Origin of the sequence: Marinobacter sp. UBA2688 (assembly GCF_002352785.1) — a bacterium.
GTDB classification, from domain to species: Bacteria; Pseudomonadota; Gammaproteobacteria; order Pseudomonadales; family Oleiphilaceae; genus Marinobacter; species Marinobacter salarius.
Map to the genome: position 1 here is coordinate 58,724 of NZ_DELU01000026.1, position 115,343 is coordinate 174,066.

Annotated in this window: 110 protein-coding genes, 1 tRNA gene and 1 pseudogene (1 of these 112 cut by a window edge); 55 read left to right on the plus strand and 57 right to left on the minus strand. The window is 57.2% G+C overall.

Annotated elements, in window-relative coordinates; all coding sequences use genetic code 11:
* The 6 genes from B3M52_RS15690 to B3M52_RS15715 form a co-directional block, all read right to left on the minus strand.
* Positions 1-700, minus strand: a 700-nt coding sequence (locus B3M52_RS15690) for a tyrosine-type recombinase/integrase (protein ID WP_286749872.1), incomplete at its 3' end; no start/stop codon positions are given.
* Between the two features lie 2 nt (positions 701-702).
* Complete coding sequence (locus tag B3M52_RS15695; protein ID WP_036203058.1) at positions 703-1,449, minus strand: DUF484 family protein; 747 nt, start codon at positions 1,447-1,449, stop codon at positions 703-705.
* A 16-nt stretch (positions 1,450-1,465) separates the two neighbouring features.
* Positions 1,466-2,431 (minus strand): diaminopimelate epimerase, encoded by a 966-nt coding sequence (gene dapF, locus B3M52_RS15700; protein WP_052479657.1) that lies wholly within the window; start codon positions 2,429-2,431, stop codon positions 1,466-1,468.
* Between the two features lie 14 nt (positions 2,432-2,445).
* Positions 2,446-3,696, minus strand: coding sequence for a diaminopimelate decarboxylase (gene lysA / locus B3M52_RS15705; protein WP_036203055.1), 1,251 nt, complete (start codon positions 3,694-3,696; stop codon positions 2,446-2,448).
* A gap of 38 nt (positions 3,697-3,734) precedes the next feature.
* Positions 3,735-3,914, minus strand: coding sequence for an LPS translocon maturation chaperone LptM (gene lptM, locus B3M52_RS15710; RefSeq protein WP_041332617.1), 180 nt, complete (start codon positions 3,912-3,914; stop codon positions 3,735-3,737).
* Between the two features lie 87 nt (positions 3,915-4,001).
* Complete coding sequence (locus B3M52_RS15715; RefSeq protein WP_075195008.1) at positions 4,002-6,872, minus strand: class I adenylate cyclase; 2,871 nt, start codon at positions 6,870-6,872, stop codon at positions 4,002-4,004.
* Between the two features lie 134 nt (positions 6,873-7,006).
* Between B3M52_RS15715 and B3M52_RS15720 the strand changes: the two genes are divergently transcribed.
* Positions 7,007-9,451: an EAL domain-containing protein gene (locus B3M52_RS15720; RefSeq protein ID WP_041332615.1), complete on the plus strand. Its 2,445-nt coding sequence runs from the start codon at positions 7,007-7,009 to the stop codon at positions 9,449-9,451.
* Here B3M52_RS15720 and argH read toward each other — a convergent pair whose 3' ends face one another.
* A complete protein-coding gene (gene argH / locus B3M52_RS15725; RefSeq protein ID WP_036203046.1) occupies positions 9,452-10,843 on the minus strand; it encodes an argininosuccinate lyase in 1,392 nt (463 codons plus the stop codon).
* A 132-nt stretch (positions 10,844-10,975) separates the two neighbouring features.
* Here argH and B3M52_RS15730 point away from each other — a divergent pair, with 132 nt between their 5' ends.
* The 6 genes from B3M52_RS15730 (at position 10,976) to B3M52_RS15755 (ending at position 17,008) form a co-directional block, all read left to right on the plus strand.
* Positions 10,976-12,070 carry a sensor histidine kinase gene (locus B3M52_RS15730; RefSeq protein ID WP_075195007.1) on the plus strand — a complete coding sequence of 365 codons (1,095 nt, stop codon included), beginning with the start codon at positions 10,976-10,978 and terminating at the stop codon, positions 12,068-12,070.
* Between the two features lie 6 nt (positions 12,071-12,076).
* A complete protein-coding gene (locus B3M52_RS15735; protein WP_075195006.1) occupies positions 12,077-12,832 on the plus strand; it encodes a LytR/AlgR family response regulator transcription factor in 756 nt (251 codons plus the stop codon).
* An 85-nt stretch (positions 12,833-12,917) separates the two neighbouring features.
* Entirely contained in the window at positions 12,918-13,859 is a 942-nt protein-coding gene (hemC, locus tag B3M52_RS15740; RefSeq protein WP_036203041.1) for a hydroxymethylbilane synthase, read from the plus strand.
* Positions 13,840-14,652 (plus strand): uroporphyrinogen-III synthase, encoded by an 813-nt coding sequence (locus B3M52_RS15745; protein WP_075195005.1) that lies wholly within the window; start codon positions 13,840-13,842, stop codon positions 14,650-14,652. The genes hemC and B3M52_RS15745 overlap by 20 nt, the downstream gene beginning before the upstream one ends.
* A gap of 2 nt (positions 14,653-14,654) precedes the next feature.
* Positions 14,655-15,773 carry a uroporphyrinogen-III C-methyltransferase gene (locus B3M52_RS15750; RefSeq protein WP_075195004.1) on the plus strand — a complete coding sequence of 373 codons (1,119 nt, stop codon included), beginning with the start codon at positions 14,655-14,657 and terminating at the stop codon, positions 15,771-15,773.
* A complete protein-coding gene (locus B3M52_RS15755; protein WP_036203032.1) occupies positions 15,770-17,008 on the plus strand; it encodes a heme biosynthesis HemY N-terminal domain-containing protein in 1,239 nt (412 codons plus the stop codon). Before B3M52_RS15750 ends, B3M52_RS15755 begins: the two co-directional genes overlap by 4 nt.
* Before the next feature lie 17 nt (positions 17,009-17,025).
* Here B3M52_RS15755 and B3M52_RS15760 read toward each other — a convergent pair whose 3' ends face one another.
* The 3 genes from B3M52_RS15760 to rho all read right to left on the minus strand — a co-directional run bounded on the left by B3M52_RS15760 (position 17,026) and on the right by rho (position 21,047).
* A complete protein-coding gene (locus B3M52_RS15760) occupies positions 17,026-18,030 on the minus strand; it encodes a 2Fe-2S iron-sulfur cluster-binding protein (protein WP_075195003.1) in 1,005 nt (334 codons plus the stop codon).
* A 1-nt stretch (position 18,031) separates the two neighbouring features.
* The gene (gene ubiD, locus B3M52_RS15765) at positions 18,032-19,519 is read right to left on the minus strand and encodes a 4-hydroxy-3-polyprenylbenzoate decarboxylase (RefSeq protein ID WP_036203027.1); all 1,488 of its coding nucleotides are present in this window, start codon (positions 19,517-19,519) and stop codon (positions 18,032-18,034) included.
* A 265-nt stretch (positions 19,520-19,784) separates the two neighbouring features.
* Positions 19,785-21,047 (minus strand): transcription termination factor Rho, encoded by a 1,263-nt coding sequence (rho, locus tag B3M52_RS15770; protein WP_036203025.1) that lies wholly within the window; start codon positions 21,045-21,047, stop codon positions 19,785-19,787.
* 367 nt (positions 21,048-21,414) lie between these two features.
* On the opposite strand from rho, the gene moaB reads away from it, so the two are divergent.
* From moaB to B3M52_RS15790, 4 genes are read left to right on the plus strand one after another with little or no spacing between them, the layout of a single operon-like run.
* Positions 21,415-21,987, plus strand: coding sequence for a molybdenum cofactor biosynthesis protein B (gene moaB / locus B3M52_RS15775; protein WP_036203020.1), 573 nt, complete (start codon positions 21,415-21,417; stop codon positions 21,985-21,987).
* A gap of 3 nt (positions 21,988-21,990) precedes the next feature.
* Positions 21,991-23,205: a gephyrin-like molybdotransferase Glp gene (glp, locus tag B3M52_RS15780; RefSeq protein ID WP_075195002.1), complete on the plus strand. Its 1,215-nt coding sequence runs from the start codon at positions 21,991-21,993 to the stop codon at positions 23,203-23,205.
* Entirely contained in the window at positions 23,202-23,471 is a 270-nt protein-coding gene (gene moaD, locus B3M52_RS15785; protein ID WP_075195001.1) for a molybdopterin converting factor subunit 1, read from the plus strand. Before glp ends, moaD begins: the two co-directional genes overlap by 4 nt.
* Position 23,472: 1 nt before the next feature.
* Entirely contained in the window at positions 23,473-23,919 is a 447-nt protein-coding gene (locus tag B3M52_RS15790; protein WP_036203014.1) for a molybdenum cofactor biosynthesis protein MoaE, read from the plus strand.
* A gap of 216 nt (positions 23,920-24,135) precedes the next feature.
* Here B3M52_RS15790 and trxA read toward each other — a convergent pair whose 3' ends face one another.
* Complete coding sequence (gene trxA / locus B3M52_RS15795; RefSeq protein ID WP_007153552.1) at positions 24,136-24,462, minus strand: thioredoxin TrxA; 327 nt, start codon at positions 24,460-24,462, stop codon at positions 24,136-24,138.
* Between the two features lie 373 nt (positions 24,463-24,835).
* Here trxA and ppx point away from each other — a divergent pair, with 373 nt between their 5' ends.
* Positions 24,836-26,347: an exopolyphosphatase gene (gene ppx, locus B3M52_RS15800; protein WP_151982892.1), complete on the plus strand. Its 1,512-nt coding sequence runs from the start codon at positions 24,836-24,838 to the stop codon at positions 26,345-26,347.
* Here the strand turns inward: ppx and B3M52_RS15805 are convergent.
* On the minus strand, positions 26,344-28,299 hold the full coding sequence (locus B3M52_RS15805) for an ATP-binding cassette domain-containing protein (protein ID WP_075194999.1): 1,956 nt from the start codon (positions 28,297-28,299) through the stop codon (positions 26,344-26,346). The two genes, ppx and B3M52_RS15805, sit on opposite strands and share 4 nt — an antisense overlap.
* A gap of 99 nt (positions 28,300-28,398) precedes the next feature.
* On the opposite strand from B3M52_RS15805, the gene B3M52_RS15810 reads away from it, so the two are divergent.
* From B3M52_RS15810 to B3M52_RS15820, 3 genes are all read left to right on the plus strand, one after another.
* Complete coding sequence (locus tag B3M52_RS15810) at positions 28,399-28,878, plus strand: DUF2390 domain-containing protein (protein WP_185906465.1); 480 nt, start codon at positions 28,399-28,401, stop codon at positions 28,876-28,878.
* A complete protein-coding gene (locus B3M52_RS15815; RefSeq protein ID WP_036203003.1) occupies positions 28,872-29,258 on the plus strand; it encodes a hypothetical protein in 387 nt (128 codons plus the stop codon). The genes B3M52_RS15810 and B3M52_RS15815 overlap by 7 nt, the downstream gene beginning before the upstream one ends.
* Positions 29,259-29,363: 105 nt before the next feature.
* On the plus strand, positions 29,364-30,074 hold the full coding sequence (locus B3M52_RS15820) for an FKBP-type peptidyl-prolyl cis-trans isomerase (protein WP_036203000.1): 711 nt from the start codon (positions 29,364-29,366) through the stop codon (positions 30,072-30,074).
* 73 nt (positions 30,075-30,147) lie between these two features.
* Here the strand turns inward: B3M52_RS15820 and B3M52_RS15825 are convergent, their stop codons facing one another.
* Together B3M52_RS15825 and B3M52_RS15830 are read right to left on the minus strand one after the other, a co-directional pair.
* Positions 30,148-30,630: an Rsd/AlgQ family anti-sigma factor gene (locus B3M52_RS15825; protein WP_075194997.1), complete on the minus strand. Its 483-nt coding sequence runs from the start codon at positions 30,628-30,630 to the stop codon at positions 30,148-30,150.
* Between the two features lie 105 nt (positions 30,631-30,735).
* Positions 30,736-31,242, minus strand: a complete 507-nt coding sequence (locus B3M52_RS15830) for a disulfide bond formation protein B (RefSeq protein ID WP_036202995.1) — start codon at positions 31,240-31,242, stop codon at positions 30,736-30,738.
* Positions 31,243-31,403: 161 nt separating this feature from the next.
* Between B3M52_RS15830 and B3M52_RS15835 the strand changes: the two genes are divergently transcribed.
* On the plus strand, positions 31,404-31,856 hold the full coding sequence (locus B3M52_RS15835) for a flagellar basal body-associated FliL family protein (RefSeq protein ID WP_075194996.1): 453 nt from the start codon (positions 31,404-31,406) through the stop codon (positions 31,854-31,856).
* A gap of 36 nt (positions 31,857-31,892) precedes the next feature.
* On the opposite strand, the gene rmf is transcribed toward B3M52_RS15835, so the two are convergent.
* From rmf to B3M52_RS15855, 4 genes are all read right to left on the minus strand, one after another.
* The gene (rmf, locus tag B3M52_RS15840; RefSeq protein WP_036202988.1) at positions 31,893-32,105 is read right to left on the minus strand and encodes a ribosome modulation factor; all 213 of its coding nucleotides are present in this window, start codon (positions 32,103-32,105) and stop codon (positions 31,893-31,895) included.
* A gap of 153 nt (positions 32,106-32,258) precedes the next feature.
* Positions 32,259-33,812, minus strand: a complete 1,554-nt coding sequence (gene gshA / locus B3M52_RS15845; RefSeq protein ID WP_075194995.1) for a glutamate--cysteine ligase — start codon at positions 33,810-33,812, stop codon at positions 32,259-32,261.
* Between the two features lie 68 nt (positions 33,813-33,880).
* Positions 33,881-36,211: a Tex family protein gene (locus tag B3M52_RS15850; protein ID WP_036202982.1), complete on the minus strand. Its 2,331-nt coding sequence runs from the start codon at positions 36,209-36,211 to the stop codon at positions 33,881-33,883.
* A 47-nt stretch (positions 36,212-36,258) separates the two neighbouring features.
* Positions 36,259-37,995 carry an EAL domain-containing response regulator gene (locus B3M52_RS15855; protein WP_075194994.1) on the minus strand — a complete coding sequence of 579 codons (1,737 nt, stop codon included), beginning with the start codon at positions 37,993-37,995 and terminating at the stop codon, positions 36,259-36,261.
* A gap of 143 nt (positions 37,996-38,138) precedes the next feature.
* On the opposite strand from B3M52_RS15855, the gene rep reads away from it, so the two are divergent.
* The 3 genes from rep to B3M52_RS15870 all read left to right on the plus strand — a co-directional run bounded on the left by rep (position 38,139) and on the right by B3M52_RS15870 (position 43,075).
* Positions 38,139-40,157, plus strand: coding sequence for a DNA helicase Rep (gene rep, locus B3M52_RS15860; protein WP_075194993.1), 2,019 nt, complete (start codon positions 38,139-38,141; stop codon positions 40,155-40,157).
* A 105-nt stretch (positions 40,158-40,262) separates the two neighbouring features.
* Positions 40,263-42,527, plus strand: coding sequence for a galactose oxidase-like domain-containing protein (locus tag B3M52_RS15865; RefSeq protein ID WP_075194992.1), 2,265 nt, complete (start codon positions 40,263-40,265; stop codon positions 42,525-42,527).
* A 17-nt stretch (positions 42,528-42,544) separates the two neighbouring features.
* Positions 42,545-43,075 carry a hypothetical protein gene (locus B3M52_RS15870; protein WP_036202972.1) on the plus strand — a complete coding sequence of 177 codons (531 nt, stop codon included), beginning with the start codon at positions 42,545-42,547 and terminating at the stop codon, positions 43,073-43,075.
* A gap of 81 nt (positions 43,076-43,156) precedes the next feature.
* Here B3M52_RS15870 and B3M52_RS15875 read toward each other — a convergent pair whose 3' ends face one another.
* On the minus strand, positions 43,157-43,570 hold the full coding sequence (locus B3M52_RS15875; protein ID WP_036205573.1) for a c-type cytochrome: 414 nt from the start codon (positions 43,568-43,570) through the stop codon (positions 43,157-43,159).
* Between the two features lie 195 nt (positions 43,571-43,765).
* Between B3M52_RS15875 and B3M52_RS15880 the strand changes: the two genes are divergently transcribed.
* Together B3M52_RS15880 and B3M52_RS15885 are read left to right on the plus strand one after the other, a co-directional pair.
* Positions 43,766-44,098 carry a hypothetical protein gene (locus B3M52_RS15880; protein WP_036202970.1) on the plus strand — a complete coding sequence of 111 codons (333 nt, stop codon included), beginning with the start codon at positions 43,766-43,768 and terminating at the stop codon, positions 44,096-44,098.
* A 10-nt stretch (positions 44,099-44,108) separates the two neighbouring features.
* Positions 44,109-45,278 carry a phospholipase A gene (locus B3M52_RS15885; RefSeq protein ID WP_036202968.1) on the plus strand — a complete coding sequence of 390 codons (1,170 nt, stop codon included), beginning with the start codon at positions 44,109-44,111 and terminating at the stop codon, positions 45,276-45,278.
* Between the two features lie 152 nt (positions 45,279-45,430).
* On the opposite strand, the gene B3M52_RS15890 is transcribed toward B3M52_RS15885, so the two are convergent.
* The 12 genes from B3M52_RS15890 to B3M52_RS15945 all read right to left on the minus strand — a co-directional run bounded on the left by B3M52_RS15890 (position 45,431) and on the right by B3M52_RS15945 (position 56,841).
* The gene (locus B3M52_RS15890; protein ID WP_286749996.1) at positions 45,431-46,789 is read right to left on the minus strand and encodes a phosphomannomutase; all 1,359 of its coding nucleotides are present in this window, start codon (positions 46,787-46,789) and stop codon (positions 45,431-45,433) included.
* A 12-nt stretch (positions 46,790-46,801) separates the two neighbouring features.
* On the minus strand, positions 46,802-47,278 hold the full coding sequence (bfr, locus tag B3M52_RS15895; RefSeq protein ID WP_007153572.1) for a bacterioferritin: 477 nt from the start codon (positions 47,276-47,278) through the stop codon (positions 46,802-46,804).
* Between the two features lie 129 nt (positions 47,279-47,407).
* Positions 47,408-47,614 carry a bacterioferritin-associated ferredoxin gene (locus B3M52_RS15900; protein WP_007153573.1) on the minus strand — a complete coding sequence of 69 codons (207 nt, stop codon included), beginning with the start codon at positions 47,612-47,614 and terminating at the stop codon, positions 47,408-47,410.
* A gap of 96 nt (positions 47,615-47,710) precedes the next feature.
* Positions 47,711-49,003 (minus strand): Xaa-Pro dipeptidase, encoded by a 1,293-nt coding sequence (pepQ, locus tag B3M52_RS15905; protein WP_075194990.1) that lies wholly within the window; start codon positions 49,001-49,003, stop codon positions 47,711-47,713.
* Complete coding sequence (locus tag B3M52_RS15910) at positions 48,996-49,910, minus strand: LysR family transcriptional regulator (protein ID WP_075194989.1); 915 nt, start codon at positions 49,908-49,910, stop codon at positions 48,996-48,998. Before B3M52_RS15910 ends, pepQ begins: the two co-directional genes overlap by 8 nt.
* A gap of 57 nt (positions 49,911-49,967) precedes the next feature.
* Entirely contained in the window at positions 49,968-50,987 is a 1,020-nt protein-coding gene (locus B3M52_RS15915; RefSeq protein ID WP_075194988.1) for an ABC transporter ATP-binding protein, read from the minus strand.
* A complete protein-coding gene (locus B3M52_RS15920) occupies positions 50,984-51,982 on the minus strand; it encodes an ABC transporter ATP-binding protein (RefSeq protein ID WP_075194987.1) in 999 nt (332 codons plus the stop codon). Before B3M52_RS15920 ends, B3M52_RS15915 begins: the two co-directional genes overlap by 4 nt.
* 4 nt (positions 51,983-51,986) lie before the next feature.
* On the minus strand, positions 51,987-52,919 hold the full coding sequence (locus B3M52_RS15925) for an ABC transporter permease (protein ID WP_036202948.1): 933 nt from the start codon (positions 52,917-52,919) through the stop codon (positions 51,987-51,989).
* On the minus strand, positions 52,916-53,965 hold the full coding sequence (locus B3M52_RS15930) for an ABC transporter permease (RefSeq protein WP_075194986.1): 1,050 nt from the start codon (positions 53,963-53,965) through the stop codon (positions 52,916-52,918). The genes B3M52_RS15925 and B3M52_RS15930 overlap by 4 nt, the downstream gene beginning before the upstream one ends.
* Before the next feature lie 75 nt (positions 53,966-54,040).
* Positions 54,041-55,603, minus strand: a complete 1,563-nt coding sequence (locus B3M52_RS15935; RefSeq protein ID WP_075194985.1) for an ABC transporter substrate-binding protein — start codon at positions 55,601-55,603, stop codon at positions 54,041-54,043.
* A gap of 154 nt (positions 55,604-55,757) precedes the next feature.
* On the minus strand, positions 55,758-56,483 hold the full coding sequence (locus tag B3M52_RS15940) for an LrgB family protein (RefSeq protein ID WP_075194984.1): 726 nt from the start codon (positions 56,481-56,483) through the stop codon (positions 55,758-55,760).
* On the minus strand, positions 56,476-56,841 hold the full coding sequence (locus B3M52_RS15945) for a CidA/LrgA family protein (RefSeq protein WP_075194983.1): 366 nt from the start codon (positions 56,839-56,841) through the stop codon (positions 56,476-56,478). Before B3M52_RS15945 ends, B3M52_RS15940 begins: the two co-directional genes overlap by 8 nt.
* A 75-nt stretch (positions 56,842-56,916) precedes the next feature.
* Here B3M52_RS15945 and B3M52_RS15950 point away from each other — a divergent pair, with 75 nt between their 5' ends.
* The 6 genes from B3M52_RS15950 (at position 56,917) to B3M52_RS15975 (ending at position 63,464) form a co-directional block, all read left to right on the plus strand.
* Positions 56,917-57,459, plus strand: a complete 543-nt coding sequence (locus B3M52_RS15950) for a YaeQ family protein (protein WP_075194982.1) — start codon at positions 56,917-56,919, stop codon at positions 57,457-57,459.
* Positions 57,460-57,631: 172 nt separating this feature from the next.
* Positions 57,632-58,816 carry a thiamine pyrophosphate-dependent dehydrogenase E1 component subunit alpha gene (locus tag B3M52_RS15955; RefSeq protein WP_036202922.1) on the plus strand — a complete coding sequence of 395 codons (1,185 nt, stop codon included), beginning with the start codon at positions 57,632-57,634 and terminating at the stop codon, positions 58,814-58,816.
* A gap of 1 nt (position 58,817) precedes the next feature.
* Positions 58,818-59,795, plus strand: a complete 978-nt coding sequence (locus B3M52_RS15960; RefSeq protein WP_036202919.1) for an alpha-ketoacid dehydrogenase subunit beta — start codon at positions 58,818-58,820, stop codon at positions 59,793-59,795.
* A gap of 26 nt (positions 59,796-59,821) precedes the next feature.
* On the plus strand, positions 59,822-61,432 hold the full coding sequence (locus B3M52_RS15965; RefSeq protein WP_075194981.1) for a dihydrolipoyllysine-residue acetyltransferase: 1,611 nt from the start codon (positions 59,822-59,824) through the stop codon (positions 61,430-61,432).
* 9 nt (positions 61,433-61,441) lie between these two features.
* Positions 61,442-63,286 (plus strand): protein kinase domain-containing protein, encoded by a 1,845-nt coding sequence (locus B3M52_RS15970; RefSeq protein WP_075194980.1) that lies wholly within the window; start codon positions 61,442-61,444, stop codon positions 63,284-63,286.
* 101 nt (positions 63,287-63,387) lie between these two features.
* Positions 63,388-63,464: transfer RNA gene (locus B3M52_RS15975), tRNA-Arg, on the plus strand.
* A gap of 395 nt (positions 63,465-63,859) precedes the next feature.
* Here B3M52_RS15975 and B3M52_RS15980 read toward each other — a convergent pair.
* Positions 63,860-64,726, minus strand: coding sequence for a LysR family transcriptional regulator (locus B3M52_RS15980; protein WP_075195034.1), 867 nt, complete (start codon positions 64,724-64,726; stop codon positions 63,860-63,862).
* Between the two features lie 115 nt (positions 64,727-64,841).
* Between B3M52_RS15980 and B3M52_RS15985 the strand changes: the two genes are divergently transcribed.
* Positions 64,842-65,555, plus strand: a complete 714-nt coding sequence (locus B3M52_RS15985) for an AzlC family ABC transporter permease (protein ID WP_075194979.1) — start codon at positions 64,842-64,844, stop codon at positions 65,553-65,555.
* Entirely contained in the window at positions 65,545-65,856 is a 312-nt protein-coding gene (locus tag B3M52_RS15990; RefSeq protein WP_075194978.1) for an AzlD family protein, read from the plus strand. The genes B3M52_RS15985 and B3M52_RS15990 overlap by 11 nt, the downstream gene beginning before the upstream one ends.
* A gap of 277 nt (positions 65,857-66,133) precedes the next feature.
* Here B3M52_RS15990 and B3M52_RS15995 read toward each other — a convergent pair whose 3' ends face one another.
* A complete protein-coding gene (locus tag B3M52_RS15995) occupies positions 66,134-66,676 on the minus strand; it encodes a cysteine hydrolase family protein (protein WP_075194977.1) in 543 nt (180 codons plus the stop codon).
* A 43-nt stretch (positions 66,677-66,719) separates the two neighbouring features.
* Entirely contained in the window at positions 66,720-67,598 is an 879-nt protein-coding gene (locus B3M52_RS16000) for an MBL fold metallo-hydrolase (RefSeq protein WP_075194976.1), read from the minus strand.
* A gap of 145 nt (positions 67,599-67,743) precedes the next feature.
* On the opposite strand from B3M52_RS16000, the gene B3M52_RS16005 reads away from it, so the two are divergent.
* Positions 67,744-68,697 (plus strand): GlxA family transcriptional regulator, encoded by a 954-nt coding sequence (locus B3M52_RS16005; RefSeq protein WP_075194975.1) that lies wholly within the window; start codon positions 67,744-67,746, stop codon positions 68,695-68,697.
* Between the two features lie 83 nt (positions 68,698-68,780).
* Positions 68,781-68,933: pseudogene (locus tag B3M52_RS16010) on the plus strand (transposase domain-containing protein); the annotation flags it as partial.
* A gap of 21 nt (positions 68,934-68,954) precedes the next feature.
* Here the strand turns inward: B3M52_RS16010 and B3M52_RS16015 are convergent.
* On the minus strand, positions 68,955-69,830 hold the full coding sequence (locus tag B3M52_RS16015) for a DMT family transporter (protein WP_075194974.1): 876 nt from the start codon (positions 69,828-69,830) through the stop codon (positions 68,955-68,957).
* Between the two features lie 300 nt (positions 69,831-70,130).
* Positions 70,131-70,757 (minus strand): LysE family translocator, encoded by a 627-nt coding sequence (locus tag B3M52_RS16020; protein ID WP_075194973.1) that lies wholly within the window; start codon positions 70,755-70,757, stop codon positions 70,131-70,133.
* A gap of 131 nt (positions 70,758-70,888) precedes the next feature.
* Here B3M52_RS16020 and B3M52_RS16025 point away from each other — a divergent pair, with 131 nt between their 5' ends.
* The gene (locus tag B3M52_RS16025; protein WP_075194972.1) at positions 70,889-71,371 is read left to right on the plus strand and encodes an Lrp/AsnC family transcriptional regulator; all 483 of its coding nucleotides are present in this window, start codon (positions 70,889-70,891) and stop codon (positions 71,369-71,371) included.
* Positions 71,372-71,505: 134 nt separating this feature from the next.
* On the opposite strand, the gene B3M52_RS16030 is transcribed toward B3M52_RS16025, so the two are convergent.
* A complete protein-coding gene (locus B3M52_RS16030; RefSeq protein WP_075194971.1) occupies positions 71,506-72,186 on the minus strand; it encodes a LysE family translocator in 681 nt (226 codons plus the stop codon).
* 2,435 nt (positions 72,187-74,621) lie between these two features.
* Here B3M52_RS16030 and B3M52_RS16035 point away from each other — a divergent pair.
* A complete protein-coding gene (locus tag B3M52_RS16035) occupies positions 74,622-74,993 on the plus strand; it encodes a GreA/GreB family elongation factor (RefSeq protein ID WP_178380767.1) in 372 nt (123 codons plus the stop codon).
* Between the two features lie 28 nt (positions 74,994-75,021).
* Here the strand turns inward: B3M52_RS16035 and gdhA are convergent, their stop codons facing one another.
* The 4 genes from gdhA to B3M52_RS16055 form a co-directional block, all read right to left on the minus strand.
* Positions 75,022-76,368, minus strand: a complete 1,347-nt coding sequence (gene gdhA / locus B3M52_RS16040; protein WP_075196081.1) for an NADP-specific glutamate dehydrogenase — start codon at positions 76,366-76,368, stop codon at positions 75,022-75,024.
* A gap of 13 nt (positions 76,369-76,381) precedes the next feature.
* On the minus strand, positions 76,382-76,768 hold the full coding sequence (gene rnk, locus B3M52_RS16045; protein ID WP_075196082.1) for a nucleoside diphosphate kinase regulator: 387 nt from the start codon (positions 76,766-76,768) through the stop codon (positions 76,382-76,384).
* A gap of 618 nt (positions 76,769-77,386) precedes the next feature.
* The gene (locus B3M52_RS16050) at positions 77,387-77,755 is read right to left on the minus strand and encodes a VOC family protein (RefSeq protein WP_075196083.1); all 369 of its coding nucleotides are present in this window, start codon (positions 77,753-77,755) and stop codon (positions 77,387-77,389) included.
* A gap of 115 nt (positions 77,756-77,870) precedes the next feature.
* Positions 77,871-78,323, minus strand: coding sequence for a hypothetical protein (locus B3M52_RS16055; protein ID WP_075196084.1), 453 nt, complete (start codon positions 78,321-78,323; stop codon positions 77,871-77,873).
* Between the two features lie 233 nt (positions 78,324-78,556).
* Between B3M52_RS16055 and B3M52_RS16060 the strand changes: the two genes are divergently transcribed.
* Positions 78,557-78,715, plus strand: coding sequence for a hypothetical protein (locus tag B3M52_RS16060; RefSeq protein ID WP_164732082.1), 159 nt, complete (start codon positions 78,557-78,559; stop codon positions 78,713-78,715).
* A 353-nt stretch (positions 78,716-79,068) separates the two neighbouring features.
* Here B3M52_RS16060 and B3M52_RS16065 read toward each other — a convergent pair whose 3' ends face one another.
* From B3M52_RS16065 to B3M52_RS16075, 3 genes are all read right to left on the minus strand, one after another.
* Entirely contained in the window at positions 79,069-79,785 is a 717-nt protein-coding gene (locus B3M52_RS16065; RefSeq protein ID WP_075196086.1) for an RNA polymerase sigma factor, read from the minus strand.
* Positions 79,786-79,797: 12 nt separating this feature from the next.
* Positions 79,798-80,241 (minus strand): cupredoxin domain-containing protein, encoded by a 444-nt coding sequence (locus B3M52_RS16070; RefSeq protein WP_206512136.1) that lies wholly within the window; start codon positions 80,239-80,241, stop codon positions 79,798-79,800.
* Between the two features lie 375 nt (positions 80,242-80,616).
* Entirely contained in the window at positions 80,617-81,030 is a 414-nt protein-coding gene (locus tag B3M52_RS16075) for a hypothetical protein (RefSeq protein ID WP_075196088.1), read from the minus strand.
* A gap of 241 nt (positions 81,031-81,271) precedes the next feature.
* Here B3M52_RS16075 and B3M52_RS16080 point away from each other — a divergent pair, with 241 nt between their 5' ends.
* From B3M52_RS16080 to B3M52_RS16090, 3 genes are all read left to right on the plus strand, one after another.
* On the plus strand, positions 81,272-82,798 hold the full coding sequence (locus B3M52_RS16080; protein WP_083637234.1) for an Ig-like domain-containing protein: 1,527 nt from the start codon (positions 81,272-81,274) through the stop codon (positions 82,796-82,798).
* 807 nt (positions 82,799-83,605) lie between these two features.
* Positions 83,606-83,821: a hypothetical protein gene (locus B3M52_RS16085; protein WP_036202898.1), complete on the plus strand. Its 216-nt coding sequence runs from the start codon at positions 83,606-83,608 to the stop codon at positions 83,819-83,821.
* A 148-nt stretch (positions 83,822-83,969) separates the two neighbouring features.
* Positions 83,970-84,407 (plus strand): RrF2 family transcriptional regulator, encoded by a 438-nt coding sequence (locus B3M52_RS16090; RefSeq protein WP_075195307.1) that lies wholly within the window; start codon positions 83,970-83,972, stop codon positions 84,405-84,407.
* A gap of 7 nt (positions 84,408-84,414) precedes the next feature.
* Here B3M52_RS16090 and B3M52_RS16095 read toward each other — a convergent pair whose 3' ends face one another.
* Positions 84,415-85,593, minus strand: a complete 1,179-nt coding sequence (locus tag B3M52_RS16095) for an NnrS family protein (RefSeq protein ID WP_075195308.1) — start codon at positions 85,591-85,593, stop codon at positions 84,415-84,417.
* A gap of 198 nt (positions 85,594-85,791) precedes the next feature.
* Between B3M52_RS16095 and B3M52_RS16100 the strand changes: the two genes are divergently transcribed.
* Positions 85,792-86,166 (plus strand): SirB2 family protein, encoded by a 375-nt coding sequence (locus B3M52_RS16100; protein ID WP_075195309.1) that lies wholly within the window; start codon positions 85,792-85,794, stop codon positions 86,164-86,166.
* Positions 86,167-86,321: 155 nt separating this feature from the next.
* On the opposite strand, the gene B3M52_RS16105 is transcribed toward B3M52_RS16100, so the two are convergent.
* The 3 genes from B3M52_RS16105 to B3M52_RS16115 are packed head-to-tail and all read right to left on the minus strand — an operon-like array spanning position 86,322 to position 88,588.
* Positions 86,322-86,531, minus strand: coding sequence for a DUF3565 domain-containing protein (locus tag B3M52_RS16105; RefSeq protein WP_075195551.1), 210 nt, complete (start codon positions 86,529-86,531; stop codon positions 86,322-86,324).
* Positions 86,532-86,540: 9 nt separating this feature from the next.
* The gene (locus B3M52_RS16110) at positions 86,541-87,653 is read right to left on the minus strand and encodes a putative sulfate/molybdate transporter (RefSeq protein ID WP_075195310.1); all 1,113 of its coding nucleotides are present in this window, start codon (positions 87,651-87,653) and stop codon (positions 86,541-86,543) included.
* A gap of 50 nt (positions 87,654-87,703) precedes the next feature.
* Positions 87,704-88,588 (minus strand): helix-turn-helix transcriptional regulator, encoded by an 885-nt coding sequence (locus tag B3M52_RS16115; protein WP_075195311.1) that lies wholly within the window; start codon positions 88,586-88,588, stop codon positions 87,704-87,706.
* A 116-nt stretch (positions 88,589-88,704) separates the two neighbouring features.
* Between B3M52_RS16115 and B3M52_RS16120 the strand changes: the two genes are divergently transcribed.
* The 7 genes from B3M52_RS16120 (at position 88,705) to B3M52_RS16150 (ending at position 94,292) form a co-directional block, all read left to right on the plus strand.
* Complete coding sequence (locus B3M52_RS16120) at positions 88,705-89,403, plus strand: ABC transporter permease (RefSeq protein ID WP_036202883.1); 699 nt, start codon at positions 88,705-88,707, stop codon at positions 89,401-89,403.
* Positions 89,400-90,143 carry an ABC transporter ATP-binding protein gene (locus B3M52_RS16125; RefSeq protein WP_075195312.1) on the plus strand — a complete coding sequence of 248 codons (744 nt, stop codon included), beginning with the start codon at positions 89,400-89,402 and terminating at the stop codon, positions 90,141-90,143. Before B3M52_RS16120 ends, B3M52_RS16125 begins: the two co-directional genes overlap by 4 nt.
* Before the next feature lie 68 nt (positions 90,144-90,211).
* Positions 90,212-91,018 carry a substrate-binding domain-containing protein gene (locus tag B3M52_RS16130; protein WP_075195313.1) on the plus strand — a complete coding sequence of 269 codons (807 nt, stop codon included), beginning with the start codon at positions 90,212-90,214 and terminating at the stop codon, positions 91,016-91,018.
* A gap of 65 nt (positions 91,019-91,083) precedes the next feature.
* Positions 91,084-91,953 carry a formate dehydrogenase accessory sulfurtransferase FdhD gene (locus tag B3M52_RS16135; RefSeq protein ID WP_075195314.1) on the plus strand — a complete coding sequence of 290 codons (870 nt, stop codon included), beginning with the start codon at positions 91,084-91,086 and terminating at the stop codon, positions 91,951-91,953.
* Positions 91,946-92,533 carry a molybdenum cofactor guanylyltransferase MobA gene (gene mobA, locus B3M52_RS16140; RefSeq protein ID WP_036202872.1) on the plus strand — a complete coding sequence of 196 codons (588 nt, stop codon included), beginning with the start codon at positions 91,946-91,948 and terminating at the stop codon, positions 92,531-92,533. The genes B3M52_RS16135 and mobA overlap by 8 nt, the downstream gene beginning before the upstream one ends.
* On the plus strand, positions 92,530-93,033 hold the full coding sequence (mobB, locus tag B3M52_RS16145) for a molybdopterin-guanine dinucleotide biosynthesis protein B (protein WP_075195315.1): 504 nt from the start codon (positions 92,530-92,532) through the stop codon (positions 93,031-93,033). Before mobA ends, mobB begins: the two co-directional genes overlap by 4 nt.
* On the plus strand, positions 93,030-94,292 hold the full coding sequence (locus tag B3M52_RS16150; protein WP_075195316.1) for a molybdopterin-binding protein: 1,263 nt from the start codon (positions 93,030-93,032) through the stop codon (positions 94,290-94,292). The genes mobB and B3M52_RS16150 overlap by 4 nt, the downstream gene beginning before the upstream one ends.
* Here B3M52_RS16150 and B3M52_RS16155 read toward each other — a convergent pair whose 3' ends face one another.
* From B3M52_RS16155 to B3M52_RS16170, 4 genes are read right to left on the minus strand one after another with little or no spacing between them, the layout of a single operon-like run.
* A complete protein-coding gene (locus tag B3M52_RS16155) occupies positions 94,293-94,769 on the minus strand; it encodes a DUF6505 family protein (RefSeq protein ID WP_075195317.1) in 477 nt (158 codons plus the stop codon).
* Positions 94,766-95,470, minus strand: a complete 705-nt coding sequence (locus B3M52_RS16160) for a biotin/lipoate--protein ligase family protein (RefSeq protein ID WP_075195318.1) — start codon at positions 95,468-95,470, stop codon at positions 94,766-94,768. Before B3M52_RS16160 ends, B3M52_RS16155 begins: the two co-directional genes overlap by 4 nt.
* Positions 95,467-96,312, minus strand: a complete 846-nt coding sequence (locus B3M52_RS16165) for an Mrp/NBP35 family ATP-binding protein (protein ID WP_075195319.1) — start codon at positions 96,310-96,312, stop codon at positions 95,467-95,469. The genes B3M52_RS16160 and B3M52_RS16165 overlap by 4 nt, the downstream gene beginning before the upstream one ends.
* A 19-nt stretch (positions 96,313-96,331) precedes the next feature.
* Positions 96,332-98,311: a 4Fe-4S binding protein gene (locus B3M52_RS16170; protein WP_075195320.1), complete on the minus strand. Its 1,980-nt coding sequence runs from the start codon at positions 98,309-98,311 to the stop codon at positions 96,332-96,334.
* Between the two features lie 149 nt (positions 98,312-98,460).
* Between B3M52_RS16170 and B3M52_RS16175 the strand changes: the two genes are divergently transcribed.
* The 9 genes from B3M52_RS16175 (at position 98,461) to B3M52_RS16215 (ending at position 105,843) form a co-directional block, all read left to right on the plus strand.
* Positions 98,461-99,039 carry a DUF3305 domain-containing protein gene (locus B3M52_RS16175; protein ID WP_075195321.1) on the plus strand — a complete coding sequence of 193 codons (579 nt, stop codon included), beginning with the start codon at positions 98,461-98,463 and terminating at the stop codon, positions 99,037-99,039.
* Positions 99,039-99,671 (plus strand): DUF3306 domain-containing protein, encoded by a 633-nt coding sequence (locus B3M52_RS16180; RefSeq protein ID WP_075195322.1) that lies wholly within the window; start codon positions 99,039-99,041, stop codon positions 99,669-99,671. Before B3M52_RS16175 ends, B3M52_RS16180 begins: the two co-directional genes overlap by 1 nt.
* 107 nt (positions 99,672-99,778) lie before the next feature.
* A complete protein-coding gene (locus B3M52_RS16185; RefSeq protein ID WP_036202853.1) occupies positions 99,779-100,390 on the plus strand; it encodes a TorD/DmsD family molecular chaperone in 612 nt (203 codons plus the stop codon).
* Positions 100,391-100,431: 41 nt separating this feature from the next.
* Positions 100,432-100,620, plus strand: coding sequence for a twin-arginine translocation signal domain-containing protein (locus B3M52_RS16190; RefSeq protein ID WP_075195323.1), 189 nt, complete (start codon positions 100,432-100,434; stop codon positions 100,618-100,620).
* A gap of 86 nt (positions 100,621-100,706) precedes the next feature.
* The gene (locus B3M52_RS16195; protein ID WP_075195324.1) at positions 100,707-103,592 is read left to right on the plus strand and encodes a formate dehydrogenase subunit alpha; all 2,886 of its coding nucleotides are present in this window, start codon (positions 100,707-100,709) and stop codon (positions 103,590-103,592) included.
* 15 nt (positions 103,593-103,607) lie between these two features.
* The gene (gene fdh3B, locus B3M52_RS16200) at positions 103,608-104,216 is read left to right on the plus strand and encodes a formate dehydrogenase FDH3 subunit beta (protein WP_007153241.1); all 609 of its coding nucleotides are present in this window, start codon (positions 103,608-103,610) and stop codon (positions 104,214-104,216) included.
* A gap of 85 nt (positions 104,217-104,301) precedes the next feature.
* Positions 104,302-105,474: a formate dehydrogenase subunit gamma gene (locus B3M52_RS16205; RefSeq protein ID WP_075195325.1), complete on the plus strand. Its 1,173-nt coding sequence runs from the start codon at positions 104,302-104,304 to the stop codon at positions 105,472-105,474.
* Positions 105,471-105,596: a hypothetical protein gene (locus tag B3M52_RS16210; RefSeq protein ID WP_036202841.1), complete on the plus strand. Its 126-nt coding sequence runs from the start codon at positions 105,471-105,473 to the stop codon at positions 105,594-105,596. The genes B3M52_RS16205 and B3M52_RS16210 overlap by 4 nt, the downstream gene beginning before the upstream one ends.
* Entirely contained in the window at positions 105,589-105,843 is a 255-nt protein-coding gene (locus B3M52_RS16215) for a sulfurtransferase TusA family protein (RefSeq protein ID WP_051946750.1), read from the plus strand. Before B3M52_RS16210 ends, B3M52_RS16215 begins: the two co-directional genes overlap by 8 nt.
* Before the next feature lie 43 nt (positions 105,844-105,886).
* Here B3M52_RS16215 and B3M52_RS16220 read toward each other — a convergent pair whose 3' ends face one another.
* Complete coding sequence (locus B3M52_RS16220; RefSeq protein WP_036202834.1) at positions 105,887-106,426, minus strand: cytochrome b; 540 nt, start codon at positions 106,424-106,426, stop codon at positions 105,887-105,889.
* Positions 106,427-106,644: 218 nt separating this feature from the next.
* Here B3M52_RS16220 and B3M52_RS16225 point away from each other — a divergent pair, with 218 nt between their 5' ends.
* On the plus strand, positions 106,645-108,330 hold the full coding sequence (locus B3M52_RS16225) for a SulP family inorganic anion transporter (protein WP_041336686.1): 1,686 nt from the start codon (positions 106,645-106,647) through the stop codon (positions 108,328-108,330).
* 27 nt (positions 108,331-108,357) lie between these two features.
* On the opposite strand, the gene B3M52_RS16230 is transcribed toward B3M52_RS16225, so the two are convergent.
* From B3M52_RS16230 to uraD, 4 genes are all read right to left on the minus strand, one after another.
* Positions 108,358-110,514, minus strand: a complete 2,157-nt coding sequence (locus B3M52_RS16230; RefSeq protein WP_178380778.1) for an EAL domain-containing response regulator — start codon at positions 110,512-110,514, stop codon at positions 108,358-108,360.
* A gap of 40 nt (positions 110,515-110,554) precedes the next feature.
* The gene (locus B3M52_RS16235; protein ID WP_075195327.1) at positions 110,555-111,466 is read right to left on the minus strand and encodes a diguanylate cyclase; all 912 of its coding nucleotides are present in this window, start codon (positions 111,464-111,466) and stop codon (positions 110,555-110,557) included.
* A gap of 8 nt (positions 111,467-111,474) precedes the next feature.
* Positions 111,475-115,086, minus strand: coding sequence for a CHASE domain-containing protein (locus B3M52_RS16240; protein ID WP_075195328.1), 3,612 nt, complete (start codon positions 115,084-115,086; stop codon positions 111,475-111,477).
* Positions 115,087-115,225: 139 nt separating this feature from the next.
* Positions 115,226-115,343 carry the 3' portion of a 2-oxo-4-hydroxy-4-carboxy-5-ureidoimidazoline decarboxylase gene (uraD, locus tag B3M52_RS16245; protein ID WP_041334489.1) on the minus strand. It continues 398 nt past the right edge of the window, so only the last 118 of its 516 coding nucleotides appear in the window; the start codon falls outside the window, past its right edge — the gene reads right to left on this strand; its stop codon occupies positions 115,226-115,228.

Sequence of the window (115,343 nt, forward strand, 5' to 3'; positions counted from 1 at the left end):
GGGACTGGATACTGCGAGTACTGAGCCGATCACCTCGCCGGCTCACATACAGGGCATTCTCTCCGTCTGGCGCCATCGCTCCGCGCACGTCAAGCCACCGAGCCAGTGCCTCCAACGCCCTTCGCCCAACCGGCAGGAGGCGTTCCTTGCGCCCCTTACCCAGCACCCGGACCTCCCCACCTCGGGCGTCTACGGATTGGAGATCCAGCCCCGCCAGTTCCGACAACCGCAGCCCTGAGGAATACATCAGCTCGAACATGCTCAGGTCGCGAATTTCCAGCGGATCATCGGGCGTTGCGTCCAGCAGGTGATTGAGCTGGTCCACATCCGCCACCTTCGGTAGACGCCTACCGGACTTCGGAGCCCGGATGTCCAACGCCGGATTGTCGACAGCCAGGTGTTCCCGTAACAGGTATTCGTAGAACCGGCGGATGGCAGACAGGTGACGGGCAATACTCCGACCGCCCAAACCTTCACGGCTGAGCTGGGCAACGTATCGTCGCAAGTCGTGGCTGGTGACCGACCGCCAGGCCGGTGACGGTAGATGCTCAACCCACACAGCAAAGCGGTTCAGGTCATCGCGATAACTGCCGCAGGTGCGTGGTGAGTGTCGCTTCTCCGACGCCAGATAACGCAGGAACGCGGCCACAGGCTCTGCCAGTGTGGCAGCCGGGCCGGTTTCCTCGTCAGCCAGCGACATGGTCAGCGGGACTCCGCGACCACATCGGTGACAGGCAACGTGGCGGCATGCCTTTGCAGGATAGGCGGCAACAGACGGCTCAGGGTGTCGCTGATGTAGGTCAGGAAGAGTGATCCCATACTCTGGTCGAAGTACCCGGGTTCGCAACTACCCACGGCAAACACCCCGACCAATTCGTTGTTACGCAGTGGCACTAACGCCACGGAGGCAATGGGTTCCTCCCGGTCCGGGAACAGGAAACTGCGCTCGCTCTCACGGAACTGGCCACAAACGGCGCGATCCCCTTCCAGCAAGCCACCCAGGCGCGCTTTCGCCTCATCCGGCGACACCACGTGTAGGGCGCCTTGCGCCGCTGCCGGCAACTCGCTGTCGGTGAAGAGAATCACCGAGGCCGCGTCCAGACCGAAATCACCACGGATACTGTCATCAATCGCGGCGGCCATATCATTCAGGTTGCGGGCCTCGATCACCTGCATCAGCAGGCGCTTGCTCTTTTCGAACAGACGGTCGTTGTGGCGTGCAATGGACACCAGCTCTACCAACTCGCGACGCAAGGTGTCGCGCTGTTCGCGAAACAGGTGCACCTGGCGCTCTACCAGCGAGATCGCCCGGCCGCTGTCGTGGGGCAGGGTCAGGCTGCGCAGGAGCTCGTCCTGATCAATAAAGAAATCGGGGTTATTCCGCAGATAATCTGCGACGGCTTCCCGGGTGAGCCCTTCGGCCTTCTTGTGGGCCGTTTGTTCTGTCATGCTGCTCTCCTGATGGTCAGGGCCTTGATGTGGCCGGCTGGCGATGGCGATTGTTCTGTCGGTTGGTACCTGATTTTGCATCGCTGTGCCGCGTGCTCTTACGTCGTTTCGGGGGCTGGTCTGCCGGCAGGCGAAGCTGACCCTCGAAAACGCTGGCCGTCGGGCCTTCCATCATAACAGGGGCCCCCTCACCCTGCCATTCGATGACCAGGCGCCCGCCTTTCAGCTCGACGTCCACCCGGCTGTCCAGCAGCCCTCGCAGGCAGCCGGCGACCACCGCCGCACAGGCGCCACTGCCGCAGGCCATGGTTTCGCCGGAACCACGCTCGAACACCCTCAGGCGAACGCGGGTCCGGTCAATAATCTGCAGGAACCCGATGTTGGCCCGCGCCGGGAACCGCGGATGGCTCTCAAGCCTGGGGCCAAACTCGCCTACCGGGGCGGTATCCACGTCATCCACCAATAGCACCCCATGGGGATTGCCCATGGAGACGGCACTGAGTTCCACGGTATCACCGCCGAGTTCCACCGTGTACACGTCCTTGCGGCGGTCGGCAGCGAACGGGATGGCCGGAGGATTGAGTTCAGGAACCCCCATATCGACGGTGACCATGCCTGCACGTCCGACTCTCAATTCGATAACGCCCTTGGCGGTCTGAACCCGGATCACCTTCTTGTTGGTCAGGCGCTGGTCGCGGACAAAGCGGGCAAAACAGCGGGCCCCGTTGCCGCACTGCTCGACTTCCGAGCCATCGCTGTTGAATATCCGGTAGCGGAAGTCCACATCGGGAAGCCCCGGGGGTTCAACCACCAGCAGCTGATCAAAGCCAATGCCGAAATTCCGGTCGGCCAGTTCGCGGATCATCTCCGGGCGCAGGCGAAAGGGCTGGCTGATGGCGTCCACCACCATGAAGTCGTTCCCAAGACCGTGCATCTTGGTGAAGTTAAGCATTGGGCCCTGATTGCGCCGGGACTGACTCATCTCCGCCTCTCCACTCATTCCGGCAAACAGCTTTCTGGGCCAAGCTGTTCTTCCAGGGTTTCCCGCCGACGCACAATGTGCACCTGTTCACCATCAACCATCAGTTCCGGTGGACGGTTACGGGTGTTGTAGTTGGAGCTCATCACAAAACCATAGGCCCCGGCGGACCGAACCGCCAGCAAATCGCCCGCCTGGAGTCTCAGCTTGCGATCCTTGCCGAGGAAATCACCGGTCTCACACACCGGCCCAACCAGGTCCCACGCTTTCTCGTCACCGTCGTTGCGGGGCGTTACCGGGACAATGGATTGCCACGCGCTGTAGAGCGCGGGACGAATCAGGTCGTTCATTGCCGCATCTATGATGGCGAAGTTGCGATGTTCAGTGCACTTGAGGAATTCCACCCGCGTCAGCAAGATGCCGGCGTTGGCGGCAATGGACCGCCCCGGCTCCATGATCAGCTCCAGCGACCGATCGCCCAGGCGTTCCGCCAGCGCGGTCACATAATCCGACGGTTGCGGCGGCTGCTCCTGATCGTAGGTGACCCCCAGGCCACCGCCCATGTCCAGATGCCGGATATTAATATTCTTTTGCGCCAGGGCATCGATCAGTTCCAACACACGGTCCAGCGCATCGAGGAAAGGTGACACCGACGTGAGCTGCGAGCCGATGTGACAATCCACACCTTGTATGTCCAGGTTTGGCATGGCAGCGGCACGCTCATAGACGGCCGGAGCTTCCGCAATGTCGATGCCGAACTTGTTCTCTTTCAGCCCCGTGGAAATATAGGGGTGGGTACCGGCGTCCACGTCCGGATTCACACGCAGGGAAACCGGCGCCCTGACACCGAGCTCACCCGCCACTTCGTTCAGGCGATCCAGTTCGGTGTCGGACTCCACATTGAAACAGCGAACACCGGCCTCGAGGGCGCGGCGCATTTCCCAGCGCTGTTTGCCGACCCCGGAAAAGACGGTTTTCGCAGGATCCCCGCCAGCACGGATCACCCGCTCCAGTTCTCCGGCAGACACAATATCAAAACCGGCGCCGAGCCTTGCCAACACGTTCAGCACGGCGATATTACTGTTGGCCTTGACGGCGTAGCACACCAGGTGTGGCCGACCGGCAAGCGCATCATCATAGGCGCGGTAATGGCGCTCGAGGGTGGCGCGGGAATAGACATAGGCTGGCGTACCAAAACGCCGGGCAATGTCCTCAACCGCCACGTTCTCAGCGAACAATTCACCGCTGCGGTAATTGAAGTGATCCATGGATTTCCTGAGCCTGTTATCGGGGCAGCCTGCCGAACCTAGTGGTCTTCAGCCGGTTCGCTGCTGTCGTGTTCGCTGGATTTCTGACTGGGTGCGGCCTGCTCGGTTGCGGCATCGTCACTGGCAGGTGCCTGACGATACAACGGCCCCTTCTGGCCACACCCAACCAGAAACACGACCATCACCAGCAGGAACGTAAGTGTCTGTCCTGGCTTCATGGGTAGCTGCCCCCGTTGTCTGTATGCACGCAGTATACCTGAGTGAGGCCGCGCCCGGCGAGATGCTACCACCCACGATTCCGGATACTACAGATGCCGGTTCAGCAAATCTTCCAACTCGGTACGGTAGTAGAGATACTGGATGGTCTGGATATGCTGCTGGTATATCTGTGGATCCAGGTCATGGGGTAGGTGAACATCCGTCAGGTAGACCGGGTAGCGCTCGTCACTTTGGCGGAGCGAACGAATATAGTGGGCCACCGCGGGTATCAGCTGGTCTCCATACTCCTGGACGGTAAATTCCTGGTCGCCACAGAAAATATCGAAACGCACCTGAGAGTCACCCTCCTGAATACCGATGGCCTGTACATCCAGCCCGGGCAGGCGCACGTTGCTGTCGGCGTCCGGCCGCCTCTCCGCACGCCACTGACTGTCGCGAAGCACCATCTCATAGCACTGGACACCTGCAACATCGGTCACGGCGTCCAGTTGTCGCAACTGCCGGCGTTCAATCAGGTTCTCCAGGAATCGCAGCAAGGGCACCAGCAGGAAGCGACGATTGGTGTAACCCTGCTGCCAGCAGAACACCGATCCCAGTTCATCCACGACCCACACCTTCGCGGTCTCTCCTGTGACCCGGTAGAACACCTGAATGTTATCCGGCTCGCTGGCATGGCACACGGCGCGTAATGGCAGGTCATCCAGCAAGGCGTATTGGTCAAACACCACTGGCACGTAGGATTCCTGCGGTTTGGACAGATACGCCATCAGTGCTTCGTTGCTGTCCAGGGCCACGAATCCGGGCTCAGCGCCACTGAATTGAAGCAGGAAGTATCGCCGATCCATCTCGATGACGTAACGCAGGGGATGAGGGCCAACACCGCCGGCGAAGAAATAACGCATCACGTCCATGAACAGCTCGCGTACGCGCCGGGCTATGGCGGCTCCGTGGCCTGTGCTGTGGCTATGAACCATGATATCCGGCAACCGGTCCGGAGCGTTGGCGACTGATGCCAGCACGTTTTTGAGGCACTGCACCAGCGTGTCTCCGGCAGCGTAGTGCTGCAAACTCACCTCGTGCCAGCTATTGAAGGTGACCTGGTCAATGGTATTCACCAGGTTTTCCCGTCCACCGCTGAAGCCCAGTGAATCGTGACGGGCGCTAAGCTTGTGCAAGCCCCGCTCGGTCAGATAGGCCTGAGGGTCGACCCCGACATTGACAAACAGCAGGTTGCGCAGCGGGTGCACACCCCGGGAAAGCGCCTCCCGGCCAGCCGGCTCCACCGGGAATGGCAGGAACGCACCAAGTGCATCCAGCATTTCCCGCAGTTCTGCCACCGAGGCAATGCTGCTGCCGGCTCGCACATTCAACCGTGTGGCCCGGGTCAGCAAGCCGTTGTAATAGCCCCACACCAACAGTTCACTGAGATTGCCCGAACGGCGTATGACCGGTTGCCAGAGCGCATCTGACGGGTCCTCAAGATCACGGTATAGCAACCAGCCGTCGTGACCAGCCGAACCACCCTGTTCCGACTGGTGATGGAACGCAAGATTCTCTTCTGCCAGGGAGGGGGCTAGCCCGGGGTTGATCTGCTCTACCTTCCCGGCCTTACGCTGAAACGCCGCATACAACTTACGCCCCAGCAGGTTCATGTCATTGCTGGTGATGGCCGCACGGGTGCCATGATCCCGAGCCAGCCGAGACAACAGCCGGTAGCTGTGGGTCAACTCGGCCACCACGGCCCGCCGAAGGGTGACCACGTCCTCTGCGCGCCAGCGGATCCGGTTGTCCAGGTTTTTCAACTCAGCAGCCGACCAGCCCCAGGAGTCCACCAGGGCCTGCAACAGCCTGGCTCTCCAGCCTGAGAGGGTCTGTGCCGAACGGGTAAGCGGCAGGCCTGCCTTGAGATAAAGGCTCTGACGCACCAGGACCAGGCGTTGGGGGGCATCTTCTTCAAGCAGCCACTGCTCAAGGCGTTCGTAAAGCAGTACGTAGGGATCGAGCCGGTCAGGGTTGGTTTCACCGGAATACACCGCCGCCTTGAAGACCCGGGACAGCAGTGGTTTCTCATCGCTCTCTTGGCCCTCATTACTACGGGCATAACACTCGATCAGCAGCAGCTTGAGGATCGACTTCCAGGGCATGTCGATGCCTTTGTACAACTGCCAGACTCCAGCCCCCAGAAACTCTTCCTGCGGTATCGAGAACACGGGGCCGAAATCAATGTACTCATCACCCCGGATAAAACGGCAGTCAATCAGCTGCCGGGCGCACTCGTCATAGCGTCGCTCATCCTCCACGGGGACCAGCCACCACAATGGATAACGGCCGCCAAGATGAATGCTCGTGCGGTAGAATTCGTCCAGCAGCAAATAATGCTGTGAACTGCCGCAGTTTTCCCCGGTCACTTCCGCTCGCTGCCTTCCGGCACGCCAGTCAGCGGCGGAAAACACAAACACATGAAGCTCAACCCCCAGGCTTTCGGCCCAGATGGACAGACTTTGAGCCTTACGTTCCAGGCAACGCACGCCCCGCTCCGAGAGATCCGGGCGATGACACAGCCAGATATCCAGATCACTGGCCACCGAATGGCCCAGGGTCCCGGGGCTGCCCATCAGGAAGAGGGCTTCCAGGTCTGGTTTTCTGCGCCCCTCGTCCTTGAGTGAAAAGGTTCTTGCCAGGCGCCGGGCAGCGTTCAGCGTGGACTCAGGGGGCCGATAGTGGCTCAGTCCGTAAGGGCAGTCGCTGTCGAGATAGCCGGGCAAAGCCGGGTGATTAAGATGGAACACCAGTGGCAACACTTCCAGAACAGCCTGTTGCCGATAGGTCAGGGCCGAATGGGCACGATCCCAGCGCTCCCGGTTGACAGCCATGAACCGGTCCCGCAGCCGGCGCAGCGTTTTTCGGTCTATACCCTCATCAAAGTCCAGGGCAATAGGAGCGGTTTGGATGGTCAAGGCGACTCCGCGGGAGAGGTTCTTTCCGATACCATTATCAGTATGATGACCGAATCGTGGCAAAATCGGCAAAAAAATAAAAGCGGGAGAACATTAGCACGCTCCTGCCACAACTTGGCTGAGGCTTTTCCGTCGTGAAAGAATTCTTTATCCGTCGAGACCGTTCCGACACCCCCCAGGGTGCCGAACGTCGAACCCTGATCCGCATCAACGACGACGGCGTCATCCTGTTCGCTGATCATCACGCCGAGGCAGTGCTGGGCTACGACGCCAGCGAACTGGAGGGTCGCAAGGTTCAGTGCATCCTGGCCGCACGCCAGGACGATCCCTTTGCACCGGCCCATCGCCACCGAATTGAAAATGGCGAGTCGATACTGATCACCTTCCGCCACAAGGAAGGCTTTTTCTTCACAGCGGGTCTCAGCCTGCGCATGGACATTCGCGATTCCGACCAGGCCGCCAGCGCATTTATAAGCCAGCGGGATCATTCCCCCATCGACCACCGCCTGATTCGGCTGACTGAAACTTCCGCCGGCGTTGGTATCTGGGAGCTGGACCTCCACAGCAATGAGTTGATCTGGACGGACGGCATGTATCATTTGCTGGAATTAAGACCCGGCAGCGAAATCACGCCCGAACAGGCACTTTTCTACTGCCAGTCCAGCCAGGGCAGGATACGCGCCCTGTTCCGTCGCTGCATCCGCACCGGGCAGCCCTTCTCCCTGACGCTGGATCTGATAACCGCGCGACAGAACGTTCGCCAAGTGACGTTGACGGGCCGGGCCCTGAAAGCCGGCGAACGGATACAGCGACTGGGAGGAACGCTGGTTGACCACACGCCTGAGCGCAATCATACCCTCGCCCGCCAGCAGGCGGAGCAAATGCTGGGCGCCACGATCAACGCCACCAACGACCTGGTGGTCGCCGTTGATCGCCAGCTAAACCTGTTGCATTTCAACCGTGCCTTCAGTCGCCAGTTCGAGATTACCTTCGGCCTCCGGCCGGAATCCGGAAGCAACCTGAGCGCCGCATTGCAGGGCTTCCCCAACGAACGACGGCTTATCGAGCGACTCTGGCACCGCGCCTTCGAACGCGACAGTTTCGTGGTGGAAATGCCCATGGCGCAGCAACACCGGGAGCTGCCCCTGTACGAGATCCACTATCAACGCCTGACCAATGACCAGGGCGACGTGATTGGCGCCGTTCATGTGGCCCGGGACATCAGCGACCGCCTGCAGAACTCCTCCAGCAGCGAATACCGCGTCCAGCATGATCCGGTCACCGGCCTGATGAACCGCAAAGCCTTCCTGGGCCGCCTGCAACGAACACTGGAGCAGAAGCCACGGCGGGAGAGCAGTGACAGCCTGCTCTATCTCGACCTGGATGGGTTTGACCACTTCAACGACATCGCCGGCAGCGGCACCTGCGACCGTTACCTGCGTGAGCTGGCCGGCAATCTCGGGGTCAAGATCCGACAGCGGGATGCGCTGGCACGACTGGCCGGCGACACCTTCGCCCTGCTGATCGAAAACTGCCCCGAAGCGCGCGCCCGCAAGATTGCCGACAGCATTCTCGAGCTGATCGGCGGCTTCGTGTTCCACTGGCAGGACAAGCAGTTACAGACAACGGCCAGTGGCGGCCTGCTGTTTCTGGACGACGACGCGCCCACCGATTCCGAACAACTGCTGACCCAGGCGGCTGACCTGTGCCACACCGCAAAAACGTCCGGTCGCAACCGGATTCATGCCGCCCGGGCCATGTCCCTGTCGCTGGACGAGGGCACGGCCAACGAGGTGCTGGCACAAATCCAGCAGGCACTCGACAGTGGCCACCTGAAGCTTGAATACCAATCGCTGCGCCCCGTGGCCAGCGTTACCTGGGGCGACCACATCGAAATACTGACCCGGATTCCCGGTGAGACGCCTGACAGCCCTCCCCTGACCCCGGACGCTTTCCTGCCCGTTGCCGAACGATTTGACCTGGCCAAGCGCCTGGATCGCCAGGTGATCCGTCAGACCCTGGCCTGGCTCGAACAGCACCGTCTGCTGGAGCCGCGCCTCAAGTACTGCGGTTTCAACCTGTCCCTGGCCAGCGTACTGGATGACTCGTTTGCGGACTTTATGGAAGCCGCACTGAAAGGATCACCCTTTGCCCCGGAATGCTTCTGCCTGGAGATAAGGGAAGCCCACGCCACCCAGTATCCGGACGATGTCGCGGTGCTGTGCGACAGCCTGCACCGCATTGGCTGCCGGGTAGCGCTGGATGGTGCGGGAGCGTCGGTGGAAAGTTACGGCCTGGCGGCGAAACTGCCGGTGGACATCATCAAGCTGGACCACAAGATCATGCAGCACCTGAACGACGATCCGGTGCAGCAGGTAATGGTAGAGGCGCTTCATAAAATAGCGGAAGCCTCGGGCAAGGTGACGGTCGCCACCTTCATTGAGAACGACGACACCCTCCGAAAGGTACGAACCCTTGGCATTCACTACGGCCAGGGCTTCCGCCTCTACCGGCCACGCCCACTGGAGGAGCTGAAACCGGTGGAGGTTACCCTGACCACGGGGAAGATTGGCGGCTAGCTAGAGTGCCTGGCGCGCGCGTGCGACTGCAGCGCGCACCTGCTTCGGCGCAGTGCCGCCAAGGTGATCACGCGCCTGCACGGAGCCTTCCAGCGTCAGCACATCGAACACGTCTTCGCCGATGACGTCGGAGAAGCGGGTGAGTTCTTCCGTGGTCATCTCGGAGAGGTCACGCCCTTCGGCAACGCCAAACGCAACCGCTTTGCCCACAATTTCATGGGCATCGCGGAAAGCCACGCCCTTCTTGACCAGATAGTCCGCCAGATCAGTTGCGGTGGAGAATCCCCGCTTGGCCGCCACGCGCATGTTGTCGGCCCGCGCTTCGATGGCCGGGATCATATCCGCGTAAGCCTTGAGGCAGCCTTTCACGGTGTCCACGGTATCGAACAACGGCTCCTTGTCCTCCTGATTGTCCTTGTTATAGGCCAGCGGCTGGCTCTTCATCAGGGTCAGCAAACTGATCAGGTGGCCGTTCACCCGGCCGGTCTTGCCACGTACCAGTTCGGGCACGTCCGGATTTTTCTTCTGGGGCATGATCGACGACCCGGTGCAGAAACGGTCCGGCAGGTCGATGAAATCAAACTGGGCAGAGGTCCACAACACCAGTTCTTCGCTGAAGCGCGACAGGTGGGTCATCAACAGGGCGGCAAAGCTGCAGAATTCGATGGCAAAATCCCGGTCACTCACGGAATCCAGGGAATTCTCACTGGCCCGATCAAAGCCCAGCAGTTTTGCAGTGATACCGCGATCAATCGGATAGGTTGTACCCGCCAGCGCCGCAGCACCCAAGGGCATCACATTCACACGCTTGCGGCAGTCCTGCAGGCGCTCGGCATCCCGCACCAGCATTTCGTACCAGGCCAACAGGTGATGACCGAAGGTAACCGGCTGAGCGGTCTGCAGGTGGGTGAATCCCGGCATGATAGTCTCGGCCTCGCGCTCGGCCAGATCCAGCAGGCCGGCTTGCAGGCGCCGAAGCTCTTCGGCGATGACATCGATTTCGTCGCGCAGGTAGAGGCGAATATCCGTGGCCACCTGATCGTTGCGGCTGCGACCGGTGTGCAACTTCTTGCCCGTGATGCCAATCCGATCCGTCAGTCGCGCTTCAATGTTCATGTGCACGTCTTCCAGACTGACCGACCACTCAAAGGTGCCGGCCTCAATGTCCGCCTTGACGGCTTTCAGGCCGTCAATAATAGTGTCACGCTCTTCCACAGTCAGCACACCCACTTCCGCCAGCATGGTGGCATGGGCAATGGACCCGGTAATATCGTGATGGTATAGGCGCTGATCAAAGCCCACGGAAGCGGTGAAACGCTCCACAAAGGCATCGGTGGGTTCGGTGAAACGACCGCCCCAGGGTTTCTCGGCGCTCTTGTTCTGATCCGTCATGGTCTATCTTTCCTGCTGACAGCCCGGCATCATTCTGCGGGAATGGGTAAATGGAATATCGCAGGATTATAGCATTCCGCGGCGCCCAGTTGCCCTCCCCCAAATCAGGAACAGGAATCAGGAACAGGTTCAATGGCCGCAAGACACAACAGGGAACGCCCAGCCCAGGCACTCGCGGAAAGCGACGCCGATTTCTATGTGCCGGACCTGTGCCGGGTCAGGGCCGTTTTCCTGCTGGTGGTCACCAGTGAACTGCTGGTGCTGGTGCTGTCCATCGTTCAGGCCGAAAGCCACTGGATTGACTGGAACTACTTCGGCCTGCTGTCCCTGTTCGTGCAATGGACGGTGCTGACCAGCGCCGCCCTGATCTGCCCCATGCGGCGCTGGCTCTCACGGCTGACAGTTACCCGTGCCACCACAGTGATTGTTACCATCGTGATGCTGGATGTGCTGGCCTTCAGCCTCTTCGCAGACAGCGTGCTACACCCGCAACCCGGCCTCGAAGCCTGGCAGGGCGTGGCCAAGAAACTGCTGCTGGCGCTGTTGATCACACTGATGGTGCTGCGATACTTCTACCTGCAGTTCCAGTGGCAACAACAGCGGGAGTCAGAAATGCAGGCCCGGCTGACCGCCCTGCAGGCACGAATCCATCCACACTTCCTGTTCAACAGCATGAACACCATTGCCAGCCTGATTGTCGTTAACCCGGAACGGGCCGAAGACGCCGTGCTGGATCTGTCCGAACTGTTCCGCGCCAGCCTGCGCACCGGTGACCGCCTGATTCCTCTGAGCGCCGAACTGGACCTGTGCAAACGCTACCTGGCCATTGAAAAGCTGCGTCTGGAAGACCGGCTGACACTGGAATGGCATATCGAAGATGGACTGGAACAACAGGCCATCCCTCCCCTGACCCTCCAGCCACTGGTCGAAAACGCCATTTATCATGGCATTCAGCCTCGTCCGAACGGAGGTACCGTAAAGGTTGAGGCCTACCGCAAGGGCCCCTCGGTCTACCTGATGGTGCAGAACCCGCGCCCGGATTCTGACCAGGGTAGCCACGAAGGCAACCGAATGGCGCTGGCCAACATTCAGTCCCGCCTGCACGCCCTGTTCGGTGAGCCCGCCGTGCTGAAACACAGCCACCAGAATGATATCTATACTGTCACTCTCCGGCTGCCATGGCAGACAGCGAGTGGCAACGGAAAACCGGCAACAGGGAGCAAGTAGGCAAGCATGGGCGACAACAATCACCGCAGCGTACTGATTGCCGACGACGAACCTCTGGCCAGGGAGCGCATACGCCGACTGGTGGAGGCGTTGCCTGGCTACAATGTCTGTGACGAGGCTGGCGACGGCGACGAAGCACTGGAGAAAACCGCGCGCCTGGCGCCGGACATCCTGCTGCTCGATATCCGCATGCCGGGTACCGATGGCATGGAAGCCGCCCGACGGATGGCTTCGTTGGAGGCCCCTCCGGCCATCATCTTCTGCACCGCTTATGATCATTACGCCATCCAGGCGTTCGATGTACACGCGGTGGCCTACCTGCTCAAACCGGTACGTCGTGAAGCGCTGACCGACGCCCTCAATCGGGCTGGCCGAGTCAACCGGGTGCAATTGCAGGCGCTGACTGAAAAGCAATCGGGTACGGACGAACAGCTGGCCATCCGCACCCACCGCGGGACTGAACTGATCGACATCCAGGGCATTCTGTACTGCGAAGCCGATCAGAAATACGTCACCATCCATCACCTGCGCGGCGAAACCGTCACCGATTACACCCTGAAAGAACTGGAAAGCACCTACTCGCAATACCTGCTGCGGATTCACCGACACACCCTGGTAGGCGTGCGCTATATCCGAGCGCTGCTGAAACAACGGGATGGCCAGAACCTGATTGATCTGACAGACCAGCACGGGCAACTGCCCGTAAGCCGGAGACACGCCGCCTCTTTACGGCAATGGCTAAAGGAGCATCGCCCCGGGTAGCCTGGGCGCTCAACATTCGGCTCCACAATTTGCCTCACAAAGAGTACCCTTGGCGTACCATTTTTCAGATCCGGCAACGTACACCATGTCAAAACGAACCCTTCGCATTGCAACCCGCAGCAGCGCACTGGCGTTGTGGCAGGCGGAATTTATCAAGTCTGAACTGGAGCGGCTCCACGACAACGTGACCGTGGAACTGGTCAAGATCAAAACCCAGGGCGACAAGATCCTGGATGTGCCGCTGGCCAAGATTGGCGGCAAGGGTCTGTTCGTCAAGGAACTGGAAGAGGCCATGCTGGCAGGCAGTGCCGACCTGGCGGTGCACTCCATGAAAGATGTGCCGATGGAGTTTCCGGAAGGGCTGGGGCTGGTGGCCATCTGTGAGCGGGAAGACCCCACCGATGCGTTCGTCAGCAATGACTACGATAACGTGGACGCCCTGCCCCACGGCGCCGTAGTCGGCACTGCCAGCCTGCGCCGGGAAGCCCAGTTGCGTGCCTACCGGCCCGACCTGGAAATCCGCACCTTGCGTGGCAACGTCAATACCCGCCTGGCAAAGCTGGATGCCGGCGATTACCAGGCCATCGTCCTGGCCAGCTCCGGGCTCAAACGCCTCGGTTTCCATGACCGTATCCGCTACTGCCTGCCAGACAGTATATCCCTGCCTGCCGTGGGCCAGGGTGCGCTTGGCATCGAATGCCGCCTCGATGATGCCGAACTGATCGCCATGCTGGAGCCCCTGGATCATCGCGACAGCTCGGACCGAGTGAAAGCGGAACGGGCCCTGAACCGGCGATTGCAGGGCGGCTGCCAGGTACCCATCGCGGCCTACGCGTTGCTGGAAGACGATGACATGCTCTGGCTTCGGGGACTCGTGGGCGCCGTCGACGGCACCCAGGTATTCCGCGTTGAAGGCCGCGCGCCCCGCAGCGAAGGCGAGCGCCTTGGACGCGAACTGGCGGAAGACCTACTCGCACTGGGTGCAGACAAGGTACTGGCTGACATCTATGGCCACACCCCAACCTGATTCGCTACCCCTTGAGGGCCGGCGGATACTCATCTGCCGGCCACAACCGGAAGCCGACCGGCTGGCCTCGCGCTTTTGCGATGCCGGCGCCGATGCGCGGGTCATGCCGCTTATCGCCCGCGAGCCGCTCCCGGAAGACCCCGCAACCCGCACGCTGATCCTCAACTTGGACGAGTTCGCCCACGTCATTGCCGTCAGCCCCTATGCCGCCGCCTTGCTGCTCGACTGGCTGGACGAGTGGTGGCCCCAGACACCCACCGACATCCACTGGTACGGCGTCGGGGCAGGAACCGCCACGGTGCTGAGCAACTATGGCCTGGAAACGCGGCAACCGGAAACCGGCCACACCAGCGAAGATTTGCTACAGTTGCCGGAGCTGGCCACACTGGAGCACGAAAAGGTTCTGGTGGTGCGCGGACAGGAAGGCCGGGAACTGATCCCGCAAACCCTGGAACGCAGAGGCGCGCGAGTCACCGTGCTGCCCCTTTATCGTCGCTTCTGTCCCGACTATGATAAAGCGACGCTGAACGCGATGCTGAACGACTTTTCCCCCGAGGCCATCGTCACACTGTCGGGAGAAACATTGAACAATCTCATCGCACTCAGTGACAATACCGGCCATAATCTTGAAAACACTTTACTGGTTGTCCCCGTTGAGCGGATTGCCGAACAAGCACGTCTGGCCGGCCTCCGGCGAACGTGTATACCAGGAAGCCTTGCCGATAGCTCGATTGTGGCTGCAGTTGCAGAACAACTTGCCAGCCTGGACGGAGGCTCCGGAAACACCAAGTAAGGATGCCCGTGACAGAATCAAACGCACAACTGCCTGCCCCGATCGAAAAGCATCAGCAAACACGGCAAAAACTGTGGCCCCTCTGGATCATTACACTACTGGCGCTCGCCCTGGCCGTTGCCCTGTCTCTTTGGAGCTGGCAGCAATGGAACAACTACCAGGCACTGCAACAGTCCATCACCGATCTGGAGAGTGACACCGAGCAACTGGACCGGATGTACGGCCAGACCGGCAGTGAGCAGAGCCGTCGCCTGCAGGCGCTGGAAGACAAGCTGTCTGAACAGCGTGAACTGATCGCGACCCAGCAACGGCAGATCGACCACAACGCCCGTGAACTGCTGGAGGCCGGAAACCGCACTCGTACTGACTGGCTGCTGGCCGAGGCGGAATATCTGCTGAGGGTGGCCAACCAGAGGCTCATGATCGAAAAGGACATTCGCGGGGCCTTGGCGGCACTGGAATCCGGTGATGAAGTTCTGGCGGAATCAGACGATATCGGCGTTTACCCGGTTCGCCAGCAACTGGCCAAGGAAATCCTGGCGCTCAAGGGCATTGTCGATGTCGACCGCACCGGGCTCTACCTGAAACTGGAAGCGGCTATCGACAGCATCCACCAACTGACAGACAGTGCACTGATTCATGATCGCGCCCCAGGATTTGTCAGTAGCGGCGAGAACCCGGAAGCCGATGCTTCCGGGCAGGGCCTGGTTGCCGAGGGATGGCACAAGGTCAAGCAAACCCTGTCTCAGGTGGTTGTGGTCCGCAGGCTCGATGAGCCGGTCAAACCCCTGCTGTCTCCGGAGCAAAGCGCCTATGCACGGCTCAATCTGCAGTTGATGCTGGAAGAAGCCGAGCTGGCCGTACTTCGCGGTCATCAACAGCTCTACTCACGCTCCCTGACCAAAGCCAGCAATGCCATCAATAATTGGTACGACAGCAGCAACACCCGCATCATCGCGCTCTCGCAGACCCTGGAGGAACTCTCACAAAAGAACGTTGATCCGGAACTGCCAGACATCAGCCGCTCACTGGAACTGCTCAAGGCACGACTGGCCGGTCGACTGGACAACGGAGAGGCCGAAAAGAATGGCAGCAACGGTGAACAGGGAGACGCATCATGATCCGCATTTTGCTGATCATCCTGGTCGCCTTACTGCTGGGCACCGGGCTTGCGCTGGGGTTGCAGTACGACCTTGGCTACATCCGCATCAGCCTGGGCAACTATCTGATTGAAACCAATTTCTGGATTGGTCTGGCGTTGCTGGTACTGCTGGTGGCAGCGTCCGTGCTAACCATCAATCTGTTCCGTCGACTGCGCCATGGCACCGGCATGGTCGCCGGCTGGCTGGCCCGCAGCAATGAACGCCGAGCCCGGCGCAGAACCACTCAGGGGCTGCTGGCCCTGGCGGAGGGTAACTGGCCACGTGCCCGCAAGCTGCTCACTTCTTCAGCAGAGCACGCGGACACGCCACTGATCAACTACCTGGCAGCGGCCCAGGCCTCGTTTGAATCCGGCGATCACGAGGCCGTTGACGAACTGTTGCGCAAGGCCTTTGAAAGCACCCCGGGCTCCGACATGGCCGTGGGCATTACTCAGGCCCAACTGCAACTGGCGGGCAACCGACTGGAGCAGGCCCTGGCAACCCTGGTGCGGCTGCGCAAGCAGGCGCCCCACCATCCGTTTGTACTCAAGTTGCTGAAAAACACCTATGTGCGCCTGGAAGACTGGCGTGAGCTGTCCCGCCTGTTGCCGGAAATCCGCAAGCGCAACCTGATGGAGAGTGAAGAACAAGGCGACCTGGAACGCCTGGTTTGGCAAAACCTTCTGCAGCGTGCCGCAGAGGAGTGCCGCCGCCACTCGGGTGAGCCTTCAGCGTCCCTTGAGCCTCTCACCAAACTTTGGGATGAGCTGCCAGGGTTTCTCCGCCGTGACGAACACACCATTCGGGAGTATGCCCGGCTGCTTGCCGATCTGGGCGACGAAGCCCAGGCTGAAACCCTGCTGAGGAAAGTCCTGCGCAATCACTGGGGTGATGAACTGGTCAATCTGTATGGCCGCGTAAAAGGCCTGAAGCCGGATGAGCAGTTGCTGGTAGCGGAGCAGTGGCTGAAGGATCGTCCCAACAATGCAGAGCTGCTGTTGGCACTCGGCCGTCTGAGCCTGCGCAACGAGCTCTGGGGCAAGGCGCGGGAGTATTTCGAAACCAGCCTTCGGCTACGCCGCAGCCGTGAAACCATGGCCGAGCTGAGCCGCCTGAATGCTCACATGGGCGAGGGTGAGAACAGTGTGAAGCTGTTGATGCAGGGATTGGTTAACGATAGTGGGTTGCCGGATTTGCCGATGCCCAAGGCCTGAGGGGCTGGCCCCGGGTCTCAACCTCTCGGGGCGTATTCCAGTACATCGGAGAGAAATGCTTCCTGCGGCAACCCCACCTCAAGTAACGCATCCATCAAGGTATAGACCATCGTCGGCGAGCCGCTGGCGTGAACTTCCACGTTGCTCCAGTCCATGCCCGACGCCAGCACGGTTCGCACCAACTGGTCGTGGTGGCCACTCCACTCGTTGTCTTCGTCATCCCCTACCACGGGCAGGAAGGTAAAGGGCGGCCATTCTTCCTGCCACTGCTGGGCCAGGGATCGCAGGTACATATCCTCGTGGCGGCGAACGCCCCAGTAGAACTTCACAGGCTTGTCGTAAGACGTGTTCTGCAGGTAGTCCACCAGGCTCTTCATTTGGGCAAACCCCGTTCCGGCGGCGACCAGCAACAGCGGTTTGTCCGGCGCGGACGCCAGGCACGCGCGGCCGTGGGGTAATTCAACGGTCACCTCTCCGCCAGAGGTCAATGCATCAATCACTTTCTGTGCAGACACCCACTCCGGTGTCGCCTGAATGTGCAGCTCAATCAATTCTTCAGACGGACTGCTGGCGATGGAAAAATAACAGGGGTCTGTATCCGGCAGATTCACGGACAGGTACTGGCCGGCGTGAAACGACAGTTCCCGGCGACGGGGCAGTTGCAGTTCCACACGGTAAACATCGTGGCTGATGGAACGAACGTCCACCACCTTTGCCTGGAACTTGCGAGGCTGGTTGTCTCCGGCTGCCATAACGGCGTCTATCTCCAGTTCAAGGTCACTGAGCGCCAGGGTGCGACACATCATCAGTCGCCCGGTGACCGGAATTGTGTGTTGATTGCGGGTATTCAGGGCCTCGCCACTGACCAGGCGAGCCTCACAGAGCTCGCACACGCCATTGCGACAGGCGGCGGGAACCGCGATCCCCGCCCTGCCGGCTGCCGCAAGCAGCGTCTCGTCGGCGGCTGCGGTAAAGGACAATACCGCCGGCACGAGTTGAATACGACATTCACGGCTGGCCATATCAATCGGGGCGATCGGATGAAACTTCAATCCCCAGGCTGTCCCAGATGTCGTCCACACGCCTTTTGACGTCGTCGGACATGGTGATGGGCGTGCCCCACTCCCGATCGGTTTCGCCCGGCCACTTGCTGGTGGCATCCATCCCCATTTTCGAGCCCAGCCCGGACACCGGCGAAGCGAAGTCCAGGTAGTCGATGGGAGTGCTCTCAACCAGCGTGGTATCCCTGGATGGGTCCATGCGGGTGGTCATGGCCCAGATCACGTCTTTCCAGTCCCGTGCGTTTACGTCGTCGTCGGTAACGATCACAAACTTGGTGTACATGAACTGCCGCAGGAATGACCATACTCCCATCATCACCCGTTTGGCATGGCCGGGGTACTGTTTCTTCATGGTCACCACTGCAAGACGGTAGGAGCACCCCTCGGGAGGCAGGTAAAAATCCACAATCTCGGGGAACTGCTTCTGCAGGATGGGAATGAAGACTTCGTTCAGTGCCACACCCAGAATGGCGGGCTCATCGGGTGGGCGGCCAGTGTAGGTACTGTGGTAAATCGGGTCCTTGCGGTGCGTCACCCGCTCCACGGTGAACACCGGGAATTCATCCACTTCGTTGTAATAACCGGTATGGTCCCCGAACGGGCCTTCCGGCGCTACGTCGTCCGGATAGATGAACCCTTCCAGCACAATCTCGGCACTGGCCGGCACCTGCAGATCGCTGAGACCACACTGCACCAATTCGGTTCTTCCGCCGCGGAGCAGGCCAGCAAAGGCGTATTCCGATAACGAATCCGGCACCGGCGTCACCGCACCCAGGATGGTCGCCGGGTCCGCCCCAAGGGCAACGGCCACAGGGTAGGGTTTACCCGGGTTGGCTTTCTGGAACTCCTGAAAATCCAGCGCACCTCCACGATGGCTCAGCCAGCGCATGATCAGCCGGTTACGGCCAATGACCTGTTGCCGGTAAATACCAAGATTCTGGCGTTCTTTATGGGGCCCACGGGTTATCACCAACGGCCAGGTCACCAAAGGCCCTGCGTCCCCGGGCCAGCAGTGCTGAACCGGTATCTGGTACAGATCCACCTGGTCCTTTTCGATCACCACGTCCTGGCAGGGCGCCGAGCGAAGCACTTTGGGGCTCATACGCATCACCTGCCTGAACAGCGGCAGTTTCTCGATGGCATCTTTGAAGCCCTTGGGAGGATCCGGTTCTTTCAGGAAAGCGAGCAGCTTGCCGATGTCCCGCAGCGCGGTCACGCTGTCTTGCCCCATGCCCATGGCCACGCGTTTCGGCGTACCAAACAGGTTGGCCAGCACGGGCATGTCGTAGCCTTTGGGGTTCTCGAACAACAACGCGGGGCCACCTGCCCGCAGCGTGCGGTCGCAGATCTCGGTCATTTCCAGGTGGGGATCGACTTCCACTGAAATACGCTTCAGCTCTCCCAACTTTTCAAGCTGGCCTATGAAGTCTCTCAGGTCGTTGTATTTCATCGGCTACTCCGGTTGATTCCGGCATTGTACGCGAATTCTTTGGTTTTGGTTCGGCCTGGGTATTGGCTTGGATTTCTGCGTGGGTGCGGGAACTGGATGGGGGATCAGCGCGCGTACCAACTCTGGACGGCGGAGTCGGGGTGAGCTGCCCCGGACCGTGCATTGCCAGGGATGGCAATGCCGAGCCCCCAGGGATGGGTTTACGGCGTGTCCGGGGCAGCTCACCCCGGCTCCGCCTGCCCCCAAACCTGAGGCGCAGCAGGACTTAACGACGCTTCATCGACTGGAAGAATTCGTCGTTGGTCTTGGTTTCACGCAGCTTGTCCAGCAGGAACTCAATGGCACCGGTATCGTCGTCCATGGAGTGCAGCAGCTTGCGCAGAATCCAGATGCGCTGGATATCCGCCTCGCTCATCAGCAGGTCCTCACGGCGGGTGCCAGAGCTGCGAATATTGATGGCGGGATAGGTGCGCTTCTCGGCAATCTTGCGATCCAGATGGATCTCCATGTTACCGGTTCCCTTGAACTCCTCATAGATGACTTCATCCATCTTGGAGCCAGTGTTGACCAGCGCGGTGGCAAGAATGGTCAGGCTGCCGCCCTCTTCCACGTTACGGGCCGCACCAAAGAAACGCTTGGGCTTCTCAAGGGCGTGGGCGTCCACACCACCGGTCAGTACCTTGCCGGAGGACGGAATCACCGTGTTGTAGGCACGGGCCAGACGGGTGATGGAATCCAGCAGAATCACCACGTCTTTCTTGTGCTCGACCAAACGCTTGGCCTTTTCGATGACCATCTCGGCCACCTGCACATGACGGGCCGGGGGCTCATCGAAGGTGGAGGCGATCACTTCACCACGCACGGTGCGCTGCATCTCGGTTACTTCTTCCGGACGCTCGTCAATCAGCAGCACCATCACATGGCACTCTGGATTGTTACGGGTGATGGACTGGGCGATGCTTTGCATCAGCAGCGTCTTACCGGCTTTGGGCGGAGACACGATCAGGCCGCGCTGGCCCTTGCCGATGGGCGCAACCAGATCCAGAACCCGTGAGGACAGATCCTCGGTGCTGCCATTACCGGCTTCAAGCATCAGGCGCTCGTCCGGGAACAGCGGTGTCAGGTTCTCGAACAGGATCTTGTTTCGGGCGTTGTCCGGCTTGTCGAAGTTAATCTCGTTAACTTTCAGCAGGGCAAAGTAACGCTCGCCGTCTTTCGGCGGGCGTATCTTGCCGGCAACGGTGTCACCGGTCCGCAGGTTAAAACGGCGAATCTGGCTTGGCGACACGTAGATGTCGTCAGGACCGGCAAGGTATGAGGCGTCGGCGGAACGGAGGAAGCCGAAACCGTCCTGCAGAATTTCCAGTACGCCGTCACCATAAATGTCTTCGCCGCTTTTAGCATGCTTCTTCAGGATCGTGAAGATGACATCCTGCTTGCGCGAGCGAGCCAGGTTATCGAGGCCCATCTCTTGCGCAATATCGAGCAATTCGGGCATGGAGTTCTGCTTGAGTTCAGTAAGGTTCATAGGTTGTTAGATAGTCAGGAATGGAAGTAAACGAATATTGAAATGAAAGGGGTGCCCCTAAACGGATTGATCGGATATACGTTGAACTTGGTGCTGGCCAGATGGAGCAACCGGTGTAGATGGAGTCCGGAAAGGTACTGAAGCCAGAGACAGGAAGAACAACCGTTCGCCGGGCAAGAGCGATCATCAGCCACCTTGCGTACCAATGTCAAGTAATGTCGCGCATTTTTGAACCAATTTCTCCTTAAGGGGTCGCCCACAGCCTCCGCAAATGCCCCGTATCCCTCTGATGAATGTCTCCCCTTCCATTCATCATTCCCAATAGAGATACTGTTAGACAGACCTATAAAAACTTTGGAGAGCATCCATGAGTATCGACGCCACCGTCGAACTGAAACCCCTGAGTATCGCCCTGCTGACGGTGTCCGACAGCCGGGGTGAAGCGGAAGACTCATCAGGAAAGTTCCTGGAGAACAGCATCATTGAAGCGGGCCACCGACTGGTTGCCCGACGCATCCTGCCGGACGATGTCTATCTCATACGGGCGCTGATGTCCGGCTGGATCGCCGACCCGGAGATCAACGTGGTGATCATCACCGGCGGCACCGGCTTCCATGAGCGCGATAGTACGCCAGAAGCGGTCTCCCCATTGCTGGACAAGGCCATCGACGGCTTCGGTGAGGAGTTCCGCCGGCTTTCCGCCAGCGAGATTGGCTCTTCCACGATTCAGTCCCGAGCCTTTGGCGGATTGGCCAATCACACGGTGATTTTCTGCCTGCCCGGTTCAACAAGTGCCTGCCGCACCGGCTGGAACGGCATTCTCGTCAGTCAGTTGGACAGTCGCCACGGCCCCTGCAACTTCTCAGACCTGGCCCTCGGCAAACCGGACAAGCCTCTCAGCCGGATCGACCAGGTTATTGGCGAGCGCTCGGAGCGATAATCCATGGCAAGCTCTGACCTGACTCCTGTTGAAGAAGCCATTGACCATCTGGTTGCCCGGGCGCGCCCGATCACGCGCTCGCAAACCGTGGCACTGACAAACAGTCTGGACCGGGTTCTGGCCCGGGACTACACAGTTCCGGCGGATGTACCACCAGCGGATAACAGCGCCGTCGACGGTTACGCCGTGCGTGCCGGGGATCTTGCTGGCGGGGAACCACTACCGGTGTCCGGGCGCACAGCTGCTGGTGAAGAACGCCTGACCCTCAAGCCTGGAACGGCCGTGCGTCTTTTCACCGGTTCGGAAATCCCCTCAGGCGCGGACGCGGTCATCATGCAGGAACGGGTCAGCGTTTGCGGCGACGGTATCACCGTCAATGGGCCTGTCAGCGAAGGCCAGAATATCCGTCGCCGTGGCCAGGATCTGGCTCAGGGCGAGCTGGCATTGGCGGCGGGCACCAGGATCCGCCCCCAGGAAATGGGCCTACTGGGCTCCATTGGTACGGCAGACGTTGCCGTGTACGCAAAACTGAAAGTCGCCGTTCTCACAACCGGTGACGAGTTGGTGGATCCCGGACAACCACTGGGGCCTGGACAGATCTATAACAGCAATCGCTACACCCTGCTGGGATTGCTGGCGAAAGCAGGCTGCGAGGTGGTGCTCTGTGAGGCCCTGAAGGACGCTCGGGACGCGACCCGCAAGACTCTTGAGCGGGCCGCAGCCGAGGCCGACCTGATCATCACCAGCGGCGGCGTGTCGGTGGGCGAGGAAGACCATGTTCGGGCGGTGCTGGAGGAATCTGGCAACCTGTCCCTGTGGCGGCTTGCCAGCAAACCTGGCAAACCAATGGCCTTCGGTACGATTGGCGACACGCCGGTGCTGGGCCTGCCCGGCAATCCGGTGGCCGTGCTGGTCAGCTTTATGGTGATGGGCATGCCGTTTATTCGCGCCTGCCAGAGCCGAACGGGGGTTACTGGTGGCGGAGAACAGATCCCGGCCGGATTTTCGACGGAGAAGCCCTCAATTCGTCGACAATACGTCCGTGCCCGCAAGAGCATTGGCGATGACGGCCTTATGATCACGGCCTATCCCAACCAGAGCTCCGGCGTCCTGAGCTCTGCCTGCTGGGCTGAGGGATTGGCTGTGGTACCTGAGAACACGACCATTAACCTCGGTGACCCTGTTACCTATTACTCGTTTGCGGAGCTGCTGGAATGACCATGGCTACGGATAATTCTATTACGGTGAAGTTCTTTGCCCGCCTGAGGGAGGAACTGGATACAACCACGCTGACGGTTGAGGCCCAACCCGGGCTGACTGCCGGTCAACTGCTGCACAGCCTTGCTTCTAAAGGGGGGAACTGGGCCCAGCTGGACGGCGCGCAACCGGTGATGATTGCGGTCAATCAGGTAATGACCAAGCCTGACAGGGCGCTACAGCCCGGTGATGAAGTGGCCTTTTTTCCGCCAGTGACAGGAGGTTGATGTGATCCGCGTCCAGCAACAGGATTTTGACCCGGCTGAAGAGTACCGTGCCCTTCGAAACAGCGGTTCCGGCACCGGGGCCATCGCGACGTTTACCGGACTCGTTCGGGACAGTGGTGACCTGAGCGGTGTGACGGGGCTGTTTCTGGAGCACTATCCAGGGATGACGGAGCAGGTTATCGAGGGACTGGTTCATGAAGCCTCACAACGCTGGGATGTGCGGGACGCGCGGATTATTCATCGGGTGGGATCGCTGGCATTGTCTGATCAGATTGTGTTTGTGGGGGTGTGCAGCGCCCATCGTGGTGATGCATTTGCGGCCTGTGAGTTCATCATGGATGCACTAAAGACGTCGGCGCCGTTCTGGAAGAAGGAGATCACGGGCGACACGGAGCACTGGGTTGAGCAGAAGGCTGCTGATCTGGACCGGACTCAGAGTTGGGATTAACTCCGAGACTTTGTGGCCAGACGGCGAGCAATTCCGAACACCCCTTCCGAAAAACGCTTTGAATACGTCCGTGTACGCTTGGGCTCCGCCATCCTTGGCTCCGCACATTTTCGGAAGGGGTGTTCGGAACTACTCGCCTGACTGGTTGTTGGCCTGGCAATAAAAAACCGCCCGTGAGCGTTTGCTCAGGGGCGGCTTTTGGCCAACTCGCAGCAATCAGAGGTTGCTGTCGAGGAACGCAGCCAGCTGTGACTTGGACAGTGCGCCTACTTTGGTGGCGTCCACGTTGCCGTTCTTGAACAGCATCAGGGTGGGGATGCCGCGGATGTTGAATTTGGGCGGGGTCTGCTCGTTTTCGTCGATGTTCAGTTTGCAGACTTTCAGCTTGCCTTCGTACTCTTCAGCCATCTCTTCCAGGACTGGCGCGATCATCTTGCATGGGCCGCACCATTCTGCCCAGTAGTCGACCAGTACCGGTACGTCTGACTGCAGTACATCCTGCTCAAAAGAGGCATCTGTAACGTTTACAATATTTCCGCTCATTTCAGTTTCCCGATTCGTGCACCCACCAGCGGCTCTGGCCGCCTGAATGATGCTGTTGACTGTTCTGACAGTTGCCGCAAAAGGCTTGGGGCAACCGATTTCCTAAATTATTGTAAGCCTTACTTTACGCGATTGGTCAGGCGTATGTGAAGCGCTTCGTTCCACCCCGGCACTTCGGATTACCCTCATCCTGAGCAATACCGCCCCATTGCGTTACACCGCATATCGCTTATAGTAATCCCCAGGCATGGTGGTTAAACGTCCACTTTCGCCCTGATAACAATGGTTACATGAACGCTGCCGAGTTTCCGGCATGCAGTCTTTCAAGCTCCCTTCCCTCTATTTAGGGCCTGGCAGAAGGAATTCATTACACGTGACGGCCAACTCTTCCGCCACCCCGCCAGAACTGCTCGCTGCAATCGATATGGGCTCCAACAGTTTCCACATGGTGGTCGCCCGCCTGGTTCACGGTGAGATCCGCACCCTGGAGAAGATGGGGGAGAAGGTACAGCTCGGTGCCGGGCTGGACAGTCATAACCGTCTGACCGAAGACGCCCAGGAACGTGCCCTGGCCTGCCTTAGTCGTTTTGCCCAGAGGCTTCAGGGCATGCCACCGGAGGCGGTTCAGGTGGTGGGCACCAACGCGTTGCGGGTGGCGCGCAACGCCCATGAATTCATGACCCGGGCGGAAGAGGTGCTGGGATACCCGGTGGAGATCATTGCCGGCCGGGAGGAGGCCCGTCTGATTTACCTGGGCGTATCACACACCCTGTCGGATGACAGTGGCCGGCGACTGGTGATTGACATCGGGGGCGGTAGTACCGAGTTTATCATCGGGGAACGCTTCGAACCCCAGGAGCTCGAAAGTCTGCACATGGGCTGCGTGTCGTTCCGCAACCGATACTTTCCGGACGGCAAGATCACCCGCAAGCAAATGGATAAGGCCGTTACCCACGCCGAACAGGAACTGCTCAACATCCGTCAGCATTTCCGCAACAAGGGTTGGCAAAGCGCTGTAGGGTCATCCGGCTCAATCAAGGCGATTGCCAGCGTGTTGACCAGCCTCAGGATCACGGACGGCACCATCACCCTGGACGCGATGATGGAACTCAGGACCCGGCTGGTCGACATGGGCAAGGCTGAGAAACTCGGGGACCTGGGCGTCCGCGCCGATCGCCAAAGTATCTTCCCCGCGGGGTTTGCGATTTTGATGGGCGCGTTCCAGTCGCTGCGGATAACCGAAATGACGTTCGCTGATGGCGCCCTGAGGGAAGGCCTGCTGTACGACATCGCCGGCCGGATTCAGCACGAGGATGTAAGGGTACGAACAATTCAGGCCCTGCAGGAACGCTACCACGTAGACCAGGAACACGGCAGCGCGGTGGAACACACCGCCATCGCGGCCTGGAGACAGGTGGCGAGCACTTGGGAGCTGAACACAGCAGTTGATGAAGAAGTGCTGCGCTGGGCCTGCCGGCTGCATGAAATCGGCCTGACCATTTCACACAGCCAGTACCACAAGCACGGCGCCTACCTGTTGCGGTATTCCGACCTACCCGGCTTCAGTCAACAGTTTCAGCGCGATCTGGCAACCCTGGTTCGTGGGCACCGGCGCAAGTTCTCTTCCGCCATTTTCGACGGGCTGAACCCCGAGGACATTCCCCGTCTACGCTACCTGTGCGTGCTGGTTCGACTGGCAGTGCTATTGCAGCATCCGCGGAATCATGAGCAGCCGCCCGAATTCCGCCTGCACCCGTCCACCAATGGTCTGGCCGTGGAATTCACTGAAGGGTGGCTGGATGAACGCCCGCTAACCCTGGCCGATCTTGAAAACGAACGGGATTACCTGGCCAAACAGGATTTCACCCTGGAGGTGAAATCCTAGGGCGTTAGCTCTGCCTCAAGGCTCTCGACCGTTTCGCTGATTTCAAGCCATTCGGCTTCTACCTCTGCCAGACGACTCTTTGCTGCGGCCTGTTGACCCAAAAGCTCCTTTAGCTTCTGCTTACCCTGATCGGCATAGAGCTCCGGCTCTGAAAGGCTCTGCTCCAGTGTCACCAACGTGGACTGGAGCTGATCCATCTCTTTCTCCAGAGCCCCCTGTTGCTTGCGATAGGGGCTAAGTTTCTGGCGAATGGCCGCCTCCGCCCGCTTGCGGGCCTTGCGATCTTCGGCGTTCTCACCCGCACCACTATCCGCAGCCAATGCGTTACCGCCTGCAGCGTGGACCTCACTACTTTCCCGGCGTGGAGCTTCGGTTTCGTCCTTGCGACGGTCCGCCAGCCAGCGCTCATAGTCTTCCAGGTCGCCGTCGTATTCCGTAACCCGACCCTCGTTCACCAGCCAGAAGTCATCAACCGTGTTACGCAGCAGGTGACGATCATGGGAAACCACCACAATCGCCCCCTCAAAGTTTTGCAGCGCCATGGTCAGGGCCTGACGCATCTCCAGGTCCAGGTGGTTGGTGGGCTCGTCCAGCAGCAACAGGTTGGGCTTTTGCCAGGCAATCACCGCCAGCGCCACACGGGCCTTTTCACCACCGGAGAATGAACGAATAGCACTCAAGGCCTCGTCGCCGTGGAAGTCAAAGCCGCCCAAAAAATTACGGACACTTTGCTCGGAGGCTTTGGGGGCCAGCCGCTGCAGGTGCAGGAACGGGCTTGCGTCCAGGTCCAGCGACTCCAACTGATGCTGGGCAAAATAACCGATCGCCACATGTTCTCCCGTGGTCCGCTCACCCCGCAACAGGGTGCTTTGCCCCCGCAGGGCATCCATCAACGTGGACTTGCCCGCACCATTGGGGCCCAAGAGACCAATACGACTGCCCGGCAGCAGTGACAGGTTGATGCCTTCGAGTACAACGGCGTCGCCATAACCCGCCGCGCCGTTACGAATCGACATCAGCGGATTGGACACTTTATCGGCGACCGGAAACTCGAAACTGAACGGGGAATCCACATGGGCCGGAGCAATCTTTTCCATGCGCTCCAGCGCTTTGACCCGGCTCTGGGCCTGGCGGGCTTTGGTGGCTTTTGCTTTAAAACGATCGATGAAACGCTGGATCTCGGCAATTCTTGCCTGCTGGCGCTCATACCCGGCCTGCTGCTGGGCAATGCGCTCACTGCGCTGGGTCTCAAATGATGAGTAATTACCCGTATACAGGTCCAGCCGCCGCTGGTCGAAATGCACCAGGTGAGTCGCCACACGGTCCATGAAGTCCCGGTCGTGGGAAATGAACAGCAGGGTGCCCTCGTACCGCCGCAGCCAGTTCTCAAGCCAAAGACAGGCGTCCAGGTCCAGGTGGTTGGTGGGCTCGTCCAACAACAACAGGTCGGACGGGCGCATCAACGCCTGGGCCAGGTTGAGGCGTATCCGCCAGCCGCCGGAAAACGAAGACACTGGCCGATCAGCGTCGGCATCCGAAAACCCCAAACCTCTCAGCAACGCTTCCGCGCGGCGAGGCGCAGACCAGGCTTCATGGATGTCGAGCTCGCCATGAATACGGGCAATGCGGTGATCGTCATCCCGCTCTTCGGCGTCAGCCAACTCTGACTCCATGCGTCGCAGATCATAGTCGCCATCCAGCACAAAATCCCGAGCCGTGCGGGACGAGGCGGCCACTTCCTGAGCCATGTGAGCGATTCGGCACCCTCCGGGCAAAGACGCACTGCCCTGCTCCGGCGCCAGCTGCCCCAGCAATAACTGGAACAAACTGGACTTGCCAGCGCCATTGGCACCCACTATCGCTACCCGTTGGCCGGGCTGGATGGTCAGGTTGACGGCTTCTAGCAACCAGACGCCACCTCGTTGTAAACTGAGATCGGTTATCGTAAGCATAACGTAATGGTATCAAGGAACGTTTGATAAGGAACCGGCCTGGCCCCTATGGCGTGTAGCGGTAGCAAGATACCTGAGGATGCAGATCCGGAAAACCCATTGTGGCGGTTTGCCTGCCGTTTCTGGGAGTCCTCTGCAGCACGGGATGCGTGCCTCGGCCTGCAGGACCGAGGCTGGAGCGTTACCCGGATTCTCTGCGCAGCGTGGCTGACCACCTCAGGCAACGTGCTTCCGGGCACTGAGAGCGCGCAGGTAACCGCATGGCGGCGCCAAGTCACGGAGCCGCTTCGATCAGCGAAGAAAACCATTACGAAGAATGACCCCGGCACTGCTATTGTAAGAGAGTGCATCGCCCGTAGCGAACTTGAAGCGGAACGGGTCGAGTTGGCCTTGGCCTATCAGGCTCTGGTTTCAAACAAACATACAGGCAGCGGTGAGGCAACAATGGCCAATCTGGCCCTCAGCAACTTGCTCGCCGCAGCACCAGAGAAGACAATGGATAACGAGACCGGCAGCTTGCTGGACATTTTGACCAGAGAACTGTCGACCCTCGTTGAAGGAGATAACAAGCCATGTTGATGAAATGGCTAATCCGGCTGGCGTTTCCCGCTCTCGGCGTCCTGGTGGCACTGATGTTTTTCGGCCTGAATGACCCCGCCGAAACCACCAGCAAACCCGCAAAGGCCGAAACCAATGCCGAAATTCCCGCGTTTGAGGGCCTGGTTCCCTCACCGGTTCCAACTGAAGGGCCCGACATCGTCTTCAAGTGGAAGGATAGCGACGGCAGCTGGCACTACGCTGACAAGCCACCTGCGCAAGGGCCCTGGAACGCGCTGGCAATAGAGCGATCTGAAAGCAAGAGCGTACGCCCGCCCGTGTCCGACTCGGAAACCGATTGGCAATCGCCCTACCGCGCACCTTTTTCGCTCGGCCCTGACACTGCCAATAACGGTAGTTGAGATTACTCCCTTCCTTAACACATGTTCAGTGGCATCTGGCGACAGAACCCGTTACCTTTTGTGCGTTCCCGATCATTCAACGCAAGCTTAACTAAGGACGATGTAATGAGAAAAACCCTGATCGCACTGTCTGTGGCCGGTGTCATGGCAGGCTGTTCTTCTTCCCAGGAAGCGGTTCCGGAAGATCCGGCGCTGGAATCCACGGATGAGAAAGTCAGCTACGGCATGGGCCTGGTCATGGGCCAGAGAATGAGCAACGACCTGCCGAACCTTAAGATGGAGCAATTCCTCCAAGGCATTCAGCACGGCCACGACGGCGACGAAGAACAGACGCGAATGAGCCGTGAGGAAATCCAGGAAGCCCTGATGGCCTACCAGACTCAGCTCCAGGAGCAGGAGTCGGCCCAGGCGGAAGAACTGGCGAAGAAAAATCAGGAAGCCGGGGAACAGTTCCTCGCGGAGAATGCCAAACGCGACGGCGTCAAAACCACGGAATCCGGCCTGCAATATGAAATCCTGGAAGAAGGCGATGGTGAAAAGCCGACGGCCGAAGACCGCGTGCAGGTGCACTACACCGGCGAGTTAATCTCAGGCGAAGTGTTCGACAGCTCCCGCGAGCGCGGCGAGCCGGTCACCTTTGGACTGAACCAGGTCATACCGGGCTGGACCGAAGGACTGCAACTGATGTCTGAAGGCAGCAGGGCGAAACTCTACATTCCTTCGGAACTGGCTTATGGGCCTGGAGGAAACCAGCGGATCGGGCCCAACGAGACCCTGGTCTTCGACGTGGAACTTCTGGAAATCAATCCGGAATAAATAAGCCGCTTGGCAACAACGGCCACTCCCCCCATTTCCTTTTGGAATCGGGGGGAGGTTTCAAGCCTTCACCTCAAGCCGACGACATTACCTTGTCAGCATGGGCATTGTGCAGATGCTCAATCAGGAAATCTTCCATCTCAAACCGGCTTTCCAGAGTTTCACCGAGCTCTGATAGCTGCTGGAACAAATCGCGAACTTCGCTCTCCGTCAGCGACTGCCCGTTAAGGCGATCGTTGAAATTGAGTGCCGTTTCCGTGGTCTGCTCAATTTTCGGGTACAGCTTTACCGCCAGCTCCAGTCCACCGTCGTTAAATTCACGGGCTTCCTGAACCAATTGCTCGTATATTTCGAAGTGCCCTGCCGACACGTAATCCACCAGCACCTCACACAGCTTGATGAATTTCGTGCGCAGCGCCTCTGTCTGGGAATAGTCCGTCGTACCGGACAAATCGCAGTAGTGTACCAGCAGTTCCTGCCTTTCTTTCAGCCAGCGATCAATCAGCTCGCTGACGCCACCCCAACGCTCCCTGGCATTACGGCAATTATCCAACATGACGCCTATCTCCGGTTACCGCGTTCTGGTTTGATTTCTGTTGTATCGAAACTCAAGTGTATCGAAACTCAAGTTACCCCATGCCAGCGGTCGGTCGCAACCGTTTCATCCCTGTATCCATTCCGGCTTTCTTGGGGGCCGGAACAGCATCACCAGGCCGACAATCACCAGCAACAAGAAAAAGATGGCCGTCCAGCCAGGAATACTGAGCCCCAGGAAACGCCAGGTCACTTCGGCGCAATCGCCCGTGCCTTTCAGCGCCGTGGTCAACACCTCCATCCAGGGCAACACATCCAGCATGTAATCCACCGATGGCCCGCAGGCCGGCACCTGATCCGCCGGCAGGCTTTGAAGCCACAGTTGTCGGCCCGCCATCGCCAGGCCAGCACCGGCGCTGACAGACAACAATAACCCATAGACCCTTGCACCGAACCCATGGGGGCCATGGAGCGCTGCCAGGAGGCTGACGATGCCAGCGGCCATAAAACCGAATCGCTGCAGCCAACACAGAGGACAGGGCTCCAACCCCATAACGTGCTCCATGTAGAAGGCCACGCCAAGCAGCCCGGCGCATAGCAGGAATATCAGAAAGAAAACGGCTCTGGAGTTCAAAGGGGTACCTCGGGTTAACGTTCAGGTCAGTCTGTCGCCCGCCTTGGGCGGTAAAGCATCGGATGCTGCAACCGCGCATCGAGCCTGCTATTCTCCCAGCATCAGGTGGCGGCTGCGTGCGCCCAGCCACTTAACCTTAAACCAATACGAACTTCAAGCCTATGACACTTAAGCCAAAGTACCTTCTGCTGGCCCTGTTTTTTGCCTTTCCCCTGGCTCCAACCGCCTTTGCCCAAGAGGAAGAAGGGGGAGACGAGACACAGGAAGAGCAGGAAAAGGAACCAGCCATCACGGACTACATCGAAATGGATCCGCCCTTTGTCACCCACGTGGGGGACCCGGGCGCCAAACTGACCTATCTCAAGGCAGCGGTTACCATCAGGGCGTCGAAGGAAACCACCCGTCCGGCGGTGGAGGCACACATGCCCAGGCTACGTCATGAGCTGGTGATGCTGTTCGGGGAGCAGACTGACGCGGAACAGCTGTCCTCGACAGAGGGACAGCAGTCGCTGCGTGAAGAGGCCACGAAGAGAATAAACACGGCCCTGGAAGAGCAACAGACCGGTGAGAGCATTACCGGTGTGCTGTTTACGGAGTTCGTTGTACAGAAGTAATACAACGGCCGGGTGAGCAGGCGGCAAGCACAGGTATCAGGCGATGCGGGAGAACAGGTCGTCGACCGGCCGCGCCTCATTGGTAACCTGTTCAGCGTCTTCCCATCCTGCTTCCCAGGCGGCAACAACAACTTCTCCGCGATAGGGACAGCGGCTGCGTTCCATGCCCATAGAGGCGGCCATATAGCCCTGGCGATAGGCTTTATTCAGGGACTCAACATCCCACCCTAACTTGATGTCTCTGGCCATACCGGTTCTCCCTTTACCTGTAGCCACCATCAGATGCTGTCACTCTGCTTACAGAAATTAACAGCGCTAACCGAAGCTGACAAACGTTAATTACGTTTCTGTGCGACAGGTCCGGGGAGAGTGTGACGCCCGACCGGGAGGGGCACTCCCGGTTCAGGATTGCAGGTATTGCTCCAGGAATTCTCCGAATGGCTGGTTTTCGGCTTGCTCCATTTCATCCTGCTCGGAAAGCGAATCAGCGGTCATTTTGTCAAACGCCGCCATCACATCCGGCGACAGCCCTTCCCCTCGCAGCGTTTGCTGGTGCTGCCTGGACATTTCCAGCCCCCATTCCCGGTGACCCATGCCGGAAGCCTCCATGGCTTCAAGCACCTTCGCTGAAGGTAACTCACGCGGATCGTCGAGCTTGGCACGCTGGTCATCCAGCGCTCGCCGATAGGTGGAATCTCCGTTCAAGCTGTCCAACTGTTCTGCAAGAGGGGCAAGACGGTCCATCAGGGCAATGGCAGCGTCACCGACCCGGCCGCGTTCACCGGAGCGACAGATCGTCAGGTCCGGATTCCGGCCCCTAGCCACCACATCCTGGTAATTGTCATCAAGGCGATCGCATTCGTCATCGTCAATTCGGGGGCTGTCTGACAGCAGGCAATCCAGCAGGAACAGGTCAAGAAAATCGATCTGGCTTTCGTTAACGCCAACCGGGGAGAACGGATCCAGGTCCAGGCAACGCACCTCAATGTACTCCACGCCCCGTGACTCCAGGGCCTGTATCGGCTTTTCCCCACGCTCGGTGGTGCGCTTTGGCCGCACGGCGCTGTAGTACTCGTTCTCAATCTGCAGCACGCTGGTGTTGATCTGGATGAATTCGCCGTCGCGCCGGGTTCCCATCTTTTCGTAAGCTGGCCACGGGGTATGAATCGCCCTGAACAGAGTGTCGGTATAGGTCTTCAGTTCATTGAAACAGATATTCAGCGATGCCTGAGCGTTGTTGTGATAGCCCAGATCGCCCATGCGCAGCGATGTGGCCTCGCGGCCATACCAGGTATCATCGCTGAACCTGCTCAGGTCATGACGTACACCCGCCACAAAGCTGGCATCCAGCGCCGGAGAAGCGCCGAACAGCAGCATCAGCATCCAGCTGCGACGACGGAAATTGCGGATCAGCCAGAAATACTGGTCCGACTTGAAGTCCTGCAGGCTTTGTTGGTTACCAAGGGCGTCCTGCCAAAGCCTCCAGAAACTGTCAGGCAGCGACAGGTTGTAGTGGGCGCCAGCAATGCTTTGCATCATGCGACCGTAACGCACGGCCAGCCCCTGGCGATACACATGCTTCAGGCGACCGATATTGGCAGTGCCATACTCGGCAATGGGAATGCTCGCGTCGCCGTCCAGCTCACACGGCATACTCGCGGCCCAGAACACCTCATCCCCAAGATTGCACTGAACGAAGCGATGGGTATCCCGGAGCGAATCGAGCATCCCTCGCGTGGTATCAAACACCGGGGTAATCAGCTCCAACAAAGCTTCGGAGTAATCCGTGGTGATACGGGGATGAGTCAGTGTGGAACCCAGCGAGCGGGGGTGCGGAGTCTGTGCGATAAAGCCGTTGCGATCGACCCGCAGGCCTTCTTTCTCAACGCCTTTTCGAAATCCGGCCCATTGGTTGGCCGTGAACTGCTGAAAAAGCTGATGGCGGGATTCACCCATGAATGACTCCTGCTTGAATGGCCGCCGGGAACACCGGCGGCCATTACGGTAGTGTGTAGCGGCGCGGGTTAACGGCCGTCTTTGCGGGCCGACGCCAGAGCCTGTGCCAGCGCTCCGGCCATGGCACCCTTTTGCCCGCTGTCTGCGCCCTTGTGGCGGTCATTTCTTGCGGAAGGTTTGCCACCTTTACTGCTGGAGCCGGCGCGGTTGTCGGATTTCTCCCCGGGCTGGTCATCCATACGCATGGAAAGCGCAATCCGCTTTCTCGGGATATCCACGTCCATCACTTTCACCTTGACGATATCCCCTGCCTTGACCACTTCCCTCGGATCTTTCACGAAGGTATTCGACAACGCAGAGATATGCACAAGGCCATCCTGATGGACGCCGATGTCCACGAACGCGCCGAAGTTGGTCACGTTGGTGACCGACCCTTCCAGCACCATACCCGGCTTCAGGTCATTGAGGGTTTCCACTCCCTCCTCGAAGCTGGCAAAGCGGAACTCCGGCCGGGGGTCACGGCCCGGCTTTTCCAATTCCGTAATAATATCCTTTATGGTCGGCAGACCAAACTGTTCGGTGACATAGTCCTGCGGGTTCAACGAGCGCAGGAAATCGGCGTCGCCGACGATACCTTCAATCTTGCGATTGTTCTGGCGGGCAATAGCCTCAACCACACCATAGGCTTCCGGGTGCACCGACGAGCGGTCCAGCGGATTGTCGCCCCCCGCAATGCGAAGGAAACCGGCCGACTGCTCAAAGGTACGATCACCAAGGCGGGACACTTTAAGCAACTGCCTGCGATCACGGAACACGCCATTCTGGTTACGAAAATCGACGATGTTCTGGGCAATACTCTGGTTCAGGCCGGACACCCGTGCCAGCAGGGGGATGGATGCGGTGTTGAGATCCACACCAACACCGTTAACACAGTCCTCCACCACGGCATCCAGGCTGCGGGCCAACTGCACCTGAGACACGTCGTGCTGGTACTGCCCCACACCGATGGACTTGGGTTCGATCTTCACCATTTCCGCCAATGGGTCCTGCAACCGGCGGGCGATGGAGACCGCCCCGCGAATGGTCACGTCCAGGTCCGGCAGTTCGCGGGAGGCGAATTCAGAGGCGGAATAGATCGAAGCACCGGATTCGCTGACCACAATCCGCGCCAGCTTCAGCTCCGGGTAACGCTTGCTCAGGTCCGCGACCAGCTTTTCGGTTTCGCGGGAGGCCGTACCGTTACCAATGGCCACCAGTTCAATGCGGTACTGCCGACACCAGCTCGCCAACTGTTCAATGGACTGATCCCACTGGTTGCGGGGCGCGTGCGGGAAAATACCACCGTGCCCCACCACCTGGCCGGTGCCGTCGATGATGGCCACCTTCACACCGGTGCGCAGGCCGGGGTCCAGCCCCAGTGTGGCGCGGGGGCCCGCCGGCGCCAGTAACAGCAGATCCTTGAGGTTGGCGGCAAACACATTGATGGCCTCGGTTTCTGCCGCTTCCCGCACCTGGGCCATAAGGTCGGTTTCGATCTGGGTGGACAGCTTTACGCGCCAGGTCCAGCGCACCACTTCCGACAACCAGCGGTCGGCCGCACGGCCGTTGTCACGGATATGCCAGCGCGCGGCGATACGCTGTTCCGCCGGATGGGGCTGGCGACGGTCGTCTTCCGCATCGCCAACCACAATGGAGTAGGTAAGCACGCCTTCATTGCGCCCCCGGAGGATGGCAAGCGCACGATGGGATGGCACCTTTTTCAGTGGCTCGACATGGTCGAAGTAGTCGCGGAACTTGGCACCTTCATTTTCCTTGCCGTCCACCACGGTGACCTTGAGCTGCCCCTGCTGCCAGATAAAGTCACGCAGCTCACCCAGGAGTTCCGCATCCTCGGCAAAGCGTTCCATCAGAATGTAGCGGGCACCATCAAGCGCGGCCTTGGTGTCGGTAACACCGGCCTCATCATTGATATAGCCTTCCGCTGTGCTCTCTGGCTCCAGCGTGGGGTCGTCATACAGGGCATCGGCCAGGGGCTCCAGACCGGCTTCACGGGCAATCTGCGCTTTGGTTCGGCGCTTGGGCTTATACGGCAGGTAGAGGTCTTCGAGGCGGTTCTTGGTGTCCGCCGAATCGATGCTGGCACGCAGCTCATCGGTCAGCTTGCCCTGCTCCTCAATGCTGTTGAGGATCGTGGAACGACGGTCTTCCAGCTCACGCAGATAACGCAGGCGGTCTTCCAGGGACCGTAACTGGCTGTCATCGAGCGAACCGGTGACTTCCTTGCGATAACGGGCAATAAAAGGAACGGTGGCGCCACCGTCCAGCATTTCAACGGTGGCATTCACCTGCTGTTCACGAACACCCAGTTCGTCAGCAATGCGCCTGATGATACTGTTCATGCAACCTCATCTGATGCTTACGAGTCAAAGCGCAAAGGTACAGCGGCTTATTGCTGCAGGCAAGCAGCGCGGCTACGGTTGTCCAGGAATTGCACAAGATCTGCCCATGGCATGGGGCGCGCGTAGTAGTAACCCTGAATTTCATCACAGTGTTGCTGGCGCAGGAATTCCAGTTGTCCTTCCGTCTCCACCCCTTCCGCCACCACGCTGATTTGCAGGCTGTGAGCCAGGCTGATAATGGCACGGATGATATGTTCGGCGTCGGCAGACTGCCCCAACTCCTGAACGAAAGACTTGTCGATCTTTACGAGGGATATAGGCAGGTGCTGAAGATTGCTGAGTGAGGAGAACCCGGTTCCGAAGTCATCCAGGGCAAAACTGATACCCAGTTGATTGAGCTCCCGCAGACATCGCTGGGCATATTCCGGGTCATGCATCATGGCGCTTTCTGTAAGCTCCAACTCCAACAGACTGGTGTCGATATTGGCATTGAAGATAATGCGGAAAATGGTTTCGGTCATCTTGCGATCATGGAACTGACGGAACGAAAGGTTCACGGCAAACACCAGCCCCGGGTGCCCGAGATCTGAACACTCCTGCAGACGCTTGCAGGCCTGTTCGATCACCCAGTAGCCGATAGGAACGATCAACCCGCTGCGCTCTGCCACTGGAATGAATTCGTCCGGCCCCACCAACCCCCTTTCCGGATGATTCCACCGGAGCAGGCACTCCACCCCCCGAACTTCTTCCGACGCGAGGTCGATGCGCGGCTGATAATACACTTCCAGCTCATTGCCCCGCAGAGCGTTACGGAGATCCGCCTCCAGGCGCAGTTGGTATCCGGCCGTTATGTGCAACTGACGATCGTAAAACCGGTAACTGGTACCTGGGTCGCGCTTGGCTTCAAACATGGCTCGGTTGGCACGTCGCAGAAGGTTTTCCGGGCTGTCACCCGCTTCCGGGTAGGTGGCCACGCCGAGGCTGGCGCTGACGACGACATTCTGGCCGTCAAGGCTGAATGGTTCACCCATCGCAGTCACGAGCTTGCGGATGATCTGGGTAATATCCAGGGAGTCTTCCACTTTCTCGACAATGATCGCAAACTCGTCGCCGCCAATGCGCATCAGCGAATCCACTCGCCGCAAATTCTGTCGCAGCCGTTCCGCCAGCTTCAGCATGATCTGGTCACTCTTCTGGTAACCGAAGGATTCATTGAAGCTGCGGAAATCATCCAGGTTGATGTGCAACAACGCCAGCCGCTGGCTGGCACGCTCGGCCCTCAGCAATGCCTGTTGCAGGCGATCGAAGAACAGGTCACGGTTGATAAAACCACTGGCCACTTCCCGGCCCAACTGGCCGTGAGCGGACTCCGAAAGCTGCTGCCGATACCAAAGACAGCGTACCGCGCGGCGCAGCCCCCACTCTTCCAATGACTGGCGACTCAGGTAGTCCGAGGCGCCATTGGCAAGCAGGTCAACAGCACGCTCGGAGGCTGGCTCGGCACTCAGTGCCAACACCGGTTTTTCGTTGCTGGACACGGACAGGTACTGCAGGAAAGCGTCTTCGGAACCGCCATGAAACACACAGTCCCAGAGGATAACGTCAAAATGGGTATTGCGAATCAGATCATCGCAGTCGATAAGATCCGGGCACCAGGTCAGGTCCGGTTCCATTTCACAATCACGTGACAGGAGCGCACCCAGCCAGAGAAAATCCGCATACTCCGGCGTCAGCACCAGCAGCCGTACATGGCTGGGATTGGGTTGTTTTACTGCCAGGGTCATTAAGAAGCGTCCCGTTCCTCGTGATCAAACATCTCCGTTCCCTCAAGAATAGCTGATAGATCGTCAAGGTACAGCATGTCTGCCTAGTGTAGAATGTTTGCTTCCCAGGTTATCTCGGAATTTCCCGGATTGGCGCAATTATTGTGAACAAGCTCAACCCCCGACAGAGTGAAGCCGTCCGCTATGCGGAGGGTCCTATGCTGGTACTGGCTGGTGCCGGCAGTGGTAAGACCAGCGTGATCACCCGCAAAGTGGCTTATCTGATCGAACACCTTGGCATTCCAGGGCGTCATATCGCCGCCGTGACCTTCACCAACAAGGCCGCGCGCGAAATGAAAGAACGTGTCGGACGCCTGGTGGATCGCAAACTGACCCGGGGATTGATTGTTTCCACCTTCCATAACCTCGGGCTGAACATGATCCGCGAGGAGCACGAGCACCTGGGCTATCACCCCGGTTTTTCGATCTTCGATGCGGAAGATGCCAAGGCCCTGCTGCAGGACCTGATGATGCGCGAGGCCAGCGCGGATGCCGGCGATGAACTGTCTGACGTGCAGATGACCATCTCGTCCTGGAAGAATGCCATGCGCAGCCCCCAGGACGCCTGGAGCCGGGCCGCTGATGAGCGGGAGCAGCGTATTGCCATCATTTACCGCCACTACAACGAATACCTGAAGGCCTATAACGCGGTGGATTTCGATGATCTGATCCTGCTGCCGGTACAGCTGTTCCGCGACAACCCCGAGGTGTTGCAGAAATGGCGTCGAAAGATCCGCTACATGCTGGTGGATGAGTATCAGGACACCAACCTGTGCCAGTATGAGCTGGTCAAACTGCTGGTGGCAGAACGGGCCGCCTTTACCGTCGTTGGTGATGACGACCAGTCGATCTACGCCTGGCGCGGCGCCCGGCCTGAAAACCTTGCTCAGCTCAAGGAAGACTTCCCTAGCCTCAAAATCGTCAAACTGGAGCAGAACTACCGTTCCACGGTTCGCATCCTTCGTTGCGCCAACACGGTCATTGCCAATAATCCCCACGTGTTCGAGAAAGCCCTGTGGAGTGATCATACGGTCGGGGACGAGCTAAGAATCGTCCGCTGCCGCAGCGAAGACGCGGAAGCCGAACGGGTGGCCACGGAAATTCTCGACCAGAAACTCAAGAAAGGCCTGGCTTTCCGGGACTTCGCCGTTCTCTATCGGGGCAACCACCAGGCACGGCTGCTGGAAATGAAACTGCAGGCTTACCAGATCCCCTATCACATCTCCGGTGGCCAGTCGTTTTTCTCCAAGAACGAGATCAAGGACGCCATGTCCTATCTGCGTCTGTTGGTGAACCCGGATGACGACGCGGCATTCCTGCGCGTCGTGAACGTGCCCCGCCGGGAGATCGGCCCCCGCACGCTGGAACAGCTCAGCCATTACGCCCGCTCCCGCAACGTCAGCCTGTTTCGTGCCCTGGGCGATATGGGTGCCGAAACCCACGTTACCGAGAAGGGGCTGGACCGTCTGCGGCGCTTCGCTCACTGGGTGGACAACACCTGCGAGCGCCTGCACAGCGAAGATCCGATTCCGGTGATCAAGCAGTTGTTCACCGATATCGAATACGAGGAATGGCTGCACCTGCATTCCGGCTCGCCAAAACAGGCGGAACGGCGAATGGAGAACATCTGGTATCTGGTGGAATCCATCCAGCGCATGCTGGACGACGGCAAGGGTACGGCCGACGAAATGGGCATTGAAGACGCCATCAGCCGGCTAATCCTGCGCGACATGATGGAGCAGCGCGAAGAAGAGGACGACAGCGACAAGGTCCAGCTACTGACCCTCCACGCCTCAAAAGGCCTGGAATTCCCCCACGTGTTCATCATGGGTCTGGAAGAGGAAATACTGCCCCACCGCTCCAGCATTGAGGAAGGCAATGTCGAGGAAGAACGGCGACTGATGTACGTGGGTATCACCCGAGCCCGGGAAACCCTGACCCTTACGTTTGCCGCCCAGCGAAAACAGTACGGCGAAAAGCTGGAAACTATTCCAAGCCGGTTTCTTGATGAGCTGCCCGAGGACGACCTGAGATGGGAAGGCACCGGCGACCTGGACGTGGAAGCCAACCAGCAAAAAGGTAAGGCCACCCTCAGTGCATTACTCGGCGACCTCGGAAGCTGAATTTCACGTTTTTTCACAATCTCTGCAACCTTATGACCTCCTGATCCGTAACAGCCTAGGGAGCTTTGCTTCCGGCAAACACAAAAACAAGATCAGGAGAACACCATGTCCCGTCGATTCAATCGATTATCAAGCGTCACCGGTTCGCTGATTCTGCTCATCGCAGGATCAGGCACCGCCAACGCGGGCCTTCTCGGCAGCCTGCTGGGCGGCTCATCCGAGGACTCAACGACCCAGACTGAGGAACCGGCAGCTCCTGACAGTTACAACAGCAAGGGCACGTTCAGTGAGCCCTTTGCGGAACCCACCATTATTGTGGATGGTGAAGCTGTCGAAACGGACGAAAAATGCATTACCCGCGCTGACGGCATGGATGAGTGCAAACCCGCGGCCGGCACCATGGCACTTCTCAAAGACGGTCGCCTGCTTTACCTGAACGCCCTGGAAGGCACTGAGAACGTTGAGTTATCCATTGTTGCGGAATTTGGCGAAGTGTCCGTCAACGATCAGACCCGCGTTCTGTCGCTGGATGAAAACGACAATCCATCCTGGATCAAACCCTCTCCCCTGGACGCCGGCGCCAACCCGGATGGCAACGACAGTGAAACACTGCTGAATGGCACCGAGCTGGATGGCCTGCTCGATACCGCCGACAACACCAGCGCCAACGACGGCGCCCTGTTCTGCTCCGACGTCATCGGCCTGGCCAACGGTGATGTGATGGCCGTTGGCGGCACCGACTACTATTCCGAGCCAGGCATTGATGGCCTGCCTCTTGGGGTGGCGGAACTGGAAGGTATCAAGAATTCGAGAATATTCGACGAGGAGACCAACACCTGGCGCCAAAGTGGCGATATGACCTACGGGCGCTGGTATCCATCACTCGTAACCATGGGCAACGGCAACGTCTTCGTCGCCAGTGGTGTCACCAAGCTGCTAAAGCCAGTGTACCCGGATGAGCCACTGAACAGCGGACGCAACGTGGTGCAAACGGAGACCTACGACCCCTGCGCCGGCGCCTGGACGCAGAATCCGTCCACCGCTGATCGCTCCTTACCGCTCTATCCACGCATGCATCTGCTGCCGAATGGACACATCTTCTACAACGCTGGTGGCCAGGCCTTCAACCCATTCGGCCAGGGTTACGACCAGGCATTGTGGAACATTGTCGCCAGTTTCAACCCGGATACCCAGCGCTGGAACGACATTGGCTATGCCGGCCTCCCACTAAGGCTGGATGAAGCCGGGCTGGGTCAGTTGAGCAGCACCCTGAACATCACCAACCTGTCGCTTGATCAGGTCGGCTCACTGCTTGGCGATGTTCTCGACTCGCCCACGGATTTGCTGACCAGCGCAGCCGATCTTGGGGTATCTGAAGAAGATCTGCGCATGGCGATCGCCGGTGGTATGCGGGGCTCCACGTCGTCCACCATGTTGCCGCTGAAACCAGACGCCAGCGGTAACTACAATGAAGTGGAACTGCTGACCGCGGGCGGCGTACCCAGTTATGCAGTACTGACGAACCCCGGCGGCTACCTGCCCACCGACCAGACCCGCATCGATACTGTCACCACCAACGGCGACGAAATCGGCTACGAGTCGCGTTTGGCCGGCCCACTGAATCAGCCTCGCTGGTACGGCACAAACGTTGTGATGCCCGACGGCACCGTGATGGTGTTCAGTGGCGGCAATCGCGACGGTGTGGTAGCGCCCGGCCTGGAAGGCCCGATCCGCACCGCCGAGCAGTTCAACCCGGAAACCGGAGAATGGACGGAAATGGCTACCGGCCACCGCGCCCGCACTTATCACAACACTGCGGTACTGATGGAGGACGGCCGCGTTATGGTTGCCGGCCACTCACCAATCAACACCGCTTACCTGACGTTCGTGGATCTTCAGGATTTCGGACTCGCACCCTATGACGGCCGCGATCCGAGTTTCGAAATCTACACTCCGCCCTACGCCATGCGGGACGACCGCCCCAAAATCAGAAGTGCACCCAGCAATCTGACCATTGGCGACCGATTCAACATCAAGGTCGACCAGGTGGATCAGATCGACAAGGCCCTGCTGATTCGCCGTACAGTCATGACCCACGTCATTGACGGTGACCAGCGTGCCATTGAACTGGTCATGGAGCGGGGCCCTGGCAACAAGCTGACTCTGACCATGCCCGACAACCACAACGTGGTGCCCGCCGGCGAATACATGCTGTTCGTCAGCAAGGACACCCCAGATGGCCGCGTACCCTCGGTGTCCGCGCCGATCACTGTGGTGAATGAGAATCTCGCCTGCATGGCGCCCACGCAGGTGGCCAGCGATACCACCACCAGCGGTGGCATCATTGAGTCAACCCTCGAGCTGCTGTGACCGTCAGGAGGATTGTTATGAAACACATCGAACAGATCGGAGCTCGCCTGGCGGCCCCGGTGTTGTTCGGCCTGGTGTCCCTGTCAGCCTCCGGGCTGGCAGGGGCCCACGGTGCACTGGAGACAGAGGACGTTCCGGACGGCATCGTAAAGGCTCGAATAGCCCATCAACCCGACATTCCCGGACTCAGTGCAATCATTCTGGATGCACCGCGCCCGGGCATATTGCTTCGATATCAAGGTGAAGAACCTCTGACCGTATTGGGCACGGACGGGGAGGCGTTTATACGATTTACCCGAACCGAAGTCACCGTTAATACGGAGAGCCCCAGCTGGAAAGCGCTACCAAACCAGTCGGCGGAAACGAGCCAGACGTCCTGGGTGACAATGTCTCAATCCGGCGCTTTTGGCTGGCTGGACTCCCGGCTCAATGTTCTGCATGACAGCAACAGCGCAGATGGACCCAAAACCTGGTCAATTGCAGTGACAACGCCCAAAAACGGCACTGAGCGAATCGAAGGGCAACTGACCTATATGCCCATTCACTAACGGGCGACCATTCCGCTAACCAATAAAAAGCCCCCGTAATATCGGGGGCTTTTTGATCTACCGTGGGCCGGAATACAGTTGCTACTGGCTGGCCTCAACCATGTGCTCGACGGCGCTCTCGATTTCCTCATCAGAGCACCCGGAACAACCGCCCTTGGCCGGCATGGCATTGAAGCCGTTGATTGCGTGATTGACCAGTGTGTCCAGTCCTTTTTCAATACGGGGTGACCATGCGGCTGTGTCGCCCTTCTTGGGAGCGCCTGCCGCGCCAGTGCTGTGGCAAGCGGTACAGGCTGCATCGTAAACGTCACTTCCAGAACGAGGGCCCGAGCTTGCGCTTGCAGATGGAGCAGCTGCCTGCCCACAGTCTTCACCCTGGACGCACACTTCGCCAACCGGGGCAATGCGAGCACGAATTTCATCTTCAACATTGGCCATTACGGCACCTGCGGTCAGGCCGAAACCAAGCAATACGGCAGCCAGGACTCTCTTCATCATCACAATGCACCTCACAATTGGGCGTTATAATCGTTAGTGCACGCATTATAGCGACTGCGGCAGGCCAAAAAAACCAAACTGCAAAATGAACCCCCGATTTCAATCAATTTTCGTTGCCATTTCGTAAGTCAGAGCGCTCCGGAAGCACTTTCCGGGTACCATGCACCAAACAGATACCGAAGGTTCGAATGTATGCCTGATACCAACCAGCCACACCCCTGGCGAAAGCCATTACTGATCACCGAGTTTACCGCGGTAGCCATACTGCTGGCGTCCATGGGCTGGTTTTCCAGCCGCGCGGCAGAGGGTGCCGCACTGAGCCCTGTGTGGTTATTGATTCCCGCCGCCGCAAGTCTTGCGGTATTCATCAGTTTTATCGGGCTGATGTACCTGCGCTGGGTGGTTGCAGCAGCTGCTGAACGCAAACCCCGGCATAAAATCGTATTTTCCCTGCTGGTGATGACGCTGCTCGGAGTATGGGCTTACGGCGTCGCCAACACCTGGATCAGTGTTTCCAACGCATAAGGACTGGACCATGCCCATCGTTCGCCGCCCTGAACTTTTGAGGTTTACTGGCTTGCTATTGTCTCTGAACCTGTTCCTTCCCGGAACGGCCACCGCGCAGGACGAGCCCCCCGGGAACCGGAATTTTGAGGGAGTGAAGCCGGAAGACTGTGCCCTGATCAAGGATGGCGTTCAGCGTCTCGCATGTTACGACGCCATCAATGACCCGGCCAGCGCTCGCAATGGTGCCTCTGATGAGAGCCTGGACGCCATCGACAAGTCGACGGAGGCGCTGCAGTACGAAGAGGCAGCGAATGCGGAAAACGGCGATGCAACACTGGGGCCCGCGGAAGAAAGCACGACAGGAGAGGACGGAGAAGATACCGGTGTGATGTCGGCGATCCTGAACCGTTATGTCGCCGCAGAGAAGGCTATTTTCTCGTTTTCCGGCAGTTTTGTTGGCCATCGGCCGATGTATATCCTGCCGTTCAGCTATATGAAGAATGCCAATCGTGAACCCACAAATCCGAGACTGGGCGCAACCGATTACGACTATGGCATCGACAACCAGGAAGCCAAGTACCAGATCAGTTTCAAGGTACCCTTGTTGACTGGCTGGCTGGATGACCGCACGACGCTCTGGTTCGGCTACACCCAGAAATCGTTTTGGCAGGTGTATAACACGGATGATTCAGCGCCATTCCGGGAAACCAATTATGAGCCGGAAGTCTTTGTACGCTATGAGACGAATTATGACCTGGGCCCTGGCAGACTGAATGGTGTCACGCTGGGCTTTAATCATGAGTCCAATGGCCAGTCGGAACCCCGTTCCCGCAGTTGGAACCGGATCGTGGGGTCGGCAGCCTACAGCTATGATCGCTGGCTGTTCATCCTTCAGCCCTGGTATCGACTGCCGGAGGATGACAGCGAGGACGACAATGAGGATATTGAGCGCTATCTGGGCTATGCGAACTACATGGCGATCTACAAGTGGAGTGAGGATCGGACGCTGTCGATGAAGCTGATGAACAACTTGCGGTCAGACAACAAGACGTCGATTGAGTTGGGTTATAGCTTTCCGATGGGGGATACGATCAAGGGGTATGTCCATTATTACAATGGCTATGGTGAGAGCCTGATTGACTACAATGAGCGGATTCAGCGGATTGGCATCGGGATTATGTTGAACGACTGGCTTTGAGTTATTTCTGGCTTTTGGTGCAAGACCGCTCGGGGCGATACCGATGTCAGAAACACGCTCAAGCACATCCATGTGGCGCTTGAGCTCCGCCATCCATGGCTCCGCACAGTTTCTGACATCGGTATCGCCCCGACCGGCCCCAGAACAGTGAGTTAACCTTCCTCGTTGAGCCTTTGCATTTCCGCCAGCAGCTCTGCCGTTTTTTCCTTCATCAAGGCAATATCACCACGGGATTCCACGTTCAGGCGAACCACCGGTTCGGTGTTGGACATTCGCAGGTTGAACCGCCAGTCGTCGAATTCGATGCTGGCACCGTCGACGTGGCTGACACTTTTGGCGCCCGGGCTGTACTTGGCCTCGATGGCGGCAATGACCTTGGGGGGATCATCGATCGTGCGGTTGATTTCGCCGCTGGCCGGATAGGCCTCGATTCTGGCGTCTATCAGGGAGGACAGCGTCTGGCCGGACTGGCACAGGCGTTCGGCGACGAGCAACCAGGGGATCATGCCGCTGTCGCAGTAGGCGAAGTCGCGGAAGTAGTGGTGGGCGCTCATTTCGCCGCCGTAGACTGCATCTTCGTCGCGCATGCGTTGTTTGATGAAGGCGTGGCCGGTTTTGCTTTCGATGGCTTCGCCGCCAACGGCGTTGACGAGGTCGATGGTGTTCCAGGTCAGTCTTGGGTCGTGGATGACTTTACCGCCGCCGGTTTTGCGGAGGAACTGGTCTGCCAGCAGGCCGACAATGTAATAGCCCTCGATGAAGCGGCCGTTTTCGTCGAAGAAGAAGCAGCGATCGTAGTCGCCGTCCCAGGCAATGCCCATGGCAGCGCCATACTCCACAACCGCATCCGCGGTGGCGGCGCGGTTTTCTTCCAGAATGGGGTTGGGAACACCGTTCGGGAAATGACCATCGGCCTGGTGGTGCACTTTGACGAAATCGAACGGCAGGGATTGTTCCAGCTCGTCGACAATCAACCCCGCCCCGCCGTTACCAGCATTGACCACGATGGTTTTGGGCTTGAGCGATCCTGCCGCTATATAACCCAACAGGTGATCGATATAGGCGGTAACCACTTCCAGCGGCTCATATCGTCCCTGTTCCGGCGCATCACCGAAGGGCTCAGGCACCCGGTCACGGATGTCATTCAGGCCGTTGTCGGAACTGATAGGGCGCGAGTCCGGCCCCACCATCTTCATGCCATTGTGATCACGCGGGTTGTGGCTGGCGGTGACCATGATGCCGCCGTCCATTTTGTAATGGCTGGTGGCGAAGTAGACCAGCTCGGTACCACACAGGCCGATGTCGAAAACGTCGGCACCGGCGGCCATAAGGCCGGAGCAGAGGGCATCGGCGATTTCACGGCTGGACAGCCGGATGTCGTAGCCGACGATGACTCTTTTCGCCCCCGTCACTTCCACATAGGCGCGACCGATGCGTTCGGCCAGCTCTGGGTTAAGCTGGTCCGGCACTCGGCCACGAAGGTCATAGGCTTTAAAACAGGACAGATCCATTGTCACTGATGTTTACTCCGCGGCGGACGACTGAAGCTGGATGTAGTTCTGGATACCCATCTTGCCGATCATGTCGAGCTGGGTTTCGAGCCAATCAATGTGCTCTTCTTCGCTGTCGAGGATGCCACGGAACAGTTCACGACTGGTGTAGTCCTTCACCTGCTCACAATGAACAACCGCATCTTTCAGGTCCTGATGGGCGATCATTTCCAGTTTGAGGTCACAGGACAGCATTTCCTCGACGTTTTCACCGATCAGCAGCTTGTTTAGGTCCTGGAGGTTAGGTAGCCCTTCCAGAAACAGGATGCGTTCGATCAGCAGATCCGCATGCTTCATTTCGTCGATGGACTCTTCGTATTCCTTGTCCGCCAGTTTGGTGATACCCCAATCCTTGTACATGCGGGAATGGAGGAAGTACTGGTTGATGGCGGTCAGCTCGTTGGCGAGTACTTTATTCAGGAACTGGATGACTTTCTTGTCGCCTTTCATGACGGATCTCCTTTCGTGAGTGTGCGATCCTTACAAGGATAGTCTTTCACGCGGGGAGAAAAAATCACATTTAGGAATCAGGTGCAGGCAAGAACGGATTCCGCACTCTCCCTATCACTACCCTATCCGTCAGGCGGGCTGGGCTAGCATGTCAGCCATGGCCAGGTAATCGGGGGTGCGGCTTTCGCGGAGAATCTCCCGTGCTGTACAGGCACAACGACCGCATTGCGTGCCAACACCGAGCTCCTTGCCAAGCTGGCGCATGGAACTGACGCCATTGTCGGCGGCTTCACGGATTTCTCGGTCTGTTACACCATGGCAGAGGCATACATACATAGGAGCATCTCACTAACGATAACAAAGCTAGTGATAATTATTGTCATTTGCATGCAGCTTTGCAAGCCCAAAGAGCGATTTTTGTGCAAATTCTTTTTAACCGCCCGCCTCACGGGTCAGGTTTCTGGCGCCATCGTGTGTAACGACCACATTATCCTCAATGCGAATACCGCCGCACCCTCGTAATTCATCGATCACTGAACGGTTAAAGTTCTTCCCCAGTGGCCCATCCAATACCGGGTCCAGCAATGAAGGAATGATATAAAGCCCCGGCTCTATGGTGACGACCATGCCTGCCTCCAGGGTCCGGGTCAGGCGTAGGAATGGGGCGTCTGACGGCGGCGGTTCTTTCTTGCCAGAGACGTCATGCACCTGAACTCCCAGGAAATGACCAATACCGTGCGGAAAGAACGCCCTGGTAACGCCCTGCTCCACCAGGGTTTCGTCATCCACCCCCTGAACCACTCCGGCGGCATTCAACAGTGCCGCAATGCCTTGGTGGGTCTTGCGATGGATCGCCACATACTCCACGCCGGGTGCAACCATCCCGCACAGCCGTTGCTGCAATTGTTCCAGCCCCTGAATCAACGCGGAAAAACGTCTTTCCCCTGCCCCGGGCGTGGTGCGGGTAATGTCGGAACAGTAACCGCGAAAACGGACACCGGCGTCGATCAGAAGGCTGCGGGGAGGCGCAGGGGCTTCGGTATCATAGTATTGGTAATGCAGGGTGCCGGCGTGTTCATTCACGCCGATAATACTGTGGTACGGCGCTTGGGCTTCACGCTGCCCGGTCGCCTGCTGGTAGGCCAGGTTTATTTCAAACTCACTGCCTCCGTCCAGAAACGTCTTTCGGGCCGCCTGGTGGCCCTGCATGGCAACGTGGTTGGCACGAGCCAGGCAGGCTATTTCATACGGGGTCTTATGCACCCGGGTTTCGTCCAGAGCAGACAACAGGCCCTCCGGATTATGTTCCCCATCAACCCCGGACAACTGGGACGGGTCGCCCACAACGGCAAGCCTGCCATTGACGTTCATTACCGGCGCTTCCCGACGATCACTGGAACGCACCTCCATCGACTGCAGCCAGGGCTCGTCCGGCAATTCCGGAGTGGCATGCCAGAAGTCCACGGGGTGATAAAGACTGAGCAGCGGTTTATGCCCGGGCCGGATAAGTAACCAGCTGTGTTCCTGCCCGGTCAGCCCGGTCCAGTGCAGGAAGGGGCCATAGCCCTGAAAATGCCATGCCTGGTCGTCACCATAACGCACGGGTGCGGCGCCGGAACTGATCAGCAGACCGTCATAACCCTGCTCGGCGATGGCGTGCTCGTAACGCTGCTGAAGCGTGCGAATATGGTCCGTCTGCAGTGACAGTAACTCGGTGTCAGACATGCTTGTTTTCCAGTGTTTTCCAGAGGGTTAGCAGATCGTCGGAACGGGGCTCACGCAGGCGAATCAAGCGGATCTCCAATGGCACGTCGCAACGCTTGTCCCCGGCCCGGGTGAGGCTGCCAAAACGCTCGCTCTTTTCCGTCATTCGTTGTGGCAGCCACCCCATGCCGAAGCCCTGTTTTACCAGCGCCTTGATACCGGCCGATTGGGTATTTTCATTCAGTGGCAACAGGTTGGCTGGCAGCTTGCACCTGTTCAGGTGCCCCTCAATGGCAGACTGCAGGAACCCCCGGGAGTGATAGGCAATCAGCGGGACGGGCTGCTCCGGCGTGCCCGGCAGCGCAAATCGTGGTTGCCCGTTTTCATCGGCCACACTTACAGGCACCAGAAATTCCCTCGCCAGCGTCACCCATTCGTAGCGGTCCTCGCTCAGATGATCTTTCCAGGGCAGATCCTCATGCCAGTAGCACAGCACCAGGTCACATTCGCCGCTATCCAGCGCATCCAGAAATTGCTCCCCCACCCAGTTGGTGGCTTTCAGGTTCAGTTGTAGCCGCTCGGCCAAGCCCTCCTGCCGGGCCCACCCCTGATAAAAGTGGGAAAACAGCCCCTGGGTTGATCCCACACTGATCCGGGCAGACGCCTCGGACTCCATGTCGCTGATCCGGTCTTTGGTTTCACGAACGTCCCGCGTTACGCGCTCGCACAGCTCAACGAAAACCTCCCCCGCCGGTGTCAGCGACAATGGCAGGGTCTGGCGGTTGATCAGTGTTGCCCCCATGGCTTCCTCGAGAAGCTTGATGCGGCGACTGAACGTCGGCTGGCTCACATGCTGCAGTTCAGCGGCACGTGAGAAATGACGCGTTCGGGCCAGCGCCATGAAGTCTTCAAGCCAGCGTATTTCCATGGTGTTACCAGCGTCGGGAATGGTTGTCAGGCATCATAGCCCATCGTGGAGAACCGGCTATAACCGCCCTTCCTCCACCGCGTGACACGCAACCTGGGCGCCGCCATCCGTCGCTATCAACTGAGGTATTTCCTGCCGGCATCGGTCGTCGGCATACGGGCAGCGACCATGGAAGACGCAACCTGACGGCAACTGCACTGGTGTCGGAACCTCGCCCTGTAACCGGATATGGTTGGGCCGGTCGTCCTCCAGCTTTGGAATGGCCGACAGCAACGCCTGGGTATATGGATGCCTCGGCATACTGAACAGCGTTCTGGTATCTGCCAGCTCGCACACCCGGCCAAGGTACATGACCGCAACCCGGGTACCAAAATGCTCGACCACGGCCAGATCATGAGTAATAAAAAGATAGGTCAGGTTGCGGCTTTCCTGAGCTTCCATCAGCAGGTTGAGCACCTGCGCCTGAATGGAGACGTCCAGCGCCGAAATCGGTTCGTCCGCAACGATGAACTCGGGGTCCACCGCCAGCGCCCGGGCAATGGCAATGCGCTGGCGCTGACCGCCGGAAAATTCATGACCAAAACGGCTACCCCAGTCCGGGTCGATCCCCACCGACTCCATAACATCCTGCACCTTGTCACGGATCTGGGACTCCGAGGCATCCGGCTGATGAAAGCGAATTGGCTCTTCCAGGGTTTGCTGGATGGTCATCCTCGGGTTCAGCGAGGCGTAGGGGTTCTGGAATATCATCTGCATCTTGCGGCGGTACGGCAGCACCTCTTTACCGTCAAGATTGTCGATACGCTGGCCGTCGTAGTGGATCTCACCAGCGCTGGGAGACAACAACCCCATGACGGTACGGGCCACGGTCGATTTACCACAGCCGGACTCGCCCACAACACACAGCGCTTCGCCTTTCTGGACCTGCAGATCAACGCCATTGATCGCGTGCACGGCTTCCTGTTTGCGGTGGAAACGACCGCCTTTGAATGAGATCTGCTCCAGCAGGCCACCGGAAAGATCAAACTTCTTCTCCAGGCCGCGTATATCGACCAGCGTGGATGACGGGGAGGTCACGATTCCACCTCCTGCATGCGTTTCTCCTGCTCAATAAGGTTGCTGACTTCGTAACAGGCCACATCCACATTACCCGACCGAACATACTCCGGCATCCGACGCTTGCACTGATCAGTGGCGAAGGAACAGCGTGGGTGGAAGGGGCAGCCTGTGGGCACATTCTTCAGGGACGGCATGGAACCCGGAATCTGGAACAGCCGCTCGCCGGGCTCACCCATCTGGGGCAGCGCGTTGATCAGCCCCTGGGTATAGGGATGCTGGGCATCATTGATGATTTCGCGGGTGGGCCCTTGCTCAATGATTCGGCCGGAATACATCACCAGCATGCGCTGGGTGACCTGAGACACCACACCGAGATCGTGAGTGATCAGCATCAGCGCCACGTTGTCCTGCTCGCACAGCTCCAACAGCAACGCCATGATCTCAGCCTGAATCGTCACATCCAGGGCCGTCGTCGGCTCATCCGCGATGATGATCTCCGGGTCCAGCAGCAATGCGATGGCGATGATAACGCGTTGGCGCATGCCGCCAGACAGTTCATGGGGGTATTGATCCAGGCGCTTGTCCGGCGACGGAATCTGTACCTTCCGCAGCTTGTTCAGGGCGATATCCCGGGCCGCCCTGGTGCTGATCCGGCGATGCGCCTTGAGCGCTTCCACCATCTGGGTGCCAATGGTCAGCACCGGGTTCAGGGTCATCATCGGGTCCTGGAAAATCATGGCGATGCGGTTGCCGCGAATCTTGCGCAGTTCCCGCTCGCTCATGGCTGCCAGGTCCTTACCCTCGAACAGGATCTCGCCAGCGGCAATGTAACCGGGCCGGGCGATCAGGTTGAGAATGGAGAAAGCCGCTACGGATTTACCCGCGCCAGATTCCCCCACCAGCCCCAGGCGCTCGCCCTTGTCGAGACTGAAACTGATGCCACGCAGAGCGGTAAGGTCCCCGCCACGGACAGCGAAGCGGGCCTCAAGATCTTTTACTTCCAGCAATGGCATGGCGTTACCCCTTGTACAGCCGTGGGTTCATGACATCCCGCAACCAGTCACCCAGCAGGTTGATGACCAATACGAGTACCACCAGCACCAGACCGGGGATCAGGGTGATCCACCAGGAACCACTCTGGATGTAGTCAAAACCGGATTTGATCAGCGAGCCCAGCGACGGCTGTGTTTCCGGCATGCCCAGGCCCAGGAACGACAACGCCGCCTCGGAAATGATCGCGTTGGCGATCTGTACCGTGGCAATGACGAAAATCGGTGACAGGGTATTGGGCAGGATGTGGCGGAACATGATCCGGCGGGTGCGAAACCCCATCACCTTGGCCGCATCCACGTATTCCTTTTTCTTCTCCGCCAATACCGAGGCCCTCACTGTACGGGCAATCTGAGGCCACTCTGCCACACCAATGATGAAGATCAGCATGTAGATAGCGACTTCGCCGAACATCAGATTGCCAAAGCTGGCCTTGAACACGGCACCCACAATGATCGCGACCATCAGAGTAGAGAACGACAGCTGCACATCGGCAATCCGCATCAGGATGGAGTCGACCCGACCGCCCAGATAGCCCGCCAGCAGGCCGAACAGGATGCCCAGCGCCGCTTGCAGGACAACCGCGCCAAACCCGATCAACAACGACACCCGGGTGCCATACAGAATGGTGGAGAGCAAATCCCTGCCCTGGGCGTCGGTGCCCAGCGGGAAGGCCGGATCGGAGCCATCCAGGCCGACCGGTGGCAGCTCGGAGTTCATGATATTGATCTGGGCCAGGTCGTAGGGGTCGGCCGGCGCCAGCAAAGGCGCAAAGACGGCCGCCAGCACCATGGACAACAGCACGATAAAGCTGGCAATCGCCACCTTGTCGCGCTTGAAGCTGTACCAGAGGAAGGACTCGCGAAAGCGATCCCAGCGTGAAAGAGTCGCCGTCGTCATGCTTTCTTACCTGTCAGTTTTACGGTGGGATTCACCAGACCGTAGATCAGATCCACCACGGTATTGGTAATCACGAATATCAGGCCTACCACCATCAGGTACGCCACGATCAGGGGAATATCGCTGCGGGTGATGGCCTCCAGGAACATCAGCCCGACACCGGGCCACTGGAACACGGTTTCCGTAAGAATGGTGTAGGCCACCATGATGCCGATCTGCACACCGCCCACGGTAATCACCGGCAGCATGGTGTTCTTGAGCGCGTGCAGGAAATAGACCCGGGAAGAGCTCAGGCCCTTGGCGCGGGCGTACCGGATGTAGTCGCTCTGCAGCACTTCCATCATTTCCGCACGGATCAGGCGGATGAACAGCGGCAGCATGATGGACGCCAGCGATACCGACGGCAGAATCAGGTGCAGGAGGCCGCCCTGGGAGAAAAAGCCGGATTCCCAGGTGCCGAATAACGGCGTCAGGTCATCACCCCGACCGTAGGACGGCAATCCGCCTTCAGTGGATAGTGCGGCGTTCAGCCACTGCCCCCAGCCAGCATCCTGCGGGAACCAGTCGACGGTGATACCGATCGAGAAAATCTGAATCAGTACGATGGCGGTCAGGAACACCGGAATGGAAATCCCGACGGTACTGACCCCCATGAAGAATTTGGACAGCCATGCCTGAGGGCGAATCGCGGCGAACACCCCGATGGGCACCGAGAACACAATAATAATCAGGCTGGCGCCGATCACCAGCTCGAGGGTGGCCGGCAGGTGCTCGAGGATTACGTCCATGGTGGGCTTTCCGTAAAAATAGGAAATACCCAGGTCACCCTGCAGGGCGTTACCGGCAAACCGGACGTATTGCACAACCAATGGGTCATTCAGTCCCATTTCCTCACGGATCGCTTCCCGCTCATCCTGCGAGACCGACATGCCCACCATCTGTTGAAGCGGGTCGCCCAGGCCATCCTGAATGGCGAAAGCAATCACACTGATCACGAACATGACCAGTACGGCCTGGGAAATTCGCTGAACCAAAAACGCTAACATGAAAAATTCCGGGTCAAGCTGCAAACAAAAGGCCGGCTCCAGGCTGATCCGAAGCCGGCCCGCCCATAAAGGCTGTTACTCCACGACCAGGTCGCCCAGGTACGGGAAGTTCATCACGTTGAGGATCGGTTCGATCTTCACGTTCTTCTTGCTGGCCCAGGCCAGGTCCTGCCAGTGCAGGGGAACGAACGCTGCGTCGTCATACAGGCGCTGCTCCACCTCTTTCAGCATGGCGGTGCGCTTGTCCAGGTCCGTCTCGACGTTGGCCTTGTTGACCAGTTCGTCAATCTCCGGGTTGCAGTAGTTACCGGCGTTGTACTGGCCCGAACCGCTGTCCGCATCCGGGCAGAAGGTCAGGAACTCGTAGAAGTTGGCGGAGTCCTCGGTGTCTGCGTGCCAGCCGATCATCATCATGTCGGCGGCGCGGGCGTCATACTCCGGCCAGTATTGGGCTTTCGGCAGCGTTTTCAGATCCACCTTGATGTTGATACGCGCCAGCATGGCGGCAACCGCCTGGGCGATCTTGTCGTCATTCACGTAACGGTTATTGGGCGCCATCATGGAGATGGTGAAACCGTCTTCATAACCGGCTTCTTTCATCAACTGCTGGGCTTTTTCGACATCAAACCGCGTTGCCAGGGATTCGTTGTGGCCCTGGTAACCTTCCGGCGACATCTGAGCGGCCGGGGTAGCGAAGCCCTTCATGATCTTGGCGGCAATGCCTTCCTGGTTGATGGCATAGGCAATGGCCTCGCGCACTTTCGGGTTCTTGAACGCTTCAACCCGGTCCTGGTTCATGTGGAACAGGATGATGCGGGTACCGCTCATAGTCACCAGATCGGCGTTCTTGTCACGGCGAATACGCTCCAGATCGGTCGGCGGCACCGGTGCAATGAAATCCACACCGCCAGACAGCAGCGCGGAGACACGGGTGTTGTTTTCCTTGATCGGAGTCAGCACGATCTTGCCGACGTTACCCGGTGACTCGGTGTCCCAGTAATCGTCGAAGCGCTCAAACTCGACACGCACGCCCTGCTGACGACCGGTAATGACATAAGGGCCTGTGCCGGACAGGTTCTCGGAAGCAAAAGAATTGCCGTGCTTGGTGATGGCGCTCTTGTCTTTCCCGCTTTCGGTCTTACCGGTGTAAAACTCGCTGTCCAGCGGGAAGATGTAAGTCGCGGTGTTCAGCAGCAGCGGGTATGGCTCGTTGGTCACCAGCTCAAAGGTGTAGTCATCAATCACCTTGAGTTCGCTGAACGGTTTGAAGATGGCTTTGTAGTCCTGGCTCTGCTTCAGGCGATTAAAGGTGAACTTGACGTCTTTGGCGGTCAGCTCGTTGCCAGAATGAAAATTCACACCTTCACGCAACTCGAAGCGCATGGTGTTCTCGTCAATACGCTCCCAGCTTTTCGCCAGACGCGGCTCGAAGCCGAGATCCTTGGTCCAGCGGATCAGGGGATCAAAGGTCATGTGGCTTAACTGCAACATGCCGCCGGAGAGCTGTTCGTGAATGTCCAGGCTTACAGGGTCGGCGTCGTACGCCATTTTCAGTTCCTTGTTCGCCTCGGCAGACATCGCCATCGGGGCTGTTGCCAGGGCCATGGAACCAACAAAAGCAGTCAGTAGTGTTTTCATCGCGTTTTCCGTCGCTGTTTTAAGAATTTTTGCGGCACATCGGCGCAACTTCACGCCAGATGTCTGCGCTAAAAACTAGTCGTGGAAAACCCGAACAGCAATCGAAATTGCGACTTGGCGTTATTCGTGAAGTGAATGACCCTGTTTGGGGCGCTTACCAAAGGCGAAACGCCAGCGGCAGAATCAGTGCGGTGAACACCCCTGTAAGCCCCATTCCCAGGGAGGCAAAGGCACCGGCTGTGCGACTGATCTCGAACGCTCGCGCCGTTCCCACCGCATGGCCGTTCAGCCCGAGCACAAAACCCAGAATGCGGTCGTCGGTGATCGACAGCGCCCTGGAAAGCAGGTCGACAAAGAGCGTTGCGACAACACCGGTCACCAGAAGCCCGCCCATCATCAGCGGCACCGAACCGCCCAGTTGTTCGGTAATACCAATGGCAATGGGCGCGGTCACCGACTTCGGCGCCAGGGACGCCAGCACCAGAGGTGTCGCCCCGAGAGCCCAGGCGATCACGACCGCATATACGGCCGCCAGGGTGGCCGCTATTGGCAGGGTGCACAGAATCGGACACCACAACGCCCGCACGTGGTGCATCTGCTGGTACAACGGTATACCGAGCGCGACGGTGGCTGGCCCGAGCAACAGCATCAGCCACTGGGCTCCCTGCTGATAACGGGTGTAATCCAGTGACAGTAGCGCGATGGTGGCCGACAACAGGAAGGCCGAAAGCACCACCGGTGGCAACCAAAGCGGTCGCCCCATCCTCCTGAAAAGCCAGTTGCCCGCGAAGAACGCGCCCAGGGTTAACCCAATCGCCAGTATCGGGCTCGCAGACAGGGTATTGGGAAGTGCGAGAAAACGCTCCAGGAGATCAGTCATCCGACGCTCTCCGCTGCCCTGCCTTGACCAGAGACGCCATCAGCAGCAGCGTGGTCAGCACACTCAAAAAGGTGCCCACCAAGAGCGCCCCCGCCACCGCCAGCCACTGGCCGCTGAACTGATCAGCAGAGAAGAACACACCCACCACGCCCGGCATGATCAGCAGCACCAGCACCGAAATCAGTCCCTGGCTCGCCGTGGCCAGGTCATCACTGACACTGCCCTTAAGCATCAGCGTGATTGTCATCAGAATCATGCCCAGCACACCGCCGCTGACCGGAATCAGGAAAACCAGTCGCAAGGCTTCGCCAAGCATGAAACATAAAACCAGAGTCAGGAAACCCCGCAACATCGACATATTGTCATGCTCATCAAGTAACGAATTGCTCTACACTAGCCCATACCCAAAGTTTGACACCAGTTCGGATACCCCATGGCGCTCAAGGCAACCATCTTTAAAGCAACACTGAACATCGCGGATATGGACCGGCACTATTACGGTGACCACCACCTCACCATCGCCCGCCACCCGTCAGAGACCGACGAGCGCATGATGATACGCCTGCTGGCTTTCATACTGAACGCCAGCGAGAGCCTGGAATTCACCAAAGGGATCAGCACGGACGACGAGCCGGATCTGTGGCAAAAAAGCCTGAGCGACGAGATCGAACTGTGGATCGAACTCGGCCTGCCCGACGAGAGCCGTCTGCGCAAGGCCTGCAACCGGGCGGATCAGGTTATCCTGTACACCTACGGTGGCCGCGCCGTGCCACTGTGGTGGGAGAAACACCAGGGCAAACTGACTCGCTTCGACAACCTCACCATCGTCGACCTGCCGACAGACGACACCGAGTCTCTGGCTGCCCTGGCTGAGCGCGGCATGAACCTGCAATGCACCGTCCAGGACGGCACCGTCAATATTGGCAATGACGACTCGCTCGTCAGTGTGACACCCCTGCCGCTCTACCCTGAGTAAAAAATCCCCCGCCGGGGTCTACCAGAACGATCCAGTTTACGTTAAGGTAAACTTTAGCCGATATTGACCCGGGCCGCACCAGGTTCCGTCAGTTTGGCTATACTCAAAGCAAGCATCGACACCCTCACAAGGGGTGTTTTGTTCCTCAGGCCACTACCCCAGGAAGAGGATTATGACAACAACAAAATCCAAAGTTGTTTATAACCCGGTTTTTACCGACGGTGCGGAGTTCCGAATTCCCACCTTCAAGTTACTCAAGCAGGACGGCTCGCTCTACAAAGGCGCCAAGGCTCCTGAGCTCGACAAAGACAAAGCCCTGCGCATCTACCGGGCGATGGTCACCACCCGGATTCTCGACGAACGCATGCTCGCGGCCCAACGGCAGGGGCGCCTGAGCTTTTACATGCAGTGCACCGGCGAGGAAGCCGCGGTTATTGGCAGTACCGCCGCACTGGATGACGCCGACATGATCATGGCTCAGTACCGTGAACAGGGCTCTCTGACCTATCGCGGTTTTTCTATTGATGAGTTCATGAACCAGCTGTTCGGCAACGAACTGGACTATGGCAAAGGTCGCCAGATGCCAGTTCATTACGGTTCCCGCAAGCTGAACTACATGACCATTTCCTCGCCACTGGCCACGCAAATCCCTCAGGCCACGGGCTACGCCTACGGTCAGAAACTGGCGGGCGAAGGCCACTGCACCATCACCTACTTTGGCGAAGGCGCCGCTTCGGAAGGAGACTTCCACGCTGCCCTGAACATGGCCGCCGTCCACCGCGTTCCGGTTATTTTCCTGTGCCGGAACAACGGCTACGCCATTTCCACCCCCGCCGCCGAGCAGTTCGCCGCTGACGGCGTGGCACCCAGGGCCTACGGCTATAAGATGGACGTGATCCGTGTTGACGGCAACGACATCCTCGCCGTGCATGAGGCCACCAAGGAAGCCCGCAAGCTGGCGGTGGAGCACAACCGGCCGGTGCTAATTGAAACCATGACCTACCGCCTGGCGGCACACTCATCCTCGGACGACCCCTCCGGCTATCGCAGCAAGGACGAGGAAGCGGTATGGCGCGAGAAAGACCCTATCCTGCGCATGCGTCTCTGGCTCGAACGCAAGAAGTGGTGGAGTGAGGACGATGAGAAACAGCTGCAGGAAAACATGCGCCGGGAAGTGCTCGAAACCATGAAACGGGCACAGAAGCGGCCGCCACCCGCGCTCGACACCCTGGTGAGCGACGTCTACGACGAGGTACCGCCGGGGCTGGCCGAGCAATTCGACAAACTCAAGGCGCACATCCGCCGGCATCCGGACGAATATCCGAAAACCGCAGAACAAGCAAAGGGAGGTGCGTGAGATGACCCAGATGAATATGCTCCAGGCCATCAACAACGCCCTCGACACTGCCATGGCCGCCAACGAGCGGGTGCTGTGTTTCGGTGAAGACGTGGGCATTTTCGGTGGTGTATTCCGCGCCACCAGCAACCTGCAACAGAAATACGGCAAGGACCGCTGTTTCAATACGCCGCTGGTCGAGCAGGGTATCGTCGGTTTTGCCAACGGCCTGGCCGCACAGGGTTCCGTGCCCGTGGCCGAGATTCAGTTTGCCGATTACATTTTCCCGGCCTTCGACCAGATCGTGAACGAGTCGGCCAAGTTCCGTTATCGCTCGGGCAGTCTGTTCGACGTGGGCGGGCTAACGATTCGTGCGCCCTACGGCGGCGGCATCGCCGGCGGGCTTTACCACTCACAGTCGCCGGAAGCCTACTTTGCCCACACACCGGGCCTGAAAATCGTGGTGCCCCGCAACCCGCATCAGGCCAAAGGTCTGCTACTGGGCGCCATCCACGACCCCAACCCAACCCTGTTCTTTGAACCCAAGCGTCTCTATCGCGCCTCCGTCGGGGAAGTGCCCGACGAAGACTACCGGCTACCGCTGGGCGAAGCCGAAGTGATCAAGGAAGGCACCGATATCACCGTATTGGGCTGGGGTGCGCAGATGGAAGTGATTGAGCACGCCGTCGAACGGGCGGAGAAAGAAGGCATTTCCTGTGAAGTCATCGATCTGAGAACCATCCTGCCCTGGGATGTGGAAACCGTGGCCAAGTCGGTACTCAAGACCGGGCGCCTGGTGGTCACCCACGAAGCGCCACTGACCGGTGGTTTTGCCGGTGAAATCGCGGCGACCATACAGGAGCGCTGCTTCCTGTACCTGGAATCCCCGATCGCTCGCGTGACCGGGATGGACACCCCCTTCCCACTGGTGCTGGAAAAAGAGCACCTGCCCAATCACCTGAAGGTCTACGAGGCCATCAGGTCGAGCGTGGATTTCTAGGTTGATATCAGGACAGGAGAGCAATCATGAGTGATTTTATACTGCCCGATATCGGCGAAGGTATCGTGGAGTGCGAACTGGTCAAGTGGCTGGTCAGCGAAGGCGACATCATCGAAGAAGACCAGCCGGTGGCCGAAGTCATGACCGACAAGGCGCTGGTGGAGATCCCGGCGCCCTATAAAGGCAAGGTGACGCGCCTCTATCACAAGGAAGGGGACATCGCGAAAGTGCACGCTCCGCTGTTCGAACTGGTGGAGGAAGGTGGCGACAGCCAGGATGATTCAACGCCTGAGCCCAAAGCCCCGAAAACGGCCAGTGAAACACCGGCAACCCAGGCACAAGCCAGCTCCGGCGAAGCCGATGGCGACGACCCGACGGAGGACTTCATCCTTCCCGACATCGGCGAAGGCATCGTCGAATGCGAAGTGGTGGAATGGCGCGTGGCCGAGGGCGACGAGATCGAAGAAGACCAGCCGGTGGTGGACGTCATGACCGACAAGGCCATGGTCGAGATCACCGCCCCCAAGGCCGGCCGTGTCACGAAGCTTTACCATAAGCAGCAGGAAATGGCGCGGGTGCATTCACCGCTGTTTGAGTTCGTTCCCCGTGAGCGTGACGAGCCGGCTCAGGCCCAGAAAACGTCACACGCAGCCCCGGACGCAGAATCGAAACCAACGCCAACCACCGCGCAACCCGTCGTATCCCGCAACCAACCGCGGACGCCGGCCAGCCCGGCTGTACGCCGCATTGTTCGCGAACACGACCTGGACCTGGCGGACATCACAGGTTCCGGCAAGGATGGCCGGGTACTGAAGGCCGATGTACTGGCTCATCTCGACAAACCCGCCACAACCTCACCGGCACAGGACAGCTCCGGCGAATCGCAACCGGCAAGCTCAGGCGGTGAGCGCCGCCGGCCATCCCGGGAACAGGAAGTGCGCGTTGAGCCCATCCGCGGCATGAAAGCCGCCATGGCCCGCAGCATGGTTACCTCGGCGACCACCATTCCCCACTTCATCTACAGTGAGGACATCGATGTCACCGACCTGCTCAAACTACGGGAACAGCTGAAACCAGAAGCCGAAGCCAGCGGATCAAGGCTGACTCTGATGCCCTTCTTCATGAAGGCCATGGCCCTGGCTGTGCAGGAATACCCGGTACTCAACAGCCGCCTCAACGACGACGTCACCGAGATCCACTACCAGCCGCAGTGCAATATCGGCATGGCCGTGGACGGCAAAGCCGGGCTGATGGTTCCCAACATCAAGGGTGTGGAAGACCTGACTCTGCTGGGCATTGCCGACGAGGTAGCTCGCCTGACCGAGGCTGCCCGCTCGGGCCGTGTCAGCCAGGAGGATCTCAAGGGTGGCACCATCACCATTTCCAATATTGGCGCTTTGGGTGGCACCTACGCCGCCCCGATCATCAACCCACCGGAAGTGGCGATTGTGGCCCTTGGCCGTACCCAGAAACTGCCGCGCTTTGACAGCAATGGCCAGGTGGTCGAGCGGGCCATCATGACCGTGAGCTGGGCAGGCGACCATCGCATCATCGATGGCGGCACCATTGCACGCTTCTGCAATCGCTGGAAAGGCTACCTGGAATCGCCGCAGTCGATGCTGCTGCATCTAGGCTGACGGAGCATCATGGCGCAGAAGACGCAACTGCAGCAGTTCTACATCCCAGAAGAGCAGTCGATCTATCTGCTCAGCCATGACGATGCCAAGAAGCTCAAGGACTGGGTGGCGCTCTGCGCCGCCCAGCTCCGCCAACTGGGTTACCAGGACATCGAACTGATCGGCAAAGGCGCCTACGGCTTCGTATTCGCCGGCCGCCTGCCACACCAGGACAGCTCCGGCCCCGAACACGTCTTCAAATTCACCCGCATCAACCTTCCCCAACACCTGCAGGACCGACTGGAGGATGAAGCCTATATCCTCGAGCAGGTCCGGCATCCGAGGGTGCCTCGCCTGGTTGCCTATCAACGGGCCCACAACCAACCCATCCTGGTGATGGAACGCGCGGCAGGCCTGAACCTGGAAGAGGTGTCCCTGCGGGAGGGCCGACTGAAGCCCAGACTGGTCATGCGGATTGCCGACCAGATTGCGGATATCCTGCGCAACCTGCGCCGCGAGAATGGCCCCTCGGGGCGCCCCATCGTGCACGGTGACATCAAACCCTCGAACCTGGTGTTTGACGCCAGCACCGAGAACATTGCCCTGATCGACTGGGGCTCGTCGGTGTTCGCCCAGCTGGACGCTAACCAGCAGTTCCTCACCACCAACGTGATGGAATTGATGTCCGATAACCTGCAACAGACCAACGCCCGGTTGGGGGATGTCTACTTTATCGGCGAGGAACAACTGAACGGTGGGCTGTCTTCCCCTCGTTTTGATGAACAGGGCGCTGCGGGCACATTGTATGCGCTGGCATCCGGCCAATCTTGCCGGTTCGGGCACCAGGCCATTCCCGCCGCGTCCCTCGGGCTGCCGATGGAGTTCGCCCGCATGCTCGACGGAATGCTGTCTCCGGACCCACAGACGCGGCGAAAAGCCGGTGACTACTACCTGAACGAAATGTCGCGAATGGCACGCACGGTGATGATCGATCTCGCGGAACCACCGCTGGGCCCCATGGTGCCGGTATGGACCCGCGCCTCCGACCATGAAATCGACACGGTCGTTTACAGCTCCCGGAAGTCTTTCCTCCGTCAGGAAGGCGCCCCGGAAACCCTCAATGATGTGAACGATGTGCAGCTGGACCGCTACTATAAAAATTTCATGCAAGGCATGGGAGAAACCGAAAAAGCCTTCCTGGCCGCCGTCAGCCGACTGGGGCGGTATCCCGTCGAAGGAGGACTCGCCGTGCGCTGGGAAACCGATGGCGTTTATATCGACACGTCCCTGAACCTGCATGACCCGACACTGAAAACCGCGTTTATCCGCGCCGTCAACAACATGGTGTACCTGGCCCAGGCCATCTACCGCCAGGGGATTTTCAAGAGTTGCCTGTTCAACGCCCGCAACACCCTGCACATCGACCGCGCCGAACCCGACCAGCCTTTCGTGCCCGAGCCCGGCATGCAATTGAAATACGAAGTCAGCGCCGCGCCGGAAGTGGAAGACGAGTCACGGGTGCACTCCTACTTCGAAGACGGCCCCGACCCGGAAGAATTCCTGGTGCTGCCGCAAGCCATCATCACCGCGCTGGAATCCCTCAACGACATCCACCACACCGGCATGATCATTTTCGAGGCCCTGCCCCGACACCTCAAGATCCACAGCCATTACCGCCTGCTGGACCCGGACCGGGAAAGTGAATTCAGCCGCCTGCTGGATGAGATACTCTCCGCTGTGGGCCAGATCACTGGCCTGGGCGTCTCCGGCTTTATGAAAATGCCCTACAAGGACACCCGCTTCTTCCCTCATATCGAACGGCTGCCGGAGCGTTACTACCCCAAAAATCCCAGGGCAAAGAATATCCCTGGTTGATGCCCAATGGACAGCAGATCGCCACCAACAGGACTGGACAGAGCACCCCATCACACGTAAGATTGCGCACTCGAAATTGACGCCAAAGCGTTAGATTTCATCCGCCCGTAGCTCAGCTGGATAGAGCGTCGCCCTCCGGAGGCGAAGGTCTCAGGTTCGAATCCTGACGGGCGGGCCATTAATTGGCAAATCAATGAGTTATCCTCAAGAAAACCTCCTCACCTGTGTCACTCGCACCTAAGCAATCCGAAAACCTCTGATTCGATCGGTGACTTTTGCACGGCAAGATTAAAAGCAGGAATTTTTCTCTATCATTGCGCCTGTGCCCAAACGGTGCCTTGGCAGTGCCCAGTTAATTTAGGCCGATGCATCACCACCGATTAACGTGACCTTTGCACGGCTTTCAGATCCGCCGCTGACTTGGACTTACTCCGGCCCACTAGCCTCCTCCACCGGTCAAAATGTCGAACCACTATTATCTCAGCATCTCCTTTCGGTGCGTATTAGGAGGGTCGTATTTTGAGCGGTAAATGTAAACATCCGGCCATGACATCCTGACAAGCTCCCGATGTACTAGAGACTTGCCATGCGGAGTGTTTTAACCAATAGTGCGTGAAGTCGGTCTACCGCCTCGGAATTCTGAGATGCCTGACTACGGAAGACCGACACCTCCATTGGCTCCAGCGGGCCCAGGCCATGGTCTCTACCAAGGACTTCCAGGTGGGAAGGTGCACTACATTGCGTCAGCACCGCGACCGCAAGACCACTCTCCACGGCCGCAACCTGGCCCGCCAGACTAGAACTATTGTAAACCACTTTATAGCGGCGTCCTTGCAAGCCCAGTGAGTTGATGGCGCTCCTTTTGGCAAGGCTGGTGCTTTCATAGACAGCAATTGGCAGTGGATCTTTGCGCCAGACCTGAAACTGCGCGGATCCTACCCACACCATAGGTTCATAAAATAATAGAGTGCCATGTCGGGGGTGATCCCGAGAAACCAATGCGAGATCCAGTTCACCACACTCAACGCGGGGGATGAGCGAGGTGGATTGTTCACAGTCCAGCTCAATTTCTACCGAACCGTGTTGTGGCGCAAATCTTTTCAGGACGGGAGTCAGGTATTTCGCCGCATAGTCGTCTGGTACGCCAAGCCTAATGCGCCCCTTTAGCTCTTCTCCATGAAACGCAGCCTGAGTCTCAGAATGCAGGTCCAGCATGCGCCGGGCATAGCCCAACAGTTTCTGTCCTTCCGGTGTCAGTTGATGCTGGCGTGGCCCGCGCATCATTAACCGACACCCCAATGCAGATTCCAGCTTCTTAAGTTGCATACTGACAGCCGACTGGGAGCGATGAACCTCCGGTGCTGCCGCAGACAAAGAGCCAGCATCCACCACCGCTACGAAGCACTTAAGCCAGCCAACCTGAAGATCGTGGTAATTCACCAACACCTCCGGAAACATTCGAATATCAAATAGATCCTAGTCGATATATGCGCTTTTCTAAAGCATCGTCTAAATCCATAGTTGCCAGGCTTGTGAGATTAATGCGGAGTGAAAATTGGACATTACTAACACTGAATTACACCGGCTCGACAAACCACTGGTATGGTCAGGCTTCAAGCAATTGGTGCCCATCTCTTTGTTCGTCGTTGCATTCGGGGCAGCATTTGGGCTCGCAGCAAATCAGGCCGGGCTAGGTGATGGCATGGTTGTGCTCATGAGCACCCTCGTGTTCGCGGGTGCTGCGCAGTTTGCGGCCCTCGACCTTTGGGGCTCACAGGTGCCGTTTTTCACCATGATGATTACGGTATTCGCCATTAACGCTCGACATCTTCTGATGGGAGCCACTCTTTACCCCTGGCTCAGCCAACTCACGCCGACAAAGCGTTACGGCATAATGATGGTTGCTTCGGATGCCAACTGGGCCACTGCCATGCAAGCGTTCAGTCGTAAAGAGCCGGGGTTGGGCTTGTTATTTGGCGGTGGCCTCGCACTCTGGTCATTCTGGGTTTTCGGCACTTGGCTCGGCATTTACTTTGGCAATGTGGTCACAGATCCGAAAAGTCTGGGTCTGGATATGGTGATGGGCTGCTTCCTGCTAGCCATGGTTGTTGGCGGTGACAAGAATCTGCGAATGCTTGCCATCTGGGTCGTTGCAACTACGTCCTCTCTACTCGCTCACTGGTATCTGCCGGAAAACAGCCACGTCATTACTGGCGCACTGGCCGGTGGTCTTGCCGGGTTGGTATGGGAGGATCGTGATGAACATTGAAACCAGCAGCATTGGTGTACTAGTTATTGTGCTAACGATGGCATTGGTTACGTTGGCCACCCGCTGGGGCGGTGTTTACGTGATGTCTTTTGTGCCGATCAGCTTTCGAGTCAAACAGTTCATCCATGCCATGTCTGGCTCCGTGTTAGTGGCTATTATTGCCCCCATGGCAGTCGAAGGGGACCATGGAGCTCGTCTGGCGTTAGTGAGCACAGCCGTTGTGATGTTACTGATTAAAAGACCATTACTGGCGATTGCTTCAGGTATTCTGGCGGCTGGATTATCTAGAGCGTTCTGGTAGCCGGCACATCCTTCAGATAGGCATACGGATCATTCCCGTTCAACTTCCGCATGAGTGGTATTTTTAAAGTCTCCGGTACGCTTGGTTGTTCATGTTAAGTGTCCACTAGAAAATAAGTGGACACTATCCTGACGCCCGCAGTGTCTGACTCAAGATGAGATCCTCGGACGCTTACCGAGCTCTACCCCGTTCGGTCTTTGGATTTCCAGTCAACTCAGGCTCCACGACATTCCGCCTTCCCACTGCGCCAAGCCATTCGGCCAGTGGATAATGGCTCTTACAGGTAATCCGCTGTAGATTGGACACTCGCATAGGCAAACTCAAGCGCCGCCATAGCCGTGGCATGAACCTGTGCCGCAGGCACGGTCATACCGTTGAACTCAAGATCCATCGTGGCGCAGGCGTCTTCTAGCACAGTGACCTTGTAACCGAAGTCTGAAGCGGCGCGGCTGGTAGCCTCGATGCACATATGGCTCATGGCACCTATTACCACCACTTCCTCAATGTCGTTGGAATCCAACAACTCTTTCAGGCTGGTTTTCAGGAATGAGTTGGGATAGTTCTTGAGAATAACCGGCTCATCGCCTTCCGGTGCCACGGATTCGTGGATGTTGACGCCGTCTGAGCCTGGCGTGAATACAGGCGCATTCGGATCCGGAAACTCGTGGTGAACATGCACCAACAGGTCTTTGTTCTGACGCGCTGCGTCGATCACTTGTGCCGCCTTGGCGGCTGCCTGTTCAATATTCACCAGTGGCAGTTTGCCGGAGGCAAAATACTCATTCTGGATATCGACGACAATAACGGCTCGTTTACTCATTAGACGGTTCCTCATTTGGTCATTTATTTCAGGTGTGTTCTGGTCAGAAAGAAAGACTCTCACCATCCGCCGGGATCAAAACCTGCTCATCAACTCCCTCGTTCTGAACGAACTCTGCCAGTTCCTCGCGGCTCAGGGTCATATGGTTCACCGCATCCATGTGCACGGCGACAATGTCCGCATCTGGCAAAGCGCGGTGAACGCGAAGGGTATCTTCTTTGCCCATGATGATCGGGTCGCCCTCAAAGCCGGTAAACTCCGCAGCGCCGGCATTCAGTACCACAACATCCGGCTGGAAGCGCTCCAGCGACTGCACCACCTCATCACGCCACACGGTATCGCCGACCACGTACGTAGTTTCCCGCCCCTCGGCTTCAAAAACCACACCCATTATTTCACCGAGCGCCTTGGCCAGTTCAGGAACGGCATAGAGGGTATCGGAGCCGTGCTGCCCGCCGGTTTTGTGGAGTGTCACGCCGCCAAACTCCACTTGGTCATCGAGGATGCGTACATCCTGAAAGCCTTGTGAACGGATCATCTCGGCATCCGCCGCATTTTGCACAAACAGCGGAAGCTCTTTCGGCAACAGCTTCTGGGCGGCATCGTCCCAATGGTCCAGGTGGGTGTGGGTCACAATCACCGCATCGGTACCCTCGATCACGTCCTCTGCCGCCATGGGCAAGCCAACCAGAGGGTTCCGCAGCTCACTACGGTACGTATTCGGGAAGCCCGGATAAGCGCCCTGCTCCGCCAGCATGGGGTCGATCAAAAAGGTGGTCTCTCCGTAGGTAACCTTTATGGTGGCATTACGGATTTGCTGTATCTGGTGGCTGGATGCCTGAGTGCCAGATTCGGCGAAAGCAGCGCCAGCGAAAACAGTCGAAGCCAGCACCAGAGCGCCAGCAAAGGTTTTAATCAACATGGTATTCATCCTCCAACAGGGTGTTCGTTGATGGAATAAAGTCTACGGAGATCTGATCACCAGCAATATTGACCTGAAAGACAGTGATCGAAAGAATTGGGCCAATCAGTTATCATCGGGTTAAATGAACCTCAGGAGTGACATCGTGGCACTACCCAGAGTCGGCCTTATCCTTCACCCGCAATTCAGCCCCTTCCATTTCTCCGTGCCCTACATGGTGTTCAGCATTGCCCTGCCCGAAGGCCCGTTGTTCGAGTTGCTGATTATCACCCCGGACGGAAAGCCCCTGGCATCCGAGCGGGCCATGACCGTGCAGCCGGATGGGGGGCTGGAACTATTGGATGCGGTTGATATTGCGTTGGTACCCGGCTGGCATGATCTGAACGAACCACCACCCCCTGAGTTGTCTGAAGCCCTTTTCCGCTGCCATGAGCGCGGCGCTCATGTGGTGGGCCTTTGCTACGGCACCTATGCGCTGGCCTATGCGGGTTTGCTGGATAACAAACGGGCCTCAACCCACTGGTTGGCTGAGCAGGATTTTCTCAAGCGATTTCCGAAAGTAAATCTGGATACCAACGCCCTCTATGTGGAAGACGACCGGCTGGTTACGTCCGCAGGAACCGCCGCTGGGCTCGATTGCTGCCTGTTTCTGGTGCGGGAGTACTACGGTGCCAGGATCGCCAATACTATTGCCCGCCTTATGGTGGTCCCTCCGCACCGGGAAGGCGGCCAGGCCCAGTTCATCGAACAGCCAGTCGCAATCTCCACCCAGGATGCCCACATCAACCGGCTACTGGATTACTTGCGGGAACATCTGGCCGACACCCACAGCATCGATGAGTTGGCTGCCCGCACCGCCATGAGCCGGCGCACTTTCACGCGCCATTTTCAGAAGGCAACCGGCATGACGGTGATGGAGTGGTTGGTCGGTGAGCGGCTGCGGCAAGGACGTGAGCTGCTGGAAAGCACATCACTTTCGGTGGAAGCCATCGCGGAAAGAATCGGCTTCCATACCGCAACGTCCTTCCGGCAACACTTCAAGCAGCGTCACCATGTAAGTCCTCGGGTTTGGCGCAAAACGTTTGGTGAGAATGCCTGACATTCCGAGTGTTCGGGAATGCCGCTGGACCTATAGAATGTTCATTCACAGAAATGGGCTACAAAAAAGCAACCCAAACGCACGCCGCTGCGGTGATGACGTTAATCCAGTCTGCCAAACTCAAGGGGCATGATCCCTATACCTATTCGAAAGATGTGTTGAACCGCCTGCCTACCCAGAAGAAGAACAACATCGAAGAGCTATTGCCCCACCAATGGAAAACAAGCTCGCACTAATACGAAGTGATGCCTGATCAGTTAAGCATCTCGCGGTTGCCGGCGCTTGAAATCAAGTTCTGCTACTACTAGCGCGATCAAGATTAACCCCCCACCAGCCATGGTCCGAAGACTGAGAGGCTCCCCGAGCATGATCATGCCGGCGATGGCTGCGAAAATAGGCTCGCAAAGATAGGTTAATGCTACTTTCTCTTCCTCAAGATACCTTTGAGCGGAGCTTTGTATACCATACATGTAAGCGGTACCAAGCAGGCCCGCAAACAAAATCCCCTCCCAAAAGTGCGTATCTGAAGGCATCCATACTGCTTGCTTATCGAACAGTGCCGCGAGACCACTGCCGAGACTGCATACCGTCATCGCAATTGTCACTGTCAGCATTGCGTCACATCGATGTGAGAAATACCCTACAGCCATAACATAGCAAGCAAAGAACACTGCACAGGCCATCGTCCATAGATCGCCAACATTCAGGTGTAAACCGTATTGCGCGACTATCAAGTAAAGCCCGAAAAGTGCAAGTGAGCAGGAAATCCATATGCGGTTTTGCACTGGCTTTCGGAATAAGCCCCACTTGAATAGCGGAATCAGAAGAACATCCAGGCCGGTGATAAATGCGGTGTTGGTGACACTGGTGTGTTGTAGCCCAATAGTCTGAAACACGTTCCCTAAGAGCAACGGAAGTCCAATCAACGCGCCGGCGGCAATGGTTTTCCGGTTCAGGCGGTTGAATCTTTTCGCGAACAGTACTGAGAGGACTATTGCTGCCAGGGCAAATTTATAGGCTAGGAAGACATAAGGTGAGCCGTCTGCCACACCGACTTTGACGAAAGAGAACGACACTCCCCAGAAGGCCGTTCCAAGTATGAGTAACAGGAGGAATACGTGAGGTTTTTGCATGTTTCTAACCATTTGTTGGAATTACAAAATGGTTAGAGTATGCGGAGGCCGCAAAAAGGCCCGGTGTCGCTCCCAATTTCTTCTCTAACGTTAGAGCGAACCAGTACAGATGCCTTAAGCTTGCGCAAGTATACAATTCCCCGTGCCGGTGCTGTCAATTACGGGAAGGGTAACCTGGGAGAGCGTCGGTCCAACTCATATGTATATATTGGGCAGCGCGAATCATGTTGTCCGCGACCACAATCGCGCCCAGGTGAGTGTCTGCCTCACTGGGTGTGATAGCCGGACGCTTTCGCTGAATCAACCCAACGCAACCTTCAGCCCGATGCCTGTCAGCAGACAGCCAAAGATGTTGTTCTGGGTCCTGCGGTATCGGGCATTGCCGCTGGTAACTGCCCAGAGTGCCCGCCCCAGAACTGCGTAGACAAAATCAAAGACCAGTCCGGTCAGCACCAGAATCAGTGCCAGTATGGCGAACTGTCCGGCAATACCTGAGAGTTCCGGGTGGATGAACTGCGGGAGCAGTACAGAGCAGAAGATCAGGGATTTGGGGTTGAGCAGGTTGGTTGCCAGCCCTCTATGGAAATCAGCCAGATATCCCGCTGGTGGCAGAGTACCTGCCGCTGACTGGGGTTGATCAGGGAGAGAATGACCTGTCCGGAAGAATTGCCAACCCAGGTAGAACAGATAAGCCGCGCCCAGTAATCGTACCGTGTGGTAGGTCCAGGGATGAGTCGCAAACAGTGTCGCAAGCCCTACCGCCGCCAGCAGGACATGGCAGCCCCGGGCAATGGCAAGGCCCACAGCGACGGCCATGGCGTTTCTGGGGCCACTGCTCACGGAGGTGCCGAGCACGAGGAACATGTCCGGTCCTGGCGTAAGGTAAATCGCAACGAGCGCAGTCAGGAACAGTAGAAGGTCAGCCACGGGTCATGTCTCTTGTCGGTATTAAGGCCTTGATTATACCGCCCGTTGTTTAGCGTATGGTTGCGTTGTCAGCCACAAAGGAATATAAAATTGGTGCTATTCGCTAACTTTATTCTTATATGGAGATTCTTATGCCAATCCATAAGTTAGACCGATTTGATCGAAAGCTTCTGGAGGCACTGCAGACGGATGGCCGCGCGCCCAACACGGATCTGGCCGAGGGAATAGACCTGTCCCCGTCGCCTTGCTCACGGAGGGTGCGGCTGCTTGAAGAATCCGGGGTGATCAAGGGCTACAGCGCAATCCTGGATCAGGAAAAAGTGGGTTTGGGGCTAACCGTATTCGTTGACATCAAAGTGGAGCGTCATCAAGAAAAGGAAGCCGAGGCTTTTTGCGAGGCGGTGAGTGTTATGCCGGAAGTGGTGATGGCTCACCTAGTGTCCGGGGAGTCGGATTTCCTGTTGCAGGTTGTGGTACCCGATCTTCGCGCCTACAAGGAGTTTTTGACCAATACGCTGCTCAAGTTACCTGGAGTTCGGGACATTCGAAGCAACTTTGCGATCCAGACCGTCAAACCCCAATCGCCACTTCCGCTGATTCATTTGCCGGGGTAAATCGGTCACCAGAAATCGATTATCTTCAGATACGGAATAGCCGTGATCATTACCGGAGGGAACAACAGCAGCCCGGTTCTGTGCCACGGCACACTCAGTTTTTCAACAAATAGCGAAAGCTTCCCCCAGTTCGGTCACGCCCACGGTGCCGGCCACCTGTTGATTGACAAAAACCCAGAAACAGCTTCGCGTGCCAAAATAAGGGCCATCAGAATAATTAAGCCTCCTCCGATACGGTTTACTATTCTGACACTGTCTGCGTTGGAAAAAAGGCGGGAGCTTAAGCTGTGAGCAACTACAACCCACACGCTATCGATCGCAATACCCAATAGGATAGGTATCATCGAGTACATGATTAGGACGTTCGTGGGGCTCGCAAGATTGCCGCTGAGGAAGCTTGGAACTATGGTTCCGAACATGATCAATGCCTTGGGGTTGGTTATACCCACTATCACTCCCGCAGTGAGCGGTGACTTTCTCTTTGCTGGCTGGTCAGTTGCAGCCGGACTCGCCGCTTTTGAGGCTACAAGATACCCTATGCCGATAAGCAGCAAGGCGACCGCACCCAGCATTCTAATAGCAGGCAAAGCAAAATCGGATTTCAGTATAAGAGGGCCAAGCCCAAAAGAAAGAAGTATCGCAATGCTTAACATGCCAATTGCATTGCCGATCACGCCACGCAACGCATGACTTCTGCCCTTCATAATAACTTGCCCAACAAAAAGCATGATGCTTGGGCCAGGTACAGCAATGAGTATCGAGCTGGTAATAATTAGCCCCAGCAGCCCACTGACGGATACCCCAATATCTTGCATGTAAATATTACCTTCGATATGCGTGTTGCGGGCATTAATACCATATTCTCAGCGACTTATTGAAAATATTTCTTATACATTCTGGCCCGAGGCATCAGGCTTGAGCTTATGAATAAAGACACCGCGCATAAGTTAAACGTCACGCACTGTGCCTTTTAGTTCATGAGTTTTTGGGGTATCCGGATTAAGCGGTTGACGATCCTTTCTGCTCCATCAATACCTTAATCCCCCCAGAAGACTGATAGATCAACGCCGAAGTTATTCTCTGGCTCTGGGAGCCCCATGCTGTAGGTCATGGTGGCCTTGCCTAGGAATGGGGATTCCTTGTGGACTTCCCCCAATAAAATGGACACGCCCCATTTATCATAGGCTAGGAGTGTCTACTGCACCGGGGTAAGTCCAACTCTCAGTACAAGACAGCCAAAAACGATTTTGTGGACTGGCGTAGGTCCAATGTGCATCAGGAGGTGTCCATAGAGGATGCCTTGATCGCGATTACCATGCCATTAATCTGGCGAAATATAGTTCAGCGTGCAGATGATCTTCCTGACATCAGCGAAAGCGCGGTGTTCAGTTTGAGTCGAATCGTATTTCCTTATGTACGAGGCGTACCTTATCCGGGGGCAGCAGGCTATAAAAAGAACGGAACCGAAAAGATGGCTCCCTGCCTTGATAGCCGTATAGTTTGGCGATCCATGGACGGTCCGCAGGCACATAGTCAGAGTAAACCTCAGCCCCGGCGAGGCTCATGTCCAGGCGGGCGACAGCATCCGCCACAGAGATCCCCTCGTTCCGCAGTGTTTCGCGCGAAATGTGGTGGACATCGGATTCGGCGTAATGGACTTACCCCGGTGCAGTAGTGCATCAGATAGCCATCAACTTCTTCTTTTGGTCTCAGGCAAGTTTCACTAGTTACTCAGAGTTCAGACACCGGAATGCCTCTCCATCAATGTGCTCTCCCGATAGTTGCAACATCGGCTAATGCGATGTGTTGTTCGATAGGGACAGAGCCTCTAGCGAAACTCACGGCCGGCATGCTTGCTTCCTTATCCGATTGAACCATTACTTTTTCCTTCGATCTTCAACGCCAGACCGCCATCAGCATTGCAACCGCAATGCCAGGCAACGATCTAGAGTGGTTTTCATGAACCACACCACAATACGACGCGAGAACAGATCAACCATGACCTCCAGAGACAGCCTCGCTAGGCGCGGTGCAGAGTAAGAAACAGGGCGTAGTAAAACTATTGCCTTGTCTCTCCTCTCCTGACCGGACGTCCTCCTTCCAGCGCATCCAGCTCTCCGTCTAAAGTTGGCAAACGCTAGCGGCCTCACAGAAGCGAGAAGTCCATCCGCTCGTCGTCTTGCCAGTTATTGTAAGCTCCACTCTTGCCTTTATTTTAATTGTTGCTATGGTTGGGATTCAGGACACATTGAGAGCAGCCATGTTTTCACGAAAGTATCTCTTGACCACCTTCCATTAGTAAGCGAGCACGGCACGCTCTGTGCTCGCAACCATTAAAGTTACTGCAAAATAACATAAACGATCTCCTCCGTTGGACTAGCGCTATTAGGTACATCGCCTGAAAGCATAGTAGTAACTAATACTGAGGGGATTCAGGCCAAAGTTGCACAAGGCATTTTTCGGAACAACAACAATAAAAATAGATTAGGGAGGCTCCGCGACTGAGCCTCCCATTTTCTGCTCGTTTTCGAAAAATGCTCACCAAATAATTATTTGGAGGCTTTGATCTTCGTGAACGTAATAATTTTTTTGTTTCGAAAATATTGTTTTGGATTAATAAAAAAACAGCAGGCTACTGACGCGTTACGTTTTTTTATTGACTCTAATTATTGGAACATCAACGAACCGCTGCCCCACCCACATGAGCTTTCAGAACTCTTGGATTTTAACGAAGACATAACGATGCATGGACTATGCCGCCTGATCGGCGCTGGCGTTATTTTTGAGGGCGAAGACGGACGCCTGTACATCAGGACGAGCACCGAAGACACACACTGATATTTTCTTAGTATTTCTATGTCTGCAACCGGAACCACTAGAACCTTATGAGCACACGTCACCTTCACTTGATTAAATAAATAAAGAAGGTAGCCTATTGGCAAACCCGAAAAATATCAAAGGTGATCAGATTGCATGAATAAAATGCCGACCAGTTTTTATAAAGCGCCTATCGGCAGCGCTATTTATAACTGAGAGCATGAAAATGAGTAAGGAAAAACCGAAAAAACAGGCTAAAAAAACATTGAAAGAGAAAAGAAAAAATAAAAAACAAAAAAACGCCTGATTAGCAATAGGGGAAAGGGTCAACCTTTCCCCTTCAATAACGGTTTTTTCCGGTAATGTCATCTGCATTTACTTATCGAACTCTCACACCTTATATGAATTTATCATGTTTCTGATCAGAGGTTTTATGAACATTGATGTTGGTTTTCTTGTGTCTTTAGATACTTTGGGAATCATGAGAAGAAAGTGTCGTCGCCTGATAAAAGCGATTATTCTTGGAGAGAATGAAATGGCAACGATTGGAAGCTGGGTCACGATTATAGATTGTGCAGATTCCCAGCCTCATGAATTCCGGTTAGTGGAAGCTATTGGGCCAAGAGACGTCCATCCGAAAGACCTACCGATAGACTCATCTCTTGGACTCGCGCTGTTTGGCAGCAGGCCTGGCGACTACATAAAACTGAGCGTCGGCGGCGAGGAAAGTGGCATCGTCATTTTATCCATTAACAATGAAAAGTTGGAAGCGAACGCAAAAATGGCGACATTTGACGAATTTTAGCGTTCTAACGATTCAAGATTGCTTCGACTCAAATAACACCGAATGCCAACATCGCATCAGCCACCCTACAGAACCCTGTGGTGTTGGCACCAAACACATAATCTCCGGGCCTGCCATACTCTTCGGCCGTCTCGAAACAGGCTCGGTGGATTTCAATCATAATGTCTTTCAAGCGCTGTTCGCTGTAATCGAAGCTCCAGGAATCCCGAGAAGCGTTCTGCTGCATCTCCAGAGCGCTGGTTGCGACACCACCTGCATTGGCGGCTTTTGCCGGACCAAACAAGGTGCCAGCATCACGGAACAACTTCACCGCTTCTGGGGTGCACGGCATATTGGCACCTTCGGCGACAGCCATGGTGCCATTGCGAATCAACGCCATCGCGTCTGAGCCGGTCAGTTCGTTCTGAGTTGCGCACGGGAGGGCAACCTGACAGGGCAACGACCAAATGGACGCTCCCGCCACAAAATCACTGCCGTTCTGACGACGAGTTGCATAGTCGCTAATCCGACCACGTTCCGCTTCCTTGATCTGGCGAACCAAACCGACATCAATTCCGGCAGGGTCGTAGACGTAGCCCTCCGAGTCGGAGCAGGCGATAACCTTGCCACCGAACTGCTGAACCTTTTCCATCGCATAAATTGCGACGTTCCCGGAACCAGAGACCACCACCTCTTTGCCCTCCAGTTCCATTCCCTGAGCAGCCAGCATTTCCCGGACAAAATAAACGGTTCCGTATCCTGTCGCCTCCTTACGAACACGGGCTCCGCCCCAGCCCAACCCCTTCCCGGTCAACACACCGGATTCGTAGCGGTTGGTCAGGCGTTTGTATTGGCCGAACAGGAAGCCAATCTCTCTGGCTCCAACGCCTATATCGCCTGCTGGTACGTCGGTGTACTCACCAATATGTCGGTACAACTCGGTCATAAAGGACTGGCAAAACCGCATAATCTCATTGTCAGATCGTCCCTTGGGATCGAAATCCGAACCACCCTTACCCCCTCCGATTGGCATCCCGCTCAGAGAGTTTTTGAAGATCTGCTCGAAACCCAGGAATTTAACCACGCCCAGATTGACGGAGGGATGAAACCGCAAACCACCCTTAAACGGCCCAAGGGCCGAGTTGAACTCAACCCGAAAACCACGATTGATTTGCACCGTTCCTGAGTCATCCACCCAGGGAACCCGGAAAATGATCTGCCGCTCTGGTTCACAAATTCGCTCCAGCAGCTTTGCTTCCTTGTACTCCGGGTGCTTGGCGATTACCGGCGACAAAGACTCCAGAACTTCCAGAACAGCCTGGTGAAACTCTGGCTCCGCAGGGTTTCTCAGGACCACCTGCTCGTAAAGCGCTTCAAGGGTGTCTTTTTGATGCATGGGCCTTCCTTGTTTAGTTTACGTGAGTCACATGGATGATTTTCAGACTGAGCTTTTTCTTGCCGGCCAAAGGCCAATCAATACGATCACCTACTCGAAGCCCCAACAGGGCCGCACCTGCCGGAGCCAAGACGGATACATGCTCTTCATCTGCCTCTGGCTGTCTCGGATAAACGAGCCTGAGCTTATACTCGGCGTCGTTCCCCTCATTTTTAAAATGGACCAAAGAATTCATGGTCACGGTGCCAGCAGGAAGGTTTTCGGTCTCAACCAGAGTGGCCCTATCAAGCTCCTGCAAGAGCGCTTCAGCTGTCGCGTTGCCATTTGGCTGTTTTTCCAACATGGCAGATAAGCGATCAAAATCATGGTCTAAGACATAAATAGCTGGACGTTCGGACATACCGACTCCTCTAAGCCTGGAATGCAATATTCAATTGGTGTGCTTGTTCAGGGGGGCTCGCCGAACTCGGCGATTAGTACGACGAATTCAGCGGAAATAGTGAAAAGCGGCAAGACACAACGCCCTCTCGGACAACATAGTCCGATGAAATTTAAGGGGTGCAGTGTTGGGAAAATTCATAGGTTTCTTACCCAGGAAAATGTCTTTCTCAGTCCCACAATAACCCAAACCCAAAATTAAGCAAACGGGTCCACTTCACTCTTCAATTTCACCAGCGATCCCAAGCGGCTCGCCAGTTCGCTTTTTGAAATGGACAGCAACATCTTTTAACGCCGCAAAGACTGTCTTGCTGTGAAGTCACGATCAATGGCCAACCTTAGCAACAGCGTGTGGGCTGGGGGAGGGACAGTCCTTCGGGACCAACAGGCTGATCGTAATGTACGTTCGTATGAACGGCGCCATCGAGCAGCACGGCAGATAGCGGATAAGGAGGTTGTGCGTTCTGGCGCTCGGCTTCGGAGAAGTTTATCTGATCCATGGCGACAACGAATTCTATGCGGTTGGCGATGGCCCTTTTGTCGCGGATGTTGAGACTTATTCAGAGTCTCCTTAGCATTGTTATTTAGCCCCCAAGTTTATAGACCAGAATTCGATCCGGTTGCCTTCCGGATCATGAATATGAATGACTCTTGCTCCCCAAGAATGATCTTTTATAGGTGGAGGGGAAAGGCCCGCCTCATTCAAGTATATATGTACAGTTTCGATATCACCTACTTCGAGTGCAATGGTTACTCCTTTACCCTCATTGCTATCAATTGAGGCTCTTGATTCATCTGCAATGCTTAAACGACACGCCTCATTTAATTTGAACTCAACAAACCAATTAAGAGACATCCTTACCTCAAACCCGATTTTATTTTTATAAAAGTCGACACATTCCTTCCACTTTCTACAATAAAAGATCGTGTTGGCTGTTTTTATATGCATTTTGCATCCTGATCTTCGGTGTAACCATAGCGATTTTGCTTAGCGACGCCCTGACAAGGACGTCAGATGAAGATCGCGGGCTAGGCCGGAGCGACCGACTGGCCACCACTTCACTCTAATCAATAAAAACTGAGTAAGTATTGAAGCTCCACAGCAGATAATTACCTTCACTTACCAGTATTCCATTAAACGGAAGATCGTAACTTAACTCGATAAAATCTTGCCGGATTATTTCACGTATCGAATATGAGTCCACCCCAAGAGAATTCGCTCCGAGAGAACCCGATCCATACAGATCGTGTGTGAATCTATATAATCCTTTCATATAAAATAAAATGGGGATCGCAACAGATAACCTTATGCCATTCACAGCCGGCTTAATTTCGCCTAACATACTGTCGAAAATGGCCTGCCTTGACCACTTTTCTGCCTCCTCTTTCGTGGCCAAAAACCATGCAGCATCATTCACCATCAACCTTTCTGAAAAGAGCCCCCCATTCCAAAGAGTAAGCCCGCTTACTGAACCTATTACGCAGTTTTCCATGAATGAAAAATTTGCAATATACATATTAACTTCCACCTATGCTTCGATAATTTTAAAGCGCAGGCATTACAGGTTATTGGATCTATTATTCTGCGCTACGCGAGTTTTTGGCGAGCATATTCAATCTCCGCTCCATATTTCTCAGGGCATTTAATCTCAACACATAGAACAGTTTAACGCCGGCCGCCCATAGCGGTATCGAAATATGAGCGATGATCTGACCCATTATCGAAAACCTCGATGCCCAAGGATAGGCCATGAGCACTGAAGCAAAAACTCCTAAAACAGAAATACTTAAACCCCAGCTCGATACAATTAGAAGACGTTTCACTCTTACCTCCTCAACAATAAATCAGATTCAACCCATTATATTTAAAAAACAAGGAGCAGAAAGGTTTGTTCTCCACAGGAGATGATCTAGGTACATTCCGGATAACTTTTGGGAATAACATTGTGTATTTTTTAGGTTGGCGCCACTGATTTGGTTCTCTCTCGAAACACCAGTGGTGGTTGCCCGCGATGAGGATTTTGTGCGTATGATTTTCTGACGGCCAAACCAGGCATCAAGCTGCTCCAGTTCCTCCAAAGTGCCGCGTCCCATCGTATCTCCGGCGTGTATCACGCACCTCCCCATCAGGATAGACTTCGCCAGTAATAGTTTGTTAATGAATTTCCTTTCGCTTGGTGTCCACGTGCCCTTTCGATGAATGCGCGTTGGACAACTACAAACTGCATTTAGATCGTCAATTGAGCCGGAATGGGACAATCACTAACTGGGAGGACGGATAAAATCAGCAAGGAGCTCGACAACGGAATCCGCCATATGGGCGCAACGGGCGCCATCAAATGGATAGACTGTTTCAAACCCACCCTGGATACGCGACTCCAGTAACAACTTAAGATGTCGTCTTGCGCGGAACAGGCGTGTTTTGACGGTCATAACGGTAATGCCGAGGTCCAGCGCAATGTCGGCCAACGCCATCCCTTCTGCCTCTCTGAGAACAAACACAACCCGAAGATGACTCGGCAGTTCGGATACTGCTGCCTCTAACCATTCCCGGAACTGTGCAACGCCGTGCTCGTTTTCGGGGGAACGTTGTCTGCTGCCTGGAAACGCTATGACTGATGCTTCCTGATGAAATTCTTCCGAGACCGAGTCGTATTCTTCGGTAGGCTGACGTTTTCTCAATCGCATTCGGGCAACATTTAACGCGATTTTAGTGGCCCAGGTTGAAAGCTTGGCATCCCCACGAAACTCTGCAATGCGGGAAAAGGCAATGAGGTAGGTTTCCTGGACGATCTCCTCGGCTTCGGCATCGTTATCCATAATGCCTCGGGCGATACGAAACAGACGCGGATTAAGCCTTCTGATCACCTCCCTTACAGCCGTTTCATGCCCCTGTTTTGCCAGTCTTACAAGCTCGTCTTCAGAGGTTTGCAAGCCAATGGTGGGCTTGGGCGATAGGGAGTCGACAGAAGTTTTCATAACGAGACCTTGTCAGCTTTCATTAACAATATCGCGGATCGAAGGGAATTGAGTCGCTACATGTCCACTCACTCCGCCCGCACGCAGAGCGGAACTATCCCAATCCACCATTTCAGGCGTTCCAACGACGATCCGCCCAACCATAGCCGCCATTTCATGCGGCACGCAGTAATAGTCATAAACACCAGGAATCGTCAGCGTCAGACTGAATTTCTGGTTCGGAAGCAAATGGCCACTACCGAACGGTTTGGCAGCCTTTGGCATCCGCCGCACCCGATCAAAATACTCAGGGTGATACGCCGTCACCGTGTGAGAATTCCCAGGATCCTGATTGACGAAGGTAATTGTTGTGCCCGGATCTACCGCAATCCCCTTCGGATCAAACCAAACCCTTTCACCTCTGGGTGTACCTTGCATCTTGATAACAACCTGGCTTTCGCCAGCAGCCTCAGTCACACCACTACTCAGAAGTAATAGCGAGCCCGACAACTTCAGTAATCTACGCCTTGAACAGTTCATAGCCAGATACCCGGCGGGCAGTCCAATCGGTATTTGAGAAACGTCTTACTGATCAGATGCTCTTATTTCAAAAAGGTTACGCGACAAACGTACAAATATTTTGAATTCCTATGGTCATCAACGGCCTCTATTCGCAAAACAAGGGGCGTAAGTTTCAGCACCCAGGCTGAGCCAGGGTTGGTCTTGCATGCTTTTCCCGTTTTATTCAAACCCAAGTAAGCGTTCTGCCTGCGATCCCAACCCAGTTCAGCCGTGTTATGCCATAGGCCCTCCTTGTGCTCTCAGATAACCAAAAGGGAGACAACTCGTCGCCTATTTGGCCAACCGATCTTTGGCGCCCTTGTCGTGGAATAGCACGACGTGAGCATGCGGACTTTCCACGCCGGGATGCCCTGCGTTGTAGTAGATGTCAACAGCCGTCACTTCATGAGATCCGATCGCTAGGTCATCGTAAGCGACACCGTTCTTCAATTCCTCAAGGGGCGTCATGTAGACGGTAGCCGACAACTTTCCATCGTGGTCATAGCTCAAGAATGGACCAGCGGGCAAAGTGTCCGGATCAACAAAAAGTGTCCCCAGGCCCGGCAGAAATGCAGGCAGCGGCAACACCTCGCTCACCTGCACATACGGTCCCTCCGGCGGCATCTGGGCAACCTTGTCTTCGTCATGGGCCAACGCGCCTGCTGCCAGACTCATACCCAACAAACCGATCAGTAACTTTTTCATAGCCATTCCTCGTTTGTGATTAATTAATGTGGCAATGAACCAGATGCAGCTCTGACGAAAAGGTTTCAGGCTTTTTTGTCGGTAGTGTCATCACGGCAATGCATTAAAGTGCCACCCACCGTCCGAAAACTTTCGGTAACCTTTTCCAATTTCCCGCATCTGTCGCTTTAGCCAGCCCTGAATAATCGGGGTTTGGGTGTATTTACGTGCGCCGTTACCGGCCTAACGAAGGAAACGGGATATGAACAGCAATAAGAAACACCTACAGACAGTAGGCGCCCTGGTGGGGGCAATTTGCATCGCAACATTGGTTGGGTGCAGTGACGGAAGTTCGCCTCCTTTCGCTGTGCAAAGCGTCAGCCCGGCAGCCGAGGGTGAACTGATTCCAGTTGATACCCAGGTTGCGATCACCTTTAACCGCTCACTTGATAGCACTACTTTTTCGGCCGCCGAGGTTCGCCTTGAATGTGACGAATCCGAGGTAACGTTTGCCGATGTCAGCTTCCAGAACAACGCGAGGACCGTTTTTTTGACCCCGGATACTCTCCTTCCCGAGAACAAGGACTGCGAAGTACAGATCGCTGCGGAAGTAAAGGATGTGTCCAATAACACGCTTGGAAAGGTCTTTGGATGGACGTTTGGGACAACGGCACGCCCGGAAACTCTTGCGCTCGGAAAAGAGATATTCCGCTATGACACATTTGGAGATGAACGTTTCTGGACGGACGTGCTGGAAATGCACGATGTTATTCAGTCAGCCGTTGATCCGGTCACAGCCCTTTCTGTGGGACTAAAAGTAGATGCGGAAGCACTTCCTGAAGCTGTAGTTAATGGAATCGCACAGGGAACCATTAATCTGGAGTCACCTGCGACCACCGTTGCATTACTCAAGCTGGATGCGGTAGTCGGTGTCAAAGGCACCGTGGAGGAGGTAAACGACGTGGATACGCTCACCAGTGTCGGTGTGACCTGCGCGTTGTGCCATTCGACCGTGGACAATTCCTTTGCCCCGGGCATTGGCAAACGACTTGACGGATGGGCCAACCGTGACCTGAACCCGGGTGCCATTATCGCCTTGTCGCCTGCACTTACTCCCGCACAAAAAGACATCTACAACTCCTGGGGGCCAGGGATGTACGACGCCAGGTTCAATCAGGACGGTATCAGCAGTCCGCATGTCATCACGCCTGCGTTTGGTCTGAACGGTATCGAAAAGACAACATCAACCGGAGACGGCAACGATATCGCCTATTGGAACCGATACGTCGCTGTCACCCAGATGGGTGGGGAAGGTTCCTTTTACGAACCCAGAACCGGGGTTGATGTAACCAACGGCACAGAAGATCTTGTAACGGATAAGCTCCCGGCGCTACAGGCTTATCAACTGTCGCTGCTCTCGCCAGAACCTCCCGAAGGTTCATTTGATCCTACAGCAGCAGCCCGTGGAGAAGAGCTGTTCAATGGCCAGGCACAGTGCTCTTCCTGCCATAGCGGGCCCAAGTTCACAGACGCGAATAGTCGTTTGCATGATCCATCGGATGTTGTGAGTGAACCGGAGCCTGACGGAGCTCCGGGGTACGCATCTCGAAGTGCAACCAAGATGTACCGCACAGCTCCGCTGGAAGGCATCTGGCAACACCCGCCCTATTTCCATAACGGAATGGCTGCAACGCTTGCGGATGTCGTCACGCTCTACAACGACCGAAAAGCCCTTGGTCTCGATGAGGATCAACAGAGTGACCTCGTCGAATATTTGAAGTCGTTGTAATGACCTGAAAGCTGCTAGGCGGTTGGCTCTCTATAACCACAATGAATGGAGAACTGGGACAGTGTCTTGATCACTGCCCAGGCCTCACATCTCAATTTGGTGCCCCCCCCCCCCAAAAAAAACATGACGCCAACGATGAAAGTACCCAATGATCAGATCACTAGCGGGCTTATTACATCTGTTTCTCCAAGACCAACTGAGCTTTATCGGTTTGTCGCACGCGGCACTAGCCGTCGGACCACTCTTGATTGTTCAGGCCCTAACCGGTCTCGCCATGATGTTGTCTACCCTCATTTCGGGCGTAAACGGCGAGCTCATTCTTGAGAACGCTGGGGGTTTCGGGGTTTTGTTGCCGATTTTCGACTGCTACCTCTGGTGACCTCGCGGAAGGGGGGGCTCTCCAGCTTTGTACCGAGGGAAGTCCAGCAAACGGGTGCAGCTTTGAACTATTCAGTTTCACCAGCGACACCAGACGGCTCGCCAGTTAGCTTTTTGAAATGGATAACAACATCTTTTACTACCGATAATGTGAACATCCCGGTTTTAGTTGCCCAACGATTTTTTCTCGCAAATTCTCGGTCGACCCCCTCTCCGCCAATCTCTATCAACTCCTGGCCCGCGCTGCATCGCCAGCGTCACGCCTTGCTGATGTAACAGTGCCCGCTGCCGCCCTTCGACGCGATATCTCTAGCGGGCTATAAATCCAATATCAGCGTACGTAATTCCACGCAGCCAACTGGCTTGCAAAGCTCTGGTCATCGATCTATATTTAAAATGTATTTTTAATATATGTTTATGAGGTGATGCATGGACAAGGTACTTGGGTTTGCCAATACGGCATTGCTGGTAGCCGTCCTGGCGCTGATTGTGACGGTGCTAGTTTCTTATCCGTTCGCGGACCATCTGAGCCTGCAGGCTCAAATCGCGGCTCATATCGGCACGCTGATTTTCGCTACGCTGGTGAAGCTGTCCTATATTCTGCGGCTGATTTCCCTGAAAGCGTTGGGAAGACCCGTACACTAGCGACCGCTAGCCAGCGGGCTGGGGTATCCTGTACGCCTCTGACGCTACGATGTGGCTTTTGGCGGGATGGGGTATATTCTTCTGCGGTCCGCTCTTTTTCCTCCTTACCCGACCGCCTTGCTAGTCGTTACCCATCAGGAGTAGTTACATGCACATCACTCGGTACACCGATTATTCGCTGCGGGTATTGATCTACCTCGCCCTTCAGCAGGAGCGGCTGGTCACCATCCAGCAAATCGCCGACAGTTACGACATCTCCAAGAACCATCTGATGAAAGTGGTGCACCAACTGACACTGAAGGGCTATATCGAGAGCGTTCGTGGCAAGAATGGTGGTCTGCGTCTGCACCGCAGACCGGAGGACATCAATATCGGCGTGTTGGTGCGTGAAACCGAGCAGGACATGAACCTGGTGGAGTGCTTTTCCAGCGACAACCAGTGCTGTATCACTCCGGTGTGTGGGCTGAAGAACATCCTGGCAGAGGCTCTGCGAGCATTCCTTAACACCCTGGATCAGTATACCCTGGCGGATATCCTAACCGAACGGCAAAAACCACAGTTGTTACGTTTATTGCAGATTGCTTGAATTAATCTCAACCTTCGCGCCCGTCGAATCTGGGCTTCATCAAAATACCGGTATAGCGAACCAGAAACAGCGTAAACGCCAGCACCCACAATGCTCCGCTCATGCGTACACCAAGCACCCAGTCGATACCGCCAAACGCCGTCGTCACGCGAACCAAGGCTGCCAGCTGTATCGCAATAAAGGCCGTCACCATTCCCGGCGGTAAAGCCAACGGCCGACCTGTATGCCCGAGCGCTACGCGGGCAACAACACCCAATACCAAGCTGCCGACAACACCCAGTCCCGCCGCATGCCCCCATGCGCTGGCCGGCCAACCCAGCAAGTGATAGCCGGCCAGCAACACTAGTGATACCGGTATCCAAAGCAGCGATACATGGAGAATCCATAGCAGTGGGTTACGGGCGACAAGCCAACCTCGCCAGCCCACCAGTCGAGCCAGCATGAACACAGCTGCAGCAATGGAGGCAGCGCCAGTGGCAACATTAAGCTCCGCCAGCTTGAACGCCAGCACCGCTATCATGCTCAGAACCGCGAGCAGGTCGAGCCTCGGGATAACCCGGATCACTGAAGGGTCGCGACCCTGCTGACGCAACCACCCTGAGGAAAATGCCGGCGTGATACGACCACCAATGATGCCGGATAATGCCATGGCCATAATCAGCCCTCCGGCGATAAATTTAGTGCTCAGAGTCACCACAAAGGCGATCTGCATACTCCAGAGCAGACCCAATATCATCAAAATCACGAGTTGGCGCCGCTGACGGGCCTGCCAGATCCGCCAGCCGGCATCGAGCATAACCAAAGGCAGGAAGGCCAGATTAACGACCTGCAGCAGAAGATCAGGTAGACCGCCCCCCAGCAACAGCAGTAGTCGCCCGGCAAGCCAGACCAACCAGAGTCCCAGCAACCGGGCTCCATGTGTACGCTCGGTATTCGTCCAGACACAGACCGCCGTGAGCAGAAAACCCGCGATCGCGGCGGAAAGGAAGCCAAACAACATCTCGTGCTGGTGCCAGAGTATACCCGGCATCGCCAAGGGGGGCTGAACCACACCCGTGGCCACTAAAATCCACAGCGGCACGAACACGATGGCGATCAGCGTCAGCGAAAGGAAAAATATCCTGAACGGGTAGCTGAATAGTTGCCTTACGGAAGGCTTGGCAGGATTGGCCGCAATGGTCTGCATAGCACTCAAACTCCTAGAAACAGTTTGATTGAACGACCAGGGAAGTTTATCTTTTATAAAATGTATTTTATATAAATCTTTATAGGTAAATCCATTAGCAGTTAGCTTAAAATTGACCGGAATTTTTAGCGGAGCGCCACGAACAGGCATCATCATGACGTTCGCGCCCGCAGATTGAGCGCAAACAGGAGACGCTTAGTGCACTGGTATACCTTGCTGAAAACTCTTCACGTGACGACAGCTTGCCTGACCGCAGCGTTATTCACTCTTCGCCTGGCTCTCGATGCCTCTGGACGGCCAGGCTGGCGTACCACGCCACTGAAGTGGCTTCCCCACCTCAACGATACCGTGTTACTGGCTGCAGCCTTGGGCCTGCTAGTCGTTACCGGCTGGATGCCGTTCGTTCACCACTGGCTTACGGGCAAAATCTTGCTGCTACTGGGCTATATCATCGCCGGTCGGTTTGCCATGAGACCCCAGTACCGTTTTTCAACTCGACTGATCGCGAGCATCCTTGCCCTCGCTCAATTGGCGCTCATATTCTGGCTGGCGCTGAATAAGCCGATGTTTTAACTCAATCGAGCACAATGCCTTCATCGAAGCCCCCTCCTCTGGTGTACCAGGGCACTTTTCAACGGACAGCGCCGCCTATATCTCCATGTAAGTCGCCGATTTTCCGATCATTTTATATTATTAAACGGGCTTTCCCTGTGTCGTTGATAACCTGATCACGGTTGGCTATCCGGCGGAGCACCCTCCTCACATTTTCTGCAGTCAAGCTCAAGCCCCAGCCTCGACTTTCTACCTTCCACTGAAGTGACCCAAGGGCGGTTCACCCACGGCGGCGAATGACGCACATGCTGATTGTGGCCGCACGCCAACTGTGCAACCCAGTGGTTTTCCTTGTCTTTATGATAGCCAGTGATGGGTTGTTTCATAAGCTCCAATCACGCAAGAGACCGGGCTGGCCGAACCGCTTCCGCAACCATCCCCGCCAGAAGCCCGAAAAAGGGATCGGCCCAGACGGTCACCAGTGCGGTTATCGCAATGACCGGCCAACATGACGGCTTGGCTGCCCAGAGACGCCTGGACATGGCAAGCTCAACGGCGGCTACCAACAACAAGGCACCTAGACCCGCCACCGGAATGGCGGCAATAAATGAAAAGCCGCCCGGCAGAAAAGCAACCATGAGCAAAGCGGTTCCCAGCAGAACGGGGGCCATGCCGGTCCGGGCACCGAAACGATGGTGCGCGGCCACGCCTCCGGCGCCATGACACATGGGCAAGGCCCCGAGCGGAACGAGAAAAAGGTTGGCCAACCCCGTTGTCACAGACAGGCGGCCTGGCGACACACGGTGCGATTGCTCGCCGAAGTAATCCCCAACCACCAGGGCCGTCAGTACGACGGCGTTGGTGATAGTAAGCGCCAACTGAGGTAACACCAGCACGGACATCGCCTGCTGCCAATCGTTTATGCCTGGCAGTTGAGGTAGTGCAAATGGAACCGAACCTGCTGCGGGCAGCGTCAGTCCCGGCGCGCCCAGTACCGCGCCGATCACTAACGCCACACCAAGTCCTATCAGGGCTGCTGGCCAGTTCGGCAACACCTTGAGGGTGATACCTAACACCGCCAAGGTAATCACACCCAACGACAAGGACGTGGCCATCAACCCCAGGCTCATGTTGGCCAGCAGCAACCCCAGCCCCAGTTGAAGGCCGCTCAATACCGAGCCGGGCACAAGACGTGCCACACGGTTAATCCATCCGGTTGCGCCCAGGAGTAGTAGTACTGCTCCGATCAGCACGCCACTTGCCACCAGGCTTTGGGAAGTCACCTCGGTGGTCAGCAACAACGCAGCAACCGCTTTCATCGGTTGCACCGGTATCGGCAGCCGATAGTACAGCCCGGTTGCAATGTAGAACACAGCAAACCCCAGCAGTACAGGTACCGGTGCCAGCCCTGCCACGCCGATCGCCCCAAGACTCAGTGGCAGCAGGGTACCGATGTCACCCAGCGCCCCGCTGACCTCCTTCACTGGATCTTTCGGGTTTAAGGGCATGCGAACTCCTGGTTCATTGGCCTGTTTTTTAAAGTTATTATTGGCAACGCTCACGCGTTATAGACGACATGTCCCAGCTCCGTGATGTCGTAACCGCCCAACGCCTCGGCGCGCTGTACAAATCGCTCGCTACCGGCAAACGCCAGCAACCTCTGCATGGCCGGATCAAAGTAGTGGCGCCGGCGCATGGCCAGATCAAAATGCTCCTGTTGCAGCGGAATAAACGCCAATCCCTGGCGCCGGGCCGCCGCTTCGATTCCCACGCCAACATCCGCTTCGCCCTGGCGAATGGCCAAGGCGAGATCGTCTTCGCTGAGCGACGGATGCGTTGCCCACGTGAGGTGTCTGGCATCGAGGCGGTGGCGTGCCAGCAAGCTCTGCAACAAATGGCTGACGCCGGCATCGGGCTGGCGATGCGCCAGACGTATGCCGGGGCGGGCGATATCCTCCAAGCGGGCAAGTCGGTGAGGGTTATCGGCGGCTAAGAGGAGCCCCTGCTGGCGCTTCGCCCAGCGAATCAGCACCAGGTCGCGCATGCCGCTCAGCCCCAATGTGACAGGATCATTGTAGCCCCGGCTTTCAGCGTGCCAGATATGCATCCCGGCGAGCATTGCGCGCCCGGCGATCAATCGCTGTACGCCATCGCCACTCCCCTGACACAGCAGCGCCAGCTCTGCACCGCTCTCCTTCACCGCCCACTCCAACAGTGGATCCTGGCTGCCCGCCAGGACCGGCGGGGTTGGCGAACTGACGGCGTCGTCACCCTCCAGATGGTTCATCAACCACAGATCAATACGCTGGCGTGGGAACAACAGCTTTCCCGTCACCCGCACACAGGGAATCACGCCCTGGCTGACCAGATCATAGACTTTGCGCTCTTTCAGACGCAGATACTCGGCAGCTTCGGCCGTGGTGAGGTATGCGGGAAGCGTCATCAATCTCTCCTGCTGCCTGGAAAAGCACTAAACTGTTTTTAGCTGCATATTTTTCAACAGGCTGTGCAAAGCGTAGTCAGAAACTCCACGATGCTCAATAACAAGGAGACGCAGCTGTGGAAAATAATGCGTTCTGCGTGGCGCTGTCGCTACTGCTAAACCTAGACGCTTCGCTCTTTCAGATCGTGGCGCTTTCGCTGCAGGTGTCGCTTATGGCGGTACTGATCGCGGCCGTTCTGGGGTTCCCCCTCGGTGCGGCGGTGGCACTGTGGCGATTCCCCGGGCGCGGCGTCATGATTGTCGTCCTCAACGCCTTGATGGGGCTGCCTCCGGTGGTGGCCGGGCTCGCCGTCTACTTGCTGCTCTCGCGAGCCGGCCCTCTGGGTGAGTGGGGGTTCCTGTTTACACCAGGAGCCATGGTCATTGCCCAGGTGGTCCTGGTATTGCCAATTCTTGCCGCGCTCTCGCGTCAGAAGGTGGAAGAGCTTCTGGGTGAGTACCGCGAGCAATTCATGTCACTGGGTATGTCGCGCTCACGCATGATGCCCACTCTGCTGTGGGATGCCCGTTTTGCGCTATTGACCGTTCTGCTTGCCGGTTTTGGCCGCGCCAGCGCCGAAGTGGGCGCGGTGATGATGGTCGGCGGCAATATTGATGGGGTCACGCGGGTCATGACCACCGCCATTGTGCTGGAAACCGGCAAAGGCAACCTGCCACTGGCACTGGGACTGGGGATTGTGCTGCTGACGCTGGTCATGCTGATTAACGCAGGCGCCTATTTGGTGGGCGAACTGACAAGGAGACGGATAGGATGACGTCATTCAACGTTCCGCTCCTTGCCTCGGCCGCCCTCCTCCCGCCACCAACGCTGCGTTTTGATGGCGTCGCCTTCAACCAGCAGGGCAAGGCGCTACTGGGACCCTGCTCATTCACCCTGGACGGCACCGGCCCTACCCTGGTGATGGGACCCAACGGGGCGGGCAAGAGTCTTCTGTTACGGCTGGCGCACGGTTTGCTCTCACCCACTCAGGGACAGGTGGCCTGGTCACGTGGGGGGCGCCCCCGCCAGGCAATGGTGTTCCAGCAACCGGTACTGTTGCGTCGCTCGGCCCTGGCCAATCTCGTTCACGCGTTGGCGGTGAACAATATCCCCCGCAAGACACGTACACAGATCGCCTGCGAAGCGCTTGAGCATTTTGGGCTTACCTCCTGCACAAACACGCCCGCGCGCGTGCTATCCGGCGGCGAACAGCAGCGCCTGGCACTGGCTCGCGCCTGGGTTCTTTCTCCTCAGGTGCTGTTTCTGGATGAACCCACCTCCGCACTCGACCCGGCGGCTATTAAAGGCGTGGAGGCGGCGGTACGCGAGTTTCATCAGCGGGGAACGCGCATCGTAATGACCACTCACGATCTGCATCAGGCCAGGCGCCTTGCCGGAGATGTATTGTTTCTTTCTGGCGGAAAAGTGTGCGAACACACCCCCGCCGACGTCTTTTTCAACAGGCCCGTCTCGCGGGAGGCACAAGCGTTTATTGCCGGAGAACTGGTGGGATAGTTTTACTCTGACGGTTTACCGGCTGGCTACTCAATGGAAGTTCCACACGCGCGAAAGGAGAAAACAAGATGAACAAAGGCTTAACCCTTGTACTCGCAGGTGTAACCAGCATGGGCCTGGCATTCAGCGCGTTCGCTGATAATTACATCACCCTGGCCTCAACGACGTCCACCCAGAACTCGGGGCTGTTCAACGCCATTTTACCGCAGTTCGAAGACACCACCGGCATCGACGTACGGGTGGTGGCAGTGGGCACCGGGCAGGCCTTTGAAATCGCCCGTCGCGGCGACGCCGACAGCCTTCTGGTGCACGACACCGCCGGAGAAAAGCGCTTTGTCGAGAACGGCTTCGCCACCGAGCGCGCCGATGTCATGTACAACGATTTCGTATTGATTGGCCCCGCAGACGATCCGGCGAATATTGGTGAGGCGCAAAGTGCCGCCGAAGCCTTCGCGGCGATTGCCAATGCCAAGGCACCCTTCACCTCACGCGGCGATGACAGCGGCACCAATCGCGCCGAGTTACGCCTCTGGGAGAACGCCGGCGTGGACCCCGACGGCGACTGGTACCGCGAACTCGGCAGTGGCATGGGGCCAACCCTCAACACCGCCGCAGCCATGGACGCGTACGTGATGTCGGACCGCGCCACCTGGGTGGCGTTTGGCAACCGCCAGAACCTGAGGCTGCTTTTTGCCGGCGACGAAGTATTGTTCAACCAGTACGGTAGCCTGCTGATCTCCGAAGAGAAGCATCCGCATCTCAAGCACGATCTCGCTGAACAGTGGCACAACTGGCTGATTTCCGAGGATGGCCAGCAAGCGATTGCAGGCTTCAAGGTAGACGGACAACAGCTGTTTTTCCCGAATGCCAAATAGGCTAATCTCTGGGGACGTGCATCGAGATTCAAGTCCGTGGCGTTCCTGGAAGAGCTATAACAACAATGACGATTAATCCGATACTGCCCGATCCCAAAGACCCTCGTTTGTCCCGCGCCGTCGAGGGCGTTGATGAAAACTGTCAATCAAAGTCCATCAGCGTGATCGAGGAGCGCCCCCTGACGATCTATCTGAACAGCCAGGAGATCGTCACCGCCATGACCATTGGCGATCACCCGGAGTATCTGGCCCTCGGTTTTCTCCTGAATCAGGGTATGCTGAAGGAAACCGATCAGGTCACCGGAATTGACTTCGACGAAGAGCTGGAAGTCGCCGTGGTGCGTACCGCAGGTGTTACCGATGTCGAAGACAAACTGGAAAAGAAAACCCGGACGTCCGGCTGCGCCGTGGGTACGGTGTTCGGTGACATGATGGCGGGGCTTGAAGGCCTGTCGCTACCAGACACGCCGGTGCACACCAGCACGTTCTACGATCTTTCCTACCAGATCAACCACACCCCCAGCCTGTACATGGAAACCGGCGCCATTCACGGCACGGTTCTGTGTCAGGATCGCCAGATTCTGGCGTACATGGAGGATGTCGGGCGCCACAACGCGGTGGACAAGATCGCAGGATGGATGTACCTGAACGGCATCACCGCCGCCGACAAAGTCCTCTACACCACGGGCCGCCTGACCTCCGAAATGGTCATCAAAACGTCCCTGATGGGAATCCCGACCCTGATCAGCCGGTCGGGCTTTACCGCCTGGGGCGTCGATATTGCCCGGCAGGTCGGATTGACCCTGATCGGTCGGATGCGCGGTAAAAAGTTCACGTGCCTCAGTGGGCAACACCGCCTGGTGTTCGATCAGGACTTGTCACAGGTTCCTGACGAGGACAAAAAGCACCGTCGAAAGGGGGCCGAGCATGACTGATTGCGCGGTCATTCTGGCGGGCGGCCAGGCCAACCGGATGGGCGGCGGCGACAAGGGACGATTGATGCTGGGTGATCAGTCGTTGATCCAGCGGGTCATCGACCGGATCACACCGCAGGTGGACGCCGTGGTGTTGAACGCCAACGGCGATCTGAGTCGGTTTGATGATCTGGGTCTGCCAGTGGTGGCTGATTCAATCGCTGATTTTCCAGGCCCGCTGGCAGGTGTTCTGGCGGGCATGGATTGGGCGGCCGAACAAGGGCATGAATGGCTGATCAGCGTCGCTGCGGACACCCCCTCGTTCCCCCGGGACCTCGCTGCACGGTTGGCCGGGCATGACACGCCCGTGGTGCTCGCAGCGACACCGGATCCGGAACGTGGTCGCCTGCCCCAGCCAACGTTTGGCCGCTGGCGGGTCGCGTTGCGGGATGATCTTCGAGCCGCCCTGAACGACGGCGTGCGCAAGATCCGCCAGTGGACACAAGCCCAGGGTGAAACCCTGGTGGTGTTCGGCGAGGACGACTTTTTCAACATCAACACACCGGAAGACCTGGCCTGGGCGGAGAAGCACCTGAAGTGAATGTCATCGGCATTGTGGGCTGGAAGAACAGCGGAAAAACCACGCTGGCAGCAGCCTTGATTCGCGAGCTGTCCAGCAGGGGGTTAACGGTTAACTCGATCAAGCACGCCCATCACGGGGTGGATGTCGACCAACCCGGTACCGACAGCTACAAGCACCGCGATGCCGGCGCTCGCGAGGTTATCCTGGCGGGCGGGCGACGCTTTGCCATCATGCACGAACTGCGCGGCGCTGAAGAGCCAACGCTGGATGAATTGCTGGCGCGGCTGGGCCCCTGCGACTGGGTGGTGGTCGAGGGCTTTAAAACCCACCTGCATCCCAAGATTGAAGTGCACAGGCAGGAAAGCACCCGTGCGCCCCTCTACCCGGAGGACGACAGTATCATTGCCCTGGTGGCGGACTATGTAGCGGACTACGCTGCGGATTTTCCGGGCCCCGTTTTCGATGTAAACAATGTACCCGCCATCGCTGACTTTATTCTGAGCCCAGGGACATCATGAACAGGAAAACAACGACTCCACTTCGTAACGATTGTTTCGCCCTGCCCCCCGGGGTGAACTGGACGCCGGTGGAAGAGGCACTGGAGCGGCTGCGCTCACGCCTACATCCGGTAGTGGAGGTGGAACACGCCGTTTCGCTGTCGCAGATCAATGGGCGAATCCTGGCAAGCGACGTCCATGCGCCTCGCGCTCATCCCCCAAGCAACAATTCCGCAGTCGATGGCTATGCCTTCGCAGGACCTTTGACAGACGTGCCCTGCAGCCTGCCCCTGATTGATGGCCGCAGCGCCGCCGGTGAACCGTATATGGGGAACGTGCCTGCGGGCCACGCCATCCGGATTCTGACCGGCGCGGTGATTCCGGCCGGCACGGATACCGTGGTCCTCGAGGAAGACTGCGAAGTCCGAGATGGCCAACTGCAGTTGAACGGCACGTTAAAAGCCGGCGCCAACGCGCGCAAAGCCGGCGAGGACATCAAGGCACAGGATCGAATCCTCACGGCAGGCACCCGCCTGACGCCAACCCAGATTTCAGTACTTGCCAGCGTAGGCATCGAATCGGTCGACGTCTATCACCGCCTGCGCGTCGGCGTTTTATCCACGGGGGATGAAGTAAAGCCCGTCGGCTCAGCCGTCACCGACTGGCAGATCTATGACGCCAACCGGCCAATGCTGAATGCCCTGGTGGCACAACTGGGCTATGAGCTGGTGGACCTTGGTCATGTGCTCGACCGGGCCGAAGAAGTCAAAGCGGCGCTGGAGCGAGGCTCGGAACAATGCGACCTGATCCTCACCAGCGGCGGCGTGTCTGCCGGCGACGAGGATCACGTATCGAAAATGCTGAAAGCACACGGTGACATCAGTAACTGGCGCATTGCGATCAAACCGGGCCGCCCGCTGGCGCTGGCCATGTTTCTGGGAACGCCCGTGGTGGGTTTGCCGGGAAACCCGGTCGCCGCCTGGGTCTGCGCACTGCGTTTTGGCGCGCCGGCGATGGCGTTGCTGGCAGGAGGGAACTGGTTCGAACCCCAGGGTTATCTCGTGCCCGCTGGCTTTTCCAAGAATAAGAAACCGGGGCGCAGCGAGATGTTGCGGGCCCGCGTTCGGGATGGGCAGGTTGAGGTATTTGGCTCTGAGGGCTCTGGACGTGTAACCGGCCTGGCCTGGTCCGAGGGTTTGGTGGAGCTGGACGAAAGCGCCCAGCAGATAGAACCGGGCACCCTGGTGCGGTTTATTCCCTATGGCAGTTTCGGACTGTAATCAGTCAACGCTGCCATGTACGGCAAAGGCCTCCAGCGATGCATCCTGCGGGCCCCGGGAGCGGTAGGTTTCCTCAACACCCAGTTCGGTGAGCGTGCGGCTGACCATCAACAGCGTGTTGTCCTCGAAGTCCTCACACATGCTGCGCATCTGGTCGATTTCCTCACAGGCGACCGGATAGGCCGCATCGATATCCGGAGCGCCGTAACACTCAACAAACGTCTGCGCCAAGGTCTGGCGTAAATGTTCCAACTCCGCTTCGGTGATATCGCACACGCCCACAAAACTGGCACGACCGCCTGACTCGATGCTGTACCAACCGTTGCTGAAGGCCTGCCGGGCCTTTCCCTTCAGGTCTGCTTCGATCCAGTTGGAAAACTCAAACCCGCCGGATATCGCCCATTCACCGCTGGGAGCCGGCAGGTCAAATACATTGTCATCGGATACATCCAGTCGCAGGGTTCGGGCCAGTTTCATACGTGCTCCGCAAATTCGATCAAACTCACTGTTTCGGTCATGACATCCTGGCGCAACAGCATTCGGCCCTTTTCATCCAGGCCCACAAAGAGCCCGGGCTTTGGCAGGTCGATCATTTTGCCCAGGGTGTCACAGCGTGGCCGCCACTCATTGTGTATACGCTCAAAGCCACTGTCCATGAAGTAAGTCAGCCACAACAATGTGTGCTTGGACCAGCTTTCCAGAAGCGCCATGGGCGTGATCTCAACACAGCCTTCCTCGTGCAGACAGGTCTGGTTCGGCGTCTCGCCCGGCTCGCCGCCCACCGGCAAAAAAGGCACATCGATGCCGACCACCAGCCAGTTTGGATGAGCGCTGGGATCTGACACATCCGCAGCAAAACGGACACCGCCGCACACCGCGCCATTGACCTTGATACGATCGGGCCATTGGAAGAACACCGGCACTTCGGGCGGGGCCAGCGCGCCCAGACTTTCAGCCAGGCCTATCTGGGCCACGTAGACCACCTGGACAGCCTCTTCCAATGAGGTTTCCGGCGCCAGCACCAGGGCCGCGCGCAAAACGTCCACCGCGTCGGAATAGAAGATCGTGCCGGAATCAACTCCGGCAATGGCACGGCTGACGGCCTTATCAAACGGATCCGTCTGGTTTGGCACCCGTTCGCCTGTAAACAGCGGTGGTAAGCTCGGCGACACGCTCATCGCATGGCCTCGGCGTACACTTCGGAGGCGATCAGTTCATCGGCGATGCGCTGAAAAGCCCTCGACTGAGGGCTATCCGGCTTCGATACCACAATCGGGACACCGCCATCCGAACCAACGCGGATGTCCAGATCCAGCGGAATCTCGCCCAGGAATGGCGAGCCCAATTTTTCAGCCTCCGCCCTGGCACCGCCGTGCCCAAACGGATGGTGCTCTTTGCCGCAACCATCGCAGATAAAAGAGGCCATGTTTTCAATCAGGCCGAACAGGGGCACATCCATCCGTTTGAACATATCGATGCCTTTGCGCGCGTCCATTAACGCGATGTCCTGGGGGGTTGAGACCACAACCGCCCCTGCGACAAAGAATTTCTGGCTCAGGGTCATCTGGACATCACCGGTGCCCGGGGGTAAGTCCACCAGCAAGACATCCAGCCGGCCCCAGTCCACCTGGTTCATCATCTGTTGCAGGGCGCCCATCAACATGGGCCCACGCCAGACAATGGCTTCATCATCAGAGGCCATCAGGCCCAGGGACATCAGGGTCACCCCGTGATTGCGCAGCGGCAGTATGGTATTTCCGTCAGGGCTGGACGGCCGACCTGAAACACCCATCATTCGGGGCTGGCTGGGACCGTACACGTCGGCATCCAACAGGCCCACTTTCAGACCTTTCGAAGCCAGTGCAACCGCCAGGTTGGAGGCCACGGTCGACTTTCCGACTCCCCCTTTGCCGGAGGCGATGGCAATGATGCGGTCAACGCCTTTCGGGTTCTTGTCCTGAGGCCGGGGAGCGTCGGTACCAATCAGGTTCGGTTTTCCTACTTCGGTGTATTCAACCATGTCGCGTCCTGTTTTTATTCTAGCTGTCCAGGTAGTCGTCTCTGGTGCGAACCCTTGGGCGCTCTCCTCCTGCCAGAGGCGCGTTTTCCCCGTGGAACTGAGATTTCACCCGACAGTCGTCACACATCTTTATAAGCTGGACGTTATCGGCGTTTTTGTACATCCAGTGCTGATTCTCCAGTTTTTCAACGATCCGGTTGATGGTGCTGGCAACACCGAAGGGCTTTCCACACTTGATGCATTCGAAAGGCTCCTCGCCGTGCAGTGCCCGGGCGCTTAGCGCCCCCTTGGACAGATCCAGTTGCGGCTTCAGGTTAATGGCTGTCTCGGGGCAGGTGCTGTCGCAGACGCCACACTGAACACAGGCATTTTCCGTGAACTGAACCTCCGGCCGGTCCGGATGGTCGCCAAGGGCGCCAGTCGGACACAGAGACACGCAGGCCAGACAGAGCGTGCATTTATCGGAATCGATTTCGATAGCACCATAGGGCGCGCCCTGTGGCAGGGGGATCGGCGCTTCAACACCGTCCGCCATCGCACTGACGGTAACCCGTGTGATGTCACGGCGGCCGCCAACCAGTAACACGGGCTCACTGACGCGGCCCGCATTGTCCCCTTCTGCACTGAGCTCGTCAGTCGCAACCACCCGGATCCGGGTGGGCGAATGGTGGGCACCGCTCACCATGGCCTGAGCCAGTTCCACTTCCGCGGCAACGGCCTGGCGGTCAGTCTCGTTGTCCGCCAGCAGCAGGACTTCCGCATAGCCGGCGCCCAGTGCGGCCAGGATCTCGGCATGGCCGATACGATCGATATGCTCAAGCCCCATCGGAATCAGGTCGTCCGCCAGCCCATCGCCGTACCGTGCCAGGTGCGCCATGGCCTCACCACCGGCGTCCAGGGTATGGAACACCAGGCGAGGGGATTCTTCGGTATGTTCACGATACACCCTGGCCATCACGTCCACGGCTTTGGTCAGGGCTTCGAACGGGCTTTCGTTCATGGTGATGGCTGAGGTCGGGCAAACAGCCGCGCAGGAGCCACAACCGGCACAGATATCCGAATCAATCTGCACGTGGTCACCGAACGAAAAAATGGCCTCGGTAGGGCAGACATCCAGGCAGCGGGTACAGCCGGTTTTGTTGGCCCGGGAGTGGGCGCACAGGGACTCTTCCAACCTGAAGTAGACGGTTTTCTCGAACTCACCAACCCGCTCCCGGGCTGTCAGGGCAATGCGCTCCAATTCCCCGGTTTTGGCGGGGTCGGCCCAGAAATAACCGTTGCGCTTCTGATGGCTGGGAAAGGCCGGAGCGCCACCACGGAGGTCGATAAACACATCACATTCGCTACTAGCGGTGGCCTGCACCTCGCCATAACCCAGTGCACCACGGCCGGCGGGATTCAGGGTTTGCAACTGGGCAAACTCCATTCTGAAATTGCCCAGTGCGCCATAGGCTGACGTCAGTCGGCCCCTGGCCACGTCGTAGGCGGCAGAGGGAAGCTGTATGGGGCCGGCATCGTTGACGATACAGGTAACCCCCAGCTCGTCCTGTACCAGCTCGGCCATTCTTACGGCCTGTTCGGTGGGGCCAACGATACAGCACACCCCGCTGGAGCGGATCGTTTTCGCAGGCGCAATCGGAGCTGGCAGCTGGGCCGCGGCAACCAGGGCCGCTTGCTTGGCATGCTGACGTTTGGGGTTTGCACTCGCGCTCCCCCAACCAGCCCGGTCCCGGATGTCGATGGTGCCCAGCGGCGCGGAGTGCCCGATTTCAGCTTGCACATCCTCGCCCAGACGCTCAAACAGGGCAGCCTGCTGGCCACAGGCGATGAGTACGTCTGCATCACCACCCAGGTGCTCAGCGGCCATCTTCATGTCGTGGCCGCACAATTGATCCACCGCGATTACCTGTTCAGCGGCTGCGGCCTTGCGCAGCGCCTCAGGATCAAAGGACTGTGTTTTATCGCAGCTGCATAGCAGTAAGGTCTTGTGTGCCGTCATCAGGAACTCGACTCTTTTCATTGTTGTTATACGTATACGAAACACTATAGCTCTTCGAGCATGCCACAGCCGTTTGTTTTTGGACAATTGGAAAGTTGGATATTTTTTGACCTCCTGCTAGCTTGAAGGAATAACAAAAGAGAGCAGCCATGAGCAGTCGCACAGATCATTGGAAACGCGCGTTACAAGTCGGTGCCGTCGTTCGCCAGTCCCCTGGCATAACCCAGTGGGCGCGGTATATCTGGAAGCCGGTGGCGGTCATACCGGGCGCCCCCGAGGCGTTCTGGAAAGAACTGATCCGTGAAGGCGATGACGTGGATTACCACGCAGGCACGGTGACCATGGAGCTCTTTCGCGCCGACGTGGAGGGCTACCTTGTATCCCTGAACATGGCCGTTCCCTCCGTCTGGATTGTCATGGATAAGGACCAGACCGGTCGCTCTCCCTCAGGGTGGGCCGTCAGTTCCATTACCGCCAGTGCCCATGAGGCATTGGATGCACAGGACAGTGGCGAAAGTATCGTCGAGCCTGTGCCCATTCCCGAGTCTCTGGCGGCCTGGATCAAAGAGTTTGTCGATATGCACTACATCGAAGAGCCCTTCAAGAAACGGCGTCGTGACAGTGTCCAAGTCGATGGCATCGAAGACGCCAAAGGCGATCCGCGTATCCGGCAGGAGAGCGACGTCTTTCGCGCACCCGCCAACATCAAAAAACCGAGGATTCAGTGATGGCTGAGTCACGCCTGCAACGTTGGTCGCGCAAGAAAGCAGAAACCGGTAATAAAACTGAGCCGGCGGCGCCCTCGGTCGAGTCCGAGCCGTCACCGGAAGAACAGGAACTCGCCATCAATCAGACCTTGCCCGAGCACGATGTATTGGAGAAGTACGGCTTACCAGATCCTGATGCCATTGAGCTGGGTACCGATATTACCGGGTTCATGCGCAAAGAAATCCCCGAGCTGCTACGCCGCAGGGCCCTGCGATCACTTTGGAAATCCAACCCCGTACTTGCCGTGCTGGACGGGCTCAATGACTACGATGAGGATTTCACCAGCGCGGCTAGCGCGACCGGGGCCGTAAAGACCCTCTACAAGGTGGGACAAGGACTGATCGACCGAACTAAAAAGGCGGGGGAGCAGGCTGATAAAGAACGCGGGGACTCCATCACAGAGCACACGGAGCAGGCCGAAACTGCGGTAACGATGGCGCCTCCGGAACCTGCAGAAGCCATCGAGGAATCCGAGTCCGACTTCGAAGAAGTTCCGTCAGATACTGCTGGTCATACCCTACCAGTGGTCACCAAAACCGGGGAAGAATCGACACCGCGCTACCGCCCACGAATGCGTTTTGGCGATTCGTGACTCGTTAGCAACTGTAGTTGCGCCCGACACAAATCGGAGCTATATACAGTAGATCGGTGATTAAAAATTAGACAACAATAAACAAGAGACAAGAAGAGAGAGACGTCTTGGCCAACACTGCAGAAGTTCAGTGCCCTCGCTCGATCAGCGACGAAGATCGAGCCCGTGCCCAAATGTATCAGTTGCTGGGTGTCTTGCTGGGCGGCCCACCTTCAAGTGAGTTGCTGCGGGGACTGGCGACCTTAAAGGGCGACGACACTCCGATAGGAACCGCCTCCAGAAACCTCGCTGCCCTTGCCCAACGCACCACGCCCAAGGATGCCGAGCGGGAGTTCAACAACCTTTTCGTTGGCATTGGTCGTGGGGAGTTACTGCCCTACACCAGTTATTACCTGACCGGCTTTCTCAACGAGAAGCCCCTTGCGGATCTGCGCAGCGACCTGATGGCCAGGGGCATCAAGGCAAGAGACAACGTTAAAGAACCGGAAGATCACATGGGCACGCTGTGCGAAATCATGGCCGGCATTATTGCGGGCGAGTTCCTGTGTGACAGTGACCAGCCTTCTCAAAAAGCCTTTTTCGACGCACACCTGGCGAAGTGGGCGGCACTGTTCTTTACCGATCTGGAAGAAGCGCAAAGCGCGGTTTTCTACGCGCCTGTGGGCTCGCTGGGCCGGGCTTTCATGGCCGTTGAGGCTGATGCTTTTGCCATTCAATAACTGGGACCTGCCTGGTCCCTTAACTCAGGTGGAGGTGTCCAATGGACAACCCGAAACGTGAAAACAGCCGCCGCCGTTTCTTGAAGGTGGCAGCAGCTGCAGCGCCTGCGGCTGTTGCGCTGGCAGTCTCCCCCAACGCCGCAGCCGAGGTGGTGAAAGAAGCCCCGAAAAGCAGCGGTCTGCGTGACACTGAACACACACGTAAGTACTTCGAATCGGCTCGCTTTTAAGGAAGCGTGTGTCATTCAAGGTTGCGAAAGGCTCTTGAATGGCCACACCTCCGTAAAACGAGAATAAAAAGAGAGAGGTAATTGACATGTTAAGAAAGAAAACCAACGGGGTAGCGAAAGGCCCCCGTGCTGGTTCTTTACTTTCATCCCTCGCTGCCAAAACCATGGATCGCCGTGGTTTCCTGGCCGCCTCCGGTGTCACAGTGGGTGGTCTGGCAGCTCTGTCACTAACATCCGGCCGCGTTGAGGCCGCTACCCCATCGACGGAAGGTGGGAAAATTGTTCGCAAAAAGTCCGTGTGTACCCACTGCTCGGTTGGCTGCACGGTCGAGGCTGAAGTCCAGAATGGCACCTGGATCGGGCAGGAGCCTGGTTGGGACAGCCCCTTCAACCTGGGTGCGCACTGTGCAAAAGGCGCCTCAGTACGTGAACACGCTCACGGCGAACGCCGTCTCAAGTACCCGATGAAAATGGTCGGCGGACAGTGGCAGAAAATCTCCTGGGACGAAGCGATCAACGAGATCGGCGACAAGATGCTACAGATCCGGGAGGAAAGCGGTCCAGATTCAGTCTACTGGCTGGGAAGCGCAAAGTTCAACAATGAGCAATCCTACCTTTTCCGCAAATTCGCTGCCTACTGGGGTACCAACAACGTTGATCACCAGGCCCGGATCTGCCATTCGACCACGGTTGCCGGCGTAGCCAACACCTGGGGCTACGGTGCGATGACCAATTCGTACAACGATATCCACAACTCGAAAGCGATCTTCCTGATCGGTGGTAACCCTGCGGAAGCGCACCCGGTGTCGCTGCTGCATCTTCTCAAAGCCAAGGAAGAGAACAACGCGCCGCTGATTGTCTGCGACCCTCGCTTCACCCGCACCGCCGCGCACGCGGACGAGTATGTACGGTTTCGTCCGGGCTCAGACGTCGCGCTGGTCTGGGGCCTGTTGTGGCACATCTTTGAGAACAGCTGGGAAGACAAGGAGTTCATCCGCACCCGCGTGTACGGCATGGACGACATCCGGCAGGAAGTAAAGAAATGGAACCCTGAGGAAGTCGAGCGTGTAACCGGTGTGCCTGGAGCACAGCTTGAGCGCGTCGCTCGTACCCTGGCGAATAACCGCCCTGGCACGGTCATCTGGTGCATGGGTGGTACCCAGCACACCAACGGCAACAACAACACCCGCGCCTACTGTGTGCTGCAACTGGCACTGGGCAACATGGGCGCTGCTGGCGGCGGCACCAACATCTTCCGTGGCCACGACAACGTTCAGGGCGCCACTGACCTGGGTGTATTGGCCGATACCCTGCCCGGCTACTATGGGCTGGCCGCTGGCTCCTGGGCTCATTGGGCCCGCGTCTGGGAAGAGGACCTGGATTGGCTCAAGGGGCGTTTTGCCGTGTGGGACAAGGACGGGAAATCCAGAGCCATGATGAACGAGAAAGGCATACCCGTATCGCGCTGGATTGACGGCGTTCTGGAAGCCAAGGAAAACCTGGAGCAGCCCGACAACACCCGGGCTATGGTGCTGTGGGGCCACGCGCCGAACTCCCAGACCCGGATGCTGGAAATGAAGGAAGCCATGGAGAAACTCGACCTGCTGGTCGTGGTGGACCCCTTCCCCACCGTGTCTGCAGTGCTGCACGACCGTAAGGAGGGCGCTTACCTGTTGCCGGCGACCACACAGTTCGAGACATCGGGCTCGGTCACCGCTTCCAACCGATCGCTCCAGTGGCGTGAAAAGGTCGTTGAGCCGCTGTTCGACTCCAAGGTCGACCACGAAATCATGAAGCTGTTTGCGGACAAGTTCGGTTTCACCGATCGCATGTTCCGCAATATCGCCATTGAAGGCAATGAACCGGTCGTCGAGGACATCACCCGTGAATTCAACCGTGGCATGTGGACCATCGGCTACACCGGTCAGTCGCCAGAGCGGCTGAAAAAGCACATGGCCAACCAGCACCACTTCGACAAGACCACACTGCGTGCGGTGGGTGGCCCCTGCGATGGTGATATCTACGGCCTGCCATGGCCATCCTGGGGCACACCGGAAATGAACCATCCGGGCACACACGTGCTCTATGACATGTCTTTGCCGGTGTCCAAAGGTGGCCTTACCTTCCGTGCCCGCTTTGGCGTTGAACGCAACGGCGAAAACCTGCTGGCGGACGGCGTTTACTCGAAAAACTCCGAGATCAAGGACGGGTATCCGGAATTCACCATGCAGATGCTGATGGACCTGGGCTGGGATGGCGACCTGACGGCCGAAGAGCGGGCCAGCATTGATGCCGTTGCCGGCCCCGAAACCAACTGGAAAACCGACCTGTCTGGCGGCATCCAGCGTGTTGCGATCAAACACGAGTGCGCGCCCTTTGGTAACGCCAAGGCCCGCGCCATCGTCTGGAACTTCCCGGACCCCGTGCCGCTTCATCGCGAACCCCTCTATACCAACCGCCGAGACCTGGTGGAGGACTATCCGACCTACGAGGACAAAACCTTCTGGCGTGTCCCGACCCTGTACGAGTCCATCCAGAAGAAGGACTTCAGCAAGGACTTCCCCATCATTCTGACCTCAGGCCGACTGGTTGAGTATGAAGGTGGTGGTGACGAGACCCGGTCCAACCCGTGGCTGGCGGAATTGCAGCAAGACATGTTCATTGAAGTGAATCCGCGTGATGCGAACAACATGAACATTCGTGACGGTAAGGATGTCTGGGTGTCTGGCCCGGAAGGCGCACGCATCAAAGTCAAGGCCATGGTGACCGAACGGGTCGGCGAGGGCGTAGCCTTCATGCCGTTCCACTTCGGCGGACACCTGGAGGGCAAGGATCTGAGGGACAAGTATCCGAAAGGCTCCGACCCCTACGTATTGGGTGAATCCACCAACACAGTTCAAACATACGGGTATGACTCGGTCACACAGATGCAAGAGACCAAGTGCACCCTGTGTTCGATTATGCCGGCATAACAAGAGGTGTAGATCATGGCCATTGAAGGACAAGCAAGAGCGAAATTCCTTTGCGATGCCGAACGCTGCATCGAGTGTAATGCCTGCGTAACGGCCTGCAAGAATGAGCATGAAGTCCCCTGGGGCATCAACCGTCGACGCGTGGTGACCATTGAAGATGGCAAGCCCGGTGAGCGTTCGATCTCGGTAGCCTGCATGCACTGTTCAGACGCGCCCTGTATGGCCGTCTGCCCCGTGGATTGCTTCTACCAGACCGAAGACGGTGTGGTTTTGCACTCCAAGGATCTGTGCATTGGTTGTGGGTATTGTTTCTACGCTTGCCCATTCGGCGCCCCTCAGTTCCCGCAAGCGGGCAACTTTGGCAGCCGTGGCAAGATGGACAAATGCACGTTCTGTGCGGGCGGTCCGGAAGAAGACAACTCCACAGCGGAGTTCTCCAAGTACGGGCGCAACCGTATTGCGGAGGGCAAGCTGCCGATCTGTGCGGAAATGTGCTCCACCAAAGCCTTGTTGGCCGGTGACGGCAACGAGGTAGCGGACATCTACCGCCAGCGTGTGGTGAACCGTGGTTTTGGTTCAGGCGCCTGGGGATGGGGCACAGCCTACGAGAAGAAGGGCGCGTAAGCCCATTGGATGTTTCCGGGGCCCTGGGGCCCCGGCATTCGTTAAGGCAACGGATTCTTTTTGTTCATTCCGCTGGAGTGCTTTCATGAACTGTAAACTATTCGGTGCCGCCGTTTTTGTGCTGGCGACATTGGTCTTCAACCCTGTGTGGGCGCAGGACGTTCCCGAGTCTGACCAGATGTCTACCGGGGGCGGCCAAACCCTCGAAGACATCATGGCCCGGCAGGAAAGACTGAAAGCTGACGGGGAATCCCGTTCCAAAGAAACAGGTAATCCCGCCAACGCGGCACCGATCAACGAGCCACTGGGCACCCGTGGCGGGCGTTCCGATGCTGATGCCTGGCGCGGCATTCGCTACGACAACATCGACATTGAAACCCAGGTTCGCAACCCGGCGGCCGATGTTCTGATCCAGGACGGCGGCATGCGCTGGTACCAGTTGCGTGAAGGGCCGGTCATCACCTACGGCGGCGGTGCCATTCTGGGCTTCATCGCATTGCTGGTGGTGTTCTATCTCATTCGCGGCAGGATCAAAATCGAAGGCGGCCCTGCGGGCACTACAATTGAACGGTTCAAAGCCGTCGAGCGGTTCGGCCATTGGCTGCTGGCAGGCTCGTTTATCGCCCTGGGCCTGACCGGGCTGGTCACCCTGATGGGGCGAAGCTTCCTGATCCCGGTCATGGGGGCCGACGCCTTTGCCACCCTGGCTGCCGGCTCCAAGTGGGTCCACAATAACGTTGCATGGGCGTTCATGCTGGGGCTGGTGATGACGTTTGTCATGTGGGTGGCCCACAACATTCCCAACAAGCTGGACTGGCAATGGCTCAAGGCCGGCGGCGGTATCTTTACCAAGAGCCATCCGTCCGCGAAGAAATTCAACGCCGGCCAGAAGATCATTTTCTGGACCGTGATGGTGCTGGGCGTCTCAGTGTCCCTTTCCGGGCTGTCGCTGCTGTTCCCGTTTCAGATCCCCATGTTTGCCGATACCTTCGGCATCATGAACAGTGTTCTGGGTACCAGCTTCCCGACCGATCTGGCGCCCCACGAAGAGATGCAATACGCCAACCTCTGGCACTCGATTGTCGCATTCGTGATGATGCTGGCCATCATTGCCCACATTTATATTGGCTCGGTTGGCATGGAAGGCGCCTTCGATGCCATGGGTAACGGCCAGGTTGATGTGGAGTGGGCGCGCCAGCACCACGATCTGTGGGTGGCCGAGGTTGAAGCCAAACAGGGTAAAGGAGGGTCATCGTGAAAGTCATGATTTCAGCGTTTGTCGCGGCGCTGGTGATTGCCTTTGCCGCCCCGCCCGTTCTTGACCAGTTCGGGTGGTCCTCCGCCACGCAAACCAGCAGTGAGAATGTGCGGCTTGACTGAACAGTCCCAGATGCATGAAACAGAGGTTTACCAGATCGATGCCATCGGTTTGGTATGCCCACTGCCCGTTCTGCGTTTTAAGAAGCGCACCCAGGGCCTTCCCAGCGGCACGCAGGTTGACTTCCTGGCCGATGATCCCAGCGGTCGTCGGGATTTACAGGTGCTGTGCGAGCTGACCGGGCACCGGATTGAATGGGTCCGTGAGGAGGATGCCGGGGTGCTTCGGTACCGCATCTGCCTGGCTTAGCGATCGCACCGGAACAGGCCGGCTGCGGTCCTCGCATGCCAACTCAAACCATCCGGCGGAAAATACCATCCCCACGGAGCATATGACGAAAGGCCGCCGCGATATGGCCTGCGACCAGCACCCCCAACGTTATGGCGAGCCACCCATGTATCGCAAACAGGCTCCCAGCCAATTCCTTGTCCTCCGGCACAAAAGGCATGGCGGGCAGTCTGACATCGCCCACGATGCCCAAAGCCGGATACGCCGTCACACCGGCCCAGCCAAACAAAGGCGTAACCACCAACATGACGTAGATCAGGTGGTGCATGCTCTTGGCTGCAATCTGCAATGTGCGGGGCATGCTCTCGGGATAGGGTGGGCTTTTTACCCGTATCTTGACGACGATCCGCAGGATCATCAGTAGGAGCACGGTAAAACCTATGGCTTTGTGCCCACTGTACAAGGTATTCGTCAGCGCCCCCCAGATATCAGCTTCCGCACGCGACGCCATCCAGAGCCCGACGGGTATCAACGTCAGGACCATCAGCGCCATTACCCAATGCAGTACCCGCCAGCCCGCGGGGTATTTCTGGATCTGTTGCATACGCCTTCTCCATCAGCGAATTTATTCGTGCACTCTCCAGAGGCCAGCAGAGGCCAGAGGCGGTGCCATGCAGCCTAATGACAGCATAGATCATTGAGTCGAATTCTACTTTCTCTATCCCGATGCTGGTAATGTGCTATACGGTTATCAAAGCCCCTTAAATGGAGAGCCGGACCGGATACGTGCGTTACACCGACACGTTGCCAATTGGAATTGTTATGCGGGCATCCTCAAGTAAACTGATCGTCAGGCTCTTCCCCTTCCTGACATGGGCCAGACCCACGAGACGGCAGAACCGGGCGGACGCCATTGCCGGCATCACGGTCGGGTTGGTACTGATCCCCCAGGCCCTGGCATACGCCCAACTCGCGGGGATGCCGCCCGTTACCGGTCTCTACGCGGCACTGCTGCCGGGCATTGTTGGGGCATTGTTCGGTTCATCGTCACTGCTTGCGGTCGGGCCTGTGGCATTAACCAGCCTGCTGACCTTCGCGGCGCTGCAACCGTTGGCCGAAGCGGGGTCCCCGGAATGGGTGGTGATGGCCATATGGCTCGCCCTCTATTCCGGGCTCATGCAGTTTCTTATGGGCGCGTTCCGCATGGGCATTCTTGCCAACCTGATCTCGAACGCTGTCGTTCAGGGATTCGTGAATGCGGCTGCCGTCATCATTATCGTTTCACAGATCCCTGCCCTACTGGGCTTCGATACAGGCGCCGGCGGAAACTGGCTATCCACTCTCTGGCAGGAATGGCAACACGCCCCCTGGCGGCTGGTCGCAACCGCCGGGTTCGGCCTCGGTGGCGTGGCAGCGTTGCTGCTACTCGGAAAATTGACCGCGCGCCTGCCTGCGGTGATGGTCGTTACACTGATTGGCATCGCCGGCAGTTATCTGCTGGGATTTGGAGAGCTTGGCGGCTCGGTCATCGGTCCGGTCGGAAGCGGACTTCCCCAGCCTTCATTGCCTCTGACACTCTCCGTTGACCAGCACCTGGCGCTTCTGCTGCCCGCTGCGATCATTGCACTGATCAGCTTTACCGAAGCGATGTCCAGTTGCCGCACCATGTCGCGAATAACAGGAGAACCGTGGGACCGGAATCAGGAGTTAATCGGTCAGGGTCTGGCCAAAATGGCCAGCGGCTTCAGCGGTGCCTTTCCTGTCAGCGGTTCGTTCTCCCGCACGGCGCTGAACGCCTACAGTGGAGCGAAGACCGCGAGGGCGTCCCTGATCGCCTCACTGCTCGTGCTGATCTCTCTTTTCGGGTTTACCGAGCTCCTGTATCACCTGCCGACCGCGATCCTCGCCGCCATCATCATCGTGCCCGTCACCCGGCTGATTGATGTCCGCTCGCTTACCCGATTGAGCCGTGAAAACCCCAAGGATGGCATGGTAGCTCTCGTCACCCTGGTGGTGACACTGGTCACCGTGCCAAACCTGTACTGGGGAATTCTGGCGGGCATAGCGGCGTCTTTGCTCGCCTTCCTTCATCATCATGCCGTGCCGCGAATCATTGAGCTGGGGGTTCATGAGTCAGGTGGGTTTCGTGACCGACATCTTTACCAACTGCCGCCCATTGCCGAGGGGGTTCTCGGGGTGCGTATGGACGCCTCACTCACTTACCTGACGGCACCGGTTCTGGAGCGCTCCATCCGCAAGCGAGTGGATGCCGCCCCGGATTTGAGAACCGTGCTGATTTCTGCATCCTCCCTGAATCAGGTCGACTCTACTGGCCTGGATACCCTGCAGGACATCTGGTCCTTTCTGGATGCAAGAGGCATTACCCTCTACCTGTCCGGCCCAAAACTTCCGTTGAGGGAGGCCCTTTCAAGGACAGGGCTGGCCCAACTGATCAAAGAGGAGAATATTTTCGCGACCGACGCGAAAGCGATTGAGGCATTGACGTAGAAGCCGGGGCCATCTCAGACGCAGCGTTCAGTGCGACTTCTCGACGAAAAAGGTCCATAACGGTGCCGGGCGCCCAAAGAAGTACCCCTGTAAATACACCCCCGGATGGTGGGTTTTCAGGAAATCAGCATGTTCTTGCGTTTCCACTCCCTCCGCCACAACTCGAACATTCATGGATTCACCTATACGTTTCACCATATCGACGATATCGGCGGACGTGGAATCGTTCAACGCCGAAAGCACAAACGACCGGTCAATCTTGATTTCCGATATGGGCAATCGGCGCAATTGGGAAAGCGAGGAATAACCTGTTCCGAAATCGTCCAGCGAGAACGTGCAGCCGAGGTTCCGTATCTTCTCCATCTTTTCGACAACGGCGTCCACATCTTTCACCATCACGCTTTCCGTCAGCTCGAACGTAATCAGCGCGGGCGGGTAACCCGAGTCTGCAACCAAACCGAGGATCGCCTCAGCAAAATCCTCTTCCGCCATGTGCTTGGCGGAAATATTGATTGAGCAGCGGAGCTTTCGCGAATCTGCTCTCATCTGAGCCAACATTCCCAGGCACACGCGAACGATATGGCGCTCCAGGGCGACAATCTGCCGGGTTCGCTCGGCAAAAGGAATAAATTCGCCGGGCCCCAACAACCCTCTTTCCGGATGATCCCAGCGAACCAGAAGTTCGATGCCCGCCAGTTTCCGGTCCGGGCTATGCTGAGATTGAGCATACATTGCAATTTCGTTCTCGGTAATCGCTCGGGCCAGTTCCGACTCCACCGCCATCTGCCGCCGGATATTCTCGCTCATGGAATCTTCAAACACCGCAACAGCCCGGTTCGAGTCCTTGGCATTTCGGTGCGCCGTTTCGGCATGGCGTAAAGCCAGGGAAGGCATGTCGGAGCTTTCTGTTGGGTACAGCGCAATGCCACCGGTTGCCTCTATCGTCAACACCCCTTCCGAGCGATAAGGCACGGGTTCCCGTAGAGACTCCTGAATACGCTCGAACACCTGCAGGGCTATCCGATAGGCTTCATCCAACGTCCACTGCTTTGGTGCCAGCACGATTCCAAACTCATCGCCCGACAGACGAGCGATGGAGTCGTCTTCATGGCAGGCATTCCTGAGCCTCTCGGCAAATGTCTGAATGACAATATCACCGCAGTCGAAACCAAAGGTCTCGTTTACATATCGGAAGTTGTTGATATCAACAACGATCACCGCAGTGGCCATGCCACCGTGATGACACAACTTCAGCACGGTACTCAGCTGGTCCAGGAAAAGCGCCCGGTTGGGGAACCCGGTAACGGGGTCACGCCAGGTCAGCTCTTCCAATCGCTGCTCGGTTTCTTTCAGGTTGGTGATATCGTTGAAGACCGTCACGTAGTGGGTCACCTGGCCGTCCTCGGCCCTTATGGTGCTGATCGTTCTCAGCTCCGGATAAACCTCGCCATTCCTTCTGCGGTTGTAGATCTCCCCCGACCAGTGATTATGTACCCCCAGATAGTCCAGGATACTGGTGCTGTTATGGCGCTTATCCACGCGCACATCAAGAACGTCATGATAACGACCTAACGCTTCGTCTTCGGAGTAACCGGTAATGCGGCTGTAGGAGGGGTTCACTGCGGTGATTTTGCCCTCGTGATCAAGCACCGCGATACCTTCCGAGGTCGACATGAAGGCCTGCTCATAGAGGTTCGTTGAGTCAGCGGCACGGCCCCGTTTCTGCTCCTGCATCAAGCGCCAGTTCAACTGGTCCGACTGATGCAATCTTTCGTTTAACGTTTGATTGAGCTCGACCATATGATCGAGCATGCCTTTCAGGGAAATGTGCGTGCGCACTCTTGCCCGCACGGAGGGGATGCTGATTGGCTTACGAATAAAATCCACAGCCCCCACCTCAAATCCCTTTTCCTCACTGTCTGTGTCAATGAGCGCCGTGATGAAGATAACCGGAATGTGCTGAAGTTCCTGACGCATCTTCAGCCGTCGACACATTTCCAGACCATCCATGTCTGGCATCATGATATCCAGTAGCAATAAATGAGGACGTTCTCCCCTATCGAGAAGCCCCAACGCCTGTTTCGCACTGGTGGCCACGATAATGTCATGATCGTTTTTCAGTGCATCCGACAACACGCGTATATTGGTGGGTTCGTCATCCACGACCATGATCTTGGGTTTCACCTGAAAGAGGCGCGTTCCTATCGAGTCGTCTCGGTCCAGCTTAGATAGCAGGTCTGACACAGCTACGCCCCCCTTCCCTCTTTGCTTCATAAAGATACTGATCCGCTGCTTCCTTCAACTCTGAAGCATTCGTCCCTTTGTGAGGAACGACAGCGTAGCAACCGACTGACACTGAAAAGCCAGGGCAATCCTGCCCACTGCGGCGACACTTTTCGTGTTCGTTTGCCAGAACCTCCTTCAGACGTTTGGCCGCCCGAACCGTACTGTTGAGCGTGGCACCGGGCAGCATTGCTACAAACTCATCGCCGCCGAGTCTTGCCACCAGATCGCCCGCACGGCCGAACGCCTTTTCCATGGACGTCGCCAGCAGTTGCAGGCAAACATCACCCTGGGCGTGCCCATGTTGATCATTAATACTTTTGAAATGGTCCATATCCACCAGAGCAAGGCCGAGGGAAAGTTCCTGTCGAAGCGCCCTCCGCCACTCCAGGTCCAACTGCTGCTCAAACATCCGTCGGTTGCCGATCCCGGTCAGTGTATCCCGCAACGCCTGGGCGGCCAGCAAATTCGTCTTTCGCTTAAAATCAACAAAGGTTGAAACCTTGGCACTCAGAATGATCTTGTTGAAAGGTTTGAGGACATAATCAATAGCGCCTTCCCTGAACGCCTCTTCAATGTCGCTGCTCTGGTCGGAAGCGGACATACAGATCACCGGCAGTTCCTGGTAGAGCGGGTCCGACTTCAAGCGTTTAAGAAACTCAATACCGTTGCCATCGGGCAGGTAGAGGTCAAGAAGTACAAGGTCCATGTCCGGCGAAAGGCATCGCTCTGCCTCTGCCAGCGTCTTGGCAACAACGAGTTCGCAGGCCGCCCCCAGTATCCCCACAAGACTGGCGATACCAGTGGGATTATCTTCCACAACAAGTACAACTGGCTGTTCTTCATTACTCATTGTCTGGCCTATCCCTCCAGTGGAACATCGTCCAATAGTGTGAGTGCGAGCGGGAAGTCATAGACCTCCAACGCTTGCCTCAGTTGGTTCGCCAGTTTCATCTCGCCGCTGGCAATGAGGTGATTCAAGATCACCCTCAAATCTTCATCTTCAGCGATACGATTGCCACACAGTTTCGTCTTTACACGAGAAAGCACGGTTTGTAACTCAGCGTCGGTTTTAGCGGTATTACCACCAGAGTCGTTCAAGTCGAAGTGTTGTTCCAAGCGACGGCTATGGTCAGAAAGCAGGTTGAGCAGTCGGGGCAACATAGACAGCGACAAACGATCCTCCTGGGCGTTCTCAACCTGACCAGCCACTCCAGCAAGCTCTGTATCGGCAATACTGGCGGCGGCCCCCTTGATCTTGTGCGCCATGTGACGGGCATCTTCCACCAGCGTTGCCTTCCGGACATCAGCAACCATCTCCGCGGAACTGGCAATAAAGCTTCTGACACACCGAGTGAACAACGCTTGATCATCACTGAAAAGACGATCGTAAGCCTGACGTGAAATAAAGTCCGGCATGTCCGTTACCGCCACCTCCGTGTCGTTGAATACCTCACTCTCGTCGGACACCTCGGGCGTGTAAACCACTGACCGACGATCTTCAAAGTAGGTTTCCAGCAGTAACTGGATATCCTTGGGAACCACCGGTTTGGTGAGATAGTCCTGCATTCCCGCCGCCTTGGCCGTCATGCGGTCGTGATCGGAAATAGAGGCCGAGAGCGCAACGATGATCGAGTCATTTGCGTTGGCACAGCCATGGATCCGCTCGGTCACCTCCTGGCCGGTTTCACCGTCCAGGTGAAGATCCATCAGTATAAGGTCGAAGCCCCTCTGCCCCAAGCGCTCAACGGCCTGGTCCCCTGTCTGGACAGACTGCACATTGACACCAAACGATCTCAGGTAACTCTCAACAATTTCGCAGTTCAAGGGCACATCGTCGACCACCAGCGCGGATAATCCGTCAAACTGGGGCTTGCCCCCTCCCCGCGAATCCGGCTTATTCCCATGTCTTTGGGAAAAGTGCTCGAAGAGCTTTGATGGCGTCAGGGGCTCAAAGGCCATGTGCCCGCCGGAACGCTCGAAGTCCGCCACCCAGTCCCGCCAATAGCCGGCAGAGGCAATGATCAGTATGGCCCAGAGCGGGTACCTGCCGGGATCGGTCAGGAGCTCGGTCACGAAACCGTCCAGCAGGCTCGGTTCCGTGCCTTCCATGTCAATCAGGAAGAACCTGTCTTCGACGTCTTCAACCTTCGCAATACTCTCAAGGATAGCGGGCCATTGAGTCATATCATCGACGGTTTCAAGTGTCAGGCGCCAATGCTCCCGATAATCCTCGAGCAAGGCCAGATTGGCACGGAAACCGTAATGGAAGACGTGAATCGGCCTTCCCGTCCTCGAGGAACTTACTGTGCCATCATCCTGTGAGACACCGACAGGCACTAAAAGCCGAAAAGTCGAGCCCTTGCCAATGTCGCTCTCCAGGGTCAGTTCCGCTTTCATCAATAGTGCCAGTCTTTGGCTAATGGCAAGGCCTAACCCGGTCCCACCGAAATTCCGGCTCGTGGATTCGTCCGCTTGCCGGAAGTTCTCAAAAATTCGCCCCTGATCCTCGGGTTTGATACCCACACCGGTATCCACAACTTCAATTTGCAGATAGCCGCTTGCCTGACTCTCAGTCCGATAATCAATCCGGACATCGATACCGCCCTTGCGGGTGAATTTGACGGCATTACCGACAAGATTGGTGCATATCTGGGAGATGCGTAGCAGATCGCCCGACACACGATTGGGTGTCGCGGGATCAATAGACACCCTGAGTTTCAGGCCTTTTTCTTCCGCAACAATGGCAAACAGGTCAACGCTACGGTGAACCAGTGCATCGATATCAAATGGATGGATATCAAGCTCAATGTGATCCGCTTCGATCTTGGACAGATCAAGAATGTCATTCAGAAGTTGCAGGAGTGCCTCAGACGCCGAGAAGGCTTTCTTAACGAGCCGCCGTGGGTGATCCTCCAACCCGGCTTCCTGCAACAACACCAGAACACCGATAATCGCGTTCATGGGTGTGCGGATCTCGTGGCTCATATTGGCAAGGAAGGCCGTTTTGACGGTCACCGCCGATTCCGCCTCCTGCTTCTGTTCCTCGAGTTCCGCGTTCAGAACTTCCAGCTCCTTTTCACGCTGCACGATATCGGTTACGTCAATCGTGGTCGCCATGAAACACCGCTCACCCTGCAAAGTCACCGGGTGATAACTGACCACAACATCGCGGATCTCACCCTTGCGGTTTTCAAGCGAAGCACTGGCCTGAACGCTCTTCCCTTCCAGCGCCTGCTGATAATGTTTGCTGCGCTCTTTGACGAGGTCTGGGCCAAGCATCTGCTCCAGATTCTGGCCAATGGCTGCTTCTTTACTGAACGGGAACCAGTGTTCTCCGTAGGCGTTCATAAAACGACACGTGAGTCGGGAGTCCCAGACAGACACGGTTAATGGAAGGTGGTCAGTCAGCGTGTTGATGAAATTCAGGCTTTCCTGCAGCTCAGCTGTTTTCTCAACAACCTTACTTTCGGCGCGGCGGCGAGCGTTGGCCATGAGCGCAAAGACCAGAAAAATCAGGGCATTGATAACAAGGCCGCTGACCAGAATGATAATGGGCTGCTTACCGGCATTGAACGTTTCAAAACGCCGGGTAGTCTGGACATCGAAATGCCACTGACGACCATACATATCGATCACGTAAGACGTCTCGAACATGGGAGTAGGGTCGTAATTGTCGCCACGGGTTTCATCGAGTTCGCTGTACAGGCGGGATTCACCGTCCGTAACCCGAAAGTGAACAAGCCGGTTGACGTTGGCGAGCGTGCCTTCCATCAGTTTCGACATGATGAAGGGTGCGTAAACCAGCCCGCTGAACAATGACTCACGTTGATCGGCCGGTGGCACCTCTGCGGATTGGTAGAATGGCCGAAAGAAAAGGAACCCTGGTGTTCTTTTTTCATCCTGTACCAATACGATAGGGCCCGTGATCTGGGTTTGGCCGGTTCGCATTGCTTTGAGCGCGGCCTGGTATCGATTCGATTCATGAGCCATGTCGAGCCCGACGGCCGCGTTATTAGACGCCTCCGGCTCAATGTAGACAATGGGCCAGAAGTCATCGCCACCATGGGAAGGATGCACCCGGAAGTAGGAACGCTCCAGTTGTTTTTCCGCGATATAGTCGCCCAGATTTTCCGCGGAGACACGCTCAATAACGCCGATACCATTAATACCCGGCAAACGCTCCTGAAGCGCCAGCACTTCGCTGAAGCGCTTCCACATTTCCAGGTTCACGCCGCCCTCTGAGGCACGGATAGCACCGGCACCGGACATCAATGCAAATTCGTACTTCTGCATCCGGTCCCGCAGCAGTTCATTGAGCTGTTTCACCTGATGGTCAAACTGCTCCCCGGCCTTCTCCTCTGCAATTCGGGACGAAACCTGCCAGGCGGTGAGGGTAAGCAGTAACGAGAGGGAAATCGCCACCCAATGAAGTAAGGACAGTGACTGAAAGGACTTCCATGCGTTGAACATATCTCGGCCCACATCCTGTTAGGAACAACACGATAAAGTGTAGTTCAGTTTCGGAGTGAGCACGAAAGGATCTACGTCTCAAAAGACTAATAAATCTATACTTTGAACCAGATGCACAAAAGGTTCGGGGCCCCGCCCACTACATGGCTTGCAGGCGGAATAAGGCAATTTTATTGATCTCGCTCAGGGCACGCTGAAATTCCTGTTCGGGAGAGTTGTGAATGCGCTCTTCGAACGACGCCAGTATCTGGTGTCGA

What these genes read in the sequence shown, in the direction of transcription:
- rmf (WP_036202988.1), bottom strand. Translation starts at nt 32,105, where the DNA reads ATGGCCAGAGACATCAAGTTAGGGTGGGATGTTGAGTCCCTGAATAAA.
- B3M52_RS16180 (WP_075195322.1), top strand. Translation starts at nt 99,039, where the DNA reads ATGGCTGAGTCACGCCTGCAACGTTGGTCGCGCAAGAAAGCAGAAACC.
- B3M52_RS15875 (WP_036205573.1), bottom strand. Translation starts at nt 43,570, where the DNA reads ATGAAGAGAGTCCTGGCTGCCGTATTGCTTGGTTTCGGCCTGACCGCA.
- lptM (WP_041332617.1), bottom strand. Translation starts at nt 3,914, where the DNA reads ATGAAGCCAGGACAGACACTTACGTTCCTGCTGGTGATGGTCGTGTTT.
- B3M52_RS16015 (WP_075194974.1), bottom strand. Translation starts at nt 69,830, where the DNA reads ATGCAAAAACCTCACGTATTCCTCCTGTTACTCATACTTGGAACGGCC.
- B3M52_RS16225 (WP_041336686.1), top strand. Translation starts at nt 106,645, where the DNA reads ATGCGGGCATCCTCAAGTAAACTGATCGTCAGGCTCTTCCCCTTCCTG.
- B3M52_RS16240 (WP_075195328.1), bottom strand. Translation starts at nt 115,086, where the DNA reads ATGTTCAACGCATGGAAGTCCTTTCAGTCACTGTCCTTACTTCATTGG.
- B3M52_RS15995 (WP_075194977.1), bottom strand. Translation starts at nt 66,676, where the DNA reads ATGAGTAAACGAGCCGTTATTGTCGTCGATATCCAGAATGAGTATTTT.
- B3M52_RS15870 (WP_036202972.1), top strand. Translation starts at nt 42,545, where the DNA reads ATGAAACACATCGAACAGATCGGAGCTCGCCTGGCGGCCCCGGTGTTG.
- pepQ (WP_075194990.1), bottom strand. Translation starts at nt 49,003, where the DNA reads ATGTCTGACACCGAGTTACTGTCACTGCAGACGGACCATATTCGCACG.
- B3M52_RS16190 (WP_075195323.1), top strand. Translation starts at nt 100,432, where the DNA reads ATGGACAACCCGAAACGTGAAAACAGCCGCCGCCGTTTCTTGAAGGTG.
- B3M52_RS16060 (WP_164732082.1), top strand. Translation starts at nt 78,557, where the DNA reads ATGAGCACTGAAGCAAAAACTCCTAAAACAGAAATACTTAAACCCCAG.
- trxA (WP_007153552.1), bottom strand. Translation starts at nt 24,462, where the DNA reads ATGAGCGGAAATATTGTAAACGTTACAGATGCCTCTTTTGAGCAGGAT.
- gdhA (WP_075196081.1), bottom strand. Translation starts at nt 76,368, where the DNA reads ATGCATCAAAAAGACACCCTTGAAGCGCTTTACGAGCAGGTGGTCCTG.
- B3M52_RS15865 (WP_075194992.1), top strand. Translation starts at nt 40,263, where the DNA reads ATGTCCCGTCGATTCAATCGATTATCAAGCGTCACCGGTTCGCTGATT.
- B3M52_RS15805 (WP_075194999.1), bottom strand. Translation starts at nt 28,299, where the DNA reads ATGCTTACGATAACCGATCTCAGTTTACAACGAGGTGGCGTCTGGTTG.
- B3M52_RS15930 (WP_075194986.1), bottom strand. Translation starts at nt 53,965, where the DNA reads ATGTTAGCGTTTTTGGTTCAGCGAATTTCCCAGGCCGTACTGGTCATG.
- B3M52_RS15825 (WP_075194997.1), bottom strand. Translation starts at nt 30,630, where the DNA reads ATGTTGGATAATTGCCGTAATGCCAGGGAGCGTTGGGGTGGCGTCAGC.
- B3M52_RS15885 (WP_036202968.1), top strand. Translation starts at nt 44,109, where the DNA reads ATGCCCATCGTTCGCCGCCCTGAACTTTTGAGGTTTACTGGCTTGCTA.
- B3M52_RS16220 (WP_036202834.1), bottom strand. Translation starts at nt 106,426, where the DNA reads ATGCAACAGATCCAGAAATACCCCGCGGGCTGGCGGGTACTGCATTGG.
- B3M52_RS16080 (WP_083637234.1), top strand. Translation starts at nt 81,272, where the DNA reads ATGAACAGCAATAAGAAACACCTACAGACAGTAGGCGCCCTGGTGGGG.
- B3M52_RS16195 (WP_075195324.1), top strand. Translation starts at nt 100,707, where the DNA reads ATGTTAAGAAAGAAAACCAACGGGGTAGCGAAAGGCCCCCGTGCTGGT.
- B3M52_RS15735 (WP_075195006.1), top strand. Translation starts at nt 12,077, where the DNA reads ATGGGCGACAACAATCACCGCAGCGTACTGATTGCCGACGACGAACCT.
- B3M52_RS16075 (WP_075196088.1), bottom strand. Translation starts at nt 81,030, where the DNA reads ATGAAAAAGTTACTGATCGGTTTGTTGGGTATGAGTCTGGCAGCAGGC.
- B3M52_RS16025 (WP_075194972.1), top strand. Translation starts at nt 70,889, where the DNA reads ATGCCAATCCATAAGTTAGACCGATTTGATCGAAAGCTTCTGGAGGCA.
- B3M52_RS15815 (WP_036203003.1), top strand. Translation starts at nt 28,872, where the DNA reads ATGTTGATGAAATGGCTAATCCGGCTGGCGTTTCCCGCTCTCGGCGTC.
- mobA (WP_036202872.1), top strand. Translation starts at nt 91,946, where the DNA reads ATGACTGATTGCGCGGTCATTCTGGCGGGCGGCCAGGCCAACCGGATG.
- B3M52_RS15820 (WP_036203000.1), top strand. Translation starts at nt 29,364, where the DNA reads ATGAGAAAAACCCTGATCGCACTGTCTGTGGCCGGTGTCATGGCAGGC.
- B3M52_RS15910 (WP_075194989.1), bottom strand. Translation starts at nt 49,910, where the DNA reads ATGGAAATACGCTGGCTTGAAGACTTCATGGCGCTGGCCCGAACGCGT.
- B3M52_RS16055 (WP_075196084.1), bottom strand. Translation starts at nt 78,323, where the DNA reads ATGTATATTGCAAATTTTTCATTCATGGAAAACTGCGTAATAGGTTCA.
- B3M52_RS16095 (WP_075195308.1), bottom strand. Translation starts at nt 85,593, where the DNA reads ATGCAGACCATTGCGGCCAATCCTGCCAAGCCTTCCGTAAGGCAACTA.
- B3M52_RS15890 (WP_286749996.1), bottom strand. Translation starts at nt 46,789, where the DNA reads ATGGATCTGTCCTGTTTTAAAGCCTATGACCTTCGTGGCCGAGTGCCG.
- fdh3B (WP_007153241.1), top strand. Translation starts at nt 103,608, where the DNA reads ATGGCCATTGAAGGACAAGCAAGAGCGAAATTCCTTTGCGATGCCGAA.
- B3M52_RS15945 (WP_075194983.1), bottom strand. Translation starts at nt 56,841, where the DNA reads ATGTCGATGTTGCGGGGTTTCCTGACTCTGGTTTTATGTTTCATGCTT.
- B3M52_RS15755 (WP_036203032.1), top strand. Translation starts at nt 15,770, where the DNA reads ATGATCCGCATTTTGCTGATCATCCTGGTCGCCTTACTGCTGGGCACC.
- B3M52_RS16090 (WP_075195307.1), top strand. Translation starts at nt 83,970, where the DNA reads ATGCACATCACTCGGTACACCGATTATTCGCTGCGGGTATTGATCTAC.
- B3M52_RS16205 (WP_075195325.1), top strand. Translation starts at nt 104,302, where the DNA reads ATGAACTGTAAACTATTCGGTGCCGCCGTTTTTGTGCTGGCGACATTG.
- B3M52_RS16175 (WP_075195321.1), top strand. Translation starts at nt 98,461, where the DNA reads ATGAGCAGTCGCACAGATCATTGGAAACGCGCGTTACAAGTCGGTGCC.
- B3M52_RS16130 (WP_075195313.1), top strand. Translation starts at nt 90,212, where the DNA reads ATGAACAAAGGCTTAACCCTTGTACTCGCAGGTGTAACCAGCATGGGC.
- moaD (WP_075195001.1), top strand. Translation starts at nt 23,202, where the DNA reads ATGACCATGGCTACGGATAATTCTATTACGGTGAAGTTCTTTGCCCGC.
- B3M52_RS16160 (WP_075195318.1), bottom strand. Translation starts at nt 95,470, where the DNA reads ATGAGCGTGTCGCCGAGCTTACCACCGCTGTTTACAGGCGAACGGGTG.
- dapF (WP_052479657.1), bottom strand. Translation starts at nt 2,431, where the DNA reads ATGAGTCAGTCCCGGCGCAATCAGGGCCCAATGCTTAACTTCACCAAG.
- B3M52_RS15960 (WP_036202919.1), top strand. Translation starts at nt 58,818, where the DNA reads ATGACCCAGATGAATATGCTCCAGGCCATCAACAACGCCCTCGACACT.
- gshA (WP_075194995.1), bottom strand. Translation starts at nt 33,812, where the DNA reads ATGGGTGAATCCCGCCATCAGCTTTTTCAGCAGTTCACGGCCAACCAA.
- rnk (WP_075196082.1), bottom strand. Translation starts at nt 76,768, where the DNA reads ATGTCCGAACGTCCAGCTATTTATGTCTTAGACCATGATTTTGATCGC.
- B3M52_RS15990 (WP_075194978.1), top strand. Translation starts at nt 65,545, where the DNA reads ATGAACATTGAAACCAGCAGCATTGGTGTACTAGTTATTGTGCTAACG.
- B3M52_RS15970 (WP_075194980.1), top strand. Translation starts at nt 61,442, where the DNA reads ATGGCGCAGAAGACGCAACTGCAGCAGTTCTACATCCCAGAAGAGCAG.
- B3M52_RS15760 (WP_075195003.1), bottom strand. Translation starts at nt 18,030, where the DNA reads ATGGCCAGCCGTGAATGTCGTATTCAACTCGTGCCGGCGGTATTGTCC.
- B3M52_RS15855 (WP_075194994.1), bottom strand. Translation starts at nt 37,995, where the DNA reads ATGACCCTGGCAGTAAAACAACCCAATCCCAGCCATGTACGGCTGCTG.
- B3M52_RS16155 (WP_075195317.1), bottom strand. Translation starts at nt 94,769, where the DNA reads ATGAAACTGGCCCGAACCCTGCGACTGGATGTATCCGATGACAATGTA.
- B3M52_RS16000 (WP_075194976.1), bottom strand. Translation starts at nt 67,598, where the DNA reads ATGTTGATTAAAACCTTTGCTGGCGCTCTGGTGCTGGCTTCGACTGTT.
- B3M52_RS15745 (WP_075195005.1), top strand. Translation starts at nt 13,840, where the DNA reads ATGGCCACACCCCAACCTGATTCGCTACCCCTTGAGGGCCGGCGGATA.
- B3M52_RS15955 (WP_036202922.1), top strand. Translation starts at nt 57,632, where the DNA reads ATGACAACAACAAAATCCAAAGTTGTTTATAACCCGGTTTTTACCGAC.
- B3M52_RS15940 (WP_075194984.1), bottom strand. Translation starts at nt 56,483, where the DNA reads ATGACTGATCTCCTGGAGCGTTTTCTCGCACTTCCCAATACCCTGTCT.
- B3M52_RS15900 (WP_007153573.1), bottom strand. Translation starts at nt 47,614, where the DNA reads ATGTATGTATGCCTCTGCCATGGTGTAACAGACCGAGAAATCCGTGAA.
- B3M52_RS15965 (WP_075194981.1), top strand. Translation starts at nt 59,822, where the DNA reads ATGAGTGATTTTATACTGCCCGATATCGGCGAAGGTATCGTGGAGTGC.
- B3M52_RS15850 (WP_036202982.1), bottom strand. Translation starts at nt 36,211, where the DNA reads ATGAACAGTATCATCAGGCGCATTGCTGACGAACTGGGTGTTCGTGAA.
- hemC (WP_036203041.1), top strand. Translation starts at nt 12,918, where the DNA reads ATGTCAAAACGAACCCTTCGCATTGCAACCCGCAGCAGCGCACTGGCG.
- B3M52_RS15935 (WP_075194985.1), bottom strand. Translation starts at nt 55,603, where the DNA reads ATGAAAACACTACTGACTGCTTTTGTTGGTTCCATGGCCCTGGCAACA.
- B3M52_RS16065 (WP_075196086.1), bottom strand. Translation starts at nt 79,785, where the DNA reads ATGAAAACTTCTGTCGACTCCCTATCGCCCAAGCCCACCATTGGCTTG.
- B3M52_RS16110 (WP_075195310.1), bottom strand. Translation starts at nt 87,653, where the DNA reads ATGCCCTTAAACCCGAAAGATCCAGTGAAGGAGGTCAGCGGGGCGCTG.
- B3M52_RS16105 (WP_075195551.1), bottom strand. Translation starts at nt 86,531, where the DNA reads ATGAAACAACCCATCACTGGCTATCATAAAGACAAGGAAAACCACTGG.
- B3M52_RS16085 (WP_036202898.1), top strand. Translation starts at nt 83,606, where the DNA reads ATGGACAAGGTACTTGGGTTTGCCAATACGGCATTGCTGGTAGCCGTC.
- argH (WP_036203046.1), bottom strand. Translation starts at nt 10,843, where the DNA reads ATGACGGATCAGAACAAGAGCGCCGAGAAACCCTGGGGCGGTCGTTTC.
- B3M52_RS16170 (WP_075195320.1), bottom strand. Translation starts at nt 98,311, where the DNA reads ATGACGGCACACAAGACCTTACTGCTATGCAGCTGCGATAAAACACAG.
- ubiD (WP_036203027.1), bottom strand. Translation starts at nt 19,519, where the DNA reads ATGAAATACAACGACCTGAGAGACTTCATAGGCCAGCTTGAAAAGTTG.
- rho (WP_036203025.1), bottom strand. Translation starts at nt 21,047, where the DNA reads ATGAACCTTACTGAACTCAAGCAGAACTCCATGCCCGAATTGCTCGAT.
- B3M52_RS15920 (WP_075194987.1), bottom strand. Translation starts at nt 51,982, where the DNA reads ATGCCATTGCTGGAAGTAAAAGATCTTGAGGCCCGCTTCGCTGTCCGT.
- glp (WP_075195002.1), top strand. Translation starts at nt 21,991, where the DNA reads ATGGCAAGCTCTGACCTGACTCCTGTTGAAGAAGCCATTGACCATCTG.
- B3M52_RS15835 (WP_075194996.1), top strand. Translation starts at nt 31,404, where the DNA reads ATGACACTTAAGCCAAAGTACCTTCTGCTGGCCCTGTTTTTTGCCTTT.
- B3M52_RS15925 (WP_036202948.1), bottom strand. Translation starts at nt 52,919, where the DNA reads ATGACGACGGCGACTCTTTCACGCTGGGATCGCTTTCGCGAGTCCTTC.
- B3M52_RS16150 (WP_075195316.1), top strand. Translation starts at nt 93,030, where the DNA reads ATGAACAGGAAAACAACGACTCCACTTCGTAACGATTGTTTCGCCCTG.
- B3M52_RS16165 (WP_075195319.1), bottom strand. Translation starts at nt 96,312, where the DNA reads ATGGTTGAATACACCGAAGTAGGAAAACCGAACCTGATTGGTACCGAC.
- B3M52_RS16135 (WP_075195314.1), top strand. Translation starts at nt 91,084, where the DNA reads ATGACGATTAATCCGATACTGCCCGATCCCAAAGACCCTCGTTTGTCC.
- B3M52_RS15695 (WP_036203058.1), bottom strand. Translation starts at nt 1,449, where the DNA reads ATGACAGAACAAACGGCCCACAAGAAGGCCGAAGGGCTCACCCGGGAA.
- B3M52_RS16235 (WP_075195327.1), bottom strand. Translation starts at nt 111,466, where the DNA reads ATGAGTAATGAAGAACAGCCAGTTGTACTTGTTGTGGAAGATAATCCC.
- lysA (WP_036203055.1), bottom strand. Translation starts at nt 3,696, where the DNA reads ATGGATCACTTCAATTACCGCAGCGGTGAATTGTTCGCTGAGAACGTG.
- B3M52_RS16115 (WP_075195311.1), bottom strand. Translation starts at nt 88,588, where the DNA reads ATGACGCTTCCCGCATACCTCACCACGGCCGAAGCTGCCGAGTATCTG.
- B3M52_RS16035 (WP_178380767.1), top strand. Translation starts at nt 74,622, where the DNA reads ATGAACATTGATGTTGGTTTTCTTGTGTCTTTAGATACTTTGGGAATC.
- B3M52_RS15880 (WP_036202970.1), top strand. Translation starts at nt 43,766, where the DNA reads ATGCCTGATACCAACCAGCCACACCCCTGGCGAAAGCCATTACTGATC.
- B3M52_RS16125 (WP_075195312.1), top strand. Translation starts at nt 89,400, where the DNA reads ATGACGTCATTCAACGTTCCGCTCCTTGCCTCGGCCGCCCTCCTCCCG.
- bfr (WP_007153572.1), bottom strand. Translation starts at nt 47,278, where the DNA reads ATGAAAGGCGACAAGAAAGTCATCCAGTTCCTGAATAAAGTACTCGCC.
- B3M52_RS15750 (WP_075195004.1), top strand. Translation starts at nt 14,655, where the DNA reads ATGCCCGTGACAGAATCAAACGCACAACTGCCTGCCCCGATCGAAAAG.
- B3M52_RS15730 (WP_075195007.1), top strand. Translation starts at nt 10,976, where the DNA reads ATGGCCGCAAGACACAACAGGGAACGCCCAGCCCAGGCACTCGCGGAA.
- moaB (WP_036203020.1), top strand. Translation starts at nt 21,415, where the DNA reads ATGAGTATCGACGCCACCGTCGAACTGAAACCCCTGAGTATCGCCCTG.
- B3M52_RS16030 (WP_075194971.1), bottom strand. Translation starts at nt 72,186, where the DNA reads ATGCAAGATATTGGGGTATCCGTCAGTGGGCTGCTGGGGCTAATTATT.
- B3M52_RS16050 (WP_075196083.1), bottom strand. Translation starts at nt 77,755, where the DNA reads ATGCATATAAAAACAGCCAACACGATCTTTTATTGTAGAAAGTGGAAG.
- B3M52_RS15950 (WP_075194982.1), top strand. Translation starts at nt 56,917, where the DNA reads ATGGCGCTCAAGGCAACCATCTTTAAAGCAACACTGAACATCGCGGAT.